Consider the following 115,343-nt stretch of genomic DNA (forward strand, 5'->3'; position numbering starts at 1 on the left):
ATCCGCACAAGAAATGTTCTTCGCCGAAGCGACCAAGATCGGCGAGCTTTACAGGACCTTTGCGCAGGAAGCCTTCAGGCCGATCAATTCAAGCTTTCTGCCCATCGTCAACTTGGACCTGCACGACTACTCTGTAGAGCGCAACGTGTCGGCGGGCGCCTTGTGCTTTGATCGAATTCAGGCTGGCTTCTTTTCGTCCTCGAAGAAAAACTGCTGCAAGGCATGAGTTTGCATGCGCAGCCGGTGGGCAGACTTCCGGCACCGCCTCACTTCCCGAACCGGGTCGCCGCAAGCGGTGAGTACAGGTTCGAATTCGCGTTCATCCGCTCGCACTCGCGCGACGCGTTCCAGAACGTTTCCACGCACGGCTTCGTAGTGCCGGCGGCCGGCCTCCAAGTGATCGCGAGGGTACTCGGATCAGTGAAAACCCACCTGCCGGTGTTGTGTGGCTTGGCCGGGGGGCCGGGCGAGGACGGTGCCGTCTTACTCGACATCGCGATACTGTCGTTGGCGAGGTAATAGTACCATGTGCTGCCGTCCCACACACGCCACCAGCCCGTCGGCCATCCATCTTTTTTTGTCACTCCGTCTGATGCGAGAACGAGTTCTTTCTGGTATCGAGCCCACTGGTTGAGCTGCGGGTCGCGCACCAGCATTCCACCCTTGAAGGCGCCTCCACCGGTGCGATAAATATTGAACCTGTTCACCGGCATCGTTTGATTGGGTCCAACGGCGGGATCATGGTGGTACAAGTCCACCCCGAGGACGGCAACGACCAGCGATACGTGTAGACCTCCGTCCCAGCTAACCATGATTGGCCCGAGCGCGGTCAGCGCTAGGTCGATATCTTTCGCTGTGGAAGTCGGAACGTCCTTGTGAAGAAAGCTTAAACCCTCGTTTCTCATAAATTTGTTATACGCGTCCCCTCCCAGTCGTTGATGAGTGCCGTCTTCGTTCTCGAGTTCCGGCAACTGCAGCGGACTGGCATAGCCGCCCCCGTAGTATAAGCGCAGCATGCGTGCACATGCCCACCAGCAACCTGTGGGATCATTGGCTTGGCTTACAAAAGGCACGGGCCGCGGCAAGGGCATGATCGACCTCTCACTTTTTCAATGCGCACCCTACGCAGTTAGAACAGGCGCGCCAATGGCTCGCCACCGCCATTGCTGCGGCGCGGTATCGCCACCAACCACCCCACCGCGCGCGAGTTCCCACTTTCGGCAATCGCGCCCGTTGACCGTGAGAATCGTCCAGAGGACGCGCTTAATACTGGCGCCTCGGGAGATGCTGGAGAAAACCTTGAGCGAGGACGGCTTCGGCGTCCTCAGCGCCGCATCGGGCGAGGAGGGGATCAGGCTGCTCGGCGCGACACTCCTGACGCGCGCTTTGGTGACCGACATCAATCTCGGGCCAGGATGGACGGATGGGAGCTCGCCCGCCTGGCGCGGCAGCACGATCCCCGCTGCGCAATCCTCTACGTGACTGGAGATAGCGCTCACAGGTGGGCGGCGAACGGAGTGCCGCGCAGCGCGATGCGGTCCAAGCCATTCGCGCCGGCCCAACTGGTCGAGGCGGTAACCTCCTCAATAATTCAGGGCCCCCTAGCTGACAGGGTCGAGCCGTCAGTCCGCCCATCCGGGCTGCGGCCCAGCGAGCGCGTCTCGATACTAGTTGAACCGGTCCGAGGCTCGCAGAGGTTCGAGAAGGATTGCCGCGCGCGTCTGTCTAGTTCGGCGGCGGCGGTGCGGCGTTGATCGTCTGGGGTCCGCGAGTGCCGCCCATGCACTCCACGAGGTAGTCCACGAATGCCCCGACGCGAGCAGGCATGTTCGCTCCCCCGACGAACTACGATGACAGTTCGCGCATCAGCGCGTCAGCTGTTCACGATATGAAGCTCGACCCGCCGGTTCTTGGCTCGGCCCGGCTCATCCGTGTTCGGCGAAAGGGGCTGGGTCTTCCCGAAACCCTGCGTCCGGATCTTGGCGCGCTCGAGATATTTGCGCGTGACGAACCAATCGGCGGCCGCCTTGGCGCGCGCTTCCGACAGGCGCTGGTTGTAGTCTGCCGAGCCTGTCGCGTCGGTGTGCCCGTTGATGAGGACATATCGCAGGCGCGGGCCGATTCTCGCCTTGATGTCCGCTGCGGCCTTCTCCAGCGCCGCGTTGGCCTCCGGCTTGATGTTCGATTTGTCGGTATCGAACAAGACGTCTCCGCTGATCCTGATCAGCGAGTCATCATTGGCGGTGACTCGCACGGGACCGGGATCCGACGTGATGATGTCCAAGCCGTTATCGATCCAGCGGCCCGGCCCTGGATCTGTCATGACCACCCGCCACTTGGCCTTTTCTGTGATCGGCTCGGGCTTGTCGAGCAGCTTGTCCAGCAGCGTGTACAGGGCCCACAGCCAGGGCCTCGCGTTCTCGCTGGAGAATGCCTGGCCGGCGCCCATGATGTTGCTCGCGAGTGCCGCGTTCGTTGAGCCATAGCAGACCAGCGCGTTCGTGCCGCCCGCGAGCGGGCTTCCCGCGGGCAGATACCGGTCGACATTTGCCGTGTTGAGATTCGCGGCGAGCTGGCAGATCGGCGCCTTCGTCAGCACACCGATGTGGTCGAGCCCGATGGCGTGGCCGATCTCGTGAGCAATCACGGGGTGGCTTGCCGGCATGCCGGGGGCGTGGCCGAGAGGGAACGCCCATGGGGTCGCGTCGAACGAGTCGTAAAGAAACGCGTGGGAGCGAAATACCCCGGGATCGGGCACCCTGCCGGTTGCGGTGATAAAGGCGGCGTTGAGGTTGGTGACCTCGATGGTCCTGTGGGCACCGCTTGCGGGCGAGAAGTCGACCTCTAGTGCACACAGCAGGTTCGGCCGAAAGATCTTGTTCGGAAACTTGTTGAAGAACGGATCCTTTTGGTAGACCTCGTCGAGCCCCGAAAAGGCGGGCGGCGGAACGAGCCAGAACCTGTTATTCCATAGGTTGACCTGCGCCGACGCGCTGTTGACGAACGCAGACCACTGGGCGTCGGTCCACGGCGTCGTGAGGAACGGCTTTTTGTCGGCGTCCAGCTGGACCGGCAGAAATCCCCTGGCCTGTTTGAGGCTGATCTTGAGCTTAATCGTGAGCTTGACGTGTTTGAAGCCGCCAGTCGGCTGGTAGAGGAAGGTGTCGAAAGCGGCCGGAACGCTGCCGCCGGTCCTGGAATTTGAGCTGAATGCCGCGCCGACGAGCGGGACAGGTTTGTAGGACGGTGCCATGGGCTCCTCCAACAGAGGTTTCGACCGCAGGATGCGCCTCTTGGTCGCGGCGAAGCGCGACGGCGTTCAATGGACCCGGCGCGGATCTGCAGGCTCGCGGCTGCGGTCGCGATGCGATTCGGCGCTCCGGCGAATGCGCAATCCGCGGCCGAACGACAAAGGTCGAAAACAACCCCATGCATAGTAGATGGCGGCTGCGGGTGCGAGGTGCGCTGCAGCCGGAGAACTATCTGAGCCTCGGGTGAAATTTCGAGAGCGGGTTACGCTGGGTAGGGGTGGCTCAGACTCGGAGCGCGTTGAGCGGCGAGCCGCCCGGTTCCGGTCACAATTTCGGAGGTCGGCAGAGATAGGTGCTCACCGCAACGTCGGTGATCCGGGTGGCCTTTGTCGCGCTCTCGATCATGTGTTTGAACAGAAACCAAGCCCGTTTTCCGAATGCGGCTGCCCGCTTATCTAATTTAGACAGCGATGACGCTGCGCGGATCAATCGCATGGTGGAGCTTCGGACGCGGGTTAGCCGCCAAATCTCTTGACAAGCTTTGACCCCTTGGCCGTGCCGATCTGCTGGCTGGTCAAATCGCTGCCTGCACTCAACCCAGGCACCATGAGGTTCTTGACGCGCTGCGCCGCCTGCTTCTCGTTGGAATAATCGATCTCGACATGATCGAGCTCCATCAGATGCCCAAGCTCGTGTGCCCAGGCGCGTCCATTGGCGTGGTCATTGCCATACCACTGGACGAAGCTCGTCGGCTCGGGAGCGCCGTTCGGAAACGAGCCCCCGCCGGCGTTCAGATTTGGAATAGAATTGACGAGGAAGATGTGGACCGCATTGTCGGGGTCATGCCGGGAGGCCAGAACACCCAGCAGGACCTCGTCGCTGCTGCGCCGGCTCTTTGCCATGTCCAGCGGCCTTTCCATCACGGAATCACTGATCACGAATGCGATCTTGGCCTTCGACCAGATCGTATTGACGACATCAACCGCCTTCTTGGCCGTGTCGCAATCCCATTGCGCAGGCTCGAGAACGCCTCTATCGGCAAACGGCGTGATATAAACTCTCAGCGGAACGGACATGCGCAAGGCTGCCAAATATTTCAGGGGCAGGAAGAACGGCATAAAGGGGGGCCGCCACCTCCGCCGCTACGACGCGATAGCCTCCGCCTTCGCTTGCCGTGCTCGTCGACATCATGGTCGTGACGAGTCAATGCCGACGGATGATCAACGAAAAGCGAAGCCTGAGGCAGGCACTTCCGTAATATGCCGCCTATGCCGCTGCAACTCCTTTTCTGATCCCTGCAAGACCTCGACGATCGGCCAAAGCTGGCCAAGAGCTTTCGCTAAAGCTATCGATCCGCAGGTCTAACACCGGATTTCACTTCCGCTTGATGTGCCGCCAGCGGAACGCCGATTCTAGGCAAGCCTAGCCCCTTGTACGCTTCAACGAAGCCATCGCATAAGACCAAAAAGTCGTTAAATATCAGCACGTTAAATTACAGCACTCCCCCTATACGCGCCAACCGTGCCCAACGTGCCCGGCACGACAATCGTCTCAGGCCTTTGAACGCATTCACTGAAATGCGCGACAAATTTAGGAATGGATCGGGCTCGAGACTACTCCTAAACGGAGACAAGCGGCCGCCGAGAGCTCATTTTTTAGCATTCTGCGCGGCCACCTCCGTTGACGCTCCCCGCTCGGCTGATACTGGACGTTTCGCCATGAGCTTCTATACGCAAATCAGATTATTCGCCCTTGTCCTCGGCGCCTTGCTGGTCCTGACTGCTGAGCCGGCTTCCGCGATGAAGCGTGTGGCCTTGGTGGTCGGCAATTCCACCTATCAAAACGCACCCCTGCTTCCCAACCCGGCCAACGACGCCGCCGCCATCGCAGCGACGTTGAAAGGCGCAGGGTTTGACGTAGTCGACTCGAGGCTCAATCTCACCGCGACGGACATGAAGCGAGCCCTGAGGGATTTTGCTGATCAAGCACGCGACGCCGACATTGCTCTCGTCTACTACGCAGGCCATGGGATCGAGATCGATGGCACAAACTATCTGATCCCGACCGATGCAAGGCTTGAACGCGATACGGACATTTATGACGAGGCTTTCTCGCTGGACCGTGTGCTGCTGGCGATCGAGCCTGCGAAGCAGCTACGGGTCGTGATCGTCGATGCTTGCCGCAACAATCCTTTTGCCGACACCATGAAGCGAACTGTCGCCTCACGATCGATCAGTCGCGGGCTTGCGAGGGTCGAGCCCACCGTGTCCAATACGCTGATCGCCTTCGCCGCAAAGGCCGGATTGACGGCGCTCGACGGCAATAGCAAGAACAGCCCGTACGCGGCGGCTCTGGTCAAATACATCGCAAAGCCCGGCCTCGACCTGCGCAGGGTCTTCGGCTTTGTCCGCGACGACGTCCTGCAAGCCACAGGAAACCGGCAGGAGCCCTACGTCTACGGCTCGTTGGGAGGCGAGGACGTTGCTCTCGTGCCTAGCGCCAAGAAAGAGGAACCGAAGCCCGCGGCGCAGAATCCCCAGTCCGAGGTCCGCCGTGACTACGAACTGGCGTTGCAACTCAACAACAAGGCCGCCTTGGGCGTATTCCTGAGCCAGCATCCCGAAGGATATTACGCCAGTCTGGCAAAGCTTCAGCTCAACCAGATCGAGGCGGAGGACGCACGGATTGAGGCAACCGAGAAAGCGCGCCAGGCCGAACAGCAGCGCGTTCGGCTGGCTTCCGAAGGCGCCCAGAGCACCGACCAGGAAAGGGCGGCCGCAGACTTGAAGGCCGCGGAGAACGCCCGCATTGCCGCCGAAACGACAAAGCAGGTGGCCCAGCAGCAAGCGACTGATGCCGAGCGGAAGCGGGCCGCCTCCGAGGCATCGATCATCGCTGCACTCAGCCCGAGGTCCGCGACCAAGAATTCCGCCGCAGTTGGTTCGCCTCCGGCAGCTAAGTCCGTCCAGAGCGACGCGATCGCTGCCTTGAGCGACGGGCCGCACCAAGTCGATCTCGCTAGGACCGATGTCCCTCAAGCCGAACTGGCCAAGTCGTTACAGAGCGAATTGAGCCGCGTCGGGTGCTTCACGGGTGCCGTCGATGGCGAATGGAATGCGGCTTCCCAGCGATCGCTGAAGCTCTTCAATCGCCAAGCGGGGACCAAATTCGACACCAAGCTCGCCAGCGTCGATGCGCTCGATGCGATCAAGCTCCGGTCGTCGCGGATCTGTCCGATGATCTGCGACCACGGCTACCGAGCCGACGGCGACCAGTGCAGCAAGATCACTTGCGCCGAGGGCTCGTTCCTCAACGACGACAACGAGTGCGAGAAGCAGCGCGCCGCCAAGCCCGCCAAGCCAGCGACCGCCAAGCCTGCGACCGCAAAGCGTGACGACGGCGACGAGCGTCCCGCACGGCAGCGTCGTCAAGCCGGCGGAGAGGCTGCCGGAGCGGCCGGCGGCTTTGGTGGCGCTGCGGGCATTGCTGCTGCGGCTGGCGCCAGCCGCCGCTCGAGTGGCGGACAGCTATTCTGCAACAACAGCGGCTGTCGCGCGGTCAACCGCGGCTGCCATCTCGAATATCGCGGCGGCGGCGGCCCCGGCAACGATGCCAATGCCGAGGTCTGCAACTAGCGCGCCGCAGAAGAGGTGCCCGAAGCGGAGCGATCTGAGTGACAACGTGTGAACTGGAGCAGAAGGATATCGGCACCTTTCCAGGTGTGACCCTCTTCACCAAACGGCAGGCGCCCGGCATGAGGCCGACGGCGGTCTATCTCCCGCCGAAGCACCTCACGAGCGCCACCAAATTCGACGTCGTGCTCTGGCTGCATGGATTCTATGTCAGGGATCATGAATACCTGTTCCGCAATGATCCCGCGCGCTTGCGCGAACAGGTCCGGGATTCCGGCAGGGACGTTGTGCTTATCGCGCCATTTCTGGGCTACGAATATGCCGTCGGCGACAGCTTTGCCGGCAACTACAGCGTCAAGGATCTGGCCTCCGCCAAATGGGGCGAACGCTACCTCGACGAAATACTGGGGGCTCTTGCCAAGTGGCTGGCTCCTGCTCTCGGAACCGGTCCCGGCTTCGGGACCAAGCTTGGCTCGGAGAGCGTACCCCAACTCCGGATCGGTAAGCTCATCATCGCTTGCCATTCTGGCGGGGGGAACGGCATGCGCAATCTGGTCGGAAGCCTCGGAAAATATCAGCCCAACCTGTCGGCTTGCTGGGGATTTGACTGCCTCTATGGCGCGATGGCACATCCCGATGATGCGATTTTCTGGTACCAATGGTTGTCCGCGCAGAGCACCTGCGCACTCGAGGTCGTCTACGGTCCGTCGACGCTTTCGCAATCGGTGAAGCTGGACTTGCTCGGACGCGGACTAGCAACGCCCGATGGCGATCGTGCTCCATCGCCGCGCCCTGCCCTCAAGAACCTCAATGTGAGCGTAGGTCACTATGACGCATTTCCAGCCTTCGGGCAGATGGTCAGGGTCAATGATCTGGATCCAGCTTACGTGGACCGCTTCATGATTCCGCAGGTCGCCGACCAAGTTCCCCTCGGCCACAAGCCCGCGTCGCATCACGGTGAATTCCTCAAAACGGCGATTTCAAACGTTCGCGACGCTTTTCCTTTTCCGAAAGACATTCATTACATGATCGCCAGGAGCGGTTTCTACGGCCGGTTGAGCAAGCTGTAGACTTTGCGGGAACGGCTGCGGCATCGCGGACTAGCCGGCCAACCGGCCACCTGTTAGCTTCCGCCGTAGCCACGCGAGGAGACCTTCGCAGATGACGGGCAGCCCCTTCGACCCGAACACCGCACCGATGGCCGGCAACATGGGGCAGGACCGCGCCGCGATGCGGGCGGACATGAACAAGGTCGCGCTGAAGCTGCACGAAGCCGGGATTCAGCTCTACGGCTTCTATAAAATCCACGACCTTGTGCCGTACTGGAATCCGCTTGGCTTTGACTTCATGTGCGACAACTGGCGGCAATTGCTCGCTGCCGCCGGCAAGGCGCCGCGGCTCGGTTCTGACCAGATCGACATGCCGGGTTATGACCCGTGGCTGAAGGCAGGCGTCAAGAGCGTCGGCTTCACGCAGACCGGAAAAGCTCCTCACGTGCATCTCGACATTGCGATCGACCGGCCCGGGCTGTGCCGGATCTACATTCTGGAGAAAGATGATGAGCGGCGTCTCGACGCGCTGCGACGGGCCCGGGTCGTTACGGCGAGAGACACCGAAGTGTTCAGGAATATCTACCGGCGGGTGGAGGGTCTTGGTGTCGATCTCGACGAGCACATCGGTTCGCACCTGGAGGCAGGACGGCTCGTGCTCGACGGCATCAATTTCGTCGCCAAGGATCACAACCGGCTTCTCGACGTGCTGACGAATCTGAAATATCCCGCCGGCAACAGTGTTTTTTTTCGTGGAGAACGATCCGGCCGCGGTCATTTCGCCGGCAACGCCTCGTTCCTGGCAACCGAGGGCATCGGCTTTCGGCAAATCTGGCAGACATTTCCGGAAGAAAGACCGGTTGCGACGACCGACCCGCGAACCGGGCCGGCGATTGATCCCAAGGCTTCGGCTCGGTTCGGCGATTCGAAGATCCTGCCCGATCTCACCTCGGTGCACTGTGCCGTCGCGAAGCGGATCTGCAACTTTCACATCGACGAGATGGGCTTTGTGGTCAGGGACAGCAAAGGTACCATCATCGTCGACCCGGACGCGTTGCGGCATATTTTTGTCGAACTGCTCTGGAAAACCGACTTGCAGGGCAAGCTGCCCTTCTGGGCGCTCGACAACGTGAATTTCATGATCCCGAGTTCGCCAACAGATTTCTCCCGCGTCGGAGTCAACGTCGACATCGCGAAGTTCGGGCGCGTCAACATCGCGCTCAACGGCAGCTGCTCGGTTGACGGCAAGATGGAAACATCCGGCACTCTCACGCTTGGTTTCAAGTTCTGAGCCAGTCGAAGGCCCGGGCTTACTTGATGGAATAAGACTTGACGTCCAGCGACCAATTGTTCGACAGCAGTCTTCCGTTGGCGCTGTCCGGCACACGCAACTCGCTGGTCCAGGCCGCCAGGTAGCTCAACGCGTCGGCCTGGCTCTGCAGCTTGCGCGGGAGATCCGGCAAATCGAGCAATTGCACACGCCGCTCGCTGAGGATCGCAACGATGATTGCCGCGCCGGTCGGGGGGGCAACGACATACTCGAAGCCCCGTTGCCGCGCTGTCGGCGTCGGCACGATGAACTGGACGCCGGGCTTGACAAGATTGATGTCGCGTTCGTCCGACTGCTCCACCAACTCGGGAGTCGGAAAGATCTGGGACATGCGTCCTTCCGCATCCACATCGACCAGAATGAGGTAGCCCTTTTTCCTGGAAGTTACGCCGAACGATACCTTGCCGCCGACCTCGACCGTCGGACCCGGCAGGATCTCGAGGGACACGTTCGCGGAATTGCTCTGCACCGCACTGGTCTGTCCGCGCGTGACCTGGATGCGCCAAAGCGATGAAGAGATCGGCGGGCTTGCATGCGGGGATTCCGGGGGCAATGGCGCTGAGTGCGCGGGCTCGCTCGTCAACAGGAGCAGCAACGCGAGGTATATTCGCTCGCGGCGGATCGGCTCCGATGGCAACATGGCTCCCCCGGTCAAACTGTCAGGGAGCACTGAAGAAGCCGACCGAGGCGATCCGCGCGTCCGCTGGCAGGTAACGCTCGAGGCTCTTGATCAGTTGCCCCGATGCACGACGCCGATTCAGCTGGATCAGGACGGTCTCAAGGTCGGACATGCGCTGCTGCGAGGTCACCGCGACAATCTGCTCGGCGCCAAAAGGCTCGCCCACCCTGAGCGGCAGCCGCAAGCTCGGCGATTTGGCCAACGGCGCATCCGTACCCACGGGATACAACATCTGGATGGTTCCATCGCCGGACACATTGAACAGCAATAGCGCCCTCGCCGCGACGTCGGACAGTTCAACTTCGATGGTCTGGCCGGCGCGCTGCTGTCGATCGTCCGGCCAAATACGCATCGTCTGGGGTGAACGAGTCGCCATTCGCTTGAGCTCGCGGATGGCCGCGGTGCGATCCACGACCGTCGGCAAATTGGCCACCTCCATCCCGTAGGCGACCACATCGCCCCAGGCGATCACGTCATGAGACACGGGGTCCCAGATCAAGTCGGGATTGTCCGTCGGCTGAACCGCCTGCACGGTGACATCCTTGGTGCTCACGCCCGAGAAATAGCTCATCTTGCCGTCGAGCGCCGCCAGGCGGATTGGCGTTGAAAGACGGATGGGCGCCGGTGCGGTGCCGGCGAGCGCGGTGCCGGTCGGAACTGGATTGCCGGGAGCTGAATTGGGCGCGGCGGCAAGGGCTGGCACCGTCGGAGTCTTCGTCGTAGCAACCGGTGCGGGGGGCGCCTTCCCATCGGCGGGAACCGTTGCCTGAGCAGTGGCGGTTCTCGGAGCGGGCCCTTGCATGAGCACCACCCCGCGCGTCAGTTCGAACGCGACGTCCGTCTCCGGCGTCTGGGCGGGTGACGATATCGTCACGATGTTCTGGCGCTGGTCTGAAAGCTGATAGACGACCTGGCGAACGTTGGCGAAGAGCTCCTTGAGTGTCACCTTGCCATCGTGATTGATGTCCGCGCTGCCCTCTACGGCCCGCGCCACCGCGTAGCTGAGAGCCCCGCGCAGGCCATCGATCCCGGGGATTCGCACTTCCGGGGCCTTGGTATTGCGATCAACGGCGGCCAGGAACGCGGTGTGATCGAGATCGAGCTCGGACTTCGGATCGTTGCTGTCCGACACCGGTTTTAATTCATCGACCAGCAGCGTGTAGCGAGGCACCTGGCGAAAGCTCATCTCCTCAGCCCGTGGATCGATATCGCGCACCATTCCGCCGCCGTGGCAGGTGTCCGCGACGAAAATCACCTTCGCACCGCGAAGTTCGAACTGCCGGATGAAGTGGTTGAACTCGCTCCCCAGAATACGTTCGACCGATCCAGTCGGCGTGGTTTCGAAGCCTGGCAGCAGGAACACGTTCTCCATGCCGTCCGGCTCCGAGCCCTTGATGCGCTCCGGCTCCTGCGTGCCGTGACCAGCGATCGACAGAAAGACGAGATCGTTGTTCCTTGTCCGCTCCACCATCGCGCTGATTTCGCGCAGCACGCTCGCCCTGTCCGCTTGAGCATTGGTCAGCTCGACGACGTCGCCAACCCCCATCGTCTTCAGGCTGGAGACGATATCGGCGGCGTCGGCGACCGCCCCCTTCAGCTTGCGGACGTGTTGATAATCATCAATGCCGATCACGAGCCCACGCACGGCACCGCCATCCGGATTGCCGATCGAAAGCGCTTCCGCCGCCCGAGCATGCTGCAGCGGCAGGCCGATCGTCGCGGCGAGCGCGATGGCGACGCACAAGCGGCCGAACCTGTGGTCAAATCCTCTGGAGCTTCGCATCCCTGATCCACCTCGACGTCATGCAGGCCGCCCCGGAACCGGACTGTCGGATCGAGGCGGTAGTTCATAGTCATCTGTAGCGCCGAGGACACCGGGGGTTCAGCGCTTCTTGGTCGCCGGCTTGTTGGTCGCGGCTTTGGCAGCCGTCGATTTGCCCCCCGTCGGGGCATCGTCCTCTGGATAGGCGTCCACCGAGACCGTCGCCTGGTCATCCGCGAAGGCACGGAAACGGACCGGATTGTAGCCACGTGCCAGCAGGCTCGCCAACGGATAGACGTTGCGGCAGACGCGTCCATTGCATCCACCGGTCGAGGATTCCATCACCTCCGCCTTGCGATCGGGCGTGAACCGCAGGAATAACATCACATGGGAGCCCGGTTTGTTGAGCGCATCGCCGGGCTTGAGGTCCCAGGGATTCGACACGGGCGTCGCGATCGCCGGGATGGCGGCGGTCGTGTAGTGGACCGAGAGTCCCCAGGCGGCGCTGACGAAGGCCGAACAGTCAACGCCCGCCGCGTCCGGCCGCGGCGCGTTCCGGGTGCAGACGTTGCCTGCCAGCGTCCCGCTCTCGATCCGCTGCCGGAAGTTTGCGAGCGAACCGTGGCAGCCCCAGCAATAGGGTACGCCGCGCACCTCCTGGTTCACCTTGCCCTGTAGATACCACGGCCGGCGAATGCGGTTGAAGCCGCTGCACTGGCTATCCGGATCGTTGCCATAGTTCGCCTGCGTCAGCCTCCACTGCACGCCTTCGAATGCGAACGCGGTCTCGATCGCCTGCTGACGATTTGACGGCCGGACCGCGGCAGGCGCGCTGAACTTGACGTCGTGGCCGGGCCGGCCCTCGGGGCCCGGGGCCGGCTTCGCTGAGGTCCGCGACGGCCGCACGTCGATGAGCGACACGTTGCCCAGCGGTTTGAAGCCAACGCCAACCACTTCGACACCGTCTGGCTTGGTTCGCAGGAAATAGACATCGCCATCACCCGAGACGGTGACGAACCGCCTTGTCAGCGGGGTGTTCTCGAGTGGCAGTTCGTAGATTCCTTCGAGACGACCGTTCGCGGCATAGCGTGCGACGAAGGTCGAGGCGTTCTTCCCCGACGGCGGGATGTCCTCGGCCAGCACATAGAAGCGGTCGCTGTTGTCAATCTCGAGAAATTCGACCGTGCCGAGCTGGTCGCGCACGCGCAGACCGAGCGCGCCAATGCTCTCGTTCGTGACCATGGTCTGGATCTCGATCCGTACGCTGGAATTGCCCTTGTCCGGGAGGATGTCGGCGATGACCGAGCCCTTGCTGCGGGACGCGATGTATTGCCGATCGGGCTGCCGCCCCTGCCCGATGACGGCCGCGCGCGTGTTCTGGTCGAGTAGGTCGGTTGCGCTGCCTGGCGGCTGCGATCCCATCTGGGCGAAGGCGGAGGCGGCGACCTGATCGTCCACGCCGCGGCTTGAGACCTCCTCGAGCTGGATCTCGTCGCCGAGCCCACGCGTGGACTGCTGGGCCGCTGCCTTCAACGTGCGCACGCCGCCGTCCCAAACCATGATGTCGTCGTTGTGAACGACAAGGTCGGTCGGCTGGACATCCTTCGGCATCTTCAGGACGTCCGGGGCGGAGTTCGGTTGTTTGGGATCAAACTCGAGAATGCGGCCGTTGATCTGGTCGAGTACGTACAGGTTGCCCTGCCCGTCGGCGCTGAGCGCTTGGGGCCCCCCCAGTTCCACGTCCTCGCTGGCGGGAACGATGCCTACCATCGAGGGCGCCGAACCGCCGGCGAAGCTGCGCACGACCGTATCCTCGGCGTGCGCCAGGGCGGCGAAAATGCCGGCACCGGCGATGAAGACCCAAGTCCAGCAAAATCGACGAAACATATTCGCCTCAGTGTACCCCGAACCGATCGTCGCGCCGGACCGACTAATCCGAGATGCCGTGAATGCGGCGCGTCAATTAGTGGTGACCAATCTCGATCCCGTTCAATTCTATCACTGGACGGTGATAGTCCGAATTCTTCAGCTTGCGGTGCAAATCCATGACAAGGAATAGATTTGAACAGGTCAAGGAAGTCCAGCCCGACGCCATCACGCTGGTCCTGAAACGCGACAATGACAGCGCCACTGGATCGGTCGTGATGCCGGCCGCTGCAAGCGGCGGGCGGCTGTCAAATGACCAGGTCAGCGCCCCGTTGCCTGCCCAGGATGCCTTTCGCGGCGCGATCCGGCTTGCCAATGACGTCAAGCTCGCGATCGTGGTGTGGGATCCGGACGGCGTCTGGAAGTCCGAATGGGGCGAGCTTTACCAAGCCCTCGACTAATCCATTGCCGGGCGGAACCGGCAGACGTTGCCACGCCATATGGAGACTAGCATGGTGAATGAACTGCCGCCCCGGCCTTCGTTCCGGCCGCTGGCCCTGATCGCCGCGTTGATGGTTGCAACCGCTTGGCCGGCACGGGCCAACGACTCGGCTGCCGAATTGTCGATTGGCGGGCTGCAGTTCGTTCGCACCAACGATGTGGCCATGGAGAGCGAGGATCTGCGTATCGCTCTCGACAAGGTCAGCGTTCGGTATCAGTTCGCCAACATCACCAATAAGCCGGTTACGCTGACTGTGGCCTTTCCGCTGCCCGACATCGACCTCTCGGAAGCCGACAATATTGCTCTGCCGTCGAACGACCCGGTGAACTTCGTCGACTTCGAGACCAAGGTCGACGGCAGCCCGGCGCCGCTGACAATCGATCAGCGCGCCATGATCGGCGACAAGGATGTCAGCGCGCAGCTCCGCCAGTTCAAGCTGCCGCTGCTGCCCATCGGCAGCCGGGAGATCCGGGTAGCCGACCTGCCCGCAACAATCCGGACGCGGCTGGTGGACGATGGGCTCTTGATGCCTGCCGGCGTGAGCGACAACGGTCGGCAGCAATATGCACCGGGCTGGGTCACCAGGACCTCCGCCGTGCGTCAGCAGGTGTTCCCGCCCGCGCGCACCGTCGTCGTTGAACATCAGTACCGGCCGAGCGTCGGCTCTAGCGCAGACACTATCCTGCGCGCGAGCCTGCGCCGCAACAGCGCGCTTAGCCCGGAGGTCGCGCGTTATCGGAAGGAATATTGCGTCACGGATGCATTCCTCGCCGAGCTTGATAAGCGCGCAGGCGACGGCCAGGCCAATAGCGCGAAGCTGCAGGAGCGGCGCATATCATACGTGCTGAAGACCGGCGCTAACTGGGCAGGTCCGATCCGATCGTTCAAGCTGACCATCGAAGCCGGCGGCAGCGACCGCCTGGTCAGCTTCTGTCAAGGTCGGCTCAAGGCATCGTCGGCGGGTGGCACGCCCGAATATACGGCAGGGGACTTCAAACCGGATACCGACCTGAAGATCCTGGTGATCGGAAAATTCTAATCCGCGATCATATTGGGACGAACTGCCATCCCGCTTTAGCTTGTCGATTGAGCATGATCCCAGCGGAAAACTGCTTCAAACTTTTCCCGGATCATGCTCTGGGCGCGCTGATCAGTTCGTGAGCAACACGTAGCGTGCCGCCGCGGTGATCGCCACATGGTTGCGTTGGGAATCGCTCAACGCCTGCAGGAAGAATGTATCAGCGGCTGTCGGTCGCGGCTGGCGCAACGAGTCAAGAACCTGCGGCGTGGCCACAGCCAACAGCAGTTGCGGACCGTTCGCGCGCGGTGTCGGGAGTGTGAACGAAAGCGAGTCGATCCCCGGCCTCAAAAGGTAGGACAAGCTCTGCACCTCCCCGCGGTCCGAAACCATGAGCAGCTCCACTACGCGGTTCGCGAAGTTCTCGATGGTGCCATTGAGGGTTTCGCCTCCCTTTAGCTCCGTCGCCGACAAGGTGATGCGCGGCACCCGCGTCTGATCGCTCCCGAGCTGGCTCAGGAACTTCACGGCAGGGCACTGTGCCTCGGTCACCTGCCTGACACCGACCGACGCCTCAAATCCCTGCTCCCGCCTGAACGCCTTGTCGAACGTATCAAACGGAGCCGTCGAAGCACCGAAGCCTTCGATCACCGCGGCGGTTTGACTAACCGCAACCGGCAAGATGAAGAAGCAGTCGCCGCCGGAGTATTGGGCCACGTATTTGCGGATGCGGTCGGCTCGAGCCGGCCCTTCGCTGGGCTGAGTGGGTGTCCCCGTCGGCGGTGGCGACAGCTTCGCCGTCTCCTGACGTTCGGGCTTTGGCGGGGGTTCAGCCTTCGTCGGCGACATCGTTCCCGCAAGCTTCGGAGGCGGCGGCAAAGTCGGCACGCCGGGCGCCGACCGGACCAGCTCGAATAAAGCATACCCGCCCCCGCCGAGCACAAGCAACACCGCTGCCACGCTCACACCGAGCCAGGGGGCGCGCCGCCTTGCAGCGGTCGATGGCGCCATGTCCTGTCGCACCTGCGCGGCACTTTCGGGCCGCGCCAGCGGATCGAAGCCGGACAACGGTGCGGTGGATGTGCGAGCCAAACCGGTCGGCGTCCAGCTGGCGACTTCCGCCATGGTTGGACGCAACGCCGGATCGGGCTGCAGCATCTGCTCCAGCAAAGGCCTGATGCGCATGTCTACCGCACCGAGATCGGGTACGCGCCGGCGCTTCTCAACCAGCTGAAACTGGCTCCCGCCCATGTCGAGCTTCTGTCCCGTCAGCGCATGAAACAGCACGAGGCCAAAGCTGTAGACGTCGGATTTGGCGGTCACCTCATTGCCGTACAGCCCGACCTGTTCCGGCGACGCGTAATTGTCCTTGCCGGCAAAGCCTGAGCCGATAATGGTCTTTTCACCCATCTGGGTCGATCGCGCGATACCGAAATCGATGATCTTGGCGCGCCTCACATCATCGAGCGGGACGATGATGTTGTCCGGAGAGACGTCGCGATGGATGATGCCATGCTCGTGGGCGGCATCCAGCCCGGACGCGACACGTTGCATCAGCTTCACCAGCGCCTCGAAGGTCAACGGGCCTTCGTCGAGCATATTCGACAGCGAGCGGCCGTTCACGAACTCCATCGCGAGATATGGCCGCTGCAGCACAGGCTCTACCGTGAACAGGAAATAGCGAACGATCGCATCGTGCGGAAGATTGTGGAGTGCCGCCGCCTCACGCCGGAACAGCGCAAGCGCCGCCTCGTTTTCGACCATGTCGGGCAACAGCATCTTCACGGCAACCGGCGATCCGGTCTGGATCTCACGGCACTTGTAGACCTCGCCCATCCCGCCCGCACCGATCACCGCTTCGATCTCGTAGATGCCGTTGAGCCGGGTGCCGGGCGGCACACTGCGATAGTTCGACCGGAACGGATCGTTGGAGTTCATGCTTGCGGCTCCCGATCCAGCGGCGTTCTCGTCGGCTCCGAGGATCGAGGCGTCAGCAGCCGCACCACTACGATCGTCACGTTGTCGAGCCCTCCTCGGTCCAGAGCCAAAGCAAGCATATCATCGCAAGCCGCCTGCGCGCGCTGCATGGCTGCATACTGCAGGATCTCGTCGTCCTGCACATGCCTGGTCAGGCCGTCGCTGCAGATCACAAAGACATCTTCCGGCTCGGCCGGACCTGTCACGACCTCGAACTCCGGATCGTCGGCGACGCCGACTGCCCGGGTGATCGCATTGCTCGGCCAGTCCTTGACGTCCTCGCGCGACACCGCACCGCCGGCAATCAGTTCCTCCAGCTCGCTGTGATCATGAGACACCTGGTTGATGCCGCTGCGGTTGATCAGGTACACCCGGCTGTCGCCTGCCCATATACAGGCATAATAGCCGTCGCGCACGAGCAGAACCGCAGCCGTGGTGCCGACGGTTGCGCCCTGCCGTTCCCGGCTGAGCGTCAGTATCTGCTGGTTCGCGCGGAACAGCCGCTCCTCGCACTCCGCCAGAAAGTCGGCGGCGGAATCCGTCATGCCTATTGCATCAAGCGACTCCACCACGATGCGGCTCGCGAGATCTCCGGCCTCGTGGCCCCCCATGCCGTCTGCGACCGCCCACATGCCGACATCGGTCCGGACCAGGCAGGAATCTTCGTTACGCGTCCGCACCCGTCCTGCATGGGTGACGCTGCCAACATCGAACGAGGATGCGACTTGTACCATCGCGCGTCACCCGGTCCCGGATTCTGTACGGCCGAGATCGCCGCTCAGCAGTGTGGAATAGTGAAACGGATCTGGCAATCCGCGACAGGCCAGCGCCATTGACGGAAAGCCTTCCCCACCGGCGGTCCACCAGAAACTGGCAGCGGCATGAATCTGCGGATTTGCGGCAGCAAGCGTGGTGAACGACTGGGCGAACGCGCCGACGTCTGAAAGCGCTGCCACCCCCGTTGCGCCCAATGCGGTCACGTCCGATCCATTGGAGAGCGAAGGCTGTAGTCGCGGCAGCGCAAGACGATCCAGCGAATCCGAGATCTGCTCGAACGTTGCGGCGCGGTCCAGGGTCGAGAGCAGAAAGGCCTCCGCCTTGGCGAACCATTCATCCTGCGGGTCGATGCCCGGCGGCGGCAACAAGGCGATCTCGTCGCTCACCGCATGCAGCGTCAACGGATAGTATCGTCCCACCCCATCGAGCGAAGGCATGATCGCCCCTGTCACCGTGGTGCCGCAGATCGCAGCGCCGAGCCAGAAGCGCCACACCGGCGCAGTGAGGAAGGCCTGCTGCCAGCCCGAGCCAAGCTGATGGCGACTTGCAGACAGCCCAGCCTGCACCCACGGCTCCCAGGCTTCCAGGAAGCTGCGCGGCGTTGCGATCGCGATGAAATCGCGTTTGGCGCCGATCTTGCCGAATAGCCCGCAACGCATGGTCATATTCCGGTCGGGCAACGAAACTCGCGGAGCACGGACAGGTTGAGGGGATTACGCAACGATCCGGTCGAAATCTGATAGTTGAGCTCCCGCCCGGCAACGATGAAAGTCGCACTGGCGCTTTCCGCCTTCACAGCCAAAGAGCCCGCCTCCAGCATCCGGAACAACGACCAGGGGCCGTTGCGCTCGAGAATGGATGGCGCTCCGGTATCGTTGCTCACCGAAATCGCGGTTCGCGGCGATGGGCCCGGCCAGAGCACGGTGGTCGGTGGGTTGCTTTGCGGTTGCGGTGGCGGAGGTTGCGCGCCGCCGAACATCGGCGAGGCGGTCGGCGCGCCCGGCGTGATCGGGCTCGCGATTGTAGTACCGCCGATCTCCGTCTTCACCGTCACGCCGGGTCCGGATGCGCCGGGCGGCCGGATCGAGAACGATACTGCAGGCACGCTGCCGCCGGTCTGGAAGAAAGCATCACGGATATAGGCCGCATTCTGGAACTGCTTCAGTGTGTCGGGGGAGAACGATCGTCCGACGGGACTTTCCTTTCGCCAAACCCAGTCCGATTTCGAGGTGTCGGCGTAAGGCGCGAGGTACTGGGTGAAAAACTTGTCCATGACGCCGTTCGGACTGAACACCTTGGCAAAGTCGGCGAGCGGAACCTCTTGATTGCTACCGCGGACGAACGGGTAGCGATTGCTCACCGTCTGCTGGCAGACCGGCGTGACCTGATCGCGCAAGGTCTGCAGAATCTGTCCGGCCGTCGAGGCCGCGATGTTGCCTTCAAACTCCGCAGCCGCCGCGCGCAACATGTCGGAGAACGGCGGCGGCATGCGGGAGGCATTATTGCGCAGGGCTGCGACCTGGGTCTGAAGCGAAGCGGTCGCCTGCGCGGTCAATTGTGGATTCTCGATCATCAGCGTCAGGTTCTGCGCGATATCGTTCAGGTTGGCGATGGTCGAGTCGATCGGGCGGTGCCTGCTGTCGCCTTCCAACACCGCATGATAGGGTTTGAACTGCGCTTCGATTGTCGCCCCGGGCGGTCCATCCTGGGCGTTGGTGAAAAGAGCCGGTGCCGGCGCGGCCGCGGCAGGCGCCGCTGCGTTCGCCGGCTTCGGCCGCTCCTTGGTCAGCACCGTTTCGTCGCGCACCGATTCCAGGATTTGCCGCATCGGTGAGGTTGGCGCGGAAAGAGCCCTCAGCACCTCGTATTTCGGCTTGTCGGCAAGCAGTTTTTTCAGACGCAAGCCGCCCAGTGCGGTTCGCCACGTCGTGACAAATTCGTTGGAATAAATATTCAAGATGTCGCCGGCAAGCTTGTCGTACTGCTGGTCGATGGCCGATTGCTGGCCGGCATCGCCCAGCACCCAGCGCTCCTTCTTCATGCGCTCCGACAATCCCGGCAGTTTCGCGACGAAGTTTTGCTCGAAGCCGCTATACGTAAAGAACTGGGGCACCCGCACAGCGTCCAGAGGCTGCCCCGTCGTAGTTTCGAACACGATGGCCATATCAGGACCACCGCGCCGTGCGGCGATCCAGTCGCCTGCGGTTGATGACCGCGCCTCGGATTTCAGGAACTCGTACGCGCGCTGCGACACGCTGAGGCGCGCGAGCGAGTTCTGCGCCTGCTTGATCAGCCGGCCATCGAGCTGGACAAGCGGCGGCTGCTCCGTCTCGAGGTCGAACATCGCGGTGAGATTCTCATCGAGCAGGCGTCGTCCCTCCGCGTTGGTTGCGCCGGGATAGAGGTTGTCCTGCCAGTCGCGCTGCATCCAGGAGCGGATCAGCTCGCGGTCCGACGACTGCAGGCCGCCGAGCATCAGGTAGACCTTGAGCGCCTCGTAAACGAACGCGGGCTCGTTGATGCGCGCGTTGAGCTGCTCCTCCAGGCGATACAGCAGGCGAGGCCGGAACATGCGTTCAAGCGCGGCGTGATAGGCGGCCTTGGAGGGCGACAGCAGGCGTTGATGCTGGCTGAGGCCGTAGCGGGCCGACAGGGGCACCGCCTCGTTGCGCAATCCGTAGCCTGCGGGCGCGTTGCGCAGCCGATAGAGCAGCGGCAACACCTTGTCGAGATCGTGGTCGTCGATCAGCGTCTGCTTGATGAGCGGCGCCCCGGCGGCTGCATATTCGCTGTCCGCCTGCAGGCTCTGCTCGATCAGGTCGGAATTGCGCTTGTAGCTCGTCAGCCACGCCGCGATCAGCCCGATCGAGACAAGGCCGATCAAGGACAGCGCCGCGGTCTTGATGATCAGCGCGCGGCGGACCGCAGCACGATCAGTCGAGACCCAGTCAGCCTCGCCGATGATGACTTTGGAAATGAGATCGGCAAGGAAGTAGCTCTTGCCCGTTCCTGAATAGGATCCGGAACCGACCTCCTCGGCGCCGAACGTGCGCGCAAGCGACCCGATCAACTGGTCGATCGGCGTCCCCTGCTGGGTACCCGAGGTGAAGTAGAACCCGCGCAGGTTCGCATTGACGTGATAGCGCGTCGGCTCGAATATCTGGTTGAGGAAGTCGTGGATCTGGGGCTTGAGGCGCGCCATCTGCGCGGGGAAACCAAACAATTGGACGCGGTGTTGCGGCGTCGGTTCGTCCTGCAGACGATCAAGCGTCTCCTCGCTCAGGCGCTCCAGCAGACGGTCAAACTCGATAGGAATCTGCCCCACCAGATTCTGGGTCTTGTCGGCCGTCTGGAACGTGGCGCCCCAGACCTGACGACGACCGGCCTCGCCGAGATAGGCGAAATATTCGGTGAAGCCGGCGACCAGATCGGTCTTGGTGAAGAGGGCATAGACCGGGAAGCTGACCTTGAGCCTCTGATGCAGTTCCAGCAGGCGCATCCTGACGGCGTCGGCGTGAAGCGCGAGTTCCTGCTTCGGCAGCATCAGCACATCCTCGACACTGATGGCGACGAGAACACCGTTGATCGGCTGGCGCGACCTGCTCTTTTTCAGGATGTCGAGAAAAGCCAGCCAGCTTTCCTTGTCAGCCTTGCTGTTGGAGTCCTGGGTCGTGTAGCGGCCGGCGGTGTCGATCAGCACAGCCTCTTCGGTAAACCACCAATCGCAGTAGCGTGTACCGCCGACCCCCGCGATTGCCGCCGGCGTTGCCCCGCGTGCAAGCGGAAATTTGAGCCCGGAATTCACCAGCGCTGTGGTCTTGCCGGCGCCGGGGGGCCCGATGATGACATACCAGGGCAGATCGTAGAGGTAGCCCGACTTGTTTCCGCTTGCGGTCTTCAGCGTCGCGAGCGCATCCTTCATGCGCTCTTGGAGCACCGGTTCGTCGCTGACAGGCTGATCGGACGCGCTGATCCCGTCGGCGATCTTCTCGGCGTTCTTGCGTCGCTTGAAGTAGCTGAAGCCGCCGATGCCAGCCGCCGCCGTGGTGAGCAGCAGAATTGCGATCTGGCGGATAATGTGGTTCTCGAGTGGGTGCCAGTCGCCAAATGCGATGAAGGGACCGGCGAAATAGATCACGCAGCCGAGCGAGCTGAGCCCAACTCCGTAAAGAATGATGCGGATAATATCCTTGGCGAGCATTGACCGGTACCTGTCGCAAACAGCGTGAGCTGTGGTGGCAGCTATTCGCTGCGTTCAATAAAGATTTCGACACGCCGGTTCTTGGCGCGTCCCTCAGGTGTCGTGTTGGGAGCGATCGGCGCGTCCGCGCCCTTGCCCTCGACGTCGACACGCGAACCATCGGTCAGGCCGGCCTTCAGCGCCGCGGCGACCGCCTTGGAGCGCTCGACCGACAATTCGAAGTTCGACGGGAAGCGCACGGTGCGGATCGGCGAACTATCGGTATGGCCGACAACCCGGATTCGCCCCGGCTCCTTGTCGAGGGTTGCAGCGACCCGGACCGCAATCGGCTTGAAGCCGTCGAGGATGGTTGCCTGGCCCGACGAGAACAGTGCGAGGTCACAGACCCTGATCACGATGAAGCTCGCGGTCTGGTCCGCGGTCATGGCGCAGGCGGTATTCTCCTTGGCGAGCGCGTTGCGGATGCGCTGCAACTGGGTGATGCGGTCCGGCTGTGGTGGCGGAGGCGGTGGTGGTGGCGGCGGCGGCGCGATCACCTTGCGTTTGAGCTCGATCGGATCGGTTGGATGCAGGGCCAGCGCCACCTCGGCGGCATTCTCTGACCGGCCGGCCAGCAGTGTGCGCAAGACGAAATAAGAGCCCATCAGCAGCGCGGCGGCCACGGCCGCTACCAGCCAAACCGGAACACGGAGGCGCTGCCGGCGAGCCGCCAGCGCCTGCCCCCGCCAGTTCGGCGACAGGTCGCTCATCGTCTTGGGCCGGACCCGGCGCAGCGTTTCATACAGGTTGCGCTGGATCACCTGGAGGTTGGCGAGCCCACCCGTCGATGTGCGGTGAATGCCCTGGAAGCCGAGCGCGAGGCAGGCATGCTGCAATTCGAGCACCGGATAATTGACCAGCGGATCAACCTTCAAATGGTCAAGGATCTCGAAGAAGCGGACACCGCCCACCCGCTCGCCGAAGAACCGGCTCAACATCGAGTATTGCGTCCAGACGTGGCGCTCCTCGGTCGGGATATGCTGCACGATATCATCGGCGGTGGCGCACAGGATATATTTTGCCGTATTGGCCTGGTGCTCGGAGATGCCCGCCGAACGGATGTCCTTCTCGAAGAATTTTATGGCATCGGCTACTTGTTCCATCAGACTTGCGAATGATGCGCGCATGAGCGCCACCCGCAAGCGGCCCAGCAGTTGCAGCAAGGGCCCTGCGGCGCGCATCACCGGATTGGCGTTCGGCGCGACCAGATCATCGACGCGCAGAGGCGGTCCGGGCGGCAGCATCGCTTGCTGCGCGGAGGGTTGCGTCGGGGTCGATATCCATTCCTCCGACGGATGGCTGGTTGGTGCGGCGGCGTAGCTCGGGCCCTGAGGAACCGGGGAAAACGATGACGACGGCGCGGCGCCGGGAGACGGCACGGGCGACGGCGAATAGGCAGGGCGTGCCGCAGGCCCTTCTCCCGCCGGCGGCTGGGCGGCAGGCGCCAGCGGCAATTTCCCGCCGGGATTGGGACGGATGATCGTCCGCTCGCCCCGACCGAAAGGATTGACCGGCTTGTCCCTGTCGCTCATGGCCTATCTTCCAGGATCGCCCAAAGGTACAGTTCAAGCTCCGGCCAGTCGCCGGAGAAGTGCATCCCGATCGAGGCCGCCGTGCTGAACTCGGGCCACAGCGGCGACTTTCGATCGAGATAGAAATAGACGTGATCGGTGATGGCCCGGATGTGCGGCGGCGGGGTCGGCAAGTGCACCAACGTCAACCCCGGCAAGTTGGCGTGCACGATCTCGTTCATCTTGGTGTTCGGGCCGACCTTGAACAGATGCGGGAAATCGTTCTGGATTTCCACGAGCGGCCGCCGTGCCGCAACTTCGAGCACCAAGGTCGCATTCCGGAATAGCGCCCGATCGCGGATCGGCGACACGAATGCATTCTGTGCACGCTCGATGATCTCAAGGCGGATCGCCCGCCGGCCGAGCCGCGCGCTCAGGAAGTCCTGGATGTCGCTTACCAGGGGGGTGAAAATGTTTTCGAGGTCATCATGATCGTATGCCCGATAGTTGCGTGCGCGGCGTTCCGGCGTGGCAAACGTCGCAAGCTCACCGGCGAACCTCAGCAACTCCTCGTACAGCCGTTCGGGATGAATACTTCCGGAGCGCTGAAAATGGGTCAGCACGGGAATGGTGCGGTTGAGCACTTGCAGCACCAGATAGTCCACGCTCTGCAATCCGCCACCGGACGATGGATCGACCGCGTAGCGTGCGAGCTCATCGAGCTTCGTCTCGACCCAGCCGATGATGCGATTGAGCCAGCCGTCGATGATCGGATGTGCGGCGCAGACCAGCATCGGCGGCACGAACTTGTCATCGAACAGCACGTTCTTGTCACGCACCTCCAGAATGCGCGCGATGCCGAGGCCCATGTATCCTGGCTTGCTGGTCTTGCGCAACTCGAATGACAACCGCGGATAGGCGATGTCGATCTCTTCCTCGATGCGCAGCGTGGAGGTCGAGTCGATGAAAGTCTCCGAAGTGCGAACATAGCGGCTGGCGCTGTCGGTCCGATCTTCGTCCACTTCGCGCGTGTTCGGTGCGGCGACGGGCATCATCAGCCAAACGATCTGGCCGGCAGCCGAATCCGGCACCTCTATCGCGTCCGGGATCGGGCTGTCCGCTGGGATGTCGAATGGCGTGCCATCTGGCATGACGCCGGAGGCGTTGCGCACCGCAAATTTACTCTGTTCAGTGAGGTCCGTGTTGATCTCGAGCTGGGCAAATCCCCAAGGGTATGGCGTCGTGTAACGAACGCGCTTTTCCAGCAAGTGCTCGACATAGCGATCATTCTGCTGCAAATGGTGCGGCCGCAGAAACAGACCTTCCGACCAGAAAACCTTGCTGTACCAAGACATTCCTACATCCACATTAGCAATGTCGGCGACCGGACGGCCGCCGCTAGTTCACTTTGCACCGCTTTTGTCGGAGCGGTCGTAATAGTCGGAGAAATACAGCATAAAGGTATCGATCGGCGCGCTGTTGTCGCGGCCGAGATGCGCCTTCCAGCGCGTCATGAACTCATCCCACAATTTGCTCTTGTTCGAACCGAGCCAGGATTTGGCCCCGCGCTGAAGCTCGAGCTCGCGCGCGATGAGGGTCGGATCGATGCCGGTGATGAGCTCGTGAACGGCGTGCTGCATCGCCATGTACGTCTTCAACTGATGTGATTTGAGGTCGCTGAAACCCTGTGCAAAGGCGCGTTGCGCGTCGAGATAGCTCCGCGTCTTCGGCCCGAACAAAATCCGCATTGCATCTTCCGAGGTCGGCGAGAATTTCAGCGGGTTGTTCTCAATCGCCTGAACGGTGGTCTGGCTGGTGCTGCGCGTCAGCTGCTTGGCCTGAGTTCGCGCTTGCAGCAGCGCCATCAGATTGTCCACGGTCATGCGCAAGATGCTACCAAGCTGTCCGGCGAGCTCGGCATCGGTCGTGTTGGCAAAGAAAGTGTCGGGCAATCCGGCGGCGCGTGCCACCAGCCGCGCGAAGTCGGCACCGCCGGCCGTCATGGCGGGCGCCGGCGTTTCGTCCATCGCCTGCGCCGGTCGCGACGGCTCGACATATGGCGGTGGCGGCGATTGGACGGGCGCCGCTTCAGCATCGGCCCACACCGAGGGCCGGCGCGGGGTCGGCATCGCGGGCGGCGGTTCGATGGGGGCTTTCGGTGCGGCGACCGGGCCGTCGGCCCAGCTCATGTCGTCCTGCGCGGAAGACAGGTACGGCGACGTCGGCGGGGGTCGTCGAAAGGGATCCACGCCCGGCGACGGGACGCTCGCCGCCCAATCCAGAAACTCCGGATTGACGGGCCGCGCCGCCTCGCGCGGCTTCTTCAATTGCTGCGGATCGATGGGCGGCGGTACGTCGCGATCGGCCGCCCACAATTCCTGATAATCGGCATGTTGCTGGACGAGAGGAACGTGCTGCTGTGCCTCGCGGTCCTGCGGATGCCCGCCCGCCTCATCCTCCAGTGAAACCCCGATGATGTAGTGGCCAATGGTGAGCCGGTCTCCGTCACGCAGCCGGTGCGGTGCCCGCATTCGCTGGTCGGCGCCATTGAGAAAGGTGCCATTCGTCGAGACGTCATGCAGCCAATAGCCGCCATCGCGAAAATGCACCTCGCAATGCTTTCCGGAGATCGTCCTAGCCGGATCAGGCAACGTCCAGTCAAGATGACGGTCGCGGCCAATATCGACCGAGCGCCTGCCGGTGACCGTAAATGATACAGGGCCACCGTCCGGAAGGTTCGATTCGTTCTCGATATTGAAGCGAAGCACCATCTCTTCGTCTCGTTAGCGCGGCGGGCGCGGTTCGCCGCGTGCCAACTGAATACCATCCTCTAGGCATGCCGTCATTATCCGGTCCCGGGACTCGCGGGGGAGCCGGCAAAGGGCGATCAGCAGGGCCGCGCGTACCGCGCGTGCAGCTTGATCGGGCTTGGCCTCGACCGGCGCAAATTCCGCCGGGACCACGCTTCCGCCAGACCATCCGGCCGCCAGCGCAAGCCATGTCGCCGGCTGTTCCGGATCGTTGGCGTTGCCGACGGCCAACGCCTTGTTCCGGGACTGCTCGTCGGGCTGCCTGACCCAGGCCTCGACGTAGTTCAGCGACCTGGCGTCGTTGGCATCGAAATGGTCGAACATCCGCCGTAACGAGCGGCATCCCCAGGCAACGGCGACGCGCCGGGGCAGCAGATAAGCGCAGAAGGAGACGGCCCCGTTCCAATTGCACGCATCGGTGGCGTCCTGCAGGAAATCGAGTGAAGGCTTGTCGGGCTCGGCCCTGCCGACGTCATGGCGCGCCATTGGGTAGGCCTGAAAAAGATCCCGCACCGCACCGAACCTAACTTGGCTCATAGCACTCAACCGACAAGGGTTGGCAGGCCGTGGGCACCCAGCGGGCCCCCGGCTGTTAGCGCCATGGCTCCCTGCGCCGTCATCGCGATGGTCGGCGCATTGATGACGATGCCCCCAGGCGTCAGGATGATCTGGCTGGGGCCGACCTGCAGCGTGATGTTGACGTTGGCCATGAGCGTGATGGTTAGGCCTGCGGTGACCGACTGATCCATCGCCATAGTGATATGCTGACCGCCTAACTGGATATCGAGCTTGTCGTTGCCGTTGACGAGGGTCGTCTTGCGGGTGTCGCCGCCGAGCGCGGCTTCGCCGATGGTCCGCGTCTCGGTGTCGCGGACCGTCACGTCATGGTCTTTCTCGGCATGCACCGTGATCTTCTCGGAGCCCTTCTTGTCCTCGAAATTCCACTCATTGTAGCCGCCGCCGCCCTTGGTCGAATCGGACTTCAATCCCGCGATCGTCTTCTTGGACGGCAGGTCATAGGGCAGCTTGTACTCGTCGTTATAGACGGTGCCGATGATCAGAGGCCGGTCCGGATCGCCTTCCAGAAATTCGACGACCACTTCCTGTCCGACGCGCGGAATGATCTGACCGCCCCACTTCTTGCCGGACCAGACCTGAGCAACGCGCAACCGGCAAGACCGCTTTTTCTTCCGGTCCCAGAAAAACCGTACATAGATTTCGCCGAGGTTTTCGACGTCGATCTCCTCGCTCGAATTGTCGTCCTTGGTCACCACCTTGGCGGTCTGGACACCATTAATCCTTGGCTTCGGCGTCAACATCGGCGCCCGGAACGGACGGTCGCTCGGCAAGAACTCGTAGCTCCCGAAATAGACGTGCTGACCGGCGTCGCTGGGACCACCCGTGCGGTAAGATTCGATCGAGAACGAATGGGTGGCTCGTACCACCAGATATTCGACGTTCTGCGAGTCCTTGTGATGCTTCTCGAGTTTAGTCAATCCACCGGGGAACAGGTTGACTGCATCACCGTTGCCGCGGCGCCGCCGGTCCATGGCTTGCTCGGACTGAAGCTGGATCTTCGCGTAACGCTCGCCGTCGGATTTTTCCTTGAACTTCCCCGGATAGTCGTAAAATTCCATTTCTGATCGGGAGTAATGCTCGTTGCCCTTGGCGTCGCTGATCATCTGCGCGTTGGGCTTCTGGTAATTGTAATCGTTGAGCTCGACCTTGCCGGTCCGAAACCTGCGCTCCGAGACCCATTCGTAGATGTGTTGCTCGCCTCGCCGGTCGGCACCCGTCAGCGGTATGTATGGGATCGAGGCGAGTCCGTTGATCGGACTGTGCGACGATTTTGAGTCCGCCAGTACCAGCGTGTGCTTGCCGCCCTCGTGCTTGAAGAAGTAGTAGATGCCGTGCTGCTCCATCAATCGGCAAACGAAATTCAGATCGGTCTCGCGGTACTGAACGCAATATTCGAGCTTCGGACAGGAACCTTCCTCGGTCAGCTTCGATTCGTAGTCGTTGAAGCCGCGATCGTTGAAGACCTCCTTGATGATGTCGGGCGCCTTCTTGTCCTGGAATATCCGGCAATCGGTGGTTCGCGACAGCAGCCATAACCAGGGCCGAAGCACGATTCTATAGCTGAAATAGTCGTTCTTCACCCCAAGCCATTGCGCTTCGGTGAGAATGCCGCTGAACTCGCGCTCCTTCTCATGAAGCTTTATCTTCAGCGTGCACTGCTGACCGATTGCGCGGTCGAAGTCGAGATCGGCGTCCTCACTGAGACATTCGATACGATACTCAAAGAGTTCGCTGAGACCTTCCGAAGCCTCGTATCCGACGAAAACCAGAACGTCCTTGCCGAGTGGCGTCTTGAGCTCGCAGAGGCGGGTATCTTGGGTAAGCTGGCCCATGTGGGCGTTAAACTCCCTCGTCGGCCGCATGATCGGCTCCAAAGAGCAGATCAGGCGGTCATGCAAGAACCACGGACATCCTGGCCGCTGCTGGCAGGCCGGTAGGTCCGTCCGGGGTTGGCATCCTGACGCGCCACAGCAGCCGTACACAGAACCACCCAGGCCTTCAAGTAGTCGCCTCCAAGAGCTTGCTGGTTCACGCGAAACTGTCATGATCACCGGGAATGAACCGGGACCCGCAAGCATCTGACCCATAAGACAATCGGATCATAGTCTCTCCCGCGCTCCTGGGTACGTCACGGGGTTCGGCGGGGGCCCAGCAGATGGACGATCATGCTCGACGTCGCCTCCTTGACCCAGCCCGTAGCCGCGGACGATCCCTGCGGGCCCGATCTCGACGCAAGTGGGGACGTTCAGTACCTCAACTTCTTCGCAGGTGCGGAATCGCTGCTTCCGATGTCGTACTTCGAGGTGGTCAACGCCAATGGAGATCGCGGGCGCTTCGATCCGAAGGCCATCGACATCGTCGGCCAGTTTGCGGCCGCACGACCTCTTCTGGCGCGCACCCGCGATCTGCGTTTGAACATGCTGCTGGCCAAGTTCTCCATCCTTAACCGGGATCTTGACGGCTTTCTCAATTGCCTGAAGGCGACGACCACGTTGCTTAGGGAGCAGTGGGAAGCTGTACATCCGAGGGCCGAAGACGGCGACTACGCTCTTCGCGCAGTCACGATCGAAGCGATCGACGTGTTTCCAACCGTGATCAATCCCCTCCAATTCCTGCCGCTGATCGAAAATCGCAGACAGGGGACCCTCAACTACCGTGCCTATCAGGTTGCCAAGGGAGAAATTCCCGCTGGTGACGCCGACACTGACGGTCCCGATCTTGCAATGATCGAGCGCATCATTGGCGACACAGATCTCGAGACCCTGAGGGCAGTGAGTGCACGTTGTTCGGCAGTCGCTGCCGAAATTGCAGGCATCACGACGATCTGGCACGAAAAGTTGAACTCGGGGCAACCCATCAGCCTCGACAGGCTCTCCGGCGTCGTCAATGGCATGGCCGCCTGGCTTGCGGGTCTCGTCGCGGAGCGTGACCCGAGCGCCGTGGTGGCTGCGCCGTCAGACGACGCTGAACTAGCCGACACGCAACACCCGATTGAAGCAACCGGTGCGCTGACGTCGTCGGGGCAGGCCACTGCGGCACTTGCCGCCGCCGCGGACTATTTCGCCCGAATGGAACCGTCCAATCCCGCCCTGTTGCTGGTGCGTCAGGCGCAGGAGATGGTTGGTAAATCTTTTATCGAAGTGATGCGAATGCTGGTGCCCGCCCACGTAGAGAGCGCCGCGATCAATATCGGGCGAGACAAGTTCTTCGACCTGCCCATCGAACGGATGGCGGAGCTTGCCACCCCATCCTCGTCCGGGATCGAGAGCGAAGTTCAAGATACTGTTTTCTCTGCAGAAAATAGAGCACAGGCCTTGGGCATGCTGGCCAAAGTGGCCGCATTTTTTCGGACCGCAGAACCGTCGAGCCCTATTCCCTTTTTGGTCGACCGCGCGCGCGAACTGGCACAGCGAGACTTTCTCAGCCTTTTGAACGACGTCCTGCCCGAGGGCGCGCTCAAGACAATCGACAAATCGTATTGAACCCGCATTTCGCTCGACGTCACTAACAGGACATATAGATTTTGCCGACCGCAAGTTGAGCTGCTCTTGTAACCTGCGTCGCGGCAAACCGGCTTCTCAATGATTTCGCAAAGAGGGGAACCATGGCTACCGACAGCGGTCAAAAATTCATCCGTCGTAACCGCGCACCGCGCGTTCACATCACTTACGAAGATCCCTACGACGCTGAGCGGCTGATCGAGTTGCCGTTCGTGATGGGCGTCCTTTCCGACCTTTCCGGCAACAACGCTGGCGTGGAGAAACCCAAGGTCGAGGAGCGCAAGTTCCTCGAATTCGACATGGACAATTTCGACAACCGCATGGCGGCCATCCAGCCCGGGGTGACAGCCCGCGTGGCCAACCGCCTAAGCGAAGCGGCCGACGAGAAGATTTCCATCAGCCTGCGCTTCAACAAGATGGCCGACTTCTCACCCGTAGCGGTCGCCCGACAGGTTCCAGCCACGGCCAAGCTGCTGGAGGCCCGCGAACAGCTCGCCAACCTGCTCCGCTACATGGACGGCAAGGTGGCTGCGGAGGATCAGCTGAAGAAGCTCCTTAGCGATCCGCAACTGATGGCCGCGCTGAAAGAACGCACAGCGAGCCAACCGACCGAACCCGACGCCGAGAAATAGAAATAAAGAGAAGGACTGGGGACCATGGCAAAAGAAGCTGGTCAAAAGGCGAACGTCACTCAGGTCGGGACCGCCGAGGCCGACGAGTTTGCGAACCTACTCAAGCAGAGCTTCAAGCCCCGCACCGAACGCGCTGCGACCGAAGTCGAGAATGCGGTATCCACGCTCGTTCAGGAGGCGTTGAAGGACACGAGCGTCATCAAGTCGGATGTCCTCGACACCATCGAGGAGATGATCGCGCGGATCGACCAGAAGCTCACCGCGCAGATGAACGAGATTCTTCATGCGCCCGAGTTCCAGGCGATCGAAAGCGCCTGGCGCGGCCTGCATTACCTCGTCTTCAATTCCGAGACGGATGCCAATCTCAAGATTCGCGTGATGAATGTCTCCAAGACCGAGCTCTATCGCAACCTGCGGCTATATCCAGACGCCCGCTGGGACCAGAGCCCGCTGTTCAAGCAGGTCTACGAGTACGAATTCGGCCAGTTAGGCGGCGAGCCGTTCGGCTGCTTGATCGGCGACTACTATTTCAGTCATCTGCCGACCGACGTGCAGTTGATGCGTGATCTCAGCAAGGTCGCCGGCGCCGCGCACGCTCCCTTCTTCGCCGGCGCCGAGCCCACGCTGATGGGCATGGATTCATGGACCGAGCTGTCCAATCCCCGCGACATCGGCAAGGTGTTCGACACGCCGGAATACGCGGCCTGGAAAGGTCTCCGCGACCAGGATGACTCGCGCTATCTCGGCCTTTGCATGCCGCGAGTGCTGGGTCGCCTTCCCTACGGCGCCAAGTCGGAGCCGGTGGAAGAATTCGCCTTCGAGGAAGAAACCGACGGGCATACCGGCGACAAGTACGGTTGGATCAACGCCTCCTACGCGATGGCTGTCAACATCAACCGCGCCTTCAAGGAGTTCGGCTGGTGCACCCGCATCCGCGGTGTTCAGTCCGGCGGCGAGGTCATCAACCTGCCCACGCACACGTTCCCGACCGACGACGGCGGCGTGGACCTGAAATGTCCAACCGAGATCGCGATCAGCGATCGTCGCGAGCATGAACTCGCCAAGGCGGGCCTGATCCCGCTGATCCATCGCAAGAACACCGACAAGGCGGCTTTCATCGGTGCGCAGTCGCTCTACAAGCCGAAGAAGTATTTCGGCGAGAAAGGCGTGGATGCAACCGCGTCTGACAACCTGTCGTCACGTCTGCCCTACATGTTCGCAGTGTCCCGCTTTGCGCACTATCTGAAGTGCATGGTTCGCGACAAGATCGGATCCATGAAGGAAAAGGATGAGCTGACGGTCTGGCTGCAAACCTGGATCAACGAGTACGTTGATGCCAACCCAGCCCTATCGTCAGAAGCTCAGAAAGCGCGCAAACCGCTGGCCGCAGCGAAGGTCGAGGTCATAGCAAACGAGGAGAACCCGGGATATTACAACGCACGCTTCTTTCTCCGTCCACACTTCCAACTCGAAGCGATGGACGTCGGCCTCAGTCTCGTCTCGCGCCTACCAGGCCCGAGTTCCTGACGCCACGTCATCGCAACTGTCAATTGCAGATTTTTGAGAGGACTAAGCTATGGCTGTCGATATTTTCTTGAAACTCGATCCCATCAAGGGCGAGTCGCTGGATGACAAGCACAAGGACGAGATTGATGTATTGAGCTGGTCGTTCGGCGAAAGCCAGGCCGGTACATTCCACAGCGGATCCGGAGGCGGCGCTGGCAAGGTCAACGTCCAGGATCTCCACTTCACGCACTTCGTGGACAAGTCCACCCCGGAATTGTTTAAGGTCTGCGCGAACGGAAAGCACATCGAAACGGCGATCCTGACTGTGCGCAAGGCTGGCGAGAACCCGCTGGAGTATCTCAAGATCGAGATGAAGCACGTCCTGGTCTCCAGCGTGTCGACCGGCGGATCGCATGGCGAAGAGCGCCTAACCGAAAACGTGAGTCTGAACTTCGCCAAGGTCAAGATGACCTACAAGACCCAGACGGACAAGGGTGCCGCCGGCGCCTCGCCGACCTTCGGCTGGGACGTTCCTGCCAACAAGGAATGGGCATGATCTTTGGCCCCTCGCCTGGCGCCGGTTGCCAATAGCGGACACCGGCGCCATGCGGCGCTATCCCAAATTGCATCCTTCGAATGGCCCCGGTTACGGCCGGATGCCTGGCCACGATACGTCAAGTGCGACGCCGATTGCCGCCTTTCGAAGCGGCATAGGCGCCGAACGTCATGGGGACCGGATTGACGCTTACGCCAAAAAAGGATCGGCTCTCTCCGCCGCTGATGCTCGCCTTTCGCGCGGCGCATGAAGCGCGTGATGCGCGCAAGAAGCTCGATCTGCGCGATCAGTCCGGTGAACGGATTATCGCAGGCCGACGCAGCACAGGACGCCATCCGATCTCGGAGGCACTCCTCCGGCGCGAGGTCTCCCATGACGTCGAAACGCTCCTCAATACGATCGCTCTCGAATCGACGCTAGACATGAGCGGCCGGGATTGCGTACGAACGTCGATCCTGAACTATGGCTTTCCCGACATCGCCAATCGGTCGATCGACGAGGTCACGGACGACGAGCTCAGCGGCTCGCTGCGCACCACACTGCTCAATTATGAACCAAGGCTCGATCGCAAGACAATCCGGGTCCGCCGCGACGCCTCGATCGGACCCGAGCAGCTCAAGCTGCGCTTCATCGTTCACGCCGATCTGAAAGCTGAACCGCTCAACGTTCCCGTGGAATTCGTCGCCGACGTCGAGCTCGACAGCGGCGATATCCAGATCAATCGACTTTAGCATGAATCGCGAATTCCTGGACTTCTACAATCGCGAATTGTCCCTGCTGTACGAGCAAGCAGGAGATTTTGCCGAGGAGTATCCCGGCATCGCTGAACGCCTGGGCGGCCTGATCAGGGACCGCTCGGATCCGATGATCACCGGGCTACTGGAAGGCGCGGCGTTTCTTGCCGCCCGTGTCCAGTTGAAGCTAAAGCACGAATTTCCGGAATTCACATCGAATCTGCTCGAACAGCTGGTTCCGAACTACCTTGCCCCTACCCCGTCGGCCATGCTGGTCGCAGCAGGACCGCCCTATGCCGACCCGGCCCTGCGCGACGGCAAAAAGATCGCGCGCGGCGCCTATTTCGACGCCACCTACCGAGAGAGAGAGCGAAGCCTCGCCTGCCGATTTCGACTATGCCGCGATATCACGCTCTGGCCGTTCGACATCACAGGCGCCGAATACTTCTCGACCGCGGGCGCGCTGCAGGCACTCGGAATCCCGGTCGGCGGCGACGTCATCGCCGGACTCAGGCTGTCGCTGACCCACCGCACCGCGGCCCAGGTTGACGAGGAACTGTCGGATGCAGAGGCTCGGACAAAGCCGGAAACGTGGTTTGCGGGCTGCCGCATGAGCGAGCTCCCGATCTATCTCGTCGGTGCGGAATCAGATGGCATAGCGCTCTACGAACAACTGATATCGAATTGCAAGGGCGTCTACTTCCGACATCTCGACGATTTCGGCGATCCGGTGGTGACGCGCGCACCGCACGACTGCGTGCAGCAGATCGGTTTCGACGAAACCGAGTCGCTATTCCCGCACGACAACCGCGTCTTTCGCGGCTCAGAGCTGCTCCGGGAATATTTCATGTTTCCGCGCAAGTTCCTTGGCGTTCACTTGACCGGACTCCGCAGCGTGATGCCGCGCCTGCGCAGCAAGTCGATCGATATCGTCTTCGCCTTCGATGAACACAATTCGCGGCTCGCGGCCGCGGTGCGTTCCGATAGCTTCAGGCTCTACACCGCACCGGCGATCAACCTGTTCGAGAAGACGAGTGATCGAATCCCCCTCAAGTCGAACACCCACGAATATCACGTGGTGCCGGATCGTAGTCGCTATCTCGAATACGAGCCGCATCAGGTCCTCGAAGTCTACGCGCATATGCCGGCGGAGAAGGACAAGCGGCTGGTACGCCCGCTGTATTCGGCAAGCGTCGACCAGACCGGCGCACAGGGGCTTTACTTCACGGTCCGCCGCCTGCCCCGGCGCCGCACGGTGGAAGAGAAGACGTACGGCTCATCTTCCGATTACACCGGGACGGACATGTTCCTATCGCTGCTCGAGCCCGGCGAATTGAACGGGCAGGACTCGGCCGCCGAACTCAGCGTCCGAGCGCTGTGTTCCAATCGGCACCTCACTGAGCACCTGCCGGTCGGCGCGAGCGGCGCCGACTTCCACCTGCTGGACGACACGTCCCTCGACCTGGTGTGCGTTGCTGGTCCAACCCGGCCGCGCGAGCCGGTGGTCGCCCAGTTGCGCAGTCGCAGCGAAATCGCCAACAGCGGGATCGTCAGTTGGCGGCTGATCAACATGCTGAGCCTGAACTATCTCGGCCTTGTCGAGCGCAACGGCGGCAAGAACGCAGGAGCGCTGCGCGAGATGCTGTCCCTGTTTGCCGACCAGTACGACGACGCCACCGAACGCAAGATCCGGGGCGTGCGCAGCATCGAAAGCCGGCCCGTCGTGCGACGGGTGCGGGAGCGCACCGGAAGCGGTGCCGCGCGCGGCCTGGAGATCACTGTCACACTTGACGAGAAGGCGTTCGAGGGGAGCGGCGTGTTCCTGCTCGGAGCTGTGCTGGAGCGCTTCTTCGCCGACTATTCAGGCTTCAACACCTTCACCCAAACGGTCGTCTCGACGCCGGAGCGTGGCGAGATCATGCGGTGGCCACCGCGCATGGGCACGCGGAGACCGCTGTGACGCTGATCGACCAGATGAAGGCTGAACCTTGGCGGTTCGATTTCTTCAATACCCTGCGTCAGCTCGAGCGAGCCAATCCGGATCGACCTCGGATCGGTGACAGCGCCGCCCGCCGCGAGGAGTACGTCGATCTCGGCCAAGTGCCCTACCTCGAGTTCCCTGCCTCTAATCTTGCCGTAGTCGACGACCAGAATGGCCGGCTCAGAATCCTCGTCAAGTTTCTCGGCCTCCTGGGTCCGCAAGGTGCGCTGCCACTTGCCACGACCGATGAAAGTCTGAGCTGGTGGCTGATGCGGGACGAGGCCTTCCCCCGCTTTCTTGACCTGCTCAACGGCCGGTTCCTGCAGCTCTTCTTTCGTGCCTGGGCCGACGCCCGGCCGATCGCGCAGCACGACCGTCCCGCGGATGATCGCTTCATCGCCTATGTCGGCTCCTTCGCCGGCCTCGGCTCAAACGTTTTCGCCAATCGGGACACCGTACCCGACATGGCGAAGCTCAGCTTCGTCGGACTGGTCGCCCCGAGGGCGAAATGTGCGTCACGGCTGACGCGGTTCTTGCAGGGACTGTTCGACGTCAAGGTCGAGATCGACGAGTTTGTCGGCACTTGGCTTGCGTTCGATCCAAGTCACTGCAGCCGGCTTGGCGAGGCGCATGCCAGCCTCGGTCGGGACGCGCTTCTCGGCTCACGCGTGTTCAGCGTCGAAGACAAGATCAGGGTTCGGGTCTTCGTCAAGAATTTTGTCCAGTACGAGCAGTTCCTGCCGACCGAAGCGCGCAACTTGTCGGAGCCGCTGGCCGACGCCGTTTTCTTCTACGTTGGCGACGAACTAGAGTGGGAGGTCGAGCTCGCCATTCCAGCGGGAGAGGTCGTCCCCGTCAGACTAGGGCAGAGCGGACGGCTTGGATGGACCACCTGGGTCTCCCCGAACTGGACCTCCACTGAAGAATATCGCCGCGATGCCCGCTTTCAGCTCGGGGAGCGCCTGCGAGCCCGCCGGAACGCCGCAGCCGATGCCTCGGCAATTTGAACCTATCGACCGCGCCGATCGTCCCAATGTCATGGGATTCGCGCCAATTTCCGTTGGGTGTCAAACATCGGCGGAGCAATTGAGCAGGAGGGGCTGCCGTGACCGATATCAGTATTGAAGCCGTAACGGGCAAACTGAACCGCGCCGGTTACGACGCCTTCATACAGGCTCTTCGCCATGCCAAGAGCGCCGGGAACCGCAACGTCGAGCTTGCGCACTGGCTGTTTCATATCCTGCAGCAGGAGCGCACAGACGTAAGCCTCTCGGTGGACCATTATAAGCTCGACCGGGGGCGGTTGCTGTCGGAACTTGCCGGCGCGATCAACGGCTTTCGGAAGAATGAAACAGACATGCCGGGTATCGCCAATCCGGTCATCGATCTCCTCGATCGTGGCTGGCACTACGCCACGCTCTTTTTCGGCGAAACCCAGATCCGCACCGGCCACCTGCTCGTGGCTGGGCTGAAGTCGAACGACATCCGTCGCGCGCTGAACAACCTCTCCCAGGAATTCGCCAAGGTCAACGTCGAAGCATTGGCCGCCGAGCGTCGCGCCATCTGGGCCGGCTCCGACGAGGAGAGCATGCGGCCCATGGACGGCTCGGGTCTTGTAGGCGCTGGCACGGAGGGCGCGGATCAGACCAGCCCGAAAGGCACGACACCGCTCGACCGTTTCTCGCAGGATCTCACGGCGAAGGCCAAATCGGGCGAGATGGACCCGATCTTGGGTCGGGACGAAGAGATTCGCCAGTTGATAGACGTTCTGATGCGAAGGCGGCAAAATAATCCGATTCTTACCGGCGAAGCCGGCGTCGGCAAGACGGCGGTGGTGGAAGGATTCGCGCAACGCATCGCCGCCGGGGACGTGCCGCCGCCGCTGCGCAATGTCCGGCTCTGCGCCCTCGACATCGGCTTGATGCAGGCCGGCGCCTCGATGAAGGGCGAGTTCGAGCAGCGGCTGCGCTCGGTGATCGACGAGGTGCAGAGCTCTCCCACCCCGGTCGTCCTTTTCATCGACGAAGCCCATACCTTAATTGGCGCCGGCGGTGCAGCCGGCACCGGCGACGCGGCAAACCTCCTGAAACCTCCACTCGCCCGTGGCACGCTGCGCACGATCGCAGCTACCACCTGGGCAGAGTATCGCCAGTACATCGAGAAGGACCCGGCGCTCGCGCGACGCTTCCAGCCGATCCAGATCGACGAACCGGATGTCGAGACCTGTTGCGTGATGCTGCGCGGCCTTCTTGGTCCAATGGAAAAGCACCACGGTGTCCGCATTTCCGACGCCGCAATCATTGCAGCCGTCAACCTCTCGCACCGCTACATTCCCTCCCGACAGCTGCCGGACAAGGCCGTCAGCCTGCTCGATACCGCCTCGGCCCGCGTGGCGATCAGCCAGAGCGCCACGCCGGCCCTGATCGAGGACACGCGTGTCGCGATCACGGCTCGCGAAGCTGAGAAATCCGCGCTGGTCAGCGACCGCGATCTGGGCATCGAGGACGGCGAGCGCGTCGCTACGATCGACAGCGATATCGCCGCGTTGAAAGAAAAGCTAACCGCGCTCGAGGCCGACTGGGCCAAGGAGCAGGAGCTCGTCAAGGACATCCGCAGCATTCGTGACATCCTGTCCGAGCCCAAGGAAGATCAAGATTCAGATGCAAAGCGAGCGGAGCTGCGGGGCAAGTTCGAGACGCTGGAGGGGATCAATCCGGAAAAACGGATGGTCTATGCCCATGTGGACCAGCAGTCGGTAGCGTCCGTCGTGTCCGACTGGACCGGCATCCCGGTTGGTCGGATGATGCGGGACGAGATCGAAACCGTGCTGAAGCTGCCGGAGATCCTCAACCGCCGCGTTGTCGGCCAGTCCCACGGGCTGACGATGATCGCCAGACGTATCGAGACCAGCCGCGCCAAGCTGGACAACCCTTCGAAGCCGATCGGCGTTTTCATGCTGGCCGGACCATCCGGGGTCGGAAAGACCGAGACCGCGTTGGCGCTTGCCGAGACGCTCTACGGCGGCGAGCAGAACATGATCACGATCAACATGTCGGAGTTCCAGGAGGCGCATACCGTCTCGACCCTGAAGGGAGCACCTCCCGGTTACGTCGGCTACGGAGAAGGCGGCCGCCTCACCGAGGCGGTCCGGCGCAAGCCATACAGCGTCATCCTGCTCGACGAAGTGGAGAAGGCCCATCCCGACGTCCATGAGATCTTCTTCCAGGTGTTTGACAAGGGAGTCATGGAGGACGGCAACGGGCGACGGATCGACTTTAAGAACACCTTGATCATCCTGACGACCAATGTCGGTACCGATCTGATCATGGGGCTGTCCCGCGATCCAAAGTATCGCAATGAACCGGAAGAGCTCGCGAAAATGCTCAGGCCGGAACTGCTGAAGGTATTTCCGGCGGCTTTGCTCGGGCGTATCGTCTCGATCCCCTACTTCCCGCTCTCGGACGAGATGCTCGGCGGCATCGTCCGGCTGCAGCTCGACCGCATCGGCCGTCGGCTACGCGATAATCACAACGCGGCGTTCAGCTACGACGACACCGTCGTTGAGCACATCGTGTCAAGCTGCAACGATGCGGATTCCGGCGGGCGCATGATCGACAACATCATCACCAACACATTGCTGCCGGAGCTGTCGCGCGAGTTCCTGAGAAAATCGCTTGCCAAGGAAGAGATCAAGCAGACGCGCGTCTCAATCGCGAACGACAAGTTCGCATATTCGTGGAACTGAGCACGATGAATGTTCACACTGAGCATCGCCCTTCGACGACCGGCCCAACACGGTACGACGAGGTCTACTATCCCGGCCACGTCTACGGGCTCACCCACCCCAACCATCTTGCAACGATTGCCACCGTCTACGGCATGCAACCTGCGCCGGTCGAGTGCTGCCGAGTACTGGAGCTCGGCTGCGGCGTCGGCGGAAATCTTCTGCCAATGGCCTTTCAATATCCGGACAGCGAGTTCGTCGGTGTCGACCTGAGCGGCGTGACGATCGAGCGCGGCCAGAAAAATATCGCGACACTTGGCCTGAACAACATCAAGCTCCTCCATTGCGACATCATGAATGTCGATCCAAGCTTCGGACAGTTCGATTACATCATCGCGCACGGCGTGTACTCATGGGTGCCACTGCCCGTGCGTGAGAAGATGATGACGATTTTCAAGCAGAACCTGTCACCGCGCGGGATCTGCTACGTCAGTTACAATGCGCATCCGTTCTCGCACCTCCGCGACATGGCCCGCGACATGATGCGGTATCACACCCGCGGCCTCACCGGCATGAAGGAGAAGGTCGGACAGGCTCGCGCGATCCTGAAGTTCCTGAGCGACGGCTCGAAGGCCAACACGGTTCACGGCGCGATCATGCGGGATCAGTACAACCGCGTTCTCAAGTCTCCCGACGAATTGTTGTTTCACGACGATCTCGACGATGGCGCCACCGCCTTCCTGTTGCACGAAGTCGCAGAGGATGCCGCCCAGTGTGGCTTGCAGTATCTGGGCGATTCCGATTTTTCGCGCCGCTATCTCGCCGGCTACTCCGAGGAGGTCCGTGCCACGCTGCAGCGTTTCCCGGAAAGCGAGTTCATGGCACGCGACCAGTATCAGGATTTCATCGACGGCAACGGCTTCCGGCGCAGCTTGTTTTGCCACGACAATGTTTCCCTCGACCGGCAGATCGACACAGATTTCGTCAGGCGGTACCACCTCTTGAGCACGACCAGCGCCGTCGATCCCGAAGACCGTGTGACAGACGATTCTGCAATGGAATTCGAGATCCAGAACGGCAGCAGGATTACCGTGACCAATCCCCTCCTGAAGGCAGCGCATCTGTGCCTCGGCCGGGCGTGGCCGCGCGCCTTGTCATTCGGCGAGTTGCTACACGGCGCGCGCGCGCTGCTGGATGGCCGTCACGCCGACGATGACGAAGGGGTCCTGACGGATGCGATGTACATCCTGTGCTGCAGCGGCGAGGTCTCCTTCCTGGTATCGCCGCCATTCCTGCTGAAGGAAATTACCGACCGGCCGCAAGCGAGCTTACTGGCCCGTAAACAGTCGCAGACAAGTCCGCACGTCACCAACCTGCTCCACCAAACAGTGCAGTTGGAGGACGATCGAACCCGGCATTTCCTGCAATTGCTCGACGGCCTTCACACTATCGACCAGATCACGGCCGAGATCACCGAAGCATTTGGCTCCAGCATCCGGATCGAACAAAAGGACAAGGACGGAAAGCCAGTAGAGCCGCTGCTGCTTTCAACTCGAGAGAGCGTTGAACGCTCGCTTGCGATGGTCGGCAAGCTGGGCCTGTTGGTCGCCTGAGGCGATCGATCTCAACTCAAAGCGAGACGCGAGACCACTGCGTTGGGCTGCGCGCGTTCGCCTGCCTCCGTCTCGTGCCTAATGATAGTGCGATATTCGGTGATGTTTCCGCGTCGGCGACTTACGACCGCTGGCGGTCACCACAACATTGATAAGCTGCGAGAAAACCGGGGGATCGTGTGGTATGTGATTTTCGTCGGCCAGGATCAGCTGCAGCGTGTGACGACCCAGCGGCAGATTGATTTTGGCTTCGGTTTGACCCGCGCCAAAATGAAGATGGTTGAAATCATTGGGGATCGGCTGATCAAATGGCGGCAGGCTGGTATCGACCAGCAAATGGTGGTGCCCCGTATTCGCCTTTTCGAAGCCGGCGGGAGCAACGCCCATGCCGACCAGGCCGAAACGGACAACAGGCGTTGGCGTGACGTACGCCCCGTCCCCGGGATAGACAAAATAGACTTTCGCTCCGGAGGGCGACGGGTGACGTCCCGAATGCGGCGTGGCCTGGGCCGACGGGACTGCAGTCTGATCGACGACGTGAACATGGATACGATCAGAGAACAGCGGCGGTGACGTCGGCACATGATTCTTGTCGCCCAACAGCAGCTGTAGTGTGTGGTCTCCCGGCGTGAGCGTAACTTCGGCTTCGGTCTGACCTGCACCGAAATGCAGATGATTGAAGTCGCTCGGAATGGGACTGTCCATCGGCGGCAGCTCGGCATCAATCAACAGATGATGGTGACCGGAGTTTCCCTTGTCGGATCCGGCCGGCGCTACGCCCATTCCCTTCAAACCAAAATGAACGGTGAATTTCGTCGGGACGGTCTGCCCGTCCTTGATGTCCACGAAATAGACCGCAGCACCAGCAGGCGAGGTCGTAGGACCGCCGGCGGGCTTTGGCTGTGCATGCGCTGAGCCGAACGCTCCCGCTAAAATCAGGAGGGACGTCGTCATTGCGACCAAGGCTTTCGATACCATGAGAGACCCCCTAAGGCCGATAATTTTGAGCGCGATGCGCTCTGGATTGAAGGAAATGAACGTGGCCAGACAAGACAAAAGTAGAGAGTGCGCGGCAGCGTCGAGAGTTCAATGCGCATTCAGCATCGGTGTACGTTGAAATCGACGCGGCGGTCGATCGCATCGCTCGCGTCATCGCGGCCCGTCCCGACGATCGATTCTCGAGATCCGGCGCCGACCGCCTTCAGCCGGTCAGCCAGGCTGGGAGAAGCACTCTGCAGGAGATCCTTGATGAACTGCGCCCTCAGCACCGACAGGCGTTCATTGATTTGCGCCGGTCCGGTATTTGATGTGTGCCCAACGACATCGATGCAGGAATCGTTCTGCATCGCCTGCGACGCGATCTGACTTAGCCACATCGGGTATGGACCTGTGATATTCTGGTCATCGAGGAACTGCGTCGTGCCCGGCTTGAACAGAAGCCGTACGGACAACTTATTGGCCGTCAGGCCATACTTGACGAGACTGCCAAATGCCTCGGTGGCATCGGTCCGGCGATTAAGCTTCCAGCTGGACAGATAAATACCAGAATGAACACGAAGTTGGTCGCCGCCCGACATTTGCCGGGCCGTCCGGTAGAACGCCAGCGCCTCTCGATAGCGTCTGTCGTCGTATTCGAGGATTGCGTCGCTCACAAATGCCGACGTGGCGATCCTCTCGACATATAGGGGATCGATCGGGTCGCCCGGCTTCGTCCCCTGGCAGGTCTTGATGTAGACGGCGATCGCCGGATCATTGGTCCAGATCGGAGCCTCGGCGAATGCCGGCGTGGGTTCGGCTTTAACGCCGTCGGGTCTTGCCCTCGCAACGCCCTTCGATACGATGCTCTTGCTGCGAAGGTCTGCCAATGCAAGACAGATCCTATAGGCGTCCCGAGCACCGTCAGGTGCACCGGCATTGTTTATGGCCGTAAAGGTCCCGATCAGGACAACAGGAGCGCGGCTCAGGGCCTCGCTGGAAAATGGCAACACGGCGAAGCGGGGATATGACTTGGCTACGAGGTCCTTGATGCGCTCCTGCATCAGGCGGGTTGCAGCTGATTGCGCGCCGGTCGCAGCGTCAATCAACGGATCGATGACGAGTTCAACCTTGTCCGACCCTGCCGGCACCGTAGCCTTGGAAAAGAGATCGTTGGCAGCCCGCAACAGCGCGTCGTCGAAAGCGATCGGCGTGGGCAGTGGCGGCGGAGCCGAAGAGGCTTGTGGCGGCGAAGGCGTTGGCGAGGTCGCCTGCGCATAGCACGCCTGGATGGCCGTCATCAGGAAGCCGATCGCGAAGCAGGTGACGATTGGAGCGCGATCAATCATGTCTGTTCAACCTTGGCTAAAATGAACTAGCGACATTGGCGAAGGGCAGTGCGATCGGATTCCGATATGTCACCCAGTTGCGCACGTGCATTAATCTCCTGGCAACGGGGCGTCGATTTCTGCCGAGTCGGTGTAGGGGCTGCCCGCGAGTCAGCCGCGACCGACGGCAGCCGGGCAGTCTCGATCGCAAGGCGTTGCTCGGCGCGCTCACGATCGGATTGCGCCTTCGACAGTTTCTCCGCCATCGCGCGCTCCAGTGTGGCGCGTTGCTCGGCCAATCTGATCCTGTTTGCCTCGAGTGCCGCCACTTCATTCGCGAGCTGATCACGCCGATCTTTTTCCTCAGCGCCAGGTTCGGGAGGCGAAGGCCTGGACGGTTGCGCGGGGGCGCTCGAACTCAATCGCTTTTCGTCGTCGGCTTGCCTGACCTCGTCGCGCTTACGCAATTGGGCCAATTCTTCGCTGGCTTTTCGGAAGCCGGCTTCGGCCTGCTCCAGATCAACCCGAAGCTGCCGCTCCTTTTCGTTGTATTCGTTGACAAGTCGGTCACGCTCGTTGGCATTCTCGATAGTGTCGATCCGGGCGCGGGCCGCGTCGACAAGGCTGCTCGACGGAAACTTCGTGATGAATGCCTTCAACGTCGCAACGCTCGCGGAAGACAGCGGTCCTATCTTCTTCCATGCGTCCAGATCGCTCTCTTGGGGATTCAAATAGAAATCCCCCAGCAGGGAGACCGAGAGCTCCGGTATTTGTTGCCCGCGCGTCTCACGGTTGACACTGACGGCGACATGCCGGAACAGCGCGCCGACTTCGATCCCCGGTTCCTGCATCTCGCGAACCAGCGCGTTGGTAAACGGACTGTTGCGGCCGATACCATCAGCCGCCACCGCGTTGGCCTGGGTCGCATAGGCGATCAACATGCCCTGAGTCCGGTCGATCCGGGCAAGTCCTCGGGTGATTTCCCCGCCGCGATTGCCGCTGCGTTGGGCTATAGCCTTCGCAAACGGATTGGTCCGGCAGGCATCCAGAACCATAAGTCGCGTCCCCGAGCTATATCCGAGCGCTTCGACCACGTCGTCAAGCTTCACGAGGTCGAATGTCACGATTGAATCGGGATCGACTTGCGCATCGACAGGGACAAGGTAGTTCTGACCTTCAATCTGAAGCCCATGGCCCGAATAATAGAACAACGCAGCATCAGTGCCCCGCAGCTTCTGCGCAAAACGCGCCAATGCAGCGCGCATGCCACGGCCATCGAGATCGCGACCGTCGATGACCTCGAACCCGAGGCGACGCAATTGATCGGAGATGTCGTCAGCATCGTTGCGGCTGTTGCGGAGCAATGTTGCATTGGCATATGCCGCATTGCCTATGACTAGCGCGACACGCCCGTCAGCGCGCGCCTCTTGCGAAAGAAGCAGAGACAGGCACATGGAACAAGCAATCAAGCAAAGTGTGCAAACGAATTTCACGAACGGAGTTCCGCCAAATGGCTTGCCGAGCGGCACCGGTAGTCTGAGACTAGGAGCAATCGCTGAATCTCGCAACTTCTTGTTTCCATTCAGCCAGCGTGTTAGCCTCACCAACATATTTGCACACTGCGCCCGTTCGTTTGCTTCAGGCTGAGCAGACCGCATATGAACCGGAGTTTTGCGCTGATCCAAGTCTGGGGCATTTTGCGTTGATCCAGGTCCAGGGCTGATGAAGCGATGAAACTGTCAGGCATGGGCCGCGCTTTAAAGGTGCTCGTTGTTTTGTGCGCCTTTGCGGCTGGCGCGTTCATCCCACAGCTCTTTTTTCTTTCGGCCGCCCGGGGCCAGAACGCGAGTGCTGCGCAGGCCGACAAGAGGGTCGCTCTCGTTATCGGAAATGGATCTTATCCGCAGTCGCCTGTCCGTACGGCGGTTTCGGACGCGAAAGCGATCGCCGAGCTTTTGAAGGCTGGTGGTTTTGACGTGGTTTATGCGCAGGATGCGCGGCATGCCGATATGGATGCGGCAATCCAACAATTCAGCCAAAAACTGGAACGCGGCGCCACCGCCGTCGTCTACTTCGCCGGTCATGCCATCCAGTATGAAGGCCGCAATTTCCTCATCCCGATCGATGGTACCATTGCATCGGATCTCGACATCCACTCCAACGCGGTGGATGGCGATCTCATTCTCGATCCGTTGATCGTTGCCCGGCCCAGAGGTTCAGCCGTCATCCTTGATGCGGCGAGGAAAAATCCATGGCAGCAAAAAACATCGGTCAAGGCAATTGGGCTCGCCAACGTCAGTCCTATCCAGGGCATCACTCAAGCTTACCCCGCACTCCCCGGGCAGGTCGTGGAGGATCAAAAGGGAGCGCTCAGCCTGTTTGCTGACGAGTTCGTGAAAGCCGCCAAGTCCCCCGGTCGAACCTTCAAGGAAGCATTTGGCCAAACCCGGGCTGCGGTCGCGAAGGGAAGCCGCAACAAGCAACTCCCCTGGGAAGCGTCGCTCGAGGCCGCTGACTTTGTCGTTACAGGCCGCAACGAACCAACAGACACGGCGTCGCGTGCGGTCGCGAGATTGGGCACCCCGCCTGATACGGTGGAACAAGGTTTCTGGGATACGATCAAGAGCAGCAACAACGCGGCCGATTTTCAGGCCTATCTCGATGCCTATCCGAGCGGTCCGTATGCCTCCGAGGCGCGGTCAGGCCTGCAACGCCTTGGCGCGGTAGTCAGCCCGGCAAAGCCGCAAACACCGACTGTGACCAACATGCCCGCGCCGCCGGTCTCGCCGCCGCCGAGGTCTACAATTCGTGACTGTTCCCAATGCCCGGAAATGGTGCTGATACCTTCAGGCAATTTCAACATGGGTTCGACTGAGGTCTTCCCTTTTGAAGGCCCTGTGCATCAGGTGTCGATTCGCAAGCCGTTCTACATCGGTAAGTACGAAGTCACATACGATGAGTGGGACGCCTGTGTCATGGACAGGGGCTGCACCTATCGGCCGGCCGATGCCGGAGCGGGACGCGGCCGCCGTCCCGTCACTGATGTCGATTGGAACGACGCAAAAACCTATGCCGCATGGCTGTCGCAAAAGACTGGGAAGACCTACCGACTGCCAACGGAAAGTGAATGGGAGTACGCCGCCCGAGGCGGCACCAGTTCACCCTATTCTTGGGGCCGGTCAGTGGAGAAGGACCGCGCAAATTGTGCGGGCTGCACCAATGAACCGCACCACGCCACCATGCAGGTTGGATCATTCAAACCAAATGCGTTTGATATTTATGACATGGCCGGCAACGCCGCAGAGTGGGTCGAGGATTGCTGGACCGAGGGCTATCGAGGGACGCCCACTGATGGATCCGCTTCGGTCAAACCGGGTTGTCCCGAGCGGGTGCTTCGGGGCGGCTCGTTTAACAATGACCCGAAATATCTGCGCTCAGCCGCACGGTTTAGATATGATTTCAATGTTCGCTATCAGGCGAATGGATTTCGAGTCGTTCGCGAGAAGGACGGCGACTAGGACGGTGATCGGAGTTTCCCGTCGGCAGGTTCAAACCGCCTTAGCCCAGGCACCGTTGACGTGTGACTCTGACCAGAATTGAGCTGGACCGCCGGCAACTTCATTGAACATTCCGGCATTTGAACCCGTCCCAGTTCGTTAGCCGATTTTCGCACCTACTTCGTGCCGTAGCTCTTCCTGTCGGGCCTGACGACCCAGACGGACCCGACACCATACACTTTCGACTGAGCCGGCGCTTTGATTCAAACCGCCCGCGCGCAAAACTTCGCGTTGACGCGCCGAACCACAACAGGAGAACCGGACATGGCCGCTTTCCAGGAGGTTTTCCGCCGCTCCGGCATCGATGAGCGCCGTAGCCCGCCAGGCGTGGTGGTGCCGTTCGGCGGCTCCAACATCGTGGCCCTGATCGATCCCGGAAGAAAGCTCAAAGTCGATCCTAACGCCCATGCCCTCGCAATCAAGGAGATCGACGGCGCCGATACCCTTAGACGCGTCATGCAGGCCAGAGATGCATTCTCCGCACCCGATATCGATCCGCAGCTCAGGGCGGCGTCACTTCCCGCCACATTCAATGGCGATGCACGGTTTTTCGAAATCAATGGCCGGATCAAGCCGATTGGCTTTCCCGGTCTGGAGGTGGTGGCCCGGTCGGCCGACCGGAAGATCGAAGCCAAGCTCCATGTCGTCGTGCTGCCGGAAATCAAGATCAAGGTGGCGTTCCGCAATGTCATGGTTCCGGGCAGTGGCGGCGCTCCCATGTTTCACGCCAAGAAGCCTTGCAGCGACCAAGATGAATTGCTGACTATGAACAATATATGGAAGCCGCAGGCCAACATCCGCTTCGAGCGAGTGCCAAGCGACTGGCTCTTCATCGACGACGCGCAGACTGCCGTCAAACAGGAGCTCGCCAACGCGGTTGGCATGAAGGATGCGAGTCTGGCGACCTTTCCCGATATGATCGAAGTCGAAAAACTGAAGGGCTTCTTCGCCAAACACAAAGTCCGGGGCGCCCACTTAACCATTTTCTGTGTCGACAAGCTTCTGTCCAATGGCTCCTTCCCGAATGGCTCATTTGCTCGATCGTTAGACCTTGCCTTTATCAGCTCGCAACGCGGGCCTAACACGTCTGCCCATGAAGCCGGGCATTTTCTCGGCTACTACTCGAAGAGCGCGACCAAACCTTGGGACAGCAACGGCCACACACTGGAGACCGATCCAAAAACCGGAAAAGAAAACAGGACGGAGGACATCAAGATGCTGATGCGCGACGGAGGCGCCGGGTGGAAAATTCCGTTTAATCTCGTCAAGGAGTTCCGCGACTTCCCCGGTTAGCATCCGAAGAACGGACAGAAGCCGGACGTCACGCTAGACGTTGAATAGCACCTTTGGGTCAACAGCACCGATCCGGCAAAACGGTCAAAGAACAACGGCCTTGTTGGGATGAAAAGACACAAGCTTCCTTTGCAGAGCGGGACTGTTTCGACGTTTACATTCACCAGCGTAACGAAGGTGACCGGCTTCGGCAAAAGCACCACTCAAAACACCGCTGGTACCCGTGGATACGAGATCTCCGGCTTGCTGGTCTACCCACCATGGCAGGCGAGCTGAAGGTCGATGAGAGCGACGGCGACTTCGGGCTTTGGTTCTATCACTCCTACGGCCGCGCCAACGAAGCTCGGCAACCGCTTCTGGAAATCTGGGTCAGTGACCGCGACTACAGCATCCGCGCGGCCATCGCGAGTGCTCACCAGGCTGCCGTCATCAGTGGGCACAAGCGGCTCACTGGTCAGGTTCTGGAAGCGCAAAGGGACGGAATTTTCACGCTCGAGGAAGCCGCAGCTGGCTGCTCCTCCGATAGGCGCTATCCATTGAACGGCATGTATGTGTGGGAGCAGTTCGAATCCGTGCATTTGCCGAGATGGGCGCTTCCCACGCCGAATGAACGTTTTTTGTCAGATGGAATGCCGGACTGGTACGATCGTTTCACGCGCTCGAGACCCGCTGGATTCGCGTTCGAGAGTGCCTATCTATGATCTTCGGCTGTCCATCTTCGCTGGTAAGTATGGATGAGTAATATCCGCGAAACGCCCTGTCTCCCACCTTGGCCTGCCATTTTCCAGCATTAAAGACGAACGAGCCCTCGGCGCGAGAGAGGGTTCTTTGGACCGAATAATCATGCAGTCCGAGCTTGAGGGCGTCGCTGAAACTTTGGCGAATGGCGTTCCTGCCTTGAAAGATGCCGCTGGGCGTTACTCGCACGGCGTTCTCTGTGAATGTCGCGGCCATGGTGCTCAGATCGCCGCGATTGTACGCTTCTGAAAAATGCTTATGCATCTCGTCCATGGCGGCAGCATCGAGAGTTTCTCCCGCGATCAAGATGCGCGGAGTGGCGAGCAGCAGGCAAAGGACAAAAGTCGCTGATCTGAACGCCATGTTCCCTCCGTTGGCTGTTCCGTCCGACAACGAGCATTGCCTTAGCGTACACGATGCGTGGAGTGTCGGGCCTTCAAAGGTCTATTATAGGTCACAAGCCGTCCTCCGCCGGCTGCGCGCGGCAGGTCAGCTATGGGCCAACAACGGAAGTCACTGGTCCGGCGTAGCTGGTAGTGACGCTGGAGAACTCACCCTCAAAGCTGGCAGCGGCGGGATCAACCATCAGCCATTTCGTCTTGGCTGAGGCGGTGATCACTGCGTGTGCGCCTGCCCTGCGGCATTGACGACGACAATTCGCGAGGCTCGCGATGCCCCGATTGCAAGTAAGGCGAAACTGCCCGCGTGCTCATCTAAAGGAGAAATCAAGCTGTCCTCAATCTCGAATCAAGCTCAACCGGAGTCTTTCTGTCACGGTTGATGCTATGTCAGCATAGGAAAAAATTACGCGGGAAATACGATGTCGGTAGGCTTCACCGAGTTCAGAGGCAACATCCACAACTCGTTTGACGTGCTCCAGTGGATCAAACAAAACGTTCCGTGTTTCACAGGGATGGTTCCTAGAGAGTGGACACAGGCGGTCTACGCCGAAAGCCGCCCGCGCGGCATAAACTATGCGGTTGCTCGACAGGCTATGATCTGGGCGTCTCAGTCTGGCTACCGGTTCGACTTCTCGAGCCCCCCGGTCCCAACAGACCCGGTCGTACACATGTCGAAGGCCCAGAAACTATCAGCAGGAATCGCACATTCCCTGAAGTATCTGCCGGCGAATCTCAAGTCCGTCGGTGAGGCGTTGCTGGAGCCCAAGGCGCTGGCGATCATGGTGGGCACGCTCCTTGCCTGGGCCGCGTCGCATGCCTTCGGGATCGGAGAGGTCATCGATTTGGTCCTGCTGGGCATTGGCGTCCTGTCGGTGGGCTTTTCGATATTCTCGGGCGCGGGCGCGTTAGTTGACTTCGTCGAAACCGCGCTCGATGCGAGTACGAATGAAGATCTCGACGAGGCCGGCCAGCACTTCGCCCGCGCCCTCGTCGTTCTCGGAATAGCGACTATCCAGGCCCTGCTGCTTCGCGGGCCGATAAAAGCCGCCCGAGCCCGCTACGCCGCACCAGCGAGGGTCGGAGCTCCGCCACCGCCCGGAACGCCTCCATCCACCACGTACAAACCAACGCTGCCAAACAATGCGTTGGGGTCAACGGACGCGTATGGAAATATCAAGGTCTCACTGCAGCAGTCAGCCGCTTCTGCGAAAGAAACTCTGCTGCATGAACTGGTCCACCGCTTCTTCTCGCCTCGCCTCGCGCTGCTGCGACGATTTCGGGCACAGCTGAATATCGACGCATACGCGCGGTCGTGGCTGCTGAGATACCTCGAGGAGATGCTGGCAGAAGGCTTTGCGCAACTTAAAGCCAACGGAGTGCTGTCGACATTCAAGGCGCTCTACTTTCCAATCACCGCAGGCTACGTGACGTTGTCAGAGGTTATAACCGAGGGGACCGTGATCGGCACGATCACGCTTGCCGGCAGACGAATTTACGTACTCGTTTCGACAGGCAAGATTCCGGCGGATGCACAGTGATCAGCCTCGCTTTCGAGCCGCTGGCTCGACTGTACAACAGACCCGCGAGAAACTCCCGCCGCCTCATGCCAGTCCCCAAACTATCGCAACGGATGCTGCCAGCAGGGCCGCCCTCAATGGAAGGGGCCGAAAGTGTGACTATTGCTCTTCACGGTTCGATGACAGCCGATGTCTCAGTTGGGTCAAAAGCGGCCTTTCGGCATCCCGGCTGCTTACTTCCGGTTCAGCACCGAAAGCGGACATAACCGGTGCCGGTCGGGAGGTCCGAGGTGGGCCAGTTCCGGACAAGGTGTTGCAGGCATAAGCCGGCTGCCCACTAGCCGATATTACCCTGTGCTTTTCACTAAGTTACGAATTGAGGTCCCAAAAAAAGACTCTGTCGTTTGTCACTGCCGAATACCAACTGCCAAAGTACAAGTCAGCGTCGTGTATCTGCCCATTCACCCAGATGTCAGTATGGCCGATGGTACTCGTGTCCGTTGGCTCAAATATGATCACTCCGTTCCGGCTCCCTATTTTAGATGTGTTCGGAAACATCTGTCCGGCGCCATATCTATTATTGAGGTACTGCCGAAGATCGAGAGTCGAAAAAATATACTCCCAACCGTCGTCGTCTATAAGAAACCGAACTTTCTTGACGAGCACGCCACCTTTTCCGTAGTCCCCATCGCAATTGATATAGTGACCATCGACATGGTTGAACGCCCAACTGATTTTCGAGGCGCACGTATTCTTGTGCCCTGGTTCGTCGTGGAACTTCTTTATGGAGCCGTTGATCATCGTTTTGAATTCGTCCGTCATACTTGGATGGTTAGCCAGCAACGTGCTGTAGCCTATGTTGATAAAGCCCATGATTTGCCCTTACCGTTGAACCCTTAGCGTCGCGGTATCCGATGAGAGAGGTATGCGTGCGCACACTGTGGCATCTTGCCTTGGCCATTGAACGGGTCAACAGCTTTTGCCGAAGTAGGGTGTTCGTTTCGCGCCAACTAACCGGCCGCTGTCGCGTTCGCAAGCATCTGGAACGCCGGGAAGCAGACATGGCCTGACTTCGCTTGTGGGTCACAAGCGGTCCTTGACCGGATGCGCGCGGCAGGTCGGCTTTGGGCCAACAACCGACATCATCTCGGATGGGAATCCCGTCAAAACGCGTTTGGCACTCACCTCTGATCCGTCGTACGGTATGCTGTAGGTCGGATTGCATGCCATGGTGGAAGAGCGGCCAGTCCGGGTTGAGCGCAGGTTGGCGGCAATATTGGCCGCTGACGTGGCTGGCTATTCCCGGCTGATGCACCACGACGAAGAGGGGACGCATTCGAAACTGACCGCCCTCCTAGCAGAAAATGTTGAGCCCGCGATTGCGGAACACGGCGGCCGCGTCGTGAAGAACACCGGCGACGGGTTCTTGGCCGAGTTTCCGAGCGCGGTCAAAGCGGTCCGAGCTGCTATTCAATTCCAGACCCGCATCAAGGAACTTACCATCGGTGAGGTTGAAGACAGGTGTATTGCCTTCCGCGTGGGCATCAATATCGGCGACGTAATCGTCGAGCCCCATGATGTCTTTGGAGACGGCGTTAACATTGCGGCGCGGCTTGAGAGCATCGCAGAGCCCGGCGGCATCTGCATCTCGTCTTCTGCCTACGATTACGTTCGAGGCAAGGTCGCGGTTGAGTTCTTCGATCTGGGCGAGCAGAATCTCAAGAACATTGCCCTTCCGGTCCGAGCTTATGCGGTGGTCCCGGACAGGCCCAGCCGAGCGGCACAAGCTGAGCGCACCAGGTCGGGCCCACTTTCGCCGCCTCGCCTTTCCATCGTTGTGCTGCCGTTCGCCAACCTTAGCGGTGACCCGGAGCAAGATTACTTTGTCGATGGTGTCACTGAGAGCCTGACCACTGACCTGTCGCGCATCAGCGGCTCGTTCGTCATCGCCCGCAACAGCGCCTTCTCATACAAGGGCAAATCAAACGACGTACGCGAGATCGGGCGGGAGTTGAATATCCGCTATGTGCTTGAAGGCTCAGTACAGCGTCGTGGCAAGCGGCTTCGGGTGAACGTGCAGCTAATTGACGCCGAGAGCGCAAGAACTCTTTGGGCGGAGCGCTTCGAGAAGCCCGTCGCCGATCTTTTCGATATGCAGGACGAAATCGTATCGAGGCTCGCCCGCACATTAGATGCCCAACTCATCGTAGCCGAGGCACGACGAGCGGAGCGTTCGTCCCATCCCGATGCGATGGATCTATATTTCCAGGGCATGGCTTCCATATTTATGGGGCCGACCCCCGAGTACCTGACTCAGGCGCGCGGTTTTTTCGAACAGGCCTTAGCCATCGATCAACGAAGTATCGAGGCAATGGTCGGCATGGCATTTGTCGATGTGACCATCGGGGCCGACCTGTTAACGGACAACCGAGCCCCGCTCTTTTCGGCAGCCGAAACGTATGCGATCAAAGCGCTTTCATTGGCCCCGGACCATGCACAAGCCCACCTGGTCTTGGGTTATGTCTACATTTTTACAAACCGCGCTGCCCGAGGGATCGCTGAATGCGAACATGCGTTAGTACTCAATGCCAATTTGGCCAACGCTCATAGCGCTATCGGATTGGCCAAAATGTTTACCGGTCGCGCTGCTGAGACCGAAGGCCATATACTCGAGGCCCTCCGTCTCTCCCCCCGGGATATCGCTGCCTATTGGTGGTTCTATTGTGTGGGCATGGCCAAGCTGCAGCTCTGTGCGGATGCCGAAGCTGCTGGTTGGCTAAGACGAAGCATTGAAGCCAACCGCAATTATCCTCTCGCCCATTTATATTTGGCCGCTGCCTTGGGCTTACTCGGCGCGCTGGATGAGGCGCGAACCGCCGCAAAGGTGGGACTTTCGCTCAACCCGGGCTTTACCGTCAATCGCTTGCGCGCCGCCAAATCAAGCGATGATCCGACTTACCTTGCCTGGCGCGAGCGGGTGTATGCAGGCTTGCGCCTCGTAGGGGTGCCGGAGGGGTGATGTCCGAATTGGGTCACAAGCGGTCCTGGACCAACTGCGGGTGGCAGGTCAGCTAGGGGCCAAAACCGGAAGTGCTTCACTGGGTCGTGAGACCTCATTGCCGATCGTTATTCCGGCAGTCCGGCCCGACGCAATCCTTCTTCGTATCGCGACACGTTCTCGGCCTTTTGATAAGGCCCCAAGCTGTCTGTCAAACTGGAAACAAGCAGCTTCGGATTTAGGCCCCGCAGCCTGGCCACCGAACGCCGTGCCTGCTCCAGACGACCGGCCACTGCATTGCTTGCGGCAGCGATACGTAAAGCGGGTTGAAAATCTGGACTGTCCAGCAATGCCATTGCAGCCCAGCCTGCCGCCTCGTCGTAATGGCCCGCGAAGAAATGTGCGTGGGCGACGCCGCTTCGTATCCCGCTCATCCGAGGATCGAGCGGGTCCAAGCGCATGGCGCGTGCGAAGCGCTCGATCGACGCTTCGGGCTGCCCGAGCCAGCTCTTCACCCATCCGCTGAAACGCCAAGCCTCTGCCAAATTGGAGTTGAGCACAAGCGCCCGATCCATCAAGTCAGCGGCTGCGGCGAGATCGCGAACGACAAACGCTAAAGCCCACCCGCTCGCGGCAAGCGCGATCGCATCGTCTCTCCCCAGTTCAATCGCTTTCCGAGCGAGTCGCTTCACCTCGGCAATCTCGTTTGGCGTGACCGCAATCCATCCGTCGGCCTTGGAACGGGCGTAACAAGAGGCGGCGCGACCGTAGGCAGATGCAAAGTCTGGATCGAGTTCGATCGCACGGTAGAACAGGCGCAAGGCTTCTTCGTTCGCTTGCCGGCTCGCAAACTGATACACCTTGGCCATCCCGCGCAAATATAGCGCATAGGCATCCAGACTCGGCTTTGGCTTGCGCCTCGCGCGCTCGATCTCCGCCTTTTCGACGGCCGATGCGATGGCGCTGACGACCCTCTCGGTGACTTGATCCTGCAGGCCAAATATATCGCGGTGGCTGCCATCGACCCGATTGGCCCACAGATGTGCTCCAGAGGTGGTATCGATCAGCTGTCCCGTGATCCGTACCCGGTCAGCGGCTTTGCGAACGCTTCCTTCCAGGACATAGCGCACACCAAGCTCGCGCCCGATCTGTTTCACGTCGACCGCGCGCCCCCTGTAGGTGAAGCTCGAGTTCCGCGCTATGACGAAGAGCGCTTTGAAGTGGGACAACGCCGTGATGATGTCGTCGACCATTCCATCAGCGAAGAAGTCCTGCGCGGGATCGGCGCTTAGGTTGACAAAGGGCAGAACGGCGATCGAAGGCCTGTCGGGTAGCGCGAGGTTGCCTGCCGACGGATCGATCTGGTCGTCGTCGCGTGACACGGGTCCTTCAAGCAAATAGCCTCGCTTGGGCAGCGTCTTGATGATCTCTTGGGCGGGACGGCCGATCGCGAGGCGAATGTCGCTGATGCAGCGGGTCAGCGACTCCTCGCTGACCGTGACGTTCGGCCAGATGGCCGCGATCAATTCTTCCTTGGTAACCGTCCGTCCGGCGCGCTCGGCGAGATAGCGCAGCACTTCAAAGCTCTTGGGCCGCAGACCGCTCCTCATCGAGCAAGTTGAAGCCCGATCTGTCCGTTTCCACCAACCGTTCCCCGCGCAGAGCTTGAAGGGTACGGTTCGTATGGACCACTGAAAGTCCCAAACAATCGCCAAGGTCAATTTGAGTGATGGGCAAGCTAAACTCTCCCCCCCCCGAGTGCGCCCGATTGCTTGAAGCCGCTCGTGCACTTCCATCAACAGGTGAGCCATTCGCTGCAGCGCGGGCCGCCGCCCGACATTCACGATCCATTCGCGGAAGATAGAACCATCGATCAGCGTCTCTCGCCACAAGGCAGCGGCCAGGTGCGGGTGTCGTGCCGTCACTTCCGTCAGCTCGGTTTGCGAAATGAACCCCAGCGTGCAAGGCGAAAGGCTGACCAGATCGTGGTCCATGATCCCGAGGTGAAGGCTTCGAAGGTCAGGTATGTCACCGGGAATATGCAAGGACAGGACTTGTCGCTCTCCGTCGGCGGTGGTTTTCGAGCGGAAGGCAAACCCCTCAACGATCAAGCAGCACTCGCCCGGACGAACGCCATCCGCGACAATAATTTCACGGGCGCCGAGATGCCGCTCACGAATGCGCAGGCCCTGAATGGCGCGGATGTCCTCGCCATCCAGATGGTTCGACACAGCGAGTTTGGTAATGAGCGCTGACGCAAGATTTGCCGGCATCGGATCACCCTCGTGCGACCTGAATGACGACACGCCACTCCCGGCCTGATAGGCGGGAGCCCGCTTGAACTCTCAGCGCCGGCGCCCAACGGTATCTGCCGGCGATAGAAACTAACTTAGCCGGAAAGAAACAGGTCCTGTGCGCCTCAGACGGTACTTTTGGCCAGTTTAGCGCCAGCGCATTGATCCAAGTTAAGAAAGCGCCGCAACAACTGCGTGAACGACCATGGATCCGCAGCGCTAAGTCGGATGCCGGATCCTGCTTCATTCGCGTTCGGCAGCCCAGGTCTCGACCTCTTCCGGCACCGTCGGGCACGGGGATCGCCTTCGGGTGGATGGCGCTCAGGCGCCTGGGCTCATGCGGTCTTTGCGCCGGGCCAAGGGATAACCTGACCTGCACACACAGCCGATCGCGACCGCTTTCCTTGGCCGCATAGAGCGCCCGGTCTGCTGTCGCGACAAGGGCATCTTCGGTCATACCTTGGATGGGGTGTTGGTGGTGCCTCCGAGGCTGACCGTGACGAGCTTGGAAGGAAGATTTAGAGCGTGCAGCATGCTGAGTTCGCGCAACGCCTTCCGAACTCGCTCACTCACCTCGCCGCATCCCTCCGCGCCGGTGTTGGGCAGCAAAAGCGCGAACTCCTCGCCGCCGTACCGAGCTGCCAACACAATCCCAGCGAAAGCAGACATCAGGGCGGCTGAGGCGCTCTTTGGCAACGGAGCAATAGGGAGGGTGACGTATCAGCTTCCACAGGTCAGTTCGTACGCCGGACGCGGAGCTTCCGAAAATGCCCATCAGTGCCGTTGTCGACATAGAGCCCAACGCTGCCGTGCGCGTCCGGTCCGTGCTTCAGATCGTTGACGATCAAAGCTGGTTGCGAAGCATCGCCCACAAACAGCCTTGCGGTGTTATCTTTTACCTCGATGCGCACCGGCGTCCATTCGCCCGGACTCAAGTCGACGTAGGACTCGTATTGGCCCGGCGCCTCGCGGCGGAGGCGAGCAAAGTCGTAACCTGGATAGGCGAAGTACTGCGTTGAGTGATTGCGCCGAACTTGGTCCTCCGCACGGCCGTTGGTCGGGCGCACGTAAATGCCCTCGGTGGCAAAGGACCCATCACTTGTCTGAACCCGAAACACCACCCCGACGAATCCGCGCGCTCCTGGAGGCGCGTCAGGAAGCGGGCTACCGGCAAGTTCGATCTCGATGGTGCCGTTATGAAAGTCAAAGCTGGGCACGAAAGCAAAGGTGTCTATGTCCGGAGCAGCGCCCGAGACAAGGCGGCGAACCTCGAGCGCCGGACTGCCCCGGTAATCGACCGCCTTCACCAAGACGTTTCGTGCCGCAACCTGTGCCGCGTCATCGAGGGGGAGAAAGAACTCGGGCCCTCCTAAAGAAGACGCGTCAATCGCGGTTAATGCGGCCGCAGTGCAAGCAATGACACTCACAATAGTCATTCTGGCAAACATAGTTGTCCCTCGACATTTTGGACGATTACGTCCGTAAGACACCTAAAGAGTTTTGCGTTCGGCCCCACTCAATTGTGTGGCAGCCAACAAGCCGCGCCAGGGACGCACCCAGATCCGTGATCGCCGGTGCGTCCCAGTGCGCTCATGCTGAGCTTACGCGACAGGACGGGGCCAACCAGTCAAAGGTCCGTTAGAGTTACAGGGCCCCTGTTGGTCTGCTTAGCTATGCTGCTATGCTGCAATATCCGTTAGAGGAGAAGCCGCTGATGATGAACCGCAACTTCGTCGCCGCGCTGGTCACGTTTGGCCTGGCCTTGCCCGCTGTCACCCGAGCGGAGGACGCGCCGGTCGAGGAGCAGATCGTCAACCAGATGAACAAGGTATTCGGCGTCCACGCTGGATTCCGTGCCAATCACGCCAAGGGGGTCGTGGCCGAGGGGAAGTTTAAGGCATCTCCGGAAGCTGCCGGCTTGAGCAAGGCCGTGCATTTCGGCGGCACCGACATCCCGGTGACGGTGCGGTTCTCGGACTCCACGGGAGTACCAAATCTGCCCGACGGATCGGATGACGCCAATCCGCATGGCATCTCGGTGAAATTTCACCTGCCCGACGGCAGCGACACGGACATCGTGATCAATTCGCTCAAATTCTTCCCCGTCGCTACCAGCGAGGAATTTCGCGACCTGCTCGTCGCAATCGCGCAGAGCCCACCGGACGCGGCCAAGCCGACGAAATTTGAGCAGTTCGTGGCAAGCCACCCCACTGTCCCAGCTGCCTTCGCCACGGTCGCCACGCCGAACAGCTTTGCTAACGAGGCCTACTTCGGCATCAATGCGTTTGTGTTAGTCAACAAAGGTGGTCAGCGACAGGCCGTCCGCTACCAGATGATTCCCGAGAAGCTCGTGCACCTGGACAAGGCGGAGGCTGCGAAGATGACGCCGGACTTCCTGATGGAGGAGCTGCCCTCACGATTGAAGCAGGGGCCGGTGACCTTCCGGTTCAAGGCGCAACTCGCTGCCGAGGGCGACTCCACCAAGGACCCATCGAAGCCTTGGCCTGATGATCGCAAGCTGGTCGATCTTGGCGTGCTGACGATCGACAAAGCCGTGGCGAACAGTGAGGAGGCGCAAAAGAAGCTCCTGTTCCTGCCGGGCCAACTCACCGACGGGATCGAGCAGTCCGACGATCCGATGGTCGATGTCCGCAACGGCGCCTACGCGATCTCGTTCTCGCGGCGCAATCCTTGACGGTCGGTTAGTCAGCAGTTCATCTCGGAATGCTAAGTGGTTGGCCGCGACCTACTCGGAATTTCCGCCGACGCTGACCAGCAGGGCGGCGGCCGAACTAGCGTGGTCTCCAGGGCGGTACCGACTGTGTTCCGCTCGCCGATCGGATCTATTGGAACGACCGGAGCAGAGGTCTGTTAGTGGCCGATGTTCGTACACGGGATCGAGATTGCGGCAGGCGTCGTCCTCGTCGTCTTCGCGCTTCGAGACGTATTCGATACTGTGGTGGTGCCGGGAGAGAGCCGCGGTGCACTACGCGTGGCGCGACGACTCCTCGCAGTCGCGCTTCCGGTTTGGAAGTGGGCTCGACGTGGCAAGAGCGGGGTCTCGACCAGCTTCGCTCCGGCGATCCTCATGGGCTCCTTCCTTATCTGGATGGTCCTTCTGTGGCTGGGCTTCGGCCTGATCGCACATGCGTTGGGGGACTGGTTTTCTCCACCAGCCGATTTCCAGGAGGCACTTTTCATCGTCGGAAGCGCGCTGTGCACCGTGGGACTGAGCGGCATCGAGGCCCATGGCCCGGCACGCTGGGCGCTCATCCTGGCCGGCCTTTCGGGCCTCTCGGTCCTGACAATGGCTGTTACTTACCTCCTTCAGGTACAAGAGGGTATTTCCCGCCGCGATGCCGGAATTCTCAAACTTACGACGGCTGCAGGTCAGCCACCCTCGGCTCTCGGATTGCTGGAGCGTTACGCCGACCTCGAGTCTCCGGAGGAAATCAGGCGCGTGCTTTACAAAGGACGGGACTGGTGCGCCACCGTCCTGCAGAGCCATGCTTCCCATCCATCCCTGATCTACTTTCGATCGGTTGGCGTCGGCTCGGCTTGGCCTGCAACGCTCGGGGCCATGCTGGACCTCGCACTGATGTTCGAACTGCTGATCGAGGACCGCGGGAGCCGAGCGCTGGCGATCCTGCTCCGAAGCGAAGGATTGCGCCTCATCGACGACCTGAATGGACTGATCGGCCTCAAGCCACAATCCGACGACACCAGTGCTGCGGAAGTGCCGCGGGTGTGCGCCCGCTTGACGGCGGCTGGCTACAAGGTGCGTTCGTCGGTAGACGCAGCGGAGTTCGCGGACAAGCGGCGAAAGCACGCTGGCAGAGTGCGTGCCGCTGCTGAGCATCTCGGCACTATGGAGGCACCCCTGATCCCTTGACCGTTGACGACGGGATCGGTCCGTGCGGTTCAGTCGGGCGGGCATTCAGGGCAGGAATCGCCGATCGAATCCAGCATTCCGCGCAGCTCGGCGACAGCCTGATCCGGAGACAAGCCGTCCGGCGGCTCCTGCCTCGCGATGTCCAACGCGCGCTCGCGCGCGTGAAGGTCGGCCCGGTCCTTTGCCCAGCCGTGCTCCTCGCATTCGTGGATGGCGCCCGCCTCCTGCCGAAGGCTGAGCGCCCATCCGCGCAGCATTCTGATCGCCGGCCGTCTTTCCTTCGTCATCAGCATCGAGCTTGCTCCTAACGGGACGAATCCATTCGCCTGTCTTCTCGTTCCGGGCGGTTAGCACGCAGCAGGGATTCGCAATCGGCAGGGCTGAGGTTTGTCCCCGTATTCCGCGGCGCTGTGCACAACGCCACCTTCCGGTGCCGGCATGAGGTGCGCCGCAGTGCCGCCGGCAGGCTGCTCGGCATTGCTATCCCGACCGTGAAAGGTGTAATTGCACTCGCAGGTACCTCCGACGTGGCAGGAGGGTGCATAGGTAACTGGCTCGTTGTTCCCAAAGGGACAAGCTTGGCGAGGCGATCCCGGGCGGCCCGTGCTGCGCAGTACGTTCGAATGTCGAGGGAGCTCCAGCGCTACTCGATCGCGAACCAGATCGCTGCCATCGCCGCCTATGCCGAGACGAAACGCGCTCACGATTGCGCGCACCTATCGCGACGAGGGCCGGAGCGGACTCCGGATCAAGGGGCGTCCTGGTCTCATCGAGTTGATCGAAGATGTTCAGTCGGGTCGAGCCGATTTCGACCACATCCTCGCTTACGACGTCGGTCGCTGGGGCCGGTTCCAAGATGTCGACGAGAGTGCCTACTACGAATTCCTGTGCAAGCGGAGTGGCGTCCAGGTCGAATACTGCGCGGAGATATTCAAGAACGACGGCACCTTTGTTTCCGGGATCGCGAAAAGCCTGAAGCGCGGCATGGCCGCCGAGTAGAGCCGGGAGCTCTCCGTCAAGGTGCACGCCGGACACTGCCGGGTCGCGAGCCTTGGATACCGCGTTGGCGCTCCCGTTGGCTACGGCCTCCGACGCTTGATGGTCGACGAAAGCGAGCATCCGAAGGCCCTTCTCGCAAGGGACAATTCAAGGCTCTGCAATCGGATCGCGTTCGCCTGCAGCACGGGTCGGCCGAAGAGGCCGCCGTGATCCGGGACATCTTCGACCAGTTCGTCAACTGCAGGAAGTCCTACAGCGACATCAGTCGCCAACTGAACGAGGCGGGCATCGCCAATCACAACGGTCGGCCCTGGACCGACGGCATGATACCCACCATTCTCGGGAACGAGAACTACATCGGTAAGACCGTCTACAATCGCACCTCAAGACGCTTGGGGCAGAAGCTGGTCAAGAATCCGGATAACGCTTGGGTCCGGGGCGCTGCGGCGATCGAGCCTATCGTGGACTAAGGCATCTTCGCTCGCGCCCAGAAGCTGCTGGCCGAGCGCCGCGTGGAGATTCCGGAAGAAGAGATGCTGTTGCGCCTTCGTCTCACGCTCCGCCGGCGCGGTAAACTCAACTCGCACATCATCAATACGACGCTGGGTCTCAATCACGTCTCCTCGTACGTGAAGCACTTCGGTTCGCTGCGGAAGGCCTATGCGCTGATCGGATACGTGTCGCCGCGCGACTGCGACTGGATCGATATGCAGGATTTTTGGGCCGCCGAACAATCGAGGCATGCCACCGAACTCGCGGAGGCGCTGCGAACCGGCCTTGGCCTTCAGGCTGATCTTGTTCCGAACGGCATAGGGCTTGACTGTCGGAGGCGCGCGCATGATTTCGTTTCTCGTCGCGCGACGACTGGCGCATCGTGGAAAGGACCACGCTGCGCAATGGAAAGCCTACCGTAGGCAGATCTCATCGGGCCTGCTTGCCGTGATGCGGTTGGATGCGGCGAATCGGGAGATCGAGGACTACGTGCTGTTACCTGCCCCGCTGAGTTCGGGACGCTACGTCTGGCTCTCATCTGATTCCCTTCGTCGGCGTCGGGGCGCGCTTTACAAGGAAAAGGGGGCATTGTTCGGTGCCATCAAGGCAAGGCTGGCAAATACCAACCGTGCCGCCCCAACCAGCTCAGCACGGTCGAAAGAGCGATCGAAATCAGGCCGGCCCAAAGCCAAGGGCTTCGGCGGGCGGCGCTCACGGTCCGGAGATACAAAATCGCTCCGATGAGCGTGCCGTAGTTCCTTCGGAAGTCGCCGTTCAGTTTCGCAATCTTGGACAATTCCGAAGATGTATCGACGTCATTTGCCATCGGGCTGGCTCCTTCGTCTTGCTAGGACCAGCGCCTTATGAACCACTGTTTTGCCCGACGGCGCAAGTGATATTTCGTGTTATCAGAAATTACCTTATCGCTGGAACTTGGCCTGACGCTCCCTGCATTGCACGGTGAAGGCGGCCTTCCATCCTGGGCAGCGCCAAACGATTTCGGTGGTTCTTTGGATCACTAGCTGCGCGATGTTTATTCGCCGGCTGATGCCGGATGTGGAGGAACCGGTGCAATCTTGGCAGGTTTGAGTGCGATGACAAAGCTCGGCATAGGCTCTCCGCATTCTTCCCTGACGCGCCGTGGTGCGCTCGGACTTTCGGCAGCGACGCTACTGGCTGCAAACGCATCGCGTGCCGGATTGGCTCAAGCCGCACCTGTAGACACCGGGATGACGCAAGGAGACAAGTTAACCTTCCCGTCCATCGTAAGATCAAGTGAAGCGGGCGAAGAGAATGCGGACGGCCCCCTCCCGTCGAGTGAACGCGTCGGCTTCGCCGTCGTCGCTTTGGGTCGTCTCTCTGTCGAGCAAATACTGCCTGCCTTCGGGCAAGCGAAGAAAAGCCGCGTGGCCGCGCTGGTTTCGGGATCGCCGGACAAGCTGACCGTGCTTGGCCGCCAGTATGGCGTCCAACGGGAAGCTCTGCTCGGTTATGAGGAACTCGAGCGGCTCCGCGAGATGGAAGACGTCAAGGTCGTCTACGTCGTTCTGCCGAACTCGATGCACAAGGAGTACGTTCTCCGATCGGCGGCCATCGGCAAGCATGTGCTGTGCGAGAAGCCGATGGCCACGAGTTCGGAGGATGCTCGGTCGATGGTCGAAGCGTGCTCATCGGCGCGCGTCAAGCTGATGATCGCCTATCGGTGTCGCTACCAGCCTCATCACTTGGAGGTCATTCGTCGTGCGCAAAGCGGAGACCTCGGGCCGATCAAGCTGATCGAATCGATCAACGGTCAGAATCAAGGAGATCCGGAGCAATGGCGGCTCCGCAAGGCATTGGCCGGCGGCGGATCCCTGCCAGACGTCGGCATCTATTGTCTCAACGCCGCGCGGGCGGTTACCGGCGAGGAGCCCGTCGATATCGAGGCTCGCATCCACTCGGCCGACGGCGATCCGCGTTTTCGCGAAGTGGAAGAGAGCGTCGCCTGGATCATGCGTTTCCCTTCCGGCGCTATGGCCAACCTTTCCACCAGCTACGGCATCCATAGGGCATCGCGCCTGGCGGTCCATTCGGACGGCGGCAATCTCCTGTTGGACAATGCCTATCCCTACAAAGGGCAGCGGTTGACAGTGCGTCGCGCAATAGATAGCCGCGAGACCGAGGCGTTGATCGAGATCCCCGCAAAAGACCAGTTCGCCCTGGAATTGGATCACATGGCGGAATGCGTTCTCACCGACACTCTGCCAAGAACGCCGGGCGAGGAAGGATTGCGCGACATGAAGCTCATGGAAGCGATCTACAAGTCAGCGGATCAACGAACCCTTGTCAGGATCGACTGAATTCTCAGATGCGGCCGCATAGCTTGGTCCTTCCAGGCACCTGCTGGATTATGATTGGCTACGCTGCTTCGCGGCACCCCTCTTCGTCCCGCTTCTTGTTGATGAGGTTCAACAACTGCGCCGTTGCCCGCGCGTCGCATAAGGCTCGATGATGATTGTGGAGCGAGATGCCATATATCTCGCAAAGTTTCCCAAGTCCGTAGGACTTGTGTCCCGGATAGCGCCGTCGCATTCCCGCGCACGTGCAGAGCTTCGGGAATCTGAAGCGCCGCGCGAGCCTTTCGAATTCGTAAGCCATGAAACCGTAGTCGAAGCTGACATTATGGGCCACGAAAATGCCGTCCCCCATGAAGTCCATGAACCGGTCCGCTACCTCCGCGAACACAGGTGCGTCCCGAACCATTTCGTTGGTGATGCCAGTCAGCTGAACGATCTTTGCGGGAATGGACCGCTGAGGATTGATGAGAGAATGCCACTCGTCGACGACACAGTGATTGCGAACCTTCACCGCGCCGATCTCGGTGATGCGATCGCCGTTCGACCAGGAGCCGGTCGTCTCGATGTCGACCACTACGTAATCCTGCTCGGGGTCGAAACGATAATCCACCCGACCGATCTCGGCGTTGATGCCGGCGGCGCCGAGCTGGCGGAGGCGGGTCAGCTGGTTGCGGCGGATCACGTCCCCCTCGGCCTTGACCTCCATGAAGGACGCTTTGCCGTCCTGTACCAGCATCAGATCGGGGAAACCGTCCCGCATGCCGCGGAAGTCGTCGCACATGCTGCGGATGATGCTGGCTATGGAGCTCGGATCGCATCCTTCGAGCAGCGCGCGGAGCGCCTCCACTTGCACGAGATCCCAGCTGAAGATCCCATTCGGGCGGCCCCATTTTGCTGCGACGGTGCGGAGGATCAACGGAAGAGAAGCTCCGGAGGCGATGGCGGCCAGCTTCTCGTCGATCGGCCCGGCGAAGAGCCGACGGAAGCTGCGGTCCTTCAGGCAATGCGGTAGCCAGTCGAACCCGCTGGGCATACGGGCGCTCTCGAAGAGCTCGTCCCAGAAGAGAAGGCCGAACAGGGTACGCCACAGCACATTCTCAGTGAAGAAAACCTTGGTGCCCTCGCGCCGCAGAACGCCGGCGACGCCTGCTTCTGGATTGCCCCGATGGGTATCGTCGACGGTGATCGTTCGCCCGGACCGCAGCAGTTCGGTGTAGACGCCTGTGCGCCTCCCTCCGAACTTGCGAGCGTAGAAGTCGGTTGCGAAAATGTGCTCCCCGTCGCTGGCGGGATCATCGATCATCCGCTGCAGCAGGTCTTCGGCTCCGGTGCGATCCCCGGTATTGCAAAGCAGGCGGACCAGGCGCTCGTTGCACTCCGGCGAGCATCCCGCGCGGTAGAGCTGACGGGCAAGATCGCTCTCGCCCGCTTTCTCGAAGAAAAGTCCGGTCTGATGAGCCGCTCGGCTGCGGAGGTCCTTGGCGTACTGTGTCTCGCAGGCAGGCCCGGACAGAACGTCGATGGCGGCCCGCCTGTGGACAGGTTCTGATCCGTGCTCAAGGCGGTCGAGAATTTGGCTGTAGTGGAAAGAGGCAAGCGCCTCCTCGGCATCGGTGAAGCGTGCGCTGAACGCGGTCTCGCGGTTGGTGCGGAGGATGCCCAAGTCCCGCAGCGCGAAGTTCTTGAGGTTCACCTCGGTCTTGCCGAAGTAGAGATAGAGCAGGAATTCGATTGGCCGCGTGCCGTCGAGAGCGATGAATTTCCGGGCGCCGCAGCGCTGCGCGGCCGTCGAGAACGGGATCTGTTCGAGATAGTAGTCGATGAACTTGGCTTTGGCCCAAGACTTGCGGACGTCTTTGCACCCAGCCGCCTGTGCACCGGTGAAGAGGACATCTTTGGGAAGACACGCGACAAACCCTGCGTAGTCGATTTCACCGAGCACCCGGGCATGACCGACCATCATCAGATCCGACGTCGCCTGCTCGATATCGTCGATCTCGGTGTAGTCGAAAAGGGACCGATTGAATATCGCACCACGCCGGTTGATCATGCGGATCAACAGGCATCGGGCATCTCTCGAAAGGCCCTCGAAGCGCGCTATGAACGCGTGATGATCCGGGCCAAGAACGGGTTCGTACGTTCGCTGCACGAACCCGAGCATTTCGGCGAAATGGTCGAGATAATAGTAGACGGGCAGTTGCGGCAGTTTAGTCACGCGGACCTTCGCGGCAGGAATCGTTTGTTCTATTTTTGTTCGAATGGCGAGCGTGAAGTCAAGCGCCTCAATGGGCTCCAGCTCCCTAGTCGCCGACCGGTGGGTGTTCCCGGAGTTACGAAGGCGAAGCCGGGGTATCTTCCTTGACGCCCCGGGCGACGATCCGGAGCGCTCCATCCGGAAGCGGCCACTGCAGCTTCAGGGCTTCCTCCACAGGCGCCGTCATCCAGGTCTCGACTTCGTCCGGCGTCGTCAGGATCACGGGCATCGCCTTCGGGTGGATGGCACCGACCTCGGCGTTCGGCTCCGTCGTGAGGAATGCGTAGAGGTCGTTGGTGGTCTCGCCTTCCTTGACTTTCCTTACCGACGTCCAGTTGGCCCAGATGCCGGCGAAGCAGGCGAGCGGGCGGGACTCGTCGAGTGCGAACCAGATGTCGCCGCCCTCGGCCGTGTTGAATTCGCTGAAACTGTTGAGCGGCACGACGCAGCGGTGCTCCGGACCCAACCATCTCGTCCAGTGCTTGCTCTTCACGTTGCGGATGTTGGTGGTTCCAGAATCCGGCTCCATCCGGAGCAATTCCTTGAAGTGGACGGGCTTGCCCTTTGCCTCCAGCTTGGCCGCGCGCTTCTTGGTCGCCTCCATGAGCGCGTGCGCAGACGAAGGCATACCCCATCGGGCCGTGACGAGCTCGCGACCCTCGGCGCCGGTCCGGACGATCGGCGCCTTGTAGTCCGGAAAGACGCCGGCCAGCGGCGCCAGGTTGCCGACGTACCGGTTGACGACACGGAACAGCGAGCTGATGGCGGCTTGGTTGGTGGTGATCGAGTACAGATTGCAGATGTGGACGGCCCCCCACTTGTCAGGATTGTAGCAGACTTTTGGCCAGATCGCTTGCTATCAGATGTCCGGCCTGTTTGCGCGGACAAAGCCCGCTGGCCGAGATGGTGTTCGCTACGCACGCTCCAAGCACATGGGCGACACTCTTAGTGCCAGTGTAATCTTCGGGGGCTCGCGCGTATCGACCGATCGGTCCTTCCATCTACTGCGTCCTGCAAGTTCGTGGGCAATCCGCCGAGCAACCTCGCTCGCAGGACGCCCAGGGCGGCGGACGGATCACGAACAAAGGGCTACCTCCGTGTTGCATCCGCGTTGCACGGAGCTGACGGCACTGGGCGTAACCCATTGTAATCCATGGTACTGGGCGTAATGGACGGTAATGACGTTTTAGCACCCATCCTCATGGAGAACGGACAGCGCACGGTTCAAAAAGCCTACGTTTTAAGGGGTTTACCGCGGTAGGAAGCTGGCGATCCCGGGAAGACTCGAACTTCCGACCTACGGTTTAGGAAACCGTCGCTCTATCCGGCTGAGCTACGGGACCGCGGAACCCGCAGAGCGGGTTACCGGGGCTTCATATCAAAGCGGAGGCGGGATCGGAAGCCCTCCGCGTTGCTCAATGCGGGGGGCTGCCGTTACGCCCGGATATTGTTGTCCTTCACCACCTTGCCCCAGATGGCGACCTGCTTGTCGAAGAAGGTCTTGAAGGCCGGGCCGTCCTCGAGCAGCAGCGTCATCTGCTGCGTCTCCTTGAGCTGGGCGGCGGTGGCGGGCTCGCTCAGGATCTCCTTGGACGCGGTCGCCAGGCTTGCGACGATGTCCGGCGGCGTGCCCGTGGGCGCGAAGATGCCCCACCAGGCCAGCGTCTCGAAATCCGGGAAGCCCGCCTCGATCGCGGTCGGCGTATCCGGCAGGCCGGGCAGCCGCTCGCGGCCGAGCTGCAGGATCGGACGCAGCATGTTGGTGCCGAGCTGGGCTGCGACCAGCGCCGCCGATCCGGCGATCAGATCGACATGGCCGCCGAGCACGTCGTTCATCGCGGGGCCGCCGCCGCGATAGGGCACGTGCATGATCTCGACGCCGGCCTTGTTGCCGAGCACGGTCATGGCGAGATGGCCGAGCGTGCCGATGCCGACCGAGGCATATTTCACCGCGCCGGGCGTCGCCTTGCAGGCCGCCACCACGTCGGCAAAGCTCTTGTAGGGACGGCCCGCACCGGCGGCGATCACGTAAGGCGCGGTGCCGACCAGCAACACCGGCATCAGCTCGCGCTCGACATCGACGGGCGGCTTGTCGAGGATGGAGGGGATCACCGCGTGGGAATCGAAGGTGACCAGGAACGTCGAGCCATCAGGCGGGCTCTTGGCGACCTGCGCCGCACCGAGCGCGCCGGCGGCGCCCGACTTGTTCTCGACGATGACGATGCGGTTGAGCTTGGTTTGCAGATGGCTCTGGAGCAGCCGCGCCATCGCGTCGGTCGATCCGCCCGGCGGAAACGGCACCACCAGCGTGATTTTTGAAGCCTGCGCCAACGCCGGCGTCATCGCGAGAATAGCCGGCGCTGCGAGCAGCGTCCGTCGTGTGATCGTCATGGTCCCCTCCCTCTTGTGTCTCGCGCCCGGCTTTTGCTCTTGGCGCTTTAAGTGGTCCCGAAACCGGATCCCGCTTTTCTGTATTCTGGCCGCGGCGGACTGAAAATGTCCAGCACGCGGGCGCCGTCGGGGCCGGCGCGCATGGTGTGCGGCACGTTGCCCGGCGTGCGCCAGAAGTCGCCCTTCTTCACGGCAATCTCCTCGTCGCCCTGGACGCGGATGGCGGAGCCATCGAGCAGCACGCCCCATTGCTCCTCGGGATGATGGTGCAGCGTGCCTTGCGCATGCGGCGCCAGGGTCACCACCGACAGCATCGCCTGCTCGCCGGAGAAGATGCGCGTGGTCACGCCTGCCGCGAGCTCGCGAAACAATCCGTCGGCTGTGTCGTCGAGATTGTGGAATTCGTCCTTCTGGCTCACGCCATCCTCCCTTTTACGTTTTATTTTGCAGCAGACTGGCTCACTGCGGCCAGAAGGCGGTCCTTGAACTCACCCTTCACGGTAACATACACGCTCGACCAATGCCGGCTCTTGAACTCGCAGCTGCCTCGTGGGCAATATTCCTTGTCGTGATAGTCTCCATTAAGGACGCCGAACAGAGTCATTCGACCGTCCAACAGACGAAACAAAGCGCTACCTGATGCCCCTACTGTGAACTCGCAGCTCGTTTCGAATATCGACCAGTCCCTTACGTCGCGTATCTGGCACTCCTGAATCGTCTTGTTGAAGGGGCCGTACCTGTCCCTCTTTCCCGTGGCTTCGATGTCGTAACCGACAACCGCCAGGACACGCTCCAACTCGATCACACTTTCAGTCCGTTCATTGATCTCGTAAGGCGTCACTTCCGCGGCAGACTCGAGCTTTGCGACTGCCCAATCGCTGACAATCGCCTTGGGTGCACTCTCAACGCATGTGCCCATCCAAAGGGTCGCGGACAGAGGAATGGTACGCCTCTCGGCTCCGACATAGTACTCGAAGATACATTTGTCAGGTGCCGTATGGGGTTTGCAAAGGTCCCGAAACGCGTGAGCCGCCGTGGTAATCACGTCGCGCGCACCAGTCACTTGAGCGCTGCTATCTCCACCAGGACATCGCAGGACTCCACTTGCCGCAAAGCGCTTTTCCACCTCACCTGGGGGAAGACCGTTGGCTTTTGCGTAAACCCCTTCAGTTAGTCGTCGCTCTGCCTCGGTCGAAGCGGCCTTGACTGCCAGATGACCATCAGTGACGCGATCGCGATTGAAAATGGGCGCTGCCCCGCGGCCAGAGCCAAAAGGCGGCATCTTCCACGAATCAACCTCGTTGCTTCCAGAGACCAACAGAACGAAGAAGCTAGGCAGGACGATCGCGTAATTCCTCGTCACGTGAAGTATCCCCAGCAGCAAAAAGCATGAAGCAAGTCTGACCGAAACAAAGTTGTGGAATCACTTTCGAAAGAGGCAATGGCCGACGTCGACATGCGATCGAGCCGACCATTGCTTCGACTTAAGCCTCGCGCTGATCAGGACTTTCCATACGAGCCCTGATAACGGCCCTCGCGGATCGCCTTCAGCGTCTCCTCCTCGCGCGCGACCTGGGCGCGCACGGCGTCCAGCAGCGCCGCGGCACCGGCGGCGGCAAACGACACCACGCCGTCCTCGTCGCCGACGACGATGTCGCCGGGCGAGATCACGCTGCCGCCGATCGCGACAGGCACGTTGATCTCGCCGGGGCCGTTCTTGTAAGGGCCGCGGTGGATCACCGCGCGGGCGTAGCAGGGAAAGTCATCGGCCGCGAACGCCGCAACGTCGCGGATCGCGCCGTCGATGACATAGCCTTCGGCTTTGCGCCATTGCGCGATGTTCTTCATGATCTCGCCGACCAGCGCGCGGGTCTCATCGCCGCCGCCATCGACCACGATGACGTCGCCGGGGCCCACCAGCTCGAGCGCGCGGTGGATGGCGAGATTGTCGCCGGGACGGGTGCGGACCGTGAAGGCCGTGCCCACCAGCTTGGCGCCGCGATGATAGGGCTTGAGCCCCACTGCGCCCGGCAACCGGCCGAGATTGTCGGAAATGACCGAGGTCGGCGCACCGCGAAAACCCTCGATGATCGCAGCCGGCGGCTTCGGCACAGCGTTCGCAGCAATGGTGATGGTCATAATTTCAGTCCTTCCCGTGAATTCTCTTACTCTGCGTCCGCCCGCGCCTTCGCCGGCCAAATCCGGAAGGCGCGCCCCTCCTTCATCCACGCCGCGCGTTCGTCGCGCAACAGGGTGCGGCGAACTTTTCCGGAATCGTCGCGCGGCGGCGCGGTGACGAGCTCGAAGCTCTCGGGGTGCTTGTAACGACTGAGCCTGTCCTTGAGGAATTCCGCCATGCTGTCGGCGATGGCCTGACCGTCCGCATCGCCCTCCGGCTCGATGATAGCGTGCACGCGCTGGCCCAATTCCGGATCAGGCAATCCCACCACCACGCAGGAGCGCACGCCGGGGCTCTCGGAGACGGCGGCTTCGACCTCGGCAGGATAGATGTTGGCGCCGCCGCGCAGCACCATGTCGGCGAGACGGTCGCCGAGATACAGGTAGCCTTCCGCATCCAGCCTGCCGATATCGCCGAGCGATTCCCAGCCGTCCGCGCGGCGCTTCGGCTCGGCGCCGAGATAGTGATAGGTGGCATCCTTGCCGTCATTGTTGAGGAAATAGATCTCGCCGGTCTCACCGGGCGCGACGTCGTTGCCGTCCTCGCCGATGATGCGCAAGCGCGCCATCTCGCCGATCTTGCCGACCGAGCCCTTATGCGTCAGCCATTCCGTGCCGGAGATGATGCAGGAGCCCTGCCGCTCGGTGCCGCCATAGAGCTCCCAGATTCGCTCAGGCCCGAGCCAGGCGATCCAGTTCTCCTTCAGCCAGGGCGGCATCGGAGCGGCCATGTGGAAGACGGTTTGCAGGCCCGACACGTCGTAGGCGTTACGCACGTGCTCCGGCAGCGCCCAGATCCGGTGCATCATGGTCGGCACGAAATTGACCCATTGCACGCGCTCGCGCGCGATTTGCCGTAGCGCCTCCTCGGCGTCGAACTTGACGAGGCCGGTGAGCTGGCCGCCGGTGAACAGCGCGTAGTGCGACACGATGAACGGCGCGTTGTGATAGAGCGGACCGGGATTGAGTAGCGAGACTCCGAAGGGGATGTTGAGCGGCGGCGCGGCGACCGTGTCGATCACCGCCGGCTGGTGATCGAGGATCACCTTCGGGCGACCGGTCGATCCGCCGCTGGTCATCGCCTTCCAATAGCGCGCCACCGGTGCGGTGAGCGGCTCGTCCGAAAACCCTCCCGGCACGAAATCCGCGGGCAGACGGTTCGGCGCGTTCCAGTCGGCTTCGCCGCCGACCACAAGTGCCGGCTTCAGGATGTCGAGCACCGCGGCGGCTTCGCCGCGCGGCAGCCGCCATGACAGCGAGGTCGGCGTCGCTCCGCATTTCCACACCGCAAACGAGGTCTCGAAGAACGCATTGCCGTTGGGCAAGCCGATCGCGATAAAGTCGCCAGGCTTGACGCCCTTGGCCATTAACGCCCGCGCGCGCCGATTGGCGCCGCGTTCGAGCGCGTCCCATGTCAGCGTGTCCTGCCCGTGACGGACGGCGATCGTGCCTTGCGGTTTGCGCTCGGCGTACCAGCGCGGCACGTCGGACAGGGGCAGCAGCATCAGGCGTTTCCACTTCGTTTTCTTGGCGTCGCCAATGAGGCGACCGCAGGATGAAGTGACGCTGTGACTCCTGCGCCACGTCAAGCAAAAAATGTCAGCATCGCAGCCATGAAATTCCAGGGTTCCATGGGTGACAAGCCGACCATAAAGGGGCAAAAATCAGTCCGACTCAGTTCGGGTTGAGTTTTGCAAGGAATGCTCTCGTAGAATGTCGGACGTAGTTGCATCGCGTCGTGCGGCGCTTGTGGTTGCCGCAGCAGGATTTTTCCTGCTGGCGCCGTCGCATGCCCAGGCACAATGGTGGAAGCGGGCGCCTGTTGACTTCGAGGCCTGCGCCGACGCCGCCGAGAAAGCCACGACCAGATCCGAGAAGACGGCTGCGCTTGCAGACTGCAACGCCAAATTCGCCGGCCGGCGCAAGGCAGGCGGCGGCTATTCCTATTACGACTTCCTCCAGGACCGCACCTTCGACATCGCCGGCCCCAATCCGACGCCGGAGGAGCAGAAGAAGATCGACGAATCCTACACCGCCTATCTCGCCAATCAGCGCCGCAGCAATGAAGCCGCGCAGGCCGCCGCGCGCCAGCAGCGCGAGCAGCAGGAACAACAGCTGCAGCAGCTCCAGCGGGTCGCGTTGCGAACCGAGGTCGAGCGCGTGCCGGTGCCGGTCGAGCGGCCGAAGGTCCAGCAGGCCGCCATCGGCGACGCGCGGCCGCGACCGAAGGGCGCACCCTGCACCAAGGGCTCGTTCTCCTGCGAATGGCCGCGGCTGTCGGATGGTTTGAACGATATCAAGAAGCTGTTCAGCCCGACGCCGAGCAAGCCGGCGAAGAAGGGCTGAGCTGCGCCCACAAGCCCCGCCGTCGTCCTGGCGAAAGCCAGGACCCATTACCCCAGGAAGCAGTTGGGCGGCAGACTTGTAGTTCGGTACTCCGACCGTTCACTATCGATAGATTCCGCGGTATGGGTCCTGGCTTTCGCCAGGACGACGGTTGAGGATGCCGCCTCAGTTCGTGTGCTTCTTCTTGCTGCGCTTCGGTTGAGCAACCGGCGCATTCACCGGCGCCGTTGTCGTCGGAGAACTCCCCAATTGCGACCTGCTCTCCTGCAATCGCCTGTCATAGCCGGGAGAGTTCATGACCGTCGGCGGCCGGGCCTCCGCGACCGAGGACGCGGCGCAGAGCACGGCAAACGCGAATCCGATCATCAGACGACGTTTCATCGTTGCTCCTCCCGTCGCGCAGCCTGCACTCATGCGTTACCCGCGAACCTGCTGCGGCGTCAGCCGCGGTGGACCCTTGCCCGCGGCCTCAGCCTCCTTGATCAGCGCAACAATGCGGCGCGACAGCGGCACGTCGACATTGTTCTGCTCGGCGAGCGCGATGATCGCGCCCTGGAGATAGTCGATCTCGGTCTTGCGGCCCTGCTTCAAATCCTGCCACATCGAGGAACGCGCCTCGGGATCGATCTTCATGGTCCGTCCCAGGATCAGCTTGAAAACCGGATCAGGCAGCCTCAGCAAGCTGGGCGTCCAGGACGACGGGATCGGCGTCGCCGAGACCGGTGTAATGCCCGCGGCCGTCATCGCAGCCAGCCCCTCCGTCATCTGGTCGGCGAAAAGCCTTCGCCAGTCGCGGTTCGCTAATTGCGCGGCGAGCGGCATGTCGGACAAGGCGCTGAGCGCGTTGTTCAAATTGATGATCAGCTTGCCCCATTGCACGCCGGTGATGTCGCGGCTCGCGCGCATGGCGAGCCCCGGCACCGACAGCGCTGCGGCGGTGTTCGCGTCGTCTTCGCCGACATGAATGTCGCCGGAGGTCGAGCGGTGGAAGCGGCCCTCGCCCATCCCGACCACGTTGAAAGGCACCATGCCGGCGAGCACGCGGCGGTCGCCCATGCGCTCGCGCAGCACCGCGACATTGCCAACGCCGTTTTGCAGCGAGACGATGACGGCGTCCTGCGGCGCATGCTGCGCGATCAGGTCCGCGACACCTGCCGTGTCGGCGCTCTTCACCGTGACCAGCACGATGCCGGCGCTGTGGAAGATCGCGGGATCTGCCGACAGCGCGAGGCGGCCCGGGTCGAGCTTCGTCTCGGAGCCGTCGAAATCGGTCAGAAGCAGGCCGAACCGCTCGATCTCGGTCTTCACCCGCGGCCGCACCAGGAACGCGACGCGGCGGCCGGCAGCCGCCAGGGTGCCGCCGACGAAACATCCGATGGCGCCCGCGCCGGCCACCACGATCGGTCGATCCGTAACCACCTCGGCTGCCCCCTTAACGATCTGCCCTCGATAGCAGAGGCTGTCGCTGCTGCCCATTCCCGCAGTTGCGGCGCAATCGCCTTGTAACCGTCATGACAGCCTCATATGTTTTCGAACGGGGCTTGTTACCGGCAAGAAAGCGCCAAAGGAGAACGCCATGGGTTTGCTCGACGTCCTCAACGGCATGCAGAACGGCCCGCGCGGGCCAAGCACGCCGAGTTCACAATCCTCATCCAGCGGCGGCATGTCGCCGATGACCATGGCGCTCCTTGGCCTGCTCGCCTGGAAGGCATTCAAGCATATGAGCGGCAACCAGAGCGGCAGCGCGCCGCAGCCCTCCCCGGCACCGACGCCGACGCATCTCCCCCCGCCGGTCAATGCAGGCGCTGGCGGCGGCCTCGGTGACCTGTTGAAGGGTGGTCTTGGCGGCCTGCTCGCGGGCGGCGCGGCCGGCAGCGTGCTCAGCGGCGGGCTCGGCGATCTCCTCAACCAGCTCCAGCAGGGCGGTCATGGCGACGCTGCCAATAGCTGGGTCGGCAAGGGCGAGAACAAGGCGATCGCACCAGGCGATCTCGCCAATGCGCTCGGCGCCGACCAGATCGAGAGCCTGTCCGCCCAAAGCGGCCTGTCGCGTGACGAGCTGCTCTCGGGCCTCAGCCAATATCTGCCGCAGGTGGTCGACCATCTGACGCCGGACGGACGGCTGCCGAGCGAGCAAGAGATCGCGGGCAGAGTCTGATTTGGTTTAGTCAAACGAGGGAAGCACGAACATGAGCATGGGTGGCTTGTTGTGGATCATCGTCGTCGGCTTCGTCGCCGGCCTCATCGCGCGTTGGCTGGCGCCGGGACCGAACAATCCGAGCGGCTTCATCCTCACCACCATTCTCGGCATCGCCGGCGCATTTCTCGCGACCTTCATCGGCCAGGCCATCGGGCACTACAGTCCCGACCAGGGCGCGGGATTCATCATGGCCACCATCGGCGCCGTGGTGGTGCTGTTCATCTGGCACCGGCTGGTGGCGAGCGGTGTGATCAAGGGGTAGCCCGCCAGTGTGAGAACAAACTCAGTGTCGTCCCGGCGAAGGCCGGGACCCATAACCACAAAAGGTGGTGAGGCGCGAAACCGGGAATTGCCAGTCTTCGCCAAACTGAATTCGGTGGTTATGGGTCCCGGCCTTCGCCGGGACGACGCCCTATTTGCCGCACTCGCCGCGCGACTTCACGTCACCAAATGCATCCCCGCATCCATGCGCACGACCTCGCCGGTCATGTTGCTGGAGGCAGGCATCGCCAGGAAGCAGACGAGCTGCGCGATGTCTTCCGCCGATGATGCGACCTTCAGCGGCACCTTGGCCACGACGCTGTCGCGCACCTGCTTGGCGCCCGCCTCGCCACGGCCCTTGGTGAACCAGGGCGTGTCGATATAGCCCGGGCATACCGTGTTGACACGGATCAGCGGCGCCAGCGCGCGCGACAGCGACAGCGTCATGGTGTTGAGCGCGCCCTTACTTGCAGCGTATGCAATCGACGAACCGACGCCGCTGATGCCGGCGACCGAGGAGATGTTGACCACGGCGGACGGCCGCCCCGAGGCCTTGGCGCCGGCCTCCAGCAGGCTGCGCGCCGCGCGCACCATCTGGAACGGGCCGATGGTGTTGACGCCGTACAGGCGCTGGAAATCTTCTGCCGACAACCCGTCGAGATCGGCGTGAGCGACATGCTTGGTGGTGCCGGCATTGTTGACGAGCATGTCGAGCCGGCCCCAGCCGCCGGCTGCCGCAACGATCTTGCGGCAATCGTCATCCTTCGAGACGTCGCCCTGCGCGACCAGAACTTCCGGTGAGCCCGCCTTGCGGCACAGCTCCGCGGTCGCCTCCGCTTCCTTCTGGCTCGAGGAATAGTTGATGACGAGCCGCGCCCCGCTCCGTGCGAGAATTTCCGCGGTCGCAGCACCCAGGCCGGAGGCGGACCCCGTCACGATTGCGCACAAACTGTCCTTTGCCATCCGGATTTCCTTCCCCTTGATTGAACATCGACGTTCTGTTTAGCGAGTTTGCCGCGCCCTGCAAATCGAGCAAACTCCGCAAAGCGGAATTAGCCTTCTATAGTCCCTTGCGCCCATGCCCGCGCCGCAGGTTGACCTGCGATCAGCGCTTGTCAGGGCCATGGCTTTTTTGGATCATCGGGCGCAAGAAGAACCTGCGCGTCCGCCCACGGGGCGGGAAGCGCCAATGGCAAAACACGGGGAACGCTGTGGCGGAGAGTGACAATATCGTCGTCGAGACTGCGGAGAAAATCTTCGCCGATCTCGCCGATCCGCAGACCGTCAACAACGACAAGAAGGATTCGTGGCAGGCGCCGCTGTGGCAGGCGCTGAGCGAAGCCGGCTTGCCGTTGGCCTGGGTGCCGGACGATCTCGGCGGCTCCGGCGCGAGCCTTGCCGACGGCTTTGCGCTGCTGAACGCCGCCGGCCGTTTCGCCGTCGCGGTTCCCCTGGCCGAAACCATGCTGGCGGGCTGGCTGTTGGCGCAGGCGAAGATCGCATCCCCCGAAGGGGAGATGACGGTGCTGCCGGCGTCGCCCAAGGATCGCATCACCCGCGACGCCGACGGCGCGCTCTCCGGCCGCGCCCGCGGCGTGCCCTTCGCAAAGGCGGCAAAGCACTTCGCGGTGCTGGCCCACGGCAAGGACGGCGCCTCGATCGCGCTGGTCGACGCGAGCAGGGGTCGGATCGAGACCGGACTCAATGTCGGCTACGACCACAGCGACACCGTCACGCTCGACAAGGTGCAGCCCGTCACCATCAAGCCCGCCCCGAACGGCTTTGACCAGACCACAATGATGCTGATGGGCGGCGTCGCGCGCAGCCTTCAGATCGCGGGCGCACTGGAATCGATGCTCGACATCTCCGTGCGCTATTCCAACGAGCGCGTCGCCTTCGAGAAGAAGATCGCCAAATTCCAGGCGGTGCAGCACAACCTCGCCCGCCTCGCCGGCGAGTCGGCTGCTGCCCTTGCCGCGGCGACATCGGCCGCCGACGCCATCGCCAACGCAAAGTCGTTCGACGACGCGGTCTACCTCGAAGCCGCCTCGGCAAAAATCCGCTGCGCGGAAGCCGCGGAAAAGGGCGGCGCCATCGCGCATCAGGTCCATGGCGCGATCGGCTTCACCCTGGAGCACATCCTGCACCGCTATTCGCTGCGGGCATTGGCCTGGCGCGACGATTTCGGTTCGGAAAGCCACTGGGCCGTCGAGCTCGGTAAGCTCATTGCAAACCGCGGCGCCGACGAATTGTGGCCGCTCGTGGCTTCGCGCTGATCAGGGACGAGACAACAATGACCGCTGCCCTCCGTTTCGATCCGATCCGCCTGCCCGAGAAGTGCGAGCAATTGCGCAAGGAGGTTCGCGCCTTCCTCGCTGAAGAGATCGCCGCCGGCACTTTCGATCCGCACAAGCCCAATCGCGAAGACACCGACGCGCCGGAATTTTCCCGCCGGGTCGGCGCCAAGGGCTGGCTCGGCATGACATGGCCGAAGAAATATGGCGGCCAGGAGCGCTCGTTCCTCGAACGTTACGTGGTGACGGAGGAGATGCGCGTCGCCAACGCGCCGACGCGGCGGTTCTTCGTCGCCGACCGCCAGAGCGGGCCGGTTTTGATCAAGTACGCGCCCGAGCACATCAAGATGGACATCCTGCCGCGCATTTGCCGCGGCGAGATCTGCTTCGCGATCGGCATGAGCGAGCCGAACTCCGGCTCGGACCTGTTCGCCGCGAAGACGCGCGCGACCAAGACCGACGGCGGCTATCTCATCAACGGCACCAAGATCTGGACCTCGTCGGCGCATATCGCCGACTACATGATCGCGATCTTCCGGACGTCGCAGCCGACAAAGGAAAACCGGCGTCACGGCCTGACCCAGTTTCTGGTCAAGATGAAGCAGCCGGGCATCCAGGTGAACCCGATCGGCCAGATCACCGGCCAGTACGAGTTCAACGAGGTCGTCTTCACCGATTTCTTCGTGCCCGACGATCATGTGCTCGGCGAAGTCGACGGCGCCTGGAAGCAGGCCACCAGCGAGCTCGCTTATGAGCGTTCGGGCCCCGAGCGCTTCCTGGAGACCTATTACGTGCTGACCGAGCTGGTTCGCGCGGTTGGTCCCAATCCTGATACCCGCAGTGCCGAGGGCATCGGCCGCCTCGTGGCGCAGCTCCACACCATGCGGCGGATGTCGGTCTCGGTCGCGGGCATGCTGCAAGCCGGCAAGGAGCCGGTCGTCGAAGCCTCCATCGTCAAGGACATCGGCACGGTGTGGGAACAGCAGCTGCCGCACCGCGTGCGCGATCTCGCTGCCTTCGTCGAGGAGACCGCGACCAACCGCGAGACGCTGGAGCGGCAGCTCGACTTCGCCATCAAGACCGCGCCGAAACTCACCATCCAGGGCGGCACCACCGAGGTGCTGCGCGGCATCATCGCCCGCGGGCTTGGTTTGCGCTAATCATTCGAGGACATCATGAGCACTTATAAAGATATCGGCGTCGAGAAGGTCGGGCATGTCGGCACCATCGAGATCCGCCGCCCGCCGCTCAACTTCTTCGACATTTCGCTGATCAACCAGATCGCGGACGCACTCGACGCGTTCGATCGCGACATCGAGATTCGCGCCTCGGTGCTGTCGGCGCAGGGGAAAGCGTTTTGCGCCGGCGCCAATTTCCAGGACCCGGCACGGCAGGCGCAAGAGGCGCGCGAAGCCGACAAGGCGGCCAAGGGCGATCCGGCCGACAGCCTCGGGGCGATCAACCATCTCTACATCCAGGCCGTGCGCATCTTCCGCGCCAAGAAGCCGATCGTCGCGGCCGTGCAGGGCGCCGCGATCGGCGGCGGATTGGGCCTCGCGGTGTCGGCGGACTTCCGGGTCACCTGCCCCGAAGCGCGCTTTTCCGCGAATTTTACCAAGCTCGGCTTCCATCCCGGCTTCGGCCTGACCGTGACGCTGCCCGAGCTGATCGGCAAGAACAACGCCGAGCTGATGTTCTACACCAGCCGCCGCGTCACCGGCGAAGAGGCCTTCAAATGGGGCCTCGCCAACGAACTCGTGCCGCAGGACCAGGTCAAGGCGGCCGCACTGAAGCTCGCCGGTGAAATCGCCGAATGCTCTCCGCTCGGCCTCGTCTCCACCCGCGCCACGATGCGCGCTGGCCTCGCCGATCGCGTCATGGCGGCGACCAATCACGAGCTCGAGGAGCAGACCCGACTGCGGGCGACGGAGGATTTCAAGGAAGGCGTGAAAGCCACGGAAGAACGGCGGACGGCGAATTTCAAGGGAAGGTGATTGCGGCAGGGTCGCGCCGCACGCCCTCTCTCAATCCGTCATCCTGAGGTGCGAGTAGCGCGATGCCTAGCATCGCGCGGGGAGCCTCGAAGGATGAGCGGCCCCGCCGATGGCCGTCGCCCTTCGAGGCTCGCCCAAGAGGCGAGCACCTCAGGGTGACGGATCACGACCAAGCACTCAACTGACGCGGAACGTCACCCCACCGAGCAAAAACTCGTTGCCTGCAACGGCATGTCCCTTCGCCCTGGCAGCATGCAGCACGCCGGCCACATCGGCAACCCGAAACTCCAGCGCGCTCATGATTTCGCTGGCGCCCTTCACGAACCGGAAGGTCGCGTTGGGCAACTTCAGTTCAGCATCGCCACTCGGCGCAACGCCAATGAGCTTGCCCCAATGCTCGGCCAGCCCTTGCGGATCCGGGCTCTGCATCTCCACGCTCGTCAACGCCTGTGTCACGTCCTTGCGGATGAATTTTTGCCAGTCGGGCCCCGCCGGTGGATAGGGTCCCAAAATGTCGTCGCTGCCTTCGGTGTGGTTGAACTCGATGAAGGCGGCGCGGCAGTCGCGGGGATGGAGCTGCACGCCGTGATAGGGCGCGTGGTCGATGACGTTGGCGGTGCGCACGCCAAGCGCGTTGGCGTTACGGCCGCGCTCGTCCGGATCGTTGCAGCAGAAGATCGCCATGTAGCCGCCGCGCCCGCCGCTCTTCTCGATGAAGCGGCCGGCCGTGGTGCCGTCCTTGAACGGCGCGACCACCTCCAGCAGGATCGTGTCGACCGGCAGCAGCGCGTTCTCCAGACCGTATTTCGCGACATTGCCGTCGCGGTAGCAGACAGCGAGGCCCATGATATCAGCTATATCCGCGATCACGGGCGCGAGCTGCGGCGCGACCAGGCAGATCTGCCGCAACCGCATATAGGCGGCCATCGTCATGCGCCCTTGAAGGCCGGTTTGCGCTTCTCGACGAACGCCTTTGCGGCCTCCTTATGATCCTCGGTATCGCTGCAGCGGGTGTGGTGGATCGCCTCGCCGTCGAAGCAATCCTCCAGCGCCAGATGCTCGGCATTATTGATGTTGCGCTTGATGAAGCCGAGCGCGATCGACGGGCCCTGCGCCAGCGACAGTGCGAGCTCGTGCGCGGCCGCGTCGATGTCGGTGTCGGGCACGACCTTCGTCACCATCCCGATCGCCTGCGCCTCCTTCGCGGAAAGCACCGGCGAGGTCAGATAGAGCTCGCGCGCCCGCGCGCTGCCGAGCAGCTGGGTGAGGAAATAGGTGCCGCCGTAATCGCCGGAGAAGCCGACCTTTGCGAACGCGGTCGTGATCTTGCAGGATTCGGAGGCGACGCGGAGGTCGCACGACAGCGCCATCGACAGACCCGCGCCGGCCGCAGCACCATCGAGCTGTGCCACCACGGGCTTTGGCATCTGGTGCAGGATACGCGACACTTCCATGCCGCGGCGCAGGTTCGCCATCTTCACTTCGAACGGCAGCGGCGCCCGGCCCTCGGCCATCGACTTGACGTCGCCGCCGACGCAGAAGGAGCCGCCCGCACCCTTGAACAAGACCGCACGCACCTCCGGATCATCCGCCGCGCGCCGTGCCGCCACGACCAGCCCGGCGACCATGTCCGGGTTGAGCGCGTTCTTCCGCTCCGGACGGTTCATGGTGATGGTGAGCAGCCCGCCTTCAAGCTTCTGCAGGACCATGTCGTTCATGGGACGTCTCCCTTGTTGTTGTTTGCTTCGGTCTATCGACGCTCGTCATTGCGAGCGAAGCGAAGCAATCCAGAAATGTTTCTGCGGAGACAGCCTGGATTGCTTCGTCGCTTCGCTCCTCGCAATGACGAGGTTTATTTCTTCACCAGCGGACAGCGCGACTGCTCCAACGACTGGAACGCCTCGCTGCCGGGCACAGTGGCGAGCAGCTTGTAGTCGTCCCAGCGGCCCTTGGATTCCGACGGCTTCTTGACCTCGAACAGGTACATGTCGTGCAGCATGCGGCCGTCCTCGCGGATCTTGCCGTTCTTGGCGAAGAAGTCGTTGATCGGCGTCTCCTTCATCACTTTCATGACTGTTGCGGCGTCCGTCGTGCCGGCCGACTTCACGGCCTTCAGATAGTGCGTCACGGAAGAATAGACGCCCGCTTGCGCCGAGGTCGGCGGCCGCTTCATGCGCTCCTGGAAGCGCTTCGAGAACGCGCGGGTGTCGTCGTTGAGATCCCAGTAGAAGGCTTCCGCCAGCAACAGGCCCTGCGCGGTCTCGAGCCCGATCGAATCGATGTCGGTCACGAAGGCGAGCAGCGGCGAGACCTTCTGGCCGCCCTTGGTGATGCCGAACTCGGCCGCCTGCTTGATGGCGTTGACCGTGTCGCCGCCGGCGTTCGCAAGCCCGATCACCTTTGCTTTGGAGGCTTGAGCCTGCAGCAGGAACGACGAGAAATCCGACGTGTTGAGCGGATGGCGCACGCTGCCGAGCACCTTGCCGCCGGTCTTGGTCACGACCGCGCTGGTGTCTTTCTCCAGATCCTGGCCGAAGGCGTAGTCGGCGGTGAGGAAGTACCAGGTGTCGAGACCCGATTTCACGGCAGCAAGGCCGGTCACATTGGCTTGGCCGTAGGTGTCGAACACGTAGTGGATGGTGTAGGGACCACAGGCCTCGTTGGTGAGGCGGATCGAGCCCGGACCGTTGAACATGATGATCTTGTTGCGCGCTTTGGCGATCTCGCCGGCGGCAAGCGCGGTCGCGGAGGCCGCGACGTCGTAGATCATCTCGACGCCCTGATTGTCGAGCATGTCGCGGGCGATGTTGGCGGAGAGATCGGCCTTGTTCTGATGGTCGGCGGCCAGCACCTGGATCTTGCGACCGAGCACCTCGCCGCCAAAGTCCTCCACGGCCATCTTGGCCGCGGTCTCGCTGCCGGGGCCGGTGATGTCGGCATACAGGCTCGACATGTCGAGAATGCCGCCGATCTTCAGTGGCGGCTTGTCCTGCGCCTGCACGGCGCTTGCACTCAGCGCCAGCGCAGCAGCGAAAATGCCCGACAAAACATGCTTCATCGAAAAAGACCTCCCTTGATCGCCTGTCTCTGATGGCGGCTTGGTTATTGGTGTTGTCGCAATCATGCCGCATGCGCGACAGCGCAGCAAGCGCGCGGGACGATGCAGATGAACGATCGACACGCGCTTTCCGCAAAGCGGAATGACGAGATGCGGAAGAGTGCCTCTGCCGTCATTGCGAGCGCAGCGAAGCAATCCAGAGTCTTTCCAAGGAGGCGGTCTGGATTGCTTCCCTGCGCTCGCAATGACCGCGTGTGCGGAAGCCTCTTCGCGACACGCCGCGCTTGAGTTAAGACTGGCGCGTAACGCAACCTCACCGGGCAACGTGACGCAACGGCTTCACCTGATCGCAATCCTTCTCGTCGCGGCTCAGAGCGCATTCGCGAGCCCGTGCCAGTTCGAGTCCCAGGGCGAAGGCCGCGTGGCCGCGATCGATGCGCGCAGTCTGCGTCTCGACGACGGCCGGGAAATCCGCCTGACCGGCATCGAGCCGACCGCGACCACGAGGCAGGCGCTGACCACGCTGCTCGTCGGTCGCGACGTTATTTTGCGCAGCGCTGACGACACGCCCGACCGCTATGGCCGTCAGGGCGCGCTGGTCTTTGTCGGCGAGAGCGACATCTCCGTGCAGGCGACGCTCCTCGTCCAGGGCGACGCCATCGTCTCCGCCGAGATCGCAGATAAGGACTGCGCGGCCGCCCTGATGGCGTCGGAAGCCGAGGCGCGGCGCCAAAAAAAGGGCAGCTGGGCTGACCCGTCGGCCATAAAAAACGCGGAAAGTCCGGACGATATTTTGGCGGGGATCGGGCGTTTTGTGGTGGTCGAGGGCAAAGTCCTGTCGGTCCGGCAAGCTGGGGCAATGACCTACCTCAACTTCGGACGAAACTGGACACGCGGCTTCGCCGTGACTATTTCAAAGCGCATGGTACCCGCGTTCGAAAGCGCCGGGATCGCGCTTAAGTCTCTGGAAAATAAACGTATTCGTGTCCGGGGCTGGGCTGAGGGGAATACGGGGCCGCGTATCGATGTACGCCTCGTGGGACAAATCGAGTTGCTGGGCGCAAACGAGCCGACAGGGGTAAGGCCCTAAAAGGGGCCAGGCACGGATTAAGCGACGTGAATGGGGTGCTAGGACGGCACGGACGAGGTGAACGCCGCCTGCGGGCAGCGCTGGCTGCGCTATGCCTCGTGCTGGGTTCAGCCCTCGCCGGTTGCGGCGATATGGGCCGCTTCCAGACTGCGGCGGCCCCGCCGACCGTCGCGATGCCCAAGCCGAAGCCGGCCGTCGCGCAGACCCCCGCCACGGAGAAGGAGCACGAGCGCATCCTGGCGAGCTATGGCGGCACCTATGACGACCCCAGGCTCGAATCGCTCGTCACCAAGACCGTCGATCGGCTGGTCGCGGCGTCCGATCGCCCCGATCAGGGTTACCGGGTCACGATCCTCAATTCCGGCGCGGTGAACGCCTTCGCGCTGCCGAACGGCCAGCTCTATGTCACGCGCGGTCTTCTTGCACTGGCGAGCGATACGTCGGAATTGTCCTCCGTGCTCAGCCACGAGATGGCGCATGTGCTGTCCAAGCACGCCGCGATGCGTGAGGACCAGGCCCGCCAGGCGGCGATCGTCACCCGCGTCGTCACCGACATGAGCAACGATCCCGATCTCACCGCGCTCGCGCTCGCCAAGACCAAGCTGACCATGGCGAGCTTTTCGCGCAATCAGGAGTTCGAGGCCGACGGCGTCGGCGTCGGCATTTCCGCAAAGGCGCATTTCGACCCTTATGGTGCCGCACGATTTCTCTCGGCGATGGAGCGCAATGCCGAGCTGAAGGTCGGCAAGACCTCGCTCGATCCGCGCGCACAGGATTTCACCTCGTCGCATCCGGCGACGCCCGAGCGCGTGCAAAACGCGCAAACCATTGCACGGCAATACGCTGCGCCAGAGGGCGGCGAGCGCGACCGCGAGACCTATCTCGCCGCGATCGACAATCTCGTCTACGGCGAAGACCCCAGCGAAGGTTTTGTCCGCGGCCGGCGCTTCCTGCATCCGAAGCTCGGCTTCACCTTCCAGGCACCGGACAATTTTACGCTCGACAATACCGCGCAGGCCGTGATCGGCGTGCGCGACGGCGGCTCGCAGGCGATGCGTTTCGACGTCGTGCGGGTGCCGGCCGAACAGTCGCTCGGCGATTACCTGAATTCCGGCTGGATGGAGGGCGTCGAGAAGGCCTCCACCGAGGACATCACCATCAATGGTTTTCCGGCTGCCTCCGCCACCGCCAAGGGCGACCAGTGGCAGTTCAAGGTCTATGCGCTGCGCTTCGGCAGCGACGTCTACCGCTTCATCTTCGCGGCACGGCAGAAGTCGACCGAGAGCGAGCGCAATGCGCGCGAGACCGTCAACTCATTCCGCCGCCTGACGCTCGACGAGATCCAGGCCGCGCGCCCGCTGCGCATCAAGGTCATCACCGTGCAGCCCGGCGACACCGTGGAATCGCTCTCCCACCGCATGGCCGGCGTCGATCACCCGGCCGAGCGTTTTCGCGTCCTCAACGGGCTCGATCGCAACGCGCAGGTTAAGGTGCGCGATCGTGTGAAGGTCGTGGCGGATTGACGCGCGCTAAACTGCCGTAGGGTGGGCAAAGCGAAGCGTGCCCACCATTCCCGATCAGGATTGTTGAAAGATGGTGGGCACGGCGCTTACGCGCCTCTGCCCACCCTACAAGCTCCGCCCGATCAGCGCCCCGCGTCCATATCGCCGGCCTCGCGCTGGCCGCTGAGCCAGAGCGCGAGCAAGGTCCAGAACGCGCCTGACAGCAGGTACGCACCCGAGGCGATGACGCCGAGATTGGTCGCAAGCAGCAGAGCGACGAGCGGTGCAAAGCCGGCGCCGAACAGCCAGGCCATGTCGGAGGTCAGCGCCGAGGCCGTGTAGCGATAGGCCTGCTTGAAGTTCGAGGCGATCGCACCCGAGGACTGGCCGAACGACAGACCGAGCAGGATGAAGCCGATCACCATGTAGATGGTCTCGCCGAACGCGCCGGCATCGAGCAGCTGCGGGGCAAAGCCGCTGTAGATCGCGATCGCGATCGCCGATCCCATCAGCAGCGACTTGCGGCCGACGCGGTCGGCAATGACGCCGGAGAGCACGATCGCGCCGACGCCGAACACGGCGGCGACGATCTCGATGATCAGGAAGCGCACCGGGCTTTCGCGGGTGAACAGGAACACCCAGGACAGCGGAAACACCGTGACCATGTGGAACAGCGCGAAGCTTGCCAGCGGCGCGAACGCACCGAGCATGATGTTCTGGCCTTCGCGCGCGACCGTCTCGGAGATGCGCGAGGGCTGCAATTCGCGGGTCTCGAACAGCGAGGCATATTCTTCCGTCGTCACCATGCGCAGGCGCGCGAACAGCGCCACGACGTTGATGGCGAAGGCGACGAAGAACGGATAGCGCCAGCCCCAGTCGAAGAAATCGTCGGCCGAGAGATTTCCGGCGAAATAGGCGAACAGGCCGCTCGCCACGATCAGACCGAGCGGCGCGCCAAGCTGCGGCACCATCGCGTACCAGCCGCGCTGCGAGGGCGGCGCGTTCAGCGCCAGCAGCGAGGCCATGCCGTCCCAGGCGCCGCCCCAGGCCAGACCCTGTGCGATGCGCGCCAGCGCCAGCAGCCAGATCGCGGCAGCGCCGATCTCGTGATAGCCCGGCAGGAACGCGATCGCGACGGTGGCGGTGCCGAGCAGGAACAGTGCCGAGATCAGCTTGGCCGTCTTGCCGTATTCGCGGTCGACCGTCATGAAAATGACGGTGCCGATCGGCCGGGCCATGAAGGCCAGCGCGAAGATCATGAACGAATAGAGGGTGCCGGTCAGCTCGCTCGTGAACGGGAACACCAGGCGCGGGAAGACGATCACCGAGGCGATCGCAAAGACGAAGAAGTCGAAGAATTCCGAGGTGCGGCCGATGATGACGCCGATAGCGATCTCGCCGGGACTGGCCTGGTCGTGGCCGTGCTCGCCCGAGTGGTCTGCCATTGCGGGGGTCTGTGCCGTCGCCATTCGTGCGCCCTTAACGTCCTGAAAACCAAAGCCGACCGCCCGGCAAGGCGCCAGGCAACCTAGCCCTGTCTGGCGCAACATCCCGCACTGCAACATTGGACAAATTGTCCAATGTCCGGATTGCTGCGCCGCAGCTACCCCTTGGTCCCGCAAAAGAAACTCATTCTCATAAGGCTCGGCCGTGTCCCGTTTCAAGATCCTGGCGCTGCTACCCCTGGCAGTTGCGCTCAGTGGCTGCAACTACGTCGTGCTGGCGCCGGCCGGCGATATCGCCGCGCAGCAGCGCGACCTCGTCATCATCTCCACCGTCCTGATGCTCCTGATTGTCGTGCCCGTGATGGCGCTGACGGTGCTGTTCGCCTGGCGCTACCGCCAGTCCAACGCCGACGCCCGCTACGAGCCGGAATGGGACCACTCGACCAGCCTCGAGCTGGTGATCTGGTCGGCGCCGCTTTTGATCATCGTTTGCCTGGGCGCGCTGACCTGGATGGGCACGCATCTGCTCGACCCCTATCGCACGCTCGGCCGCATCCATGCCGACCGCGCCGTGGACCAGTCCAAGGCCCCGCTCGAGGTCGACGTCGTCGCGCTCGACTGGAAGTGGCTCTTTATCTATCCGGACTACGGCATCGCCACCGTCAACGATCTGGCGGCTCCGGTCGATCGTCCGATCAACTTCCGCATCACCGCGTCCTCGGTGATGAACTCGTTCTACATCCCCGCGCTGGCCGGCCAGATCTACGCGATGCCGGGCATGGAGACCAAGCTCCACGCCGTCGTGAACCACGCCGGCACCTACCGGGGCTTTTCGGCAAACTACAGCGGCGCCGGCTTCTCCGGCATGCACTTCAACTTCCAGGGCCTCGACGACAAGGGCTTTGACGCCTGGATCGCCAGCGCCAAGTCCGGCGGCGGCTCGCTCGGCCGCGCCGAATATCTCCAGCTCGAAAAACCCAGCCAGAACGAGCCGGTGCGGCGCTACGGCACCGTCGATTCCGATCTCTACCGCCTGATCCTCAACATGTGCGTCGAGACCGGCAAGATGTGCCAGAGCGAGATGATGGCGATCGACGCCAAGGGCGGTCTCGGCCATGAGGGTCTGAACAACACCCTGCCGCTGGCTTACGACAAGTACGCGCGTCGCGGCACGGCGCTTGGGCCGGAGCCGAGCTTCGTCGCCGGCACCTGCACGCCCGAGGCGCCGCAGGGCAGGACCACCGCCTCCATCACGGCACCTGTCGACACCGGGCCGCTGCTCGGCGCCGGCCTGAAGCGGCCGAGTTTCACGCCGCTGAAGTCCTCGTCCTTCTTCCCCGGACAACGTCCGAAGTCAGATTCGTAAAGAGATCCCGCATGTCTCCTGATCTTCTCAAGCTCATCTTCGGCCGGCTCACCTTCGAATCGCTGCCGCTGCACGAGCCGATCGTCGTCGGCACCTTTGCCGTGGTTGCGACCGGCGGCCTCATCATGGTCGCCGGCCTGACCTATTTCCGCGTCTGGGGTTATCTCTGGAGCGAATGGTTCACCAGCGTCGACCACAAGCGCATCGGCATCATGTACATGATCCTCGGCATTGTGATGCTGCTGCGCGGCTTCGCCGACGCGCTGATGATGCGGTTGCAGCAGGCGCTCGCCTTCGGCGGCTCCGAGGGCTATCTCAACTCGCATCACTATGACCAGGTCTTCACCGCCCACGGCGTGATCATGATCTTCTTCGTGGCGATGCCGCTGGTCACCGGCCTGATGAACTTCGTCGTGCCGCTCCAGATCGGCGCGCGCGACGTGTCGTTTCCGTTCCTGAACAATTTCAGCTTCTGGATGACGGTCGGCGGCGCGGTGCTGGTGATGGCTTCGCTGTTCATCGGCGAATTCGCCCGCACCGGCTGGCTCGCTTATCCGCCGCTGTCGAACATCGGCTACAGTCCCGATGTCGGCGTCGACTATTACATATGGGGATTACAGGTCGCGGGCGTCGGAACGACACTGTCCGGCATCAACCTGATCTGCACCATCGTCAAGCTGCGATGCCCCGGCATGACCATGATGCGGATGCCGGTGTTCACCTGGACCGCGCTCTGCACCAACGTGCTGATCGTCGCTTCCTTCCCGGTCCTGACCGTCGTGCTCGCGCTGCTCTCGCTCGACCGCTACGTCGGCACCAACTTCTTCACGAACGATTTCGGCGGCAGCCCGATGATGTATGTGAACCTGATCTGGATCTGGGGTCATCCCGAGGTCTACATCCTGGTTCTGCCCGCCTTCGGCATCTTCTCGGAGGTGACCTCGACCTTCTCGGGCAAGCGGCTGTTCGGCTACACCTCGATGGTGTACGCCACGGTGGTCATCACCATCATGTCGTACCTGGTCTGGCTGCACCACTTCTTCACGATGGGGTCGGGCGCCAGCGTCAACTCCTTCTTCGGCATCACCACGATGATCATCTCGATCCCGACGGGCGCGAAGATGTTCAACTGGCTGTTCACGATGTATCGCGGCCGCATCCGCTTCGAGCTTCCGATGATGTGGACGATCGCATTCATGCTGACCTTCGTGCTCGGCGGCATGACCGGCGTGCTGCTCGCGGTGCCGCCGGCCGACTTCGTCCTGCACAACAGCCTGTTCCTGATCGCGCATTTCCACAACGTGATCATCGGCGGCGTGGTGTTCGGCGCGTTCGCCGGTATCGGTTACTGGTTCCCGAAGGCGTTCGGCTTCAAGCTCGACCCGTTCTGGGGCAAGCTGTCGTTCTGGTTCTGGGTCACGGGCTTCTATCTCGCGTTCATGCCGCTCTATGTGCTCGGCCTGATGGGCGTAACCCGCCGGCTTCGTGTGTTCGACGACCCGAGCCTGCAGATCTGGTTCATCGTCGCCGGCGTTGGCGCCTTCCTGGTCTTCCTCGGCATCCTCTCGATGCTGATGCAGTTCGCAGTCAGCTTCCTCAGGCGCGAGCAGCTCAAGGACGTCAGTGGCGATCCCTGGGATGCGCGTACGCTGGAATGGGCGACCTCCTCGCCGCCGCCGGCCTACAACTTCGCTTTCACTCCCGTCGTTCACGACAATGACGCGTGGTGGGACATGAAGAAGCGCGGCTATCAGCGCCCGCTCACCGGGTTCAAGCCGATCCACATGCCCAGCAGCACCGGCACCGGCATCATCCTCGCCGGCTTTGCCACCGCGATGGGATTCGGTTTGATCTGGTACATCTGGTGGCTGGCGGCCGCGAGCTTCATCGCGATGCTCGCCGTCGGCATCGGTCACACCTTCAACTATCACCGCGATTTCGACATTCCGGCCGAGGACGTCATCCGGGCCGAGGACGCGCGCACCAAACTGCTCGCCGGAGCCAAGTAAATGACTGTCGCTGTCAATCCCACGCAAACCGGCGAGCCGGTGTTCTACCTCGCCGACGAACACCCGCATCCGGAAGGCTACAGCACCTCGCTCGGCTTCTGGATCTATCTGATGAGCGATTGTCTCATCTTCGCGATCCTGTTCGCCACCTTCGGCGTGCTCGGCGGCAATTACGCCGCCGGTCCGGCGCCGAAGGATCTGTTCGAGCTGCCGCTGGTCGCGGTCAACACCTCGATGCTGCTGCTGTCGTCGATCACCTACGGCTTCGCCATGCTGACGATGCAGCAGAACAAGATCGCGCAGACCCAGATTTGGCTGGCGATCACCGGCCTGTTCGGCGCCGCGTTCATCGGCATCGAGCTGTCCGAGTTCGCCCACATGATCCATGAAGGCGCGACGCCCCAGCGCAGCGCCTTCCTGTCCGCCTTCTTCACCCTGGTCGGCACTCACGGCCTGCACGTCAGTTGCGGCCTGATCTGGCTGGTGACCCTGATGGTGCAGGTCTGGAAGTTCGGCCTGATCGAGGCCAACCGCCGCCGCCTGATGTGCCTGTCGATGTTCTGGCACTTCCTGGACGTGGTCTGGATCGGCGTCTTCACCTTCGTCTATCTTCTGGGAGTTCTGCGATGAACACCGATATCAACGCCGCCCACGCGGACGATCATCACCACGGTGACAGCCACGCCCACGGCTCGTTCTCGACCTATATGCTCGGCTTCGTGCTCTCGGTCGTGCTCACCGCGATCCCGTTCTGGCTGGTGATGAGCGGCGCGCTTCCGAGCAAGCAGATCACCGCGCTCGTGATCATGGCCTTCGCGGTCGTGCAGATCGTCGTGCACATGATCTACTTCCTGCACATGAACACGACGTCCGAGAACGGCTGGAGCATGATGGCGCTGATCTTCACCATCGTCATGGTGGTGATCGCGCTGTCGGGTTCGCTGTGGGTGATGAACCACCTCAACAGCAACATGATGCCGATCCACCAGATGACCGGGATGAAATGAACGAAACCCGGACCGTGACAAGCAGGACAGACGGGGCTCGCGGAAAGGCCGCGCGCCCGTCCTTGTGGCTCACGGTCCTCTCGCTCACGGCCATTGCAGTTCTGATCGCGCTCGGCGTCTGGCAAGTCGAGCGCCGCGCCTGGAAGCTGGCGCTGATCGATCGCGTCGAGCAGCGCGTTCATGCTCCGGCCCAGCCGATCCCCTCGCCGGCGGCATGGCCGACCGTCTCCGCCGCAAACGACGAATACAGGCACGTCAGCGTCTCCGGCCGTTTCCTGCATGATCGCGAGACCCTGGTTCAGGCCGTCACCGACGAAGGTCCGGGCTATTGGGTGCTGACGCCGCTTCAGCGTAGCGACGGCACGCTGGTCCTGGTCAACCGTGGCTTCGTGCCGTCCGAGCGGCGCGACGCCTCGACGCGCCGGGACGGCAATCCGGACGGCCAGGTCGAGATCACCGGCCTCTTGCGCATCACGGAGCCAAAAGGCGGATTCCTCAGGACCAACGTGCCGGAGCACAATCGCTGGTACTCGCGGGATGTTGCCGCGATTGCGGCGGCACGCGGCCTCGACCGCGTCGCGCCTTTCTTCGTCGATGCCGACGCTGGATCACAATCCGGCAGCGGCCCAATCGCCGGATTGACCGTGATCAGCTTTCCCAATAACCACCTGATCTACGCGCTGACGTGGTTTGCCCTGGCGTTCATGCTGGCCGGCAGACTGTTCGTCACATTCGGCGGCGGGCTGTTCCGCCGCAAGGAGCCCTGGAGCGGCTTCGCCCACGAAGCGGCCGGCGGCCCCGATGCCGGCGCCCGCAGGACGGGATCAGATGCTGGAACGATCGTCGAGCCCACCTGACGGCGGAAGGACGCAGGGCGCCGTCACGCTGCAATCGCAGGCGGACGCGCGCAGCGAGCTGATCGGCGCTGCGCCGACCGACGACGAGACCAACCGCAAGAACATGGCGCTGCTGATCCAGCTGCGCTGGACCGCAGTCGTCGGTCAGATCGTGACCATCGGCGGCGTGCATGTCTGGCTCGGCATTCCCCTGCCCCTCACCCGGATGGGCGCAGTGATCGGCGCCCTGATATTTCTCAACGTCTCCAGCATTGTCTGGGTGCGCCATCGCGCCGCGATCACCAACAACGAGCTGCTGGTCGCCCTGATGCTGGACGTCGCCGCGCTGACCGCGCAGCTTTACCTCAGCGGCGGCGCCACCAATCCCTTCACCTCGCTGTTCCTGCTCCAGGTGACGCTGGGCGCGGTGCTGCTCGATGGCCGCTCGACCTGGTCGCTGGTCGCGCTGACCTGCGCGAGCTTCGTCTGGCTGACCGTCGCCTACCGGCCGCTCGATCTGCCGCCGAACCCGCTGAGCGAGACCTACACGCTCACGGTTGCCGGCATGCTGCTGGGCTTCGTGCTCAACGCCGTGCTGCTGGTGGTGTTCGTCACCCGCATCAACAGGAATTTGCGCGAGCGCGACGCGCATCTGGCGGCGCTGCGCCAGCATGCCGCTGAGCAGGATCATATCGTGCGTATGGGCCTGCTCGCCTCCGGCGCGGCGCACGAGCTCGGCACGCCGCTCGCCTCGCTCTCGGTCATCCTCGGCGACTGGCGCCGCATGCCCGACCTCGCCGCCGATCAGGAGCTGGCCGAGGATCTCGCGGAGATGGAGACCTCGCTGCAACGCTGCAAGTCGATCGTGACAGGCATCCTGGTCTCGGCGGGCGAAGCCCGCGGCGAGGGATCGTCGCCGACGACAGTGGCGGCTTTCGTCACCGCGCTGGTGGATGAGTGGCGCGACGCGCGCTCGGCGCGGACGCTGTATTTCGTCAACACCTTCGGCGAGGACGTCGCGATCGTCTCGGACGTCGCGCTGAAGCAGGTGATCTTCAACGTGCTCGACAACGCCTACGAGGTCTCGCGCGACTGGGTCGAGCTCGTTGCCGGGCGCGAGGGCGATCATCTCGTGCTGTCGATCAGCGATCGCGGCCCCGGCTTTGCGCCGGAGATGCTGGCACAGCTCGGAAAACCCTACCAATCGAGCAAGGGCCGCGCCGGCGGTGGGCTCGGCCTGTTCCTGGTGGTGAACGTGGTGCGCAAGTTAGGGGGCAGCGTGACCGCCGAGAACCACAGGAAGCGCGGCGCGACGGTCCGCCTCACGCTGCCGCTCGCAACGCTCGCGATCGGAGGCAGCTTTGACGCCTGACCGTTCGCTCATCGTCGTCGAGGACGATGCCGGCTTTGCCCGCACCCTGAAGCGTTCGTTCGAGCGCCGCGACTACGAGGTCGTGCTCGCCGCCTCGATCGAGGAGGTGCGGAAGGTCCTGGAAGAGCGATCGTTCGGCTATGCCGTCGTCGACCTCAAGCTCGGCGGCGCCTCTGGGCTAGCCTGCGTCGAGCTCTTGCACACGCACGATCCGGAGATGTTGATCGTGGTGCTGACGGGCTTTGCCAGCATCTCCACCGCCGTCGAAGCCATCAAGCTCGGCGCATGCCACTATCTGGCCAAGCCGTCGAACACCGACGACATCGAGGCCGCCTTCAACAAGGCCGCAGGCAATGCCGAGGTCGCGCTCGACGCGCGGCCGACCTCGATCAAGACGCTGGAATGGGAACGCATCCACCAGACCCTGATCGAGACCGACTTCAACATCTCGGAAGCCGCAAGACGGCTCGGGATGCACCGGCGCACGCTGGCGCGGAAGCTCGAGAAGCGGCCGGTGAAGTAGGGAGGAGCGGATCGAAGCCGCTCCTCCTCTCCACTGGTCAGGCTTGCCTGCCATATCGCGCGATGACGTCGGCCAGCGCGATATGGCCCGCGCAGGATCCTGCTCCCGGATCATGGCTGCCGCTCTCCACAGCGGTGGCGTAGATGACCCCGGGATCGGCCTCGAGTTGTTGGCGCAGCGCCGCGAGCTTTGGCCAGCGGCTCCTCTCCGCGACGGCGTGGAAGTCGAGCCAGCGCGCCACGCCTGCCAGCAAGGCGTCCGCGAGGGTCGGCCGGTCGGCGAGCAGGAATCTTGCCGGCTCGATCATGGCTTCGAGCTTGTCGTGGCGTTCGATCACCTTTCTCCTTCCGAAGTCCCGCAAGGCCGAGCGCATGGTGTCGTCCATCGCCACGCCTTCCATTGCGACCCAAAGCGGCGCGAAGGCGCCGGTAAAGCCGGTGTTCACGAACGCCATCAGCTGGTGCATGCGATCGGCTTGCGGCGACAACGGATCAAAGCTGATGCGCCGTTCGGTGTCCCGGGCTTCGAGCCAAGCCGCGATCGCCATGGTTTCCGTCAGCACATTGCCCTGGTCCGTGATGAGTGCAGGCGTCTCGTGTCGCGGATTGATCCTGGCGTATGACGGGCTCAGCATCTCGCCCAGCATGTCGACGCGACACAGGCGATATGGCCTGCCAAGCCATTCAAGAGCTGCAACGAGTCCCATGGAGCTTCCCATCGGGAAGCCGTAAAGTAGGATTGGATCCATCGATCTATTCTCCGTGATTTCTGATGATCACGCTGCGCAGCGGTCCCGAACCCTAGTCGCTCGCTCCATCATGTAAATTGCGAACATTTTTGTAACCTGGAGTCCGCCGATGAAAGATCTCGTTTCGAGATGTCCCATCGAGGAGGTGATGCAGATCCTGAGCGGCCGGTGGCCTACGCTTCTGATCTACTATTTGAAGCAGGGCACCAAACGGTTCAGCGATTTGCGTCGGGACAATCCGACCATCTCGCACAGGATGCTCGCCCTCGAGCTTCGCAAACTGGAGGACGCCGGGATCGTGACCCGCACGGAATTCGACGGATATCCGTTGAGGGTCGAGTACGATCTGACCGCCGCCGGCCACACATTGGTACCGTTGATCGATGCGTTGGGCGCCTGGTGGTCGACGGTTGCGACTGACACGGGCGGAGACCACCGCGAGACCGGGCGCGGCGCTTCGGGAAGCGCATCGCGGGTTTGATCCCGTTCAGGACCGCATAGGCTCAAAAGCAATTCCGCCCGCTGACCGTCCCTCCGAAACAAAAAGCCCGGCCAACCGGCCGGGCTTTTGATCTGTTGCGATGAACGCGCGAGACGCTTACGCGGCCTCGTCGGCGACCGTGGCGCCACCCTCGGTCTCGTCGCTATCGCCCTCGGCGTCCGCATCGCCTTCGCCTTCGCCTTCGGCGGCTTCGGACTTGGCGCCGGTGCGGCGCGGGCTCTTGGCGAGCTGGGCCTCGATCTCCTTGACCGCTTCGGTCTCGGTCGAGTGCTGCACCACCGCGATCTCGCGGGAGAGACGGTCGAGCGCGGCTTCATAGAGCTGGCGTTCGCTGTAGGACTGCTCCGGCTGCGACTCGGAGCGATAGAGGTCGCGCACGACTTCCGCGATCGCGACGATGTCGCCCGAATTGATCTTCGCTTCGTATTCCTGGGCGCGGCGCGACCACATGGTGCGCTTGACGCGGGCACGGCCTTTGAGGGTCTCGAGCGCACGCTTCACCAGCGCGGGCTCGGACAGCTTGCGCATGCCCACATTGGCGACCTTGGCGGTCGGCACGCGCAGCGTCATCTTGTCCTTGATGAAGTTGATGACGAACAGCTCGAGCTTCGCGCCGGCGATCTCCTGCTCCTCGATGGCCAGAATCTGGCCGACACCGTGAGCGGGATAGACGACGAATTCGTTGGCCTTGAAGCCCTGACGCTGGGTCACGACCTTCTTTTCTTCGACCTTCGGCGCAACAGCCGCGGGCTTCACGGCCGGCTTGGCGGCAGCGACAGGGGCCTTGGCGGGAGCAGCAGCAACAGGAGCCTTCGGCGCGGCGGGCTTGGCAGCGGGAGCCTTGGCAGCGGGCGTCTTTGCAACAGCGGGCTTGGCGGCAGGCTTGGCGGCAACAGGCTTGGCAACGGTCGCTTTCGCGGCCGGCTTGGCAGTCTTGTTAGGCATTGCGCTTCTTTTGTTCTTCGAGGACTTTGCAGCCGGCGCCTTCGTCGCGGTCCGACCCTTGGATGCGCTACGGCTGGCCGCGGCGACTTTCTTGGCGTCCTTATGGGAAGCCTTCGCTGAAGTACTCTTTTTACGCGTTTTCTGTGACACAGCCTGCGCGCGGAAACTGCCACGCCCCTGTTCGACATTTGGTTTCACGGGAACCCAACGGGGCCGACGGGGCTAACCAGGGTTCGGCTCAATGTGCCCAATATAGCACATTTCCCGCAAAAATCAATAATTTAGGGGTCTTAAGGGCTGGTTTTCGGCGATAACGCCGCTAATAGGGTTAAGTTTGACCCGAATTAGTCGCCGGAGCCGGGGTTCGCGGAGAAATACTTGTCGAACTTGCCCTCCATGCCGTCGAAATCCTTGGCGTCGGCGGGTGATTCTTTCTTCTGGGTGATGTTCGGCCAGCTCTTGGCGTAGTCGGCATTGACCGTGAGCCACTTTTCCAGGCCCGGTTCCGTGTCCGGCTTGATGGCATCGGCGGGGCATTCCGGCTCGCACACGCCGCAGTCGATGCACTCGTCAGGATGGATGACGAGCATGTTCTCGCCCTCGTAGAAACAATCGACCGGGCAGACCTCGACGCAGTCGGTGTACTTGCACTTGATGCACGCTTCAGTGACGACGTAAGTCATCCAACGCTCCGAAAAGCTCTTTTAAAAGTCGCGGCTTGCGTAGCGCGGATGGCCCGGCGCCGCAAGCTCAGGAACGGCCGATCATGACGGCTTTATGCGCTTGATCGACCAAGAAATGAATTCAAAGCGCAATTAATTGCGCTGAGAATTCGGATGGCCTTCGCTGAGCTCTTCGTAGAGCACACGGGCCGAGGCGGCATCGCCGCGGCGCTCGTTGAAGGCGATGACTCTCAAGACGCGCACGGTGCGATCGAGCGCGACGGTGAGCACGTCGCCGATCTTGATCGCATGCCCCGGCGATTTCTCGCGTGCGCCGTTGACGCGAACATGGCCGGACTCGACAAGCTCGGCAGCGGAGGTGCGCGCCTTCACCACCCGCGCGTGCCATAGCCATTTGTCGATGCGCTGCCGCTCGGTCGTGGGCTCACTCCTTACGCCCGGACAGCTGCTCCTTTAGCGCAGCGAGTTTTGCAAACGGCGAGTTCGGATCGACCGGGCGATCGCGCTCGCGCGGGGTGGCGCTCGATGCATAGGGACGCAGCGAGGGTCCGCCCTGGCGGTCGCGGCCCTTGTCGCGGTCGCGGCCACGATTGTCGCGGCCCTTGTCGCGATCGCCGCCACCGAACTTGCCCTTGTTGCGATCCTTGTTGTCGCGGTCCTTGTTGCCGCCATTCTTGCCCTCGAAGCGGCGGTTCTTGTCGTCGCGTCCCTCGGGACGCGGCGCGGCTTCGGTGCCGCCTTCGCGCGGCTTGCGGAAATCCCTGCCGCCATCGCGACCAGAATCGCGACGATGACCGCCGCCATGGCGATGACGTTCACCGCGTTTCTCGCCGTCGGCGGCAGGCTGGGCTTCGCCTTCGGCAGGCGCAGCGCCGGCTTCAGCAGCTGCCTGCGGACGCGGCTGGTGACGCTGGTTGCGATGGCGCTCGTGGCGCGGCTTGCGATCATCGTGACGGCCGGCGGGACGCCAGACCTCGATGAGCTCGGGCTCGGCGGGCGTGGCCGCGGCTTCCACAGGTGCTGCCGCATCGGCCGACGCCGCGGCTTCGGTTGCAGCAATCTCTGCAGGAGCGGTTTCGGCGGGGACAGTTTCAGCGGGAGCGGTTTCAGCAGCTTCAACGGCAGCAACAGCCTCTTCCGCAGGTGGCGCGATGCCGGGAGCGTCTTCCGGCGTGACGGAAGCCTCAAGCGCCGGCTCTTCAGGCGCGGGCTCGTCGTGCTGCTCCATGCCCGGCGCGTCTTCGACGGTGACAGGCTCGGCGGCGGCTTCGATCGCGGTTTCGGCGGGCGCTGCGCTGTCTTCGGTCGGTGTTTCGGTTGCGGGCGTCTCTTCGGTGGAGGCTTCGGCAGCAGGCGCCTCAGCAACAACCGGCTTCGCCGGCAGCGGCGGGCGCTTGTCCATGCGATAGCCGAGCGCACGCAGCACCGACGCAAAATCCTCGCCGGCAGAACCGGTGAGCGAGGTCATCGCCTGCGTCACCACGAAGCTGCGGCCGTCGAATGCACCGGCGGGCTTTTCGCCGGACGCATTCTCGCGCCAGGCCAGCGCCGGACGGATCAGATCGGCCAGGCGCTCCAGGATGTCGACGCGGACGGCGCGCTCGCCGGCCTGCTTGTAGCCGAGCACGCGATAGGCATCGCGCGGCAGCTGCTTGTCGACCGGGAACGAGGTGCGGCCGGAGCTTGCCAGATGCTGCGCGCCCGACAGCGCGGAGGGATCGACATTGTCCTGCTTCAGCGCCCAGAGCAGCGCGGCCAGCGCACGCCCGGCCGGCTTGAGCATGCCGGGGAAATAGAGGTGATAGGCGCCGAAGCGGACGCCGTATTTGCGCAAGGTCGCGCGCGAGGGCTGGTCGAGGTCCTTCAGCTCGTTGGCGATCTTCGGGCGCTCCAGCACGCCGAGCGCCTCGACGAGCTGATAGGCGATGCCGCGGGCGATGCCGGTGACGTCCTCGGCCTTGCTGAGCTCGAACAGCGGCCCGAGCAGCTTTTCGATATGCGTCTTGAGCCAGAGCTCGAGCCGGGCCTGCACCTTGTCGCGGGGGGCGCCCGTGAGGCGTTCGTCGGAGATGATGCGGATGCGCGGATGCAGCGCGTCCTCTGCGGCAGACAGCCGCGCCACGGCATCGCCGGTCCAGCGGATCATCCCTTCCGAGGTCAGCACGAACTGCTCGTCCGGTGCGTTGCCCAGTTTTTCGGCGCGCGCGTTGATCTCGCCGGCGAGCACGGCCTGCGCTGCAGCCTGCAACGCTTTCGCATCGGAGCCGGCTTCCGCCGCATCCGGTGCAAAGGTGAAGCCATCGAGGCGGCCGATGACATGGCCTTCGACGATGACTTCGCCGGTCTTGCCGATTTCCGTATTCAAGCTCGTGTTCTCCCGCAGGCGGCGCATCAATACACTGGTCCGGCGATCAACGAAACGCTCAGTCAAGCGTTCATGGAGCGCATCCGATAATTTATTTTCGACCTCGCGGGCGATCCCCTGCCAGCGTTCCGGGTCTTTCAGCCAGTCGGGACGGTTGGCGACGAAGGTCCAGGTGCGAATCTGCGCGATCCGGGCCGACAGCGTGTCGATATCGCCGTCGACGCGGTCGGCCTGGTCGATCTGGGTCCTGAACCAGGCGTCGGGGATGCATCCCTTGCGCATCAGGAAGCCGTAGAGCGTCGTCACCAGCTCGGCATGGGCGGCCGGCGACAGTTTTCGGTAGTCCGGGATCTGGCAGGCTTCCCACAGCCGTTCCACGGCATCCTTGCCATGTGCGACATCGCGCACCTCGGCGTCACGGGCGGCGTGGTCGAGCACGCGCATGTCCTCGGCGATGGGCGCGCGCGTCAGCGCCTCATGGCCGGGGGCGAGGTTCAGCGAGACCTGGAGCGCGCCGAGGGAAGCAAAATCCAGCTTCGAATTGCGCCATTGCAAAACCTTCACGGGATCGAAGGTGTGGCTCTGCAGCGCATTGACGAGCTCGGGCTCGAACGGGCCGCAGCGGCCGGTGGTGCCGAAGGTGCCGTTGCGGGTGGCGCGGCCGGCGCGGCCGGCGATCTGGCCGAATTCGGACGGCGTCAGGCGGCGGAACTGGTAGCCGTCGAACTTGCGGTCGGAGGCAAAGGCGACGTGGTCGACGTCGAGATTGAGGCCCATGCCGACGGCGTCGGTGGCGACGAGGTAATCGACCTCGCCGTTCTGGAACATCGCGACCTGCGCGTTGCGGGTGCGCGGCGACAGCGAGCCCAGCACCACGGCGGCACCGCCATGCTGGCGGCGGATCAGCTCGGCGATGGCATAGACCTCGTCGGCGGAGAAGGCGACGATGGCGGTGCGGCGCGGCTGCCGCGTGATCTTGCGGTCGCCGGCGAATTCCAGCTGCGACAAACGCGGCCGCGTGATCATGGAGACGCCCGGCAGCAGCCGCTCGATGATCGGCCGCATGGTCGCGGCGCCGAGCAGCAGCGTCTCGTCGCGGCCGCGGCGGTTGAGGATGCGATCGGTGAAGACGTGGCCGCGTTCCAGATCGGACGCGATCTGCACCTCGTCGACCGCCAGGAACGAGACGTCGAGATCCCGCGGCATCGCCTCGACGGTCGAGACCCAATAGCGCGGCGCTTTCGGCTTGATCTTCTCCTCGCCGGTCACCAGCGCGACGGCATCGGGGCCGACCCTTGCTGCGATCTTGTTGTAGACCTCGCGCGCCAGCAGGCGCAGCGGCAGCCCGATCATGCCGGAGGGATGCGCGAGCATCCGCTCGATGGCGAGATGGGTCTTGCCGGTGTTGGTGGGACCAAGCACCGCAGTGACGCCGGCGCCGGGAAGCCGCTCGGAAGCGAAGGGGGAGGAGGAAAAAGGCATCTGGGGGATTAGGTAATGGCGATTGGGGCGAATGTCAGTGCTGTTTTGGGGCGGTGGCGCGAAGGGCCGGCAAGTCACCTCGCCCCGCTTGCGGGGAGAGGTCGGCGCGAAGCGCCGGGTGAGGGGGCTCTCCGCGAGTCCGTCTGTCACCGCTTCCGTGGCAGCAGCCCCTCACCCCAACCCTCTCCCCGTAAGAACGGGGCGAGGGGGACGAGAGAGCTCCCCAGATCCCGCGCAACTGTCTCACTTTGCGACGCTTTTCCCGTTGGCTTTAAGCTTCGGAACGAGTTGAGAACGAATCGCGGCCGAATCGCTGACTCCCCCTTGAGTCCTGTTCCGTTCTCGCAAGATGTCGCGGGAGGCTTGTTGGGATCGCACTAGATGGAGTTTTGCCCCGCCGCACAAGCGTCGTTCGATGGCGGATTCGTTAAAGCTGGGGACGGCACGGAGTCGAATCAGAATCGGGGAGGAGTCAAATGGATTCCCGGCCCTGGAGCCCTCCAAAACAAAAAGCGCGAAAACAACCCCATGCACAGTAGGCATGTCATTGAAAACATTCGCATTATTTGCCAAAAGGGAGGTCCGTAGCCCGCATGGAGCGGAGCGCAATGCGGGGGCCAAGCAAAGAACCCGGATTGCGCTGCGCTCCATCCGGGCTACGGCAGCTGGGCCGGGGCTACGACAGCCCGGCCTACTGCGTCTTCGCGACCCTGGGGGGCTGGGCCGTGGTGATGAAGCTGGTGGCTTCCAGCATGGCCGGGCCGAGCGGGGTCGGCACTTTCAGCCAGAACGGGACCAGGATGCGCGTTCCCGCGATCGGCGCGAACGCGACCTCGATGTTGCGCTGGGCGGCGAGATATTTGATCACGGGACGGTCGGGGATGTAGCCGGCGATGGGCACGAAATACAGCGAGCAGACCACGACCTGGCCGTGATAGCCCTTCTCCGCCTTGACGTTTTCCATGCGCTTGAAATCGAGCTTGAGCTCGTAGCGCATGCGGCCGTCGAACACCGCGGCGCTGCCGTGGCAGGCGTCCGCCGACAGCACGTCGCCGGTGCCTGCTACGCGCACCAGCGAGGCCGTCATCGGGTCCCAGACACCGCGGCGATGCGCGTCGGTGACGACGATACGGTCGGGATCGACCGGCGGCTCCGGCAGGATCGCAAAATCCTTCACATTGCCCTTGTCGAGCGTGATGCGGATCTCTTCGGTCTTCTTCGAGGTGGTGGTGGAGGCCTGGTAGCCGGTCGCGACCAGCGCGCCGTTGACCACGCGGCCCTGCGAGGCGCCGGTGCCCGACCCGCCCGCGAAGGATTTCAGCAGCCCCGAGGTGCCGCCGGAGGCCGCGGCCGCGAACACGTCGTCCTGGATGTCGATATTCCAGGCGCCCTTGCCGACCGGAATGCCCGCCAGCGTCGCCTCGTATTGCGCCTCGAGCTTGCCCTGCGCCGCCGCGGGCTCCGCCGCGCACGCCAAAACCAGCCCGAAAAGGGCCGCCATGGCCCATCGGCCGGCAGAGCGCGGACGACTTGCGCGTAGCTCCATTGAGCGCAGGCTTGGCGCAAGATGAGGCGTTGTGAGCACGAAACAATCCAATCGGGGCGCGAACGGTTGTTACTTAAGCCAAAAACCGCGCCAAGCAATGTGTCCGGGCCACTCCGCGTCCGGAACTCCACCGGACTCTTCGGGCGCGAATACGCCCTTTATGTGATGGTAAGGCGCGATAATCATTGCCGTTTTGGTGATCGGGGCGGGTCAGAACCGCGCACCTCACCCCGCCACCTCTTCCCCCTCGCCCCGCTTGCGGGGAGAGGGTCGGGGTGAGGGGGGCTCTCCTGGGGGGAGGTGAGAATTGAGTACACTCAACCCGCAGCGCCCTCGCGGAGACTCCCCCTCACCCGGAATCCGCGCTAATCGCGCGCATTCCGGCCTCTCCCCGCAGGCGGGGAGAGGCGAAAACAGCAGCCAAAACCTTGACGTCCCGCCGCTTCCCCCCTATACGTCCGCCCGCTCCCTGCAAGGACAGAGAATTTGCCCGTGGCGCCCCGAATGGCGGCCGCACATCGTTGGGAAAGATTGAGGATTTTGCCATGTCTCGCCGCTGCGAATTGACGGCCAAGGGCCCCCAGGTCGGCCACACGGTCAGCCACTCCAACATCAAGACCAAGCGCCGCTTCCTGCCGAACCTGGTCAACGTGACCTTCATCAGCGAAGCGCTGGGCCGCAACGTGCGCCTGCGCGTCTCCACCAACGCGATCAAGAGCGTCGACCACAATGGCGGCCTCGATCCCTTCCTGCTCAAGGCCAAGGCCGCCGTGCTGTCGCCGCGCGCCCTCGAGCTGAAGCGCGCCATCCAGAAGAAGGTCGGCCCCGCTCCCGCGCCGGCGAAGAAGGCGAGCTAAGAATTTTCGGATTGGGCGGAGGCTTGCGTCGCGAGGCGTAGGCTTAGCTGGAAGAATTTTGCATTGCGGCCGGATCGGAAGATCCGGCCGTTTTTGTTTTCAGGAAACGAGGCTCTTCACTCAAGCCACTCTTGACAGGGATTCTGCTCGTTGTCAGTCTACATTTTTCAACTTTTAATAGAAGTGGACAAATGCCGCTATTTGCGGAGTGGTGCGAGTACGATTCAAGTGTCTTGGACAAAAGACGCCTATTGAAACTCCGCGAAAAGGCCGGTGGACGCGATGCCATCGCTGACACCCTCGCGTCAGTCATGCGGTCGCACTACGACGACGCAACACGAATTGCACAAGACGTATCTGAACTCGGTTATGGCAAAGCCGCGGCGTTGCTTTCTGAGCGCATGCCCCGGTCGGCAACTGCAAGATCTGGCGAACTCGGCGAAATACTGGCAACCGAGATAGTTGAGGAGAACCTCGGCTACCGCGTCCCCGTACGAAGGCTTCGATATAAGGACGGGCGGGAAATGGCATTACGAGGAGACGACTTTATCGGGATTCAGAACGTTTCTGGTGAAGCGCTAAAGTACGCGAAAGGTGAATCAAAAAGTCGCAAGACATTGGCCCAAGATGCCATCAGCGACGCGCGCGCAGTACTCGCCCGCGATCAGGGACGCCCGACTCCAATTTCAATTTTATTTGTCGCAGATCGCTTGATGGATCTGGGGGGTGAAGAAGAGAAACTTGGGCGGGCCATTCGCAATGAGGTGGCGACCCGGGGTGTAGCACCAGATCGTATTGAGCATATCCTTTTCACCGTATCAGGAAACGCTACTCCAAAAGCCTTGTTGGACGATTTTGCGGCGACCTCTAGCGACCGGCCGCACGCTGTGATTCATTTCGAGATTTCTGATCATCAAGACTTCATAGCGGCCTCATTTGAGAAAGCACTAAAGCTTGGAAACGATTGACGACCTCACCTCGTTCTTGCAGCAGATCGGCGTAGCAGGAGTCCGCGGTCGCCTACGGGAGCGGGGAGAGTCTCGTGCCCTTATTCGCCAGAACGGTCTCCTACCGGAAGGCGCACCCACCTTTTCAACAACACTCGACGTTGATCTGGCCGAAGTCGCCTTCTCTGCTCTTCGGGGGGCATTTGCCTTAAGGGAGACGGGCGGCGATCCCGCGACATGGCGCGCCGGATTTGTAGCTGCCGGCAATGCCTTCGAAGCCTTGGTACAGAATGGACCGCCGGAAGATTTGGCCAGAGGACTTAACCGAGTGATGGGTGCAGGCGCCTACCACCTTGCCGGCTATTCGGCTCTGGCATTCTCATTGATATCCCAAGCTGGAAGCGCTGCCAATCTTGCACCCGCAGAAGAAGCTCTCTCCGACCTTAGCTCAAGGCCTCAACCTGAGCGCTGCAGTTCTTCTTATTCCGAATCTTTATAGGGCGGGCCAGCTTCTTACGGGCGAAGAGTTCGCAAACGTTGCGGGGCGCGCTGGAAGAGCATTCGTCGATCTTGACGGTTTAGTTCTCCACGTCATGTTCAAACCCGAACAATGGCGCTTCAATATTTGGGCCGGTCTCGTGAACTCGGCACGAGCACGTACGCTATCAAGCGGTATCATCACGGTTGTTAATGAGGTCATGCGAAGACTCGCACGGACTGGAGTAAATACTACTATGCCCGCTCGTGTTGATGTAGACGAATCTTCCGGAGCAGTATCAATCGTGACGCCCGATTATCAGAATATCTTGACGATCAAGCAGCGCCTCGAAGATCCAAAGCCATCTTTACTGCACGTCAATTTCGCCGCGGACGGAAAATCCGCGACCATCCATCGCATGGGTCGCGCGTCGGGCCGTTGGCGCGAGGGGCCTTAGATTTCTTGCGATAGTTGCTTTCGACTTTTTCGGCAGAATCGTCCACGGTATCTGCCGGAAAATCTCCAACTTCCTCAAGCCCTCTAGTCGCATGCGCAAGAGGAACAAGACGGCGTCGCGGGACTTCACTTCACCTTGCGTATTGACGGAGACGACGACGCCGCGTCCACGGGCCCCCTACCCCCGGAAATCAATGCTCCGCAGCACGATGCCCGGCGGCGTGCCTTCGAACTCCGTCGCCTGATATTTGCGGCCGGTGCAGGCTTCGATGCGTTCGCGCAGGCGCGTGAACTGCTCTTCGCGCTCGCTCGGGCGGGCGCGCGGGCCGCGCTCGAGGTCGTCCATGGCGGAGGTCGAGATCGCGCAGGCGATCTCCTTACTGCCGTCCTGCATCGAGAACTGGACGATGCCGCGGTCCTGGTCGTGGGCGATGAAGCGGCTGCTGGTGAGCGTCATGGGGTACTCCTTTTGCGTCCGCGCGTCGCGCACTGGGGGCGCCGGTCGGCGTTATCGAAGCAGGCTGTGGCACGGGGGTGCACAACAACTGACTTCGGTGGTTATGGGTCCCGGCCTTCGCCGGGACGACGCCTGTGTTTGCGAGCAGTGCGCGATGGCGCCACGAGTTGGCTCGCCGTTCAGCCGTTGCCGTTCAGCCGTCGCCGTTGAGCCTTGCGAAATCGTCGAACAGGGCGGCCACCAGCGCGCGGTGGCGGGTGTCCTCGGCGGGCAGGCTCGCGGCATAGAGGTTGAGCAGATGGCGGGCCTTCACGGCGGCCTCGGGCCAGGACGCGGCCGGCACCGACATCATGCGGTTTTCGAGATCGGCCTCGCGCTCGCGCAGCTCCCTGACCTGGGCCTCGACATCGGCCAGCGCGCGGCGCAGATCGGTTGCCTTCTGGGCGGCCATGCCGCGATGGGCGTCGAGATCGACCGGGATGTCAGTCATTTCAGGCACTCGCGTCGATACGTTGGGCATCCGCCAGGTCGACCGAGCCGATCGACAGCATCTCCGTCGCACCGCGCACGCCTTCGGAGGGCACCGTGATCATGGTGGCGACGCGGCGATAGGATGCGAACGACAGGCCCTCGATCATCTCCTCGTCGGTGACGACCTCATAGGCGCCGGCCGGCAATTCGCGTTCGAGGCCGCGGATGTGGAATGGATGCTTGAAGGTGATGGTTTCTCGCCGCGAACGGATGGTCATGCGCGCCTGCCTTTCGCAAAGAAGGGGCCCCAACCGACGCCAGCTGGTCGCGACCATGCGCTTCTTGCGCGGCAATAGCCAGCTTTATGTCAGCGCGGGCCGGGACTTAAGGCGCAAGCGCGACACTCGCGCGCGGCGTTTTAGTCCTCGCCATCGGCAGGGCGCGGGCGTACGCTCGACCATGTCAGCGCAGCTCACGCAATTGCCGCGCGTCGATGTTGCGCTGCATCTTTCGCGCCTCGTGTGCGCGGCGGCGATCTTTCAATGGTTGGGGCGGGTGCATCTCACAGCCCTGCCCAGCGACCATTGCAGCGCCGATCTCGCACGCGGACGAACTCGAAACCCAGGAGGAGACGACGTCATGGCCAAGGGACAGCAACGCAGCAACCGCGAAACCAAGAAGCCGAAGAAAGACAAGATCAAGACCAGCGCCGCAGCGCCCAGCCGCAAGGATGCGGCGTGGCAGCCGGAGATCGGCCAGAAGAAGAAGTAGCGGGGCGGCCTCTTTCACAACGGCGGGGCTCTCGCATAGGACGCCTCAGCGGCGCCTGAGCGAGCGCCTCGTCCTTCGAGACGACCGCTTCGCAGTCTCCTCAGGATGAGGCTTGGCTGCATGCATCTGCGTGAAATGCCGCCGCATACTCATCCCTCATCCTGAGGGCCCGCCGCAGGCGGGCGTCTCGAAGGATGGCCGCAGTCGAGCTTGCAGCCATACATCTCCCTCTCCCCACGCTTTTCCGCTATACTCGCCCGGGTAGCATCAGCGGGAGGGGTATCCTGTGGAGCACGAGCGCAACGCCGACCACACATCCGAACCGAAAAACCTCGTCATCTGCTGTGACGGCACCGGCAACGAGATCTCCGAAAATATCTCCAACGTCCTGAAGCTGTATCGCTGCCTGCGCAAGACCGACAAGACGCGGCCGCGGCAGATGGTGTTCTACGATCCCGGGGTCGGCACCGTGACGGAGCCGTCGACGTGGCACCGGCTCAAGGCCAACGTCAATCTGGTGCTGGGGCTCGCCACCGGCTACGGGCTCGATGACAACGTGCTCTCGGCCTATTGCTTCCTGGTCCAGCACTACGCGCCGGGCGACAAGATCTATCTGTTCGGTTTTTCGCGTGGCGCCTACACGGTTCGCGTGCTGGCGGGGCTGATCCACAAGATCGGCCTGATCTCGCCGGAGCAGGCCAACCTCGCAGGCAGTGGCCTCGTCGCCTACAAGCAATATTCCGGCACCGGGCGCGGCAACGATGTCAGCGACCTCATCGATGAAGGTTTTGACGACAGCGGGCCGCTGCCGAAAAACAAGTTCGATCTCGCCGCCCAGTTCGCACGCATTACTTCGTCGCGCTGGCCGACCATCCACTTCATCGGCGTCTGGGACACAGTGGCGAGCGTGATCGTGCCGCGCGCCGACCGGGGCTATTTGCCGAGCTTCGAGGAGCTCGCCTTCACGCTGCGCAATCCCAGCGTCAACATCTTCCGCCAGGCGATCGCGATCGACGAGCAGCGCTGCATGTTCCGCCTCAAGCAGTATGAGGAGCCGCAGGAGTACTGGCGCAACCGCTTCGTGCCCGATCACAAGAAGGAGCCGCAGGACATCCTGCAGGTGTGGTTCGCCGGCGTGCATTGCGACGTCGGCGGCGGCTATCCGGAAGCCGAGAGCGGCGAGTCCAAATATCCGCTGCTCTGGATGATCGAGGAAGCCACCAAGGCCGGGCTGAACTTCAACCCGAGCACGGTGAACCAGCTCGCCTGGGGCATCCAGCGCAAGAACTCACCGTTCCAATACGTGCCGCCTGAATACACCGGGAAGGTGGGCGAGCTGCACAATTCGATGACGGCGGTGTGGCGCGTGCTGGAGTATCTGCCGAAGCGCGCGATCTACAAGGAATGGCCGGAGCGCAAGGTGTTTCTCGGGCTCTACATCCCCGATTGCGAACCGCGCCTGATCCCCGAAGGCGCGCATGTGCATGAGAGCGTGTTGAAGCGGATGGCGGTGGAGCCGGGCTATCGGCCGGTGAATCTGCCGAAGGATTATGTGACGGTGCCGATGCCGGTGCCGCCGCACATGGGCATGGCGGCGGAGCCGGGGGAGATCGTGGTGGGGTGAGGGCCTTCCCTTCTCCCCCTGTGGGAGAAGGTGGCATAGGCGGCCTTCGGCCGCCGTTCTTGAAAACGCCGATGCTTCGCATCGGCTATGGCGCCGGATGAGGGGTTGTCGCCGCGAACGCGAAAGCTTCGTATTCCGTGCGAGACCCCTCACCCGTCTCAATCGCGCTTCGCGCGATTGATCCACCCTCTCCCACAAGGGGAGAGGGGAAAGCAGCCCACCCCGCTACCGCCGCTTTCTCCATTCGCCGACACTTTTCATTAAAATTCTCAACCCCGCCTTAGCCGGATCGCATCAACTCCTTGGCATCATCTCCCAGACCACCCGCGCCATCCGCGGAAATTGGAGGAGAGTGCCAATGCATCCGCGACGACATGCCCGCGTCAAACCCGCGGGCCTCGTGTCCCGCCAGGCCAAGATCATCACCGACCCGCGCGCGCCGGTGATCCCCTGCACGCTGATCGACTATTCGCCCGGAGGAGCCTGCGTCGATCTCGGCGGCCAGGTGAAGATTCCCGATCGCTTCGAGCTGCTGCATGTGAACACGAAGAAGCGCTGCCGCGTGGCGTGGAAGCGCGGCACGAAAGTGGGCGTGGTGTTTTAGGGGCACCTCTCCCGTCGTCCCGGCGAAGGCCGGGACCCATAACCCCAGGGAGCAGTTTGGCGAAGGCTCGTCGTTCGGGATTAGCATCGTCCGATAGATCACGCGGTATGGGTCCTGGCCTTCGCCGGGACGACAGCGGAGATTGTCGCGCGGCTATCTCATCTCACGGCTTCCGCATCCGCGCCTTCGCCCCCGCGACGATCTGCATTGCGACGCCCGCGATCCAGCCGAACAGAGCGAACCAGCTCCAGGCGATATGCGGCTCGAGGCGGAGCACGATGATGGCGACGGAGGCGAGCGCGGTGAGCGTGGCGCAGAGCGTGCCGGCCGCGCTCAACAGTTCCGCGGCGTCGATGTCGCCATGGGCCTCGTCGAAGGGCAGCTGCGGCGTGTCGATGCCGAGATAGAAGCCGACGAAGCCCAGCACCATCATCAGCAGCAGGAAGCCCTCGGTGGTGAGCGCGGGTATCGCGGATCCCACATAAGCGCCGACGAACAGCCCGCACGCCGCGCCCGCCATCGCAAGCCCCACGCGCTCGATGACGTGGGCAGCTTTCCGGATACGAAACCGCATGGCGGGCCTCCGTGAGGCGTTGGACGCACGCGAGGTTAGGCCAGATTTGGCGGAGGTGGAAGCTGAGAGGGTTTACGGATGCGTGAGGCGGAGCGTTGCTCCCTCTCCCCGTTCTTACGGGGAGAGGGTTGGGGTGAGGGGCCTCTCTCCGCATGTGAGATCATCGCCGCACCTGTACCCCCTCACCCGCATCCCATCGTCGATGGGATGCGACCTCTCCCCGCAAGCGGGGCGAGGTGAAGAGCCTACCGCGCCCCGAACGTGGTCTTGCCGAACAGCGCCTTCTGGGTCGAGGGCTGCGAACGCCAATATTGCGGCGGGGCTTCGACCTCGCCGCCGACGTCCGCTGCGGCGTGCCAGGCCCAGCGCGGGTCGTAGAGCATGCCGCGGGCGAGCGCGACCATGTCGGCCTTGCCGGATGCGACGATGTCTTCGGCCTGCTTCGGCTCCGTGATCAGGCCGACGGCGATGGTGGGCAAACCCGTCTCGCGCTTGATGGCTTCCGCAAACTGCACCTGGTAGCCGGGGCCGAGCGCGATCTTCTGCAGCGGCGAGACGCCGCCGGAGGAGGCATCGATCCAGTCGACGCCGCGCGCCTTCAGCGCCTTGGCGAACTCAATCGTCTGCGCCAGGTCCCAGCCGCCCTCGACCCAGTCGGTCGACGACACCCGCATGCCGACCGGCTTGTCATGCGGGAACACCGCACGGACCGCGTCGTACACTTCCAGCGGGAAACGCATGCGGTTTTCGAGCGAGCCGCCATATTCGTCGGTGCGCTTGTTCGAGATCGGCGACAGGAACTGATGCAGCAGATAGCCGTGCGCGCCGTGCAGCTCGATGGCGTCGATGCCGATGCGGTCGGCGCGTTTTGCCGAGTCCACGAAAGCGTCGCGGATGCGCTTGAGGCCGGCGGCGTCGAGCGCCAGCGGCGCGGCTTCGCCCTCCTTGTGCGGCAGCGCCGACGGCGCCACGGTCTGCCAGCCGCCCGCGTCCTGCGGGATCAGCTGGCCGCCGTCCCAGGGCCGCGCGCTCGAGGCTTTGCGGCCCGCATGCGCGAGCTGCATGGCGACCGCGGTCGAGGAATGTTTACGCACCGAGGTGAGGATCTGCTTCAGCGCGGCCTCGGCGGCATCGCTGTAGAGCCCGAGGCAGCCCGGCGTGATTCGGCCGATCGCCTCGACATGGGTCGCCTCGATGCAGAACATCGCCGCGCCCGACAGGCTGAGATTGTTGATGTGGGTGAAGTGCCAGTCGGTGGGAACGCCGTCCTCGGCCGAATATTGGCACATCGGCGAGACCACGATGCGGTTCTTCAAAGTCAGGCCGCGCAGCTTGATCGGGGAAAACAGGGCGCTCATGCGGGGGAGTTCCGGGATGGGAGGGATGGAAGCGATTGCATGAAGTTTAGTGGGCGGATGGCGGATTGCCACCTGCGCGGCGGGAATGGCCGCCCCAAGGGCCATGCATTGCGGTGAGGGTTTGGCGGCAATCCTCCACTCGTCGTTGCCAGCGCAGCGAAGCCATCCAGAGTCTTTCCGCAGCGGCAGTCTGGATTGCTTCGTCGCTTCGCTCCTCGGGGTGCCCTAATCCACATCCTCGAACCGGCCCGGCTGCGGCTTGGCCGTGCGGATGCGGCCATCGGGCAGGAGTTCGCCATCGGCCTCGGCCGAAAACTGGATGGTGTTGCCGCCGCCATCGCGCTTGGTCGCCTTGCCGAGCGGGCCGAGCTTATCGGCGAGCGCGGTGTCGTCGACCACGAACACGCGGTATTCGGTGAGATGGAAGCGACGCGGCGCCTGCCATCTCAGCGCCGGCACGGATGTGCGCATGTCGCCGTCGGTCTTGACGTCGATGCTGCGGCCGGTGACGTCGCGGAACAGATCCGGCGCATCGATCAGCTTCGCGCGGCCGCCCTCGATGGCGTAGAGGTTCAGCGTGACGATATGGCGCTCGCTGCGGAACGAGACGGCAACGTGGCGCGAGTCCTGCGACCAGGCGGCGTGGAAGGCATCCGGCGCGGAGTCGAGGATGTTGTCGTCGTTGACATTGTCGAGGGTCACCAGCCGGCGATGGCCGGGCTCGGCCATCAGGTAGATGCGGAAACCGTCGCTGCCGGCCTCGCCGCCGCCATGTGCGGCGACGGAGAGTTTTCCATTCGGCGCGCGGCCGCCCTGGATGATGGCGTATTCGTTCTTGCCATATTTGTGCTCTGCCGTAGCCAAGGCCGGCGATGCTGCGGCGAGCGTGAAGGCAAGAGCGAGGATGGCGCGGTAAGGAATCATGCTATGTTCACCATGAGTTCAGGACACCCAGCAGCACCACCCAATAAATGACAAAGCACGTCCAGCTCTCGCGATAGCTCTCGACCCCTAAAAACGCGATCACGCCAAGGCCAACGATCCACATCGCCCAGCACAGGTTGGATGCGATCTCGAGACGCCCGGGCTGCGGCCCATTGCTGGACCACCAGCGCGCATAGAAATCCAACTCAGGACCGAGCGCGACAAACCGCGCAATGTCGTCGAGTCTCGGGTGCTCAAAGGCGGCGCCGTGATCGCCGGCGATGTATTTGAGGTTGAACACCTTCCCGTCGTCCCCGGTGCCGTGACGAAAGCCGCGGAAGCCGGCCGAGCCGATGTCGAGCAGCCCCGGCTTTGGCTCGTCGATCTTCAGGAAGTCCGCGACATGCTGGAAAAACTGCGGGAAGAGCGCGACAACCCAGTCCCCGGCGGCACAGATATTCCAGACTCGCCCCGTCACGCGCTCGGCGGCGATAAACTTGTCCCAGCGGTAATGCGCAGGCACCACACTACCTGCAAAGAACACGTTTCTGATCTTCAGGACCACATAGTTTTGCAGCGCACTTGCGAGAATGTAGGTACCGTTGCTGTGGCCAATATAGTCAACGCTGCTCGTCTCCAGGGCCGGATACATCGCCCTCGCCTGCGTGTACTGATCCATGAACCAGCGCACGTTGCGTTGGCGGTCCCAGTAGAACAGGAACGGCAGCATCGCGAACCTGCGGTAGAGCGGCGGGATGACTTTCACGCGCACCGCCGCGGCGCCGATCTGCCGCTCGATCGCCCACTTCACCTCAGCCGGCCAAGTGCCCTCATCACGTATACCGTGCATGACGAAGACGAGATGCGTGATGTTCGGGTCGGTCTTGAGTGCCGTGATCTTGTCAGCCCAATAGGGCGGAAACGCACCTCCCACGGTCGTCAGCGCCATCCGAATAGCTTCGCCCGACGGAGTGAGATCATTCTTTTGGGGATCACGATAGATGAGCGAAGCAATCTCGGCGTGCGAGAGGCCCTCCAGCGTCTTGATCATCACGCTGCCAGGAGACCCGGCCTCGAGGTCGATACTGTCGTCGCGGTCAACCAACTCGTCCTTGGCGCCGAGCAGATGGATAATCAGCGGCCGCTCGTCTTCCGGCAGCGCTCGAAACAGCTCGATCCACTGCACCCGCATGTTGGCGACGAAAGGCGAGCCCTGCATCAGGCTTGCGATGAACTGGCCTGTCCCCGTCAATCGGCCGATCTCTATCGCAAGTTGGCCGATGATGTATTTGGGGAAACTCAAGTTCTTCGGCTTGTGGCTCGGCCAGCCGCGGTTCGGTGCCGCGAGGGACACGAAGCGCTCAACGCGACCTACCCAGTGATGCCGACCGCTCTCGCGCTGCTGGGGACGGTCCTCAAAACCGTGTCCCCAGAGCAAAACCTTGCGGAGCAGAAGCCCGCCGGTGCTGTAGCCGAACAGGATGATCTTCTCATAATCATGCGTGTTGTGAGCCCTGTCGATCGCAGTCTCGATCGTCTGCGTGATGTCATAGGGATCGATGTTGGACGCCCAGCCATGGCTGTAAGTGGGGATAAGCACGTCGGCGGACGGGTAAGCCTCCCGCACCAGCTTTTCGAGATCGGGTCTCGATGCTCGCCCGCCGAGCGCAGGGCTGTAAACAACCAGGATCTTGTGCTCCCGGGGAATCGTTTCGACGCCACCGGCGGTCCCAAAATCGAAATATCTCAGTCCGAACAGGATGAATAGAACGACGATCCAAACGAGCACCTCAAGCCCGGACATTATCCCCATCCTTCAATCAATGCGGCTACAATCGATCAAATACACCTCGATCATCGCGCAATCGAATTGCCAGGGTCAAGCGGACGATTACTCCACCAGCGCGAACTGCAGCAGCAGCGTGCGCTGGAGCATCGAGAAATTGTCGTCGGACACCAGCGTCAGCACGGTCTCGCCGTCGGGCGTGACGTGAGCGTCGATGCCTTCCATGTTGTCGATCTCATGGCCGAGATCAGCCTTGAACAGCACGGGGCCGTCGACCAATGCGCCCGGCGCGATCGATTTCAGGGGGATCGCGCGGATGCGGATATCGACGCCGGTGAACCAGGAGAATTTGCGTTCGAGGATCAGGAGATCGCCCGAGGGCAGCAGCACGGCGTCGCTGATGAGCTGCTGGTCGGTGCGGCGAATGCTGAACTGGCCGGGCGTCGGGCCGCCGATCAAGAAGCCGATCAGATTGCCGTCGGCATCGAAGCCGCCTTCCGACAGCGCGATCAAGGTGCCCGCGAGCGGCTGCCCCTTTGATATGTCCTTGGGGACGAACACCAGCGCCTCGAGCCCTTTGTTATAAGGCAGTTTTCGCACTGCCGGCGGCGTCGGCAGCACCTCGCCGCGGGCGCGCGTGCCGCCCTTCGCAAAATCGAACCGCATGATGTGGTTGACGCGCTCGAGCCCGACATAGACGAGGTCGCCATCACGCGCGAGCGCCTCCGTGTCGTACCACAGCCGCTTCTCCGTGATCGGCCGCCCCTCCGCATTGAGCACCGGCGCGGCCTCGACGTCGTCGAGACCGGTCATGCTCCGCCCGGAATAGCGGATGCGACCGGTGAACCAGGTGCCCTGGTCGGAGATCGCGAGGAAGCGTTCGCCTTTGCTGTCGAGAAAGCGGAAGCCGGACAGGCCGCCAAAACCGCGATGCGGCGAGGTCAGCACCAGGCCGCCGCGATAGTCCAGCGAACCGAATCGCGTGCGCGAACGCTCTCGCGGCTCGAAATTGGGGATCGGCCGCGCGTTGACCTCGATGCCAACGGGCGCGGCGACGGCGTGCTCGATCAGCGCCGGCTTCGGCGCGGGCTGCGCCTGCGCCAGGCGAGACAGCGCGAGAGTGGAAAATCCCGCCGCCGCGTGGCCGATAAAGCTGCGGCGGGATCGATGATTGCTCACGAATGCAGTTTGCGTCGCGGGCGACCGGCCGGTTGCGTGGGCGCGGTGTTGGTCTCGCTGAACAGTTCGGCGAGTTTTTCGGTGATGGCGCCGCCGAGCTCTTCGGCGTCCACGATCGTCACCGCGCGGCGATAATAGCGCGTGACGTCATGGCCGATGCCGATCGCGATCAGCTCGACCGGCGAGCGGGTCTCGATCTCCTCGATGATGTGGCGCAGGTGCCGCTCGAGGTAGTTGCCGGGATTGACCGACAGGGTGGAATCGTCGACCGGCGCGCCGTCCGAGATCATCATCAGGATCTTGCGCTGCTCGGGCCGGCCGAGCAGGCGCTTGTGCGCCCAGTCCAGCGCCTCGCCGTCGATGTTCTCCTTCAGCAGCCCCTCGCGCATCATCAGGCCGAGGTTCTTCCGC

Annotated in this window: 102 protein-coding genes, 1 tRNA gene and 1 pseudogene (1 of these 104 running past the window's edge); 49 read left to right on the forward strand and 55 right to left on the reverse strand. The window is 62.3% G+C overall.

Annotated features, from left to right (window positions below):
* Positions 1–226, forward strand: a pseudogene (locus AC0L3J_RS22630) (hypothetical protein); the annotation flags it as partial.
* Positions 227–266: 40 nt separating this feature from the next.
* Here AC0L3J_RS22630 and AC0L3J_RS22635 read toward each other — a convergent pair.
* Positions 267–1,091 carry a papain-like cysteine protease family protein gene (locus AC0L3J_RS22635; protein WP_456766575.1) on the reverse strand — a complete coding sequence of 275 codons (825 nt, stop codon included), beginning with the start codon at positions 1,089–1,091 and terminating at the stop codon, positions 267–269.
* Positions 1,092–1,284: 193 nt separating this feature from the next.
* On the opposite strand from AC0L3J_RS22635, the gene AC0L3J_RS22640 reads away from it, so the two are divergent.
* On the forward strand, positions 1,285–1,482 hold the full coding sequence (locus AC0L3J_RS22640; protein ID WP_456766576.1) for a hypothetical protein: 198 nt from the start codon (positions 1,285–1,287) through the stop codon (positions 1,480–1,482).
* A gap of 391 nt (positions 1,483–1,873) precedes the next feature.
* Here AC0L3J_RS22640 and AC0L3J_RS22645 read toward each other — a convergent pair whose 3' ends face one another.
* Positions 1,874–3,253 (reverse strand): OmpA family protein, encoded by a 1,380-nt coding sequence (locus AC0L3J_RS22645; protein WP_473348338.1) that lies wholly within the window; start codon positions 3,251–3,253, stop codon positions 1,874–1,876.
* A gap of 513 nt (positions 3,254–3,766) precedes the next feature.
* Positions 3,767–4,327, reverse strand: a complete 561-nt coding sequence (locus AC0L3J_RS22650; RefSeq protein WP_473348339.1) for a hypothetical protein — start codon at positions 4,325–4,327, stop codon at positions 3,767–3,769.
* A 642-nt stretch (positions 4,328–4,969) separates the two neighbouring features.
* Here AC0L3J_RS22650 and AC0L3J_RS22655 point away from each other — a divergent pair.
* The 3 genes from AC0L3J_RS22655 to AC0L3J_RS22665 all read left to right on the forward strand — a co-directional run bounded on the left by AC0L3J_RS22655 (position 4,970) and on the right by AC0L3J_RS22665 (position 9,223).
* Positions 4,970–6,886, forward strand: coding sequence for a caspase family protein (locus AC0L3J_RS22655; protein ID WP_473348431.1), 1,917 nt, complete (start codon positions 4,970–4,972; stop codon positions 6,884–6,886).
* Positions 6,887–6,924: 38 nt separating this feature from the next.
* Positions 6,925–7,953, forward strand: coding sequence for a hypothetical protein (locus AC0L3J_RS22660; protein ID WP_275170284.1), 1,029 nt, complete (start codon positions 6,925–6,927; stop codon positions 7,951–7,953).
* A gap of 91 nt (positions 7,954–8,044) precedes the next feature.
* Entirely contained in the window at positions 8,045–9,223 is a 1,179-nt protein-coding gene (locus tag AC0L3J_RS22665) for a hypothetical protein (protein WP_456766579.1), read from the forward strand.
* 19 nt (positions 9,224–9,242) lie between these two features.
* Here the strand turns inward: AC0L3J_RS22665 and AC0L3J_RS22670 are convergent, their stop codons facing one another.
* The 3 genes from AC0L3J_RS22670 to AC0L3J_RS22680 form a co-directional block, all read right to left on the reverse strand.
* Entirely contained in the window at positions 9,243–9,710 is a 468-nt protein-coding gene (locus AC0L3J_RS22670; RefSeq protein ID WP_456766580.1) for a DUF4384 domain-containing protein, read from the reverse strand.
* 211 nt (positions 9,711–9,921) lie between these two features.
* Positions 9,922–11,685, reverse strand: a complete 1,764-nt coding sequence (locus AC0L3J_RS22675; RefSeq protein WP_473348340.1) for a caspase family protein — start codon at positions 11,683–11,685, stop codon at positions 9,922–9,924.
* Between the two features lie 138 nt (positions 11,686–11,823).
* Positions 11,824–13,590: a hypothetical protein gene (locus AC0L3J_RS22680; protein WP_456766582.1), complete on the reverse strand. Its 1,767-nt coding sequence runs from the start codon at positions 13,588–13,590 to the stop codon at positions 11,824–11,826.
* Between the two features lie 158 nt (positions 13,591–13,748).
* On the opposite strand from AC0L3J_RS22680, the gene AC0L3J_RS22685 reads away from it, so the two are divergent.
* Entirely contained in the window at positions 13,749–14,030 is a 282-nt protein-coding gene (locus tag AC0L3J_RS22685) for a hypothetical protein (RefSeq protein ID WP_027568102.1), read from the forward strand.
* A 51-nt stretch (positions 14,031–14,081) separates the two neighbouring features.
* Positions 14,082–15,110: a DUF4424 domain-containing protein gene (locus AC0L3J_RS22690; protein WP_456766583.1), complete on the forward strand. Its 1,029-nt coding sequence runs from the start codon at positions 14,082–14,084 to the stop codon at positions 15,108–15,110.
* A gap of 111 nt (positions 15,111–15,221) precedes the next feature.
* Here AC0L3J_RS22690 and AC0L3J_RS22695 read toward each other — a convergent pair whose 3' ends face one another.
* Genes AC0L3J_RS22695 through AC0L3J_RS22735 form a run of 9 tightly spaced genes read right to left on the reverse strand, consistent with a single transcriptional unit; the run spans position 15,222 to position 28,815 of the window.
* The gene (locus AC0L3J_RS22695; protein ID WP_456766584.1) at positions 15,222–17,027 is read right to left on the reverse strand and encodes a serine/threonine-protein kinase; all 1,806 of its coding nucleotides are present in this window, start codon (positions 17,025–17,027) and stop codon (positions 15,222–15,224) included.
* A complete protein-coding gene (locus AC0L3J_RS22700) occupies positions 17,024–17,800 on the reverse strand; it encodes a PP2C family protein-serine/threonine phosphatase (RefSeq protein WP_456766585.1) in 777 nt (258 codons plus the stop codon). The genes AC0L3J_RS22695 and AC0L3J_RS22700 overlap by 4 nt, the downstream gene beginning before the upstream one ends.
* 6 nt (positions 17,801–17,806) lie before the next feature.
* Positions 17,807–18,508, reverse strand: coding sequence for a type VI secretion system-associated protein TagF (tagF, locus tag AC0L3J_RS22705; RefSeq protein WP_456766586.1), 702 nt, complete (start codon positions 18,506–18,508; stop codon positions 17,807–17,809).
* Entirely contained in the window at positions 18,505–22,044 is a 3,540-nt protein-coding gene (tssM, locus tag AC0L3J_RS22710; RefSeq protein ID WP_473348341.1) for a type VI secretion system membrane subunit TssM, read from the reverse strand. Before tssM ends, tagF begins: the two co-directional genes overlap by 4 nt.
* Before the next feature lie 41 nt (positions 22,045–22,085).
* Complete coding sequence (gene tssL / locus AC0L3J_RS22715) at positions 22,086–23,615, reverse strand: type VI secretion system protein TssL, long form (RefSeq protein WP_456766587.1); 1,530 nt, start codon at positions 23,613–23,615, stop codon at positions 22,086–22,088.
* Positions 23,612–24,949, reverse strand: coding sequence for a type VI secretion system baseplate subunit TssK (tssK, locus tag AC0L3J_RS22720; RefSeq protein WP_211397497.1), 1,338 nt, complete (start codon positions 24,947–24,949; stop codon positions 23,612–23,614). Before tssK ends, tssL begins: the two co-directional genes overlap by 4 nt.
* A 48-nt stretch (positions 24,950–24,997) precedes the next feature.
* The gene (gene tagH / locus AC0L3J_RS22725; RefSeq protein ID WP_456766588.1) at positions 24,998–26,365 is read right to left on the reverse strand and encodes a type VI secretion system-associated FHA domain protein TagH; all 1,368 of its coding nucleotides are present in this window, start codon (positions 26,363–26,365) and stop codon (positions 24,998–25,000) included.
* Positions 26,366–26,377: 12 nt separating this feature from the next.
* Complete coding sequence (locus AC0L3J_RS22730; RefSeq protein ID WP_456766589.1) at positions 26,378–26,890, reverse strand: DUF6931 family protein; 513 nt, start codon at positions 26,888–26,890, stop codon at positions 26,378–26,380.
* 56 nt (positions 26,891–26,946) lie between these two features.
* Positions 26,947–28,815, reverse strand: a complete 1,869-nt coding sequence (locus AC0L3J_RS22735; RefSeq protein ID WP_456769752.1) for a type VI secretion system Vgr family protein — start codon at positions 28,813–28,815, stop codon at positions 26,947–26,949.
* A 333-nt stretch (positions 28,816–29,148) separates the two neighbouring features.
* Between AC0L3J_RS22735 and AC0L3J_RS22740 the strand changes: the two genes are divergently transcribed.
* The 9 genes from AC0L3J_RS22740 to AC0L3J_RS22780 all read left to right on the forward strand — a co-directional run bounded on the left by AC0L3J_RS22740 (position 29,149) and on the right by AC0L3J_RS22780 (position 41,229).
* Positions 29,149–30,465: a type VI secretion system protein TssA gene (locus AC0L3J_RS22740; RefSeq protein ID WP_456766590.1), complete on the forward strand. Its 1,317-nt coding sequence runs from the start codon at positions 29,149–29,151 to the stop codon at positions 30,463–30,465.
* A gap of 122 nt (positions 30,466–30,587) precedes the next feature.
* On the forward strand, positions 30,588–31,115 hold the full coding sequence (gene tssB / locus AC0L3J_RS22745) for a type VI secretion system contractile sheath small subunit (protein ID WP_456766591.1): 528 nt from the start codon (positions 30,588–30,590) through the stop codon (positions 31,113–31,115).
* A gap of 24 nt (positions 31,116–31,139) precedes the next feature.
* Positions 31,140–32,642 (forward strand): type VI secretion system contractile sheath large subunit, encoded by a 1,503-nt coding sequence (tssC, locus tag AC0L3J_RS22750; protein WP_027568116.1) that lies wholly within the window; start codon positions 31,140–31,142, stop codon positions 32,640–32,642.
* A 49-nt stretch (positions 32,643–32,691) separates the two neighbouring features.
* Positions 32,692–33,177 (forward strand): Hcp family type VI secretion system effector, encoded by a 486-nt coding sequence (locus tag AC0L3J_RS22755; protein ID WP_456766592.1) that lies wholly within the window; start codon positions 32,692–32,694, stop codon positions 33,175–33,177.
* A 224-nt stretch (positions 33,178–33,401) separates the two neighbouring features.
* Positions 33,402–33,908 (forward strand): type VI secretion system baseplate subunit TssE, encoded by a 507-nt coding sequence (gene tssE, locus AC0L3J_RS22760; RefSeq protein WP_456769753.1) that lies wholly within the window; start codon positions 33,402–33,404, stop codon positions 33,906–33,908.
* Position 33,909: 1 nt separating this feature from the next.
* Complete coding sequence (gene tssF / locus AC0L3J_RS22765; protein WP_456766593.1) at positions 33,910–35,871, forward strand: type VI secretion system baseplate subunit TssF; 1,962 nt, start codon at positions 33,910–33,912, stop codon at positions 35,869–35,871.
* Positions 35,835–36,899 (forward strand): type VI secretion system baseplate subunit TssG, encoded by a 1,065-nt coding sequence (tssG, locus tag AC0L3J_RS22770; protein ID WP_456766594.1) that lies wholly within the window; start codon positions 35,835–35,837, stop codon positions 36,897–36,899. Before tssF ends, tssG begins: the two co-directional genes overlap by 37 nt.
* 98 nt (positions 36,900–36,997) lie before the next feature.
* Positions 36,998–39,637, forward strand: coding sequence for a type VI secretion system ATPase TssH (gene tssH, locus AC0L3J_RS22775; RefSeq protein WP_456766595.1), 2,640 nt, complete (start codon positions 36,998–37,000; stop codon positions 39,635–39,637).
* Between the two features lie 5 nt (positions 39,638–39,642).
* Entirely contained in the window at positions 39,643–41,229 is a 1,587-nt protein-coding gene (locus AC0L3J_RS22780) for a class I SAM-dependent methyltransferase (RefSeq protein ID WP_456769754.1), read from the forward strand.
* Between the two features lie 78 nt (positions 41,230–41,307).
* On the opposite strand, the gene AC0L3J_RS22785 is transcribed toward AC0L3J_RS22780, so the two are convergent.
* From AC0L3J_RS22785 to AC0L3J_RS22795, 3 genes are all read right to left on the reverse strand, one after another.
* Positions 41,308–42,207 carry a DUF4399 domain-containing protein gene (locus tag AC0L3J_RS22785; RefSeq protein WP_456766596.1) on the reverse strand — a complete coding sequence of 300 codons (900 nt, stop codon included), beginning with the start codon at positions 42,205–42,207 and terminating at the stop codon, positions 41,308–41,310.
* 119 nt (positions 42,208–42,326) lie between these two features.
* On the reverse strand, positions 42,327–43,553 hold the full coding sequence (locus tag AC0L3J_RS22790) for an OmpA family protein (protein ID WP_456766597.1): 1,227 nt from the start codon (positions 43,551–43,553) through the stop codon (positions 42,327–42,329).
* 26 nt (positions 43,554–43,579) lie between these two features.
* Positions 43,580–45,061, reverse strand: a complete 1,482-nt coding sequence (locus AC0L3J_RS22795) for a caspase family protein (RefSeq protein ID WP_456766598.1) — start codon at positions 45,059–45,061, stop codon at positions 43,580–43,582.
* Between the two features lie 201 nt (positions 45,062–45,262).
* On the opposite strand from AC0L3J_RS22795, the gene AC0L3J_RS22800 reads away from it, so the two are divergent.
* From AC0L3J_RS22800 to AC0L3J_RS22810, 3 genes are all read left to right on the forward strand, one after another.
* Positions 45,263–47,050, forward strand: a complete 1,788-nt coding sequence (locus AC0L3J_RS22800) for an SUMF1/EgtB/PvdO family nonheme iron enzyme (RefSeq protein WP_473348342.1) — start codon at positions 45,263–45,265, stop codon at positions 47,048–47,050.
* Between the two features lie 303 nt (positions 47,051–47,353).
* Positions 47,354–48,382 (forward strand): hypothetical protein, encoded by a 1,029-nt coding sequence (locus tag AC0L3J_RS22805; RefSeq protein WP_456766600.1) that lies wholly within the window; start codon positions 47,354–47,356, stop codon positions 48,380–48,382.
* Positions 48,383–48,642: 260 nt separating this feature from the next.
* Positions 48,643–49,083, forward strand: coding sequence for a hypothetical protein (locus AC0L3J_RS22810; RefSeq protein WP_456766601.1), 441 nt, complete (start codon positions 48,643–48,645; stop codon positions 49,081–49,083).
* Here AC0L3J_RS22810 and AC0L3J_RS22815 read toward each other — a convergent pair.
* Complete coding sequence (locus tag AC0L3J_RS22815) at positions 49,034–49,483, reverse strand: YybH family protein (protein ID WP_456766602.1); 450 nt, start codon at positions 49,481–49,483, stop codon at positions 49,034–49,036. The genes AC0L3J_RS22810 and AC0L3J_RS22815 overlap by 50 nt on opposite strands.
* A gap of 457 nt (positions 49,484–49,940) precedes the next feature.
* Between AC0L3J_RS22815 and AC0L3J_RS22820 the strand changes: the two genes are divergently transcribed.
* Entirely contained in the window at positions 49,941–51,059 is a 1,119-nt protein-coding gene (locus AC0L3J_RS22820) for a hypothetical protein (protein ID WP_456766603.1), read from the forward strand.
* Positions 51,060–51,407: 348 nt separating this feature from the next.
* Here AC0L3J_RS22820 and AC0L3J_RS22825 read toward each other — a convergent pair whose 3' ends face one another.
* Positions 51,408–51,911 carry a T6SS effector amidase Tae4 family protein gene (locus AC0L3J_RS22825; protein WP_456766604.1) on the reverse strand — a complete coding sequence of 168 codons (504 nt, stop codon included), beginning with the start codon at positions 51,909–51,911 and terminating at the stop codon, positions 51,408–51,410.
* Between the two features lie 355 nt (positions 51,912–52,266).
* Here AC0L3J_RS22825 and AC0L3J_RS22830 point away from each other — a divergent pair, with 355 nt between their 5' ends.
* Positions 52,267–54,057, forward strand: a complete 1,791-nt coding sequence (locus AC0L3J_RS22830; RefSeq protein ID WP_456766605.1) for an adenylate/guanylate cyclase domain-containing protein — start codon at positions 52,267–52,269, stop codon at positions 54,055–54,057.
* Between the two features lie 107 nt (positions 54,058–54,164).
* Here AC0L3J_RS22830 and AC0L3J_RS22835 read toward each other — a convergent pair whose 3' ends face one another.
* From AC0L3J_RS22835 to AC0L3J_RS22845, 3 genes are all read right to left on the reverse strand, one after another.
* Positions 54,165–56,309, reverse strand: a complete 2,145-nt coding sequence (locus AC0L3J_RS22835; protein WP_473348343.1) for a winged helix-turn-helix domain-containing protein — start codon at positions 56,307–56,309, stop codon at positions 54,165–54,167.
* Positions 56,310–56,783: 474 nt separating this feature from the next.
* On the reverse strand, positions 56,784–56,999 hold the full coding sequence (locus AC0L3J_RS22840; protein WP_456766609.1) for a diguanylate cyclase domain-containing protein: 216 nt from the start codon (positions 56,997–56,999) through the stop codon (positions 56,784–56,786).
* A gap of 65 nt (positions 57,000–57,064) precedes the next feature.
* On the reverse strand, positions 57,065–57,640 hold the full coding sequence (locus AC0L3J_RS22845; protein ID WP_456766610.1) for a hypothetical protein: 576 nt from the start codon (positions 57,638–57,640) through the stop codon (positions 57,065–57,067).
* A 404-nt stretch (positions 57,641–58,044) separates the two neighbouring features.
* On the opposite strand from AC0L3J_RS22845, the gene AC0L3J_RS22850 reads away from it, so the two are divergent.
* Together AC0L3J_RS22850 and AC0L3J_RS22855 are read left to right on the forward strand one after the other, a co-directional pair.
* Positions 58,045–59,025 (forward strand): catalase family peroxidase, encoded by a 981-nt coding sequence (locus tag AC0L3J_RS22850; protein WP_456766611.1) that lies wholly within the window; start codon positions 58,045–58,047, stop codon positions 59,023–59,025.
* 186 nt (positions 59,026–59,211) lie between these two features.
* Positions 59,212–60,222, forward strand: coding sequence for an ion channel (locus tag AC0L3J_RS22855; protein ID WP_456766612.1), 1,011 nt, complete (start codon positions 59,212–59,214; stop codon positions 60,220–60,222).
* A 29-nt stretch (positions 60,223–60,251) separates the two neighbouring features.
* Here the strand turns inward: AC0L3J_RS22855 and AC0L3J_RS22860 are convergent, their stop codons facing one another.
* On the reverse strand, positions 60,252–60,515 hold the full coding sequence (locus AC0L3J_RS22860) for a hypothetical protein (protein WP_456766613.1): 264 nt from the start codon (positions 60,513–60,515) through the stop codon (positions 60,252–60,254).
* 388 nt (positions 60,516–60,903) lie between these two features.
* Between AC0L3J_RS22860 and AC0L3J_RS22865 the strand changes: the two genes are divergently transcribed.
* The 3 genes from AC0L3J_RS22865 to AC0L3J_RS22875 all read left to right on the forward strand — a co-directional run bounded on the left by AC0L3J_RS22865 (position 60,904) and on the right by AC0L3J_RS22875 (position 62,135).
* Positions 60,904–61,221: a recombinase family protein gene (locus AC0L3J_RS22865; RefSeq protein WP_456766614.1), complete on the forward strand. Its 318-nt coding sequence runs from the start codon at positions 60,904–60,906 to the stop codon at positions 61,219–61,221.
* A gap of 206 nt (positions 61,222–61,427) precedes the next feature.
* On the forward strand, positions 61,428–61,691 hold the full coding sequence (locus AC0L3J_RS22870; RefSeq protein ID WP_456766615.1) for a recombinase family protein: 264 nt from the start codon (positions 61,428–61,430) through the stop codon (positions 61,689–61,691).
* Positions 61,692–61,733: 42 nt separating this feature from the next.
* Entirely contained in the window at positions 61,734–62,135 is a 402-nt protein-coding gene (locus AC0L3J_RS22875; RefSeq protein ID WP_456766616.1) for a hypothetical protein, read from the forward strand.
* 179 nt (positions 62,136–62,314) lie between these two features.
* Here AC0L3J_RS22875 and AC0L3J_RS22880 read toward each other — a convergent pair whose 3' ends face one another.
* The gene (locus AC0L3J_RS22880; RefSeq protein WP_456766617.1) at positions 62,315–62,539 is read right to left on the reverse strand and encodes a hypothetical protein; all 225 of its coding nucleotides are present in this window, start codon (positions 62,537–62,539) and stop codon (positions 62,315–62,317) included.
* Between the two features lie 250 nt (positions 62,540–62,789).
* On the opposite strand from AC0L3J_RS22880, the gene AC0L3J_RS22885 reads away from it, so the two are divergent.
* Entirely contained in the window at positions 62,790–64,052 is a 1,263-nt protein-coding gene (locus AC0L3J_RS22885; protein ID WP_456766618.1) for a Gfo/Idh/MocA family protein, read from the forward strand.
* A gap of 58 nt (positions 64,053–64,110) precedes the next feature.
* Here the strand turns inward: AC0L3J_RS22885 and AC0L3J_RS22890 are convergent, their stop codons facing one another.
* The 8 genes from AC0L3J_RS22890 to AC0L3J_RS22925 all read right to left on the reverse strand — a co-directional run bounded on the left by AC0L3J_RS22890 (position 64,111) and on the right by AC0L3J_RS22925 (position 72,377).
* On the reverse strand, positions 64,111–66,264 hold the full coding sequence (locus AC0L3J_RS22890; RefSeq protein ID WP_456766619.1) for a 3'-5' exonuclease: 2,154 nt from the start codon (positions 66,262–66,264) through the stop codon (positions 64,111–64,113).
* A 115-nt stretch (positions 66,265–66,379) separates the two neighbouring features.
* Positions 66,380–67,105: an SOS response-associated peptidase gene (locus AC0L3J_RS22895; protein WP_473348432.1), complete on the reverse strand. Its 726-nt coding sequence runs from the start codon at positions 67,103–67,105 to the stop codon at positions 66,380–66,382.
* 464 nt (positions 67,106–67,569) lie between these two features.
* Positions 67,570–67,646: transfer RNA gene (locus AC0L3J_RS22900), tRNA-Arg, on the reverse strand.
* 91 nt (positions 67,647–67,737) lie between these two features.
* Positions 67,738–68,694, reverse strand: a complete 957-nt coding sequence (locus AC0L3J_RS22905; RefSeq protein ID WP_456766620.1) for a tripartite tricarboxylate transporter substrate-binding protein — start codon at positions 68,692–68,694, stop codon at positions 67,738–67,740.
* A gap of 47 nt (positions 68,695–68,741) precedes the next feature.
* Entirely contained in the window at positions 68,742–69,113 is a 372-nt protein-coding gene (locus AC0L3J_RS22910) for a cupin domain-containing protein (protein WP_247283068.1), read from the reverse strand.
* A 20-nt stretch (positions 69,114–69,133) separates the two neighbouring features.
* A complete protein-coding gene (locus AC0L3J_RS22915; protein ID WP_473348344.1) occupies positions 69,134–70,057 on the reverse strand; it encodes a hypothetical protein in 924 nt (307 codons plus the stop codon).
* 137 nt (positions 70,058–70,194) lie between these two features.
* Complete coding sequence (locus tag AC0L3J_RS22920; protein ID WP_473348345.1) at positions 70,195–70,833, reverse strand: RraA family protein; 639 nt, start codon at positions 70,831–70,833, stop codon at positions 70,195–70,197.
* Positions 70,834–70,859: 26 nt separating this feature from the next.
* Positions 70,860–72,377 (reverse strand): AMP-binding protein, encoded by a 1,518-nt coding sequence (locus tag AC0L3J_RS22925; RefSeq protein ID WP_473348346.1) that lies wholly within the window; start codon positions 72,375–72,377, stop codon positions 70,860–70,862.
* A 208-nt stretch (positions 72,378–72,585) separates the two neighbouring features.
* Between AC0L3J_RS22925 and AC0L3J_RS22930 the strand changes: the two genes are divergently transcribed.
* Positions 72,586–73,218 (forward strand): hypothetical protein, encoded by a 633-nt coding sequence (locus AC0L3J_RS22930; protein ID WP_473348347.1) that lies wholly within the window; start codon positions 72,586–72,588, stop codon positions 73,216–73,218.
* A 165-nt stretch (positions 73,219–73,383) separates the two neighbouring features.
* Here AC0L3J_RS22930 and AC0L3J_RS22935 read toward each other — a convergent pair whose 3' ends face one another.
* Positions 73,384–73,599, reverse strand: a complete 216-nt coding sequence (locus tag AC0L3J_RS22935; protein ID WP_473348348.1) for a hypothetical protein — start codon at positions 73,597–73,599, stop codon at positions 73,384–73,386.
* Positions 73,600–73,635: 36 nt separating this feature from the next.
* Complete coding sequence (locus AC0L3J_RS22940) at positions 73,636–74,637, reverse strand: 2-dehydropantoate 2-reductase (RefSeq protein ID WP_473348349.1); 1,002 nt, start codon at positions 74,635–74,637, stop codon at positions 73,636–73,638.
* A gap of 157 nt (positions 74,638–74,794) precedes the next feature.
* On the opposite strand from AC0L3J_RS22940, the gene AC0L3J_RS22945 reads away from it, so the two are divergent.
* Both AC0L3J_RS22945 and AC0L3J_RS22950 read left to right on the forward strand, forming a co-directional pair.
* Complete coding sequence (locus tag AC0L3J_RS22945) at positions 74,795–75,376, forward strand: YidB family protein (RefSeq protein ID WP_473348350.1); 582 nt, start codon at positions 74,795–74,797, stop codon at positions 75,374–75,376.
* Between the two features lie 31 nt (positions 75,377–75,407).
* The gene (locus AC0L3J_RS22950; protein ID WP_196236584.1) at positions 75,408–75,680 is read left to right on the forward strand and encodes a GlsB/YeaQ/YmgE family stress response membrane protein; all 273 of its coding nucleotides are present in this window, start codon (positions 75,408–75,410) and stop codon (positions 75,678–75,680) included.
* A gap of 176 nt (positions 75,681–75,856) precedes the next feature.
* Here AC0L3J_RS22950 and AC0L3J_RS22955 read toward each other — a convergent pair whose 3' ends face one another.
* Complete coding sequence (locus AC0L3J_RS22955) at positions 75,857–76,642, reverse strand: SDR family NAD(P)-dependent oxidoreductase (protein WP_473308266.1); 786 nt, start codon at positions 76,640–76,642, stop codon at positions 75,857–75,859.
* Positions 76,643–76,890: 248 nt separating this feature from the next.
* Here AC0L3J_RS22955 and AC0L3J_RS22960 point away from each other — a divergent pair, with 248 nt between their 5' ends.
* From AC0L3J_RS22960 to AC0L3J_RS22970, 3 genes are read left to right on the forward strand one after another with little or no spacing between them, the layout of a single operon-like run.
* Complete coding sequence (locus AC0L3J_RS22960; RefSeq protein ID WP_473348351.1) at positions 76,891–77,955, forward strand: acyl-CoA dehydrogenase family protein; 1,065 nt, start codon at positions 76,891–76,893, stop codon at positions 77,953–77,955.
* Positions 77,956–77,972: 17 nt separating this feature from the next.
* Positions 77,973–79,133, forward strand: a complete 1,161-nt coding sequence (locus AC0L3J_RS22965) for an acyl-CoA dehydrogenase family protein (RefSeq protein WP_008133127.1) — start codon at positions 77,973–77,975, stop codon at positions 79,131–79,133.
* Positions 79,134–79,148: 15 nt separating this feature from the next.
* Entirely contained in the window at positions 79,149–79,967 is an 819-nt protein-coding gene (locus AC0L3J_RS22970) for an enoyl-CoA hydratase/isomerase family protein (protein WP_473348352.1), read from the forward strand.
* A 177-nt stretch (positions 79,968–80,144) separates the two neighbouring features.
* On the opposite strand, the gene AC0L3J_RS22975 is transcribed toward AC0L3J_RS22970, so the two are convergent.
* The 3 genes from AC0L3J_RS22975 to AC0L3J_RS22985 form a co-directional block, all read right to left on the reverse strand.
* Positions 80,145–80,894, reverse strand: coding sequence for a VOC family protein (locus AC0L3J_RS22975; RefSeq protein WP_473348353.1), 750 nt, complete (start codon positions 80,892–80,894; stop codon positions 80,145–80,147).
* A gap of 2 nt (positions 80,895–80,896) precedes the next feature.
* Positions 80,897–81,685 carry an enoyl-CoA hydratase gene (locus tag AC0L3J_RS22980; RefSeq protein WP_473348354.1) on the reverse strand — a complete coding sequence of 263 codons (789 nt, stop codon included), beginning with the start codon at positions 81,683–81,685 and terminating at the stop codon, positions 80,897–80,899.
* A 134-nt stretch (positions 81,686–81,819) separates the two neighbouring features.
* Positions 81,820–83,025: an ABC transporter substrate-binding protein gene (locus tag AC0L3J_RS22985; RefSeq protein WP_247363033.1), complete on the reverse strand. Its 1,206-nt coding sequence runs from the start codon at positions 83,023–83,025 to the stop codon at positions 81,820–81,822.
* 244 nt (positions 83,026–83,269) lie between these two features.
* On the opposite strand from AC0L3J_RS22985, the gene AC0L3J_RS22990 reads away from it, so the two are divergent.
* Together AC0L3J_RS22990 and AC0L3J_RS22995 are read left to right on the forward strand one after the other, a co-directional pair.
* Complete coding sequence (locus tag AC0L3J_RS22990; RefSeq protein ID WP_473348355.1) at positions 83,270–84,115, forward strand: thermonuclease family protein; 846 nt, start codon at positions 83,270–83,272, stop codon at positions 84,113–84,115.
* 131 nt (positions 84,116–84,246) lie between these two features.
* Positions 84,247–85,638, forward strand: a complete 1,392-nt coding sequence (locus tag AC0L3J_RS22995) for a M48 family metalloprotease (RefSeq protein WP_473348433.1) — start codon at positions 84,247–84,249, stop codon at positions 85,636–85,638.
* A 122-nt stretch (positions 85,639–85,760) separates the two neighbouring features.
* Here the strand turns inward: AC0L3J_RS22995 and AC0L3J_RS23000 are convergent, their stop codons facing one another.
* Positions 85,761–87,086: an MFS transporter gene (locus AC0L3J_RS23000; protein WP_473348356.1), complete on the reverse strand. Its 1,326-nt coding sequence runs from the start codon at positions 87,084–87,086 to the stop codon at positions 85,761–85,763.
* A gap of 181 nt (positions 87,087–87,267) precedes the next feature.
* On the opposite strand from AC0L3J_RS23000, the gene cyoA reads away from it, so the two are divergent.
* The 7 genes from cyoA to AC0L3J_RS23035 are packed head-to-tail and all read left to right on the forward strand — an operon-like array spanning position 87,268 to position 94,175.
* Positions 87,268–88,428: a ubiquinol oxidase subunit II gene (gene cyoA / locus AC0L3J_RS23005; protein WP_473348357.1), complete on the forward strand. Its 1,161-nt coding sequence runs from the start codon at positions 87,268–87,270 to the stop codon at positions 88,426–88,428.
* An 11-nt stretch (positions 88,429–88,439) separates the two neighbouring features.
* The gene (gene cyoB / locus AC0L3J_RS23010) at positions 88,440–90,437 is read left to right on the forward strand and encodes a cytochrome o ubiquinol oxidase subunit I (protein ID WP_473348358.1); all 1,998 of its coding nucleotides are present in this window, start codon (positions 88,440–88,442) and stop codon (positions 90,435–90,437) included.
* Positions 90,438–91,067, forward strand: coding sequence for a cytochrome o ubiquinol oxidase subunit III (cyoC, locus tag AC0L3J_RS23015; protein ID WP_007599270.1), 630 nt, complete (start codon positions 90,438–90,440; stop codon positions 91,065–91,067).
* Complete coding sequence (cyoD, locus tag AC0L3J_RS23020) at positions 91,064–91,444, forward strand: cytochrome o ubiquinol oxidase subunit IV (protein WP_456766636.1); 381 nt, start codon at positions 91,064–91,066, stop codon at positions 91,442–91,444. The genes cyoC and cyoD overlap by 4 nt, the downstream gene beginning before the upstream one ends.
* On the forward strand, positions 91,441–92,301 hold the full coding sequence (locus tag AC0L3J_RS23025) for an SURF1 family protein (protein WP_473348359.1): 861 nt from the start codon (positions 91,441–91,443) through the stop codon (positions 92,299–92,301). The genes cyoD and AC0L3J_RS23025 overlap by 4 nt, the downstream gene beginning before the upstream one ends.
* The gene (locus AC0L3J_RS23030) at positions 92,273–93,652 is read left to right on the forward strand and encodes an ATP-binding protein (RefSeq protein WP_473348360.1); all 1,380 of its coding nucleotides are present in this window, start codon (positions 92,273–92,275) and stop codon (positions 93,650–93,652) included. The genes AC0L3J_RS23025 and AC0L3J_RS23030 overlap by 29 nt, the downstream gene beginning before the upstream one ends.
* Positions 93,642–94,175 (forward strand): response regulator transcription factor, encoded by a 534-nt coding sequence (locus AC0L3J_RS23035; RefSeq protein ID WP_027515183.1) that lies wholly within the window; start codon positions 93,642–93,644, stop codon positions 94,173–94,175. The genes AC0L3J_RS23030 and AC0L3J_RS23035 overlap by 11 nt, the downstream gene beginning before the upstream one ends.
* Positions 94,176–94,212: 37 nt before the next feature.
* Here AC0L3J_RS23035 and AC0L3J_RS23040 read toward each other — a convergent pair whose 3' ends face one another.
* Entirely contained in the window at positions 94,213–94,923 is a 711-nt protein-coding gene (locus AC0L3J_RS23040) for a glutathione S-transferase family protein (RefSeq protein WP_473348361.1), read from the reverse strand.
* A 109-nt stretch (positions 94,924–95,032) separates the two neighbouring features.
* On the opposite strand from AC0L3J_RS23040, the gene AC0L3J_RS23045 reads away from it, so the two are divergent.
* Complete coding sequence (locus AC0L3J_RS23045; protein ID WP_473348362.1) at positions 95,033–95,404, forward strand: winged helix-turn-helix transcriptional regulator; 372 nt, start codon at positions 95,033–95,035, stop codon at positions 95,402–95,404.
* A 117-nt stretch (positions 95,405–95,521) separates the two neighbouring features.
* Here AC0L3J_RS23045 and AC0L3J_RS23050 read toward each other — a convergent pair whose 3' ends face one another.
* From AC0L3J_RS23050 to AC0L3J_RS23070, 5 genes are all read right to left on the reverse strand, one after another.
* Positions 95,522–96,370: a CarD family transcriptional regulator gene (locus tag AC0L3J_RS23050; protein WP_473348363.1), complete on the reverse strand. Its 849-nt coding sequence runs from the start codon at positions 96,368–96,370 to the stop codon at positions 95,522–95,524.
* Positions 96,371–96,714: 344 nt separating this feature from the next.
* Positions 96,715–97,053, reverse strand: coding sequence for a ferredoxin FdxA (gene fdxA, locus AC0L3J_RS23055; protein ID WP_007599264.1), 339 nt, complete (start codon positions 97,051–97,053; stop codon positions 96,715–96,717).
* Between the two features lie 132 nt (positions 97,054–97,185).
* Positions 97,186–97,455 carry an RNA-binding S4 domain-containing protein gene (locus AC0L3J_RS23060; RefSeq protein ID WP_084462124.1) on the reverse strand — a complete coding sequence of 90 codons (270 nt, stop codon included), beginning with the start codon at positions 97,453–97,455 and terminating at the stop codon, positions 97,186–97,188.
* 22 nt (positions 97,456–97,477) lie between these two features.
* Positions 97,478–100,900 (reverse strand): helicase-related protein, encoded by a 3,423-nt coding sequence (locus AC0L3J_RS23065; protein WP_473348364.1) that lies wholly within the window; start codon positions 100,898–100,900, stop codon positions 97,478–97,480.
* A 691-nt stretch (positions 100,901–101,591) separates the two neighbouring features.
* Positions 101,592–102,401 (reverse strand): DUF3108 domain-containing protein, encoded by an 810-nt coding sequence (locus tag AC0L3J_RS23070; RefSeq protein ID WP_473348365.1) that lies wholly within the window; start codon positions 102,399–102,401, stop codon positions 101,592–101,594.
* A gap of 590 nt (positions 102,402–102,991) precedes the next feature.
* On the opposite strand from AC0L3J_RS23070, the gene rpmB reads away from it, so the two are divergent.
* From rpmB to AC0L3J_RS23085, 3 genes are all read left to right on the forward strand, one after another.
* Positions 102,992–103,303 (forward strand): 50S ribosomal protein L28, encoded by a 312-nt coding sequence (gene rpmB, locus AC0L3J_RS23075; RefSeq protein ID WP_354159848.1) that lies wholly within the window; start codon positions 102,992–102,994, stop codon positions 103,301–103,303.
* Between the two features lie 191 nt (positions 103,304–103,494).
* Complete coding sequence (locus AC0L3J_RS23080; RefSeq protein WP_473348366.1) at positions 103,495–104,271, forward strand: Hachiman antiphage defense system protein HamA; 777 nt, start codon at positions 103,495–103,497, stop codon at positions 104,269–104,271.
* A gap of 392 nt (positions 104,272–104,663) precedes the next feature.
* On the forward strand, positions 104,664–105,185 hold the full coding sequence (locus AC0L3J_RS23085; RefSeq protein WP_473348367.1) for a hypothetical protein: 522 nt from the start codon (positions 104,664–104,666) through the stop codon (positions 105,183–105,185).
* A 177-nt stretch (positions 105,186–105,362) separates the two neighbouring features.
* On the opposite strand, the gene AC0L3J_RS23090 is transcribed toward AC0L3J_RS23085, so the two are convergent.
* The 3 genes from AC0L3J_RS23090 to AC0L3J_RS23100 form a co-directional block, all read right to left on the reverse strand.
* Positions 105,363–105,641: a DUF1488 family protein gene (locus tag AC0L3J_RS23090; protein ID WP_007604598.1), complete on the reverse strand. Its 279-nt coding sequence runs from the start codon at positions 105,639–105,641 to the stop codon at positions 105,363–105,365.
* Positions 105,642–105,834: 193 nt separating this feature from the next.
* Positions 105,835–106,131: a hypothetical protein gene (locus tag AC0L3J_RS23095; RefSeq protein ID WP_473348368.1), complete on the reverse strand. Its 297-nt coding sequence runs from the start codon at positions 106,129–106,131 to the stop codon at positions 105,835–105,837.
* 1 nt (position 106,132) lies between these two features.
* Positions 106,133–106,390, reverse strand: a complete 258-nt coding sequence (locus AC0L3J_RS23100; protein ID WP_027515171.1) for a hypothetical protein — start codon at positions 106,388–106,390, stop codon at positions 106,133–106,135.
* A 55-nt stretch (positions 106,391–106,445) separates the two neighbouring features.
* On the opposite strand from AC0L3J_RS23100, the gene AC0L3J_RS23105 reads away from it, so the two are divergent.
* From AC0L3J_RS23105 to AC0L3J_RS23115, 3 genes are all read left to right on the forward strand, one after another.
* On the forward strand, positions 106,446–106,883 hold the full coding sequence (locus AC0L3J_RS23105) for a hypothetical protein (protein WP_473348369.1): 438 nt from the start codon (positions 106,446–106,448) through the stop codon (positions 106,881–106,883).
* A gap of 286 nt (positions 106,884–107,169) precedes the next feature.
* A complete protein-coding gene (locus tag AC0L3J_RS23110) occupies positions 107,170–108,507 on the forward strand; it encodes a DUF2235 domain-containing protein (RefSeq protein WP_473348370.1) in 1,338 nt (445 codons plus the stop codon).
* Between the two features lie 358 nt (positions 108,508–108,865).
* Positions 108,866–109,111 (forward strand): PilZ domain-containing protein, encoded by a 246-nt coding sequence (locus AC0L3J_RS23115; RefSeq protein WP_007599245.1) that lies wholly within the window; start codon positions 108,866–108,868, stop codon positions 109,109–109,111.
* A 163-nt stretch (positions 109,112–109,274) separates the two neighbouring features.
* Here the strand turns inward: AC0L3J_RS23115 and AC0L3J_RS23120 are convergent, their stop codons facing one another.
* From AC0L3J_RS23120 to cobT, 6 genes are all read right to left on the reverse strand, one after another.
* Positions 109,275–109,685 (reverse strand): hypothetical protein, encoded by a 411-nt coding sequence (locus AC0L3J_RS23120; protein ID WP_473348371.1) that lies wholly within the window; start codon positions 109,683–109,685, stop codon positions 109,275–109,277.
* Positions 109,686–109,930: 245 nt separating this feature from the next.
* Positions 109,931–111,043, reverse strand: coding sequence for an NADH:flavin oxidoreductase/NADH oxidase (locus tag AC0L3J_RS23125; RefSeq protein WP_473348372.1), 1,113 nt, complete (start codon positions 111,041–111,043; stop codon positions 109,931–109,933).
* A gap of 225 nt (positions 111,044–111,268) precedes the next feature.
* A complete protein-coding gene (locus AC0L3J_RS23130) occupies positions 111,269–111,967 on the reverse strand; it encodes a hypothetical protein (protein ID WP_473348373.1) in 699 nt (232 codons plus the stop codon).
* 7 nt (positions 111,968–111,974) lie between these two features.
* Entirely contained in the window at positions 111,975–113,771 is a 1,797-nt protein-coding gene (locus AC0L3J_RS23135; protein ID WP_473348374.1) for a hypothetical protein, read from the reverse strand.
* 87 nt (positions 113,772–113,858) lie between these two features.
* Positions 113,859–114,932 carry an esterase-like activity of phytase family protein gene (locus AC0L3J_RS23140; RefSeq protein ID WP_473348375.1) on the reverse strand — a complete coding sequence of 358 codons (1,074 nt, stop codon included), beginning with the start codon at positions 114,930–114,932 and terminating at the stop codon, positions 113,859–113,861.
* Positions 114,929–115,343 carry the end of a cobaltochelatase subunit CobT gene (gene cobT / locus AC0L3J_RS23145; protein WP_354207464.1) on the reverse strand. Its footprint extends 1,487 nt past the window's final position, so 415 of the gene's 1,902 nt are visible here — the last part of the coding sequence; its start codon lies off the right edge, out of view — the gene reads right to left on this strand; the stop codon is at positions 114,929–114,931. The genes AC0L3J_RS23140 and cobT overlap by 4 nt, the downstream gene beginning before the upstream one ends.

The sequence above is a fragment of the Bradyrhizobium sp. Kon37 genome (genome assembly GCF_055807535.1).

Excerpts from the sequence above, each read along its gene's own strand:
- AC0L3J_RS22635 (WP_456766575.1), bottom strand. The coding sequence starts at position 1,091 with ATGCCCTTGCCGCGGCCCGTGCCTTTTGTAAGCCAAGCCAATGATCCC.
- AC0L3J_RS22640 (WP_456766576.1), top strand. The coding sequence starts at position 1,285 with ATGCTGGAGAAAACCTTGAGCGAGGACGGCTTCGGCGTCCTCAGCGCC.
- AC0L3J_RS22645 (WP_473348338.1), bottom strand. The coding sequence starts at position 3,253 with ATGGCACCGTCCTACAAACCTGTCCCGCTCGTCGGCGCGGCATTCAGC.
- AC0L3J_RS22650 (WP_473348339.1), bottom strand. The coding sequence starts at position 4,327 with ATGTCCGTTCCGCTGAGAGTTTATATCACGCCGTTTGCCGATAGAGGC.
- AC0L3J_RS22655 (WP_473348431.1), top strand. The coding sequence starts at position 4,970 with ATGAGCTTCTATACGCAAATCAGATTATTCGCCCTTGTCCTCGGCGCC.
- AC0L3J_RS22665 (WP_456766579.1), top strand. The coding sequence starts at position 8,045 with ATGACGGGCAGCCCCTTCGACCCGAACACCGCACCGATGGCCGGCAAC.
- AC0L3J_RS22680 (WP_456766582.1), bottom strand. The coding sequence starts at position 13,590 with ATGTTTCGTCGATTTTGCTGGACTTGGGTCTTCATCGCCGGTGCCGGC.
- AC0L3J_RS22685 (WP_027568102.1), top strand. The coding sequence starts at position 13,749 with ATGACAAGGAATAGATTTGAACAGGTCAAGGAAGTCCAGCCCGACGCC.
- AC0L3J_RS22690 (WP_456766583.1), top strand. The coding sequence starts at position 14,082 with ATGGTGAATGAACTGCCGCCCCGGCCTTCGTTCCGGCCGCTGGCCCTG.
- AC0L3J_RS22695 (WP_456766584.1), bottom strand. The coding sequence starts at position 17,027 with ATGAACTCCAACGATCCGTTCCGGTCGAACTATCGCAGTGTGCCGCCC.
- AC0L3J_RS22700 (WP_456766585.1), bottom strand. The coding sequence starts at position 17,800 with ATGGTACAAGTCGCATCCTCGTTCGATGTTGGCAGCGTCACCCATGCA.
- tagF (WP_456766586.1), bottom strand. The coding sequence starts at position 18,508 with ATGACCATGCGTTGCGGGCTATTCGGCAAGATCGGCGCCAAACGCGAT.
- tssM (WP_473348341.1), bottom strand. The coding sequence starts at position 22,044 with ATGCTCGCCAAGGATATTATCCGCATCATTCTTTACGGAGTTGGGCTC.
- tssL (WP_456766587.1), bottom strand. The coding sequence starts at position 23,615 with ATGAGCGACAGGGACAAGCCGGTCAATCCTTTCGGTCGGGGCGAGCGG.
- tssK (WP_211397497.1), bottom strand. The coding sequence starts at position 24,949 with ATGTCTTGGTACAGCAAGGTTTTCTGGTCGGAAGGTCTGTTTCTGCGG.
- tagH (WP_456766588.1), bottom strand. The coding sequence starts at position 26,365 with ATGGTGCTTCGCTTCAATATCGAGAACGAATCGAACCTTCCGGACGGT.
- AC0L3J_RS22730 (WP_456766589.1), bottom strand. The coding sequence starts at position 26,890 with ATGGCGCGCCATGACGTCGGCAGGGCCGAGCCCGACAAGCCTTCACTC.
- AC0L3J_RS22735 (WP_456769752.1), bottom strand. The coding sequence starts at position 28,815 with ATGGGCCAGCTTACCCAAGATACCCGCCTCTGCGAGCTCAAGACGCCA.
- AC0L3J_RS22740 (WP_456766590.1), top strand. The coding sequence starts at position 29,149 with ATGCTCGACGTCGCCTCCTTGACCCAGCCCGTAGCCGCGGACGATCCC.
- tssB (WP_456766591.1), top strand. The coding sequence starts at position 30,588 with ATGGCTACCGACAGCGGTCAAAAATTCATCCGTCGTAACCGCGCACCG.
- tssC (WP_027568116.1), top strand. The coding sequence starts at position 31,140 with ATGGCAAAAGAAGCTGGTCAAAAGGCGAACGTCACTCAGGTCGGGACC.
- AC0L3J_RS22755 (WP_456766592.1), top strand. The coding sequence starts at position 32,692 with ATGGCTGTCGATATTTTCTTGAAACTCGATCCCATCAAGGGCGAGTCG.
- tssE (WP_456769753.1), top strand. The coding sequence starts at position 33,402 with ATGCTCGCCTTTCGCGCGGCGCATGAAGCGCGTGATGCGCGCAAGAAG.
- tssF (WP_456766593.1), top strand. The coding sequence starts at position 33,910 with ATGAATCGCGAATTCCTGGACTTCTACAATCGCGAATTGTCCCTGCTG.
- AC0L3J_RS22780 (WP_456769754.1), top strand. The coding sequence starts at position 39,643 with ATGAATGTTCACACTGAGCATCGCCCTTCGACGACCGGCCCAACACGG.
- AC0L3J_RS22785 (WP_456766596.1), bottom strand. The coding sequence starts at position 42,207 with ATGGTATCGAAAGCCTTGGTCGCAATGACGACGTCCCTCCTGATTTTA.
- AC0L3J_RS22790 (WP_456766597.1), bottom strand. The coding sequence starts at position 43,553 with ATGATTGATCGCGCTCCAATCGTCACCTGCTTCGCGATCGGCTTCCTG.
- AC0L3J_RS22800 (WP_473348342.1), top strand. The coding sequence starts at position 45,263 with ATGAAACTGTCAGGCATGGGCCGCGCTTTAAAGGTGCTCGTTGTTTTG.
- AC0L3J_RS22805 (WP_456766600.1), top strand. The coding sequence starts at position 47,354 with ATGGCCGCTTTCCAGGAGGTTTTCCGCCGCTCCGGCATCGATGAGCGC.
- AC0L3J_RS22810 (WP_456766601.1), top strand. The coding sequence starts at position 48,643 with ATGGCAGGCGAGCTGAAGGTCGATGAGAGCGACGGCGACTTCGGGCTT.
- AC0L3J_RS22815 (WP_456766602.1), bottom strand. The coding sequence starts at position 49,483 with ATGGCGTTCAGATCAGCGACTTTTGTCCTTTGCCTGCTGCTCGCCACT.
- AC0L3J_RS22820 (WP_456766603.1), top strand. The coding sequence starts at position 49,941 with ATGTCGGTAGGCTTCACCGAGTTCAGAGGCAACATCCACAACTCGTTT.
- AC0L3J_RS22825 (WP_456766604.1), bottom strand. The coding sequence starts at position 51,911 with ATGGGCTTTATCAACATAGGCTACAGCACGTTGCTGGCTAACCATCCA.
- AC0L3J_RS22830 (WP_456766605.1), top strand. The coding sequence starts at position 52,267 with ATGGTGGAAGAGCGGCCAGTCCGGGTTGAGCGCAGGTTGGCGGCAATA.
- AC0L3J_RS22835 (WP_473348343.1), bottom strand. The coding sequence starts at position 56,309 with ATGCCGGCAAATCTTGCGTCAGCGCTCATTACCAAACTCGCTGTGTCG.
- AC0L3J_RS22840 (WP_456766609.1), bottom strand. The coding sequence starts at position 56,999 with ATGTCTGCTTTCGCTGGGATTGTGTTGGCAGCTCGGTACGGCGGCGAG.
- AC0L3J_RS22850 (WP_456766611.1), top strand. The coding sequence starts at position 58,045 with ATGATGAACCGCAACTTCGTCGCCGCGCTGGTCACGTTTGGCCTGGCC.
- AC0L3J_RS22855 (WP_456766612.1), top strand. The coding sequence starts at position 59,212 with ATGTTCGTACACGGGATCGAGATTGCGGCAGGCGTCGTCCTCGTCGTC.
- AC0L3J_RS22860 (WP_456766613.1), bottom strand. The coding sequence starts at position 60,515 with ATGCTGATGACGAAGGAAAGACGGCCGGCGATCAGAATGCTGCGCGGA.
- AC0L3J_RS22865 (WP_456766614.1), top strand. The coding sequence starts at position 60,904 with ATGCCGAGACGAAACGCGCTCACGATTGCGCGCACCTATCGCGACGAG.
- AC0L3J_RS22880 (WP_456766617.1), bottom strand. The coding sequence starts at position 62,539 with ATGGCAAATGACGTCGATACATCTTCGGAATTGTCCAAGATTGCGAAA.
- AC0L3J_RS22905 (WP_456766620.1), bottom strand. The coding sequence starts at position 68,694 with ATGACGATCACACGACGGACGCTGCTCGCAGCGCCGGCTATTCTCGCG.
- AC0L3J_RS22920 (WP_473348345.1), bottom strand. The coding sequence starts at position 70,833 with ATGACCATCACCATTGCTGCGAACGCTGTGCCGAAGCCGCCGGCTGCG.
- AC0L3J_RS22925 (WP_473348346.1), bottom strand. The coding sequence starts at position 72,377 with ATGCTGCTGCCCCTGTCCGACGTGCCGCGCTGGTACGCCGAGCGCAAA.
- AC0L3J_RS22930 (WP_473348347.1), top strand. The coding sequence starts at position 72,586 with ATGTCGGACGTAGTTGCATCGCGTCGTGCGGCGCTTGTGGTTGCCGCA.
- AC0L3J_RS22935 (WP_473348348.1), bottom strand. The coding sequence starts at position 73,599 with ATGAAACGTCGTCTGATGATCGGATTCGCGTTTGCCGTGCTCTGCGCC.
- AC0L3J_RS22945 (WP_473348350.1), top strand. The coding sequence starts at position 74,795 with ATGGGTTTGCTCGACGTCCTCAACGGCATGCAGAACGGCCCGCGCGGG.
- AC0L3J_RS22950 (WP_196236584.1), top strand. The coding sequence starts at position 75,408 with ATGAGCATGGGTGGCTTGTTGTGGATCATCGTCGTCGGCTTCGTCGCC.
- AC0L3J_RS22955 (WP_473308266.1), bottom strand. The coding sequence starts at position 76,642 with ATGGCAAAGGACAGTTTGTGCGCAATCGTGACGGGGTCCGCCTCCGGC.
- AC0L3J_RS22965 (WP_008133127.1), top strand. The coding sequence starts at position 77,973 with ATGACCGCTGCCCTCCGTTTCGATCCGATCCGCCTGCCCGAGAAGTGC.
- AC0L3J_RS22970 (WP_473348352.1), top strand. The coding sequence starts at position 79,149 with ATGAGCACTTATAAAGATATCGGCGTCGAGAAGGTCGGGCATGTCGGC.
- AC0L3J_RS22975 (WP_473348353.1), bottom strand. The coding sequence starts at position 80,894 with ATGGCCGCCTATATGCGGTTGCGGCAGATCTGCCTGGTCGCGCCGCAG.
- AC0L3J_RS22980 (WP_473348354.1), bottom strand. The coding sequence starts at position 81,685 with ATGAACGACATGGTCCTGCAGAAGCTTGAAGGCGGGCTGCTCACCATC.
- AC0L3J_RS22985 (WP_247363033.1), bottom strand. The coding sequence starts at position 83,025 with ATGAAGCATGTTTTGTCGGGCATTTTCGCTGCTGCGCTGGCGCTGAGT.
- AC0L3J_RS22990 (WP_473348355.1), top strand. The coding sequence starts at position 83,270 with ATGACCGCGTGTGCGGAAGCCTCTTCGCGACACGCCGCGCTTGAGTTA.
- AC0L3J_RS22995 (WP_473348433.1), top strand. The coding sequence starts at position 84,247 with ATGGGCCGCTTCCAGACTGCGGCGGCCCCGCCGACCGTCGCGATGCCC.
- AC0L3J_RS23000 (WP_473348356.1), bottom strand. The coding sequence starts at position 87,086 with ATGGCGACGGCACAGACCCCCGCAATGGCAGACCACTCGGGCGAGCAC.
- cyoB (WP_473348358.1), top strand. The coding sequence starts at position 88,440 with ATGTCTCCTGATCTTCTCAAGCTCATCTTCGGCCGGCTCACCTTCGAA.
- cyoC (WP_007599270.1), top strand. The coding sequence starts at position 90,438 with ATGACTGTCGCTGTCAATCCCACGCAAACCGGCGAGCCGGTGTTCTAC.
- cyoD (WP_456766636.1), top strand. The coding sequence starts at position 91,064 with ATGAACACCGATATCAACGCCGCCCACGCGGACGATCATCACCACGGT.
- AC0L3J_RS23025 (WP_473348359.1), top strand. The coding sequence starts at position 91,441 with ATGAACGAAACCCGGACCGTGACAAGCAGGACAGACGGGGCTCGCGGA.
- AC0L3J_RS23030 (WP_473348360.1), top strand. The coding sequence starts at position 92,273 with ATGCTGGAACGATCGTCGAGCCCACCTGACGGCGGAAGGACGCAGGGC.
- AC0L3J_RS23040 (WP_473348361.1), bottom strand. The coding sequence starts at position 94,923 with ATGGATCCAATCCTACTTTACGGCTTCCCGATGGGAAGCTCCATGGGA.
- AC0L3J_RS23045 (WP_473348362.1), top strand. The coding sequence starts at position 95,033 with ATGAAAGATCTCGTTTCGAGATGTCCCATCGAGGAGGTGATGCAGATC.
- AC0L3J_RS23050 (WP_473348363.1), bottom strand. The coding sequence starts at position 96,370 with ATGCCTAACAAGACTGCCAAGCCGGCCGCGAAAGCGACCGTTGCCAAG.
- fdxA (WP_007599264.1), bottom strand. The coding sequence starts at position 97,053 with ATGACTTACGTCGTCACTGAAGCGTGCATCAAGTGCAAGTACACCGAC.
- AC0L3J_RS23065 (WP_473348364.1), bottom strand. The coding sequence starts at position 100,900 with ATGCCTTTTTCCTCCTCCCCCTTCGCTTCCGAGCGGCTTCCCGGCGCC.
- AC0L3J_RS23070 (WP_473348365.1), bottom strand. The coding sequence starts at position 102,401 with ATGGCGGCCCTTTTCGGGCTGGTTTTGGCGTGCGCGGCGGAGCCCGCG.
- rpmB (WP_354159848.1), top strand. The coding sequence starts at position 102,992 with ATGTCTCGCCGCTGCGAATTGACGGCCAAGGGCCCCCAGGTCGGCCAC.
- AC0L3J_RS23080 (WP_473348366.1), top strand. The coding sequence starts at position 103,495 with ATGCCGCTATTTGCGGAGTGGTGCGAGTACGATTCAAGTGTCTTGGAC.
- AC0L3J_RS23090 (WP_007604598.1), bottom strand. The coding sequence starts at position 105,641 with ATGACGCTCACCAGCAGCCGCTTCATCGCCCACGACCAGGACCGCGGC.
- AC0L3J_RS23095 (WP_473348368.1), bottom strand. The coding sequence starts at position 106,131 with ATGACTGACATCCCGGTCGATCTCGACGCCCATCGCGGCATGGCCGCC.
- AC0L3J_RS23100 (WP_027515171.1), bottom strand. The coding sequence starts at position 106,390 with ATGACCATCCGTTCGCGGCGAGAAACCATCACCTTCAAGCATCCATTC.
- AC0L3J_RS23105 (WP_473348369.1), top strand. The coding sequence starts at position 106,446 with ATGCGCTTCTTGCGCGGCAATAGCCAGCTTTATGTCAGCGCGGGCCGG.
- AC0L3J_RS23115 (WP_007599245.1), top strand. The coding sequence starts at position 108,866 with ATGCATCCGCGACGACATGCCCGCGTCAAACCCGCGGGCCTCGTGTCC.
- AC0L3J_RS23120 (WP_473348371.1), bottom strand. The coding sequence starts at position 109,685 with ATGCGGTTTCGTATCCGGAAAGCTGCCCACGTCATCGAGCGCGTGGGG.
- AC0L3J_RS23125 (WP_473348372.1), bottom strand. The coding sequence starts at position 111,043 with ATGAGCGCCCTGTTTTCCCCGATCAAGCTGCGCGGCCTGACTTTGAAG.
- AC0L3J_RS23130 (WP_473348373.1), bottom strand. The coding sequence starts at position 111,967 with ATGATTCCTTACCGCGCCATCCTCGCTCTTGCCTTCACGCTCGCCGCA.
- AC0L3J_RS23135 (WP_473348374.1), bottom strand. The coding sequence starts at position 113,771 with ATGTCCGGGCTTGAGGTGCTCGTTTGGATCGTCGTTCTATTCATCCTG.